The following is a 113,838-nucleotide window of genomic DNA, read 5'->3' as shown; positions in this document are numbered from 1 at the left end:
TTCTTTACACTGTTCGTCAGTGTTGTCGTTTCTTTCCTGCACATAGATCTGATCGATCAGGGCTGCTACTTTATCTGCTGCCTCCTGGTCAGATGCACTGTCATCTGCGGCTTCTTCGGTGGCTTCTTCTGTCGGTTCTGCTTCTTCTGTGGCTTCTGCATCCTGTGTTGTTTCTGTTGTTGTGGATGCACTGTCATCCTTTGCTGTGTTTCCACATCCTGTCATCATGGACATGGTCATAGCTGCTGAAAGCATCAGCACTACAATTTTCTTTTTCATCTCATGGTTCCTCCTGTCTTTGTCCTTTTGAGATTGTGTACCACGGTGGTACAGGACGGCTCTCCGAAGAAGGTTGTCTGGGGTCTTGCCCGCATGAAACGTAAAAAACCTCCGTCCGGAGACGAAGGTAGTAGGTACTACATTTGGAATTCTTCTTATAGTTTCAGAATCAGTTTCAGGGATACCAGAACCGTTTAACGGTTATAGATGTTTCTTTCACCATAAGTGCCGGAAAAACCATTTTTATACAAGCAAACAGGTTTTTCTTTCGTACTGCCAATTCCTCGTGGCCTGAACTTTCGTTCCCGTACTGCGCAAAGGCAGGTCTCCCGGCTGATCGCTCAAGCGGTTTGACACCTTCCCGGTTTCCCAGTGGTTTTTGTCTTCCCTCGCGAATCACGGTGACGAGTTCGTACAGGATTCACACCTGTTTCCCTTTTCACCGGATTAACAGAAATCTTCTGTCATCCGACACCTTACGCTTTTCTATGTGGTCGATATTCGGTAATTTTTACCGTTATCTTTTTAACAGAATGAGTATATCATTCTGCGTGCATACTGTCAATCATTATTCCGTGATTGTTGGAAAAACTCACGAAAAAATACACCGGATGCTGTGCTGTCTGCTCTCACACCGTTTTTCAAAATATGATTTCAAATATACTCCGTGCTCACAGAAAATCCGCTGGGACACCAGCGGATTTTCCCTTATTCTCATTCTTTATTTGTGAAACAGTTCTCCTGCTGCCATCTTATCCGTTAAATGTTCCCTGCAAAACTGGATAAATGGTCCCATGCAAAAAGCATACACCAGAGTAGCCAGTCCCAGGTCTCCTCCCAGAGCAAACCCGACAGCACAGCACACCACATCGGTACCGATTCTCACTGCGCGGAAGGGAAATTTTGTTTTCTCTGCAATTGTCAGTGCCTGTGCATCGTATGGAGATACCCCAAGTTCTGAAGAATAGTACAAAGCTGAAGAAATAGAAATCAACAGTACAACGATCAGCAATAAGATAACACGAACTGCCATTGAGGGATGTTCCCCCACCACTTTTACAACTGCTTTTCTGGTGGCGTCTGTAACAAATCCGCTGAAAAACAGATTGACAACCGTTGCAATTCCAAGTAATTTTCTATTAAAAATAAATGCTATACTCAGCAAAACGGCACACACCACAATATATACGGTCTGATATGTCGCATGAAAGGCATTGGAAAAACCGAAAATAATAACACTAAACGGATCCACTCCAAGTCCCGAAATCTTTTGAAGCCCCACAGAAACAGCAGTCAGTGCTATTCCGATTACCGCCATCGCGATACGAACCCCCAGATTATTCTTTTTTGTTCCCATAATAAAAGATCCTCCTTCTCTTCCTCTCTCCTGAAAATCAGATTTTCATCTGTTTTTTATAACAAAATCATTCTGAACTTCCTTTCTTGTGTTTTAACACAAAAGACAGTATAATAATTTCACAGGAATTCAGCTATCACAATATCTGCAATTTCTATAACAAAATCAACATAATCCGAGGTACCGCTTATGTCAACAAACTGTCCTGTCATTTCCACCCAGAAAAATCTGAAAGAAAATCAGCTTCATGGCAGCCATGATTTTCCGGTTGATATCCACATGGATTATTTTCCAGTGTCGGAAAGCGGGGAACATACCCTGTATGTTCCCATGCACTGGCATCCGGAAGTGGAATTTCACTATCAGCTTCAGGGATCTGTACGGATTCAGGTTGAATTAACTGAATATGTGCTCCACCCCGGAGAGGTGCTCTGGATCAATGCCAAACAGCTGCACGATTGTCATCCTGTGGGAAGTGAAACAGCAGTATCTCATACCATTATCTTTCACCCAGCTTTTATCTACGGTACCGAGTCCAATATTCTTTTCCGAAAATACGTAAAACCTCTGCTCGGTAATCCGGCAACTCCTGCACTTTATATACGTCCGGAAGATCCTGAACAGCAGATACTTCTGGATATTCTTTACAAGTGTGGAATTCTTCATCAGGAACAACCGGAAACCTGGGAATTGCAGATTCTCTCCCATCTTTCCACCACCTGGGGACTTCTCTGGAAAATGAGTCAGCGACCTGGCTTTACGATCGCTCCCGCCAAAAAAATATCCAGAGACAGAAAAACACTGGATACGTTTCTTACTTATATTCACTCTCATTATACCGGTAAAATATCTTTGAAGGATCTTGCAGATGCAGTCTCTGTAAGTCCCGGGGAGTGTGAAAGACTCTGCAAACGTCTTCTCCACCAGACACCGATGAATTATCTGATGACTTACCGTATCGAACAGAGTATTCCTTTGCTTGTCAATACCTCGTATACCATCACAGAGATCGCTTTACAGGTTGGGTTCTCCGGTGCCAGCTATTATACGGAAATCTTTCACCGTATCATGGGAATCACACCAAGCGATTACCGCTACCGGATCCGTGGAGATCTTCCCGGTTGATACTGCTAGAGCATGTCTGAAAAAGGCTTTTATATACAAAAAGAACATGTATTTTAACTATTAATATAATTAAAATACATGTTCTTTTTCTTTATGCAATCCCCGGGTCCACCAACAGATTGTCTCCATCCGCCGCAGAGGTTGCCAGATAATCGCACCGCTCGTTCATCTCATGGCCGTCATGACCTTTCACCCAGATAAATTCCACCTGGTGTGGTTCTTTCGCCTGTAACAGACGTTTCCACAGATCCACATTTTTTACCGGCTCATTCTTTCCACGCTTCCATCCTTTTTTGATCCAGCCATCGATCCAATGCTGGTTGAAGGCATCTACCAGATACTTGGAATCGGAATATAACTGAATCTGGCAGGGACGGTTCAGGGCTTCCAGACCCACGATCGCTGCCATCAGCTCCATCCGGTTATTTGTCGTCTTTTTATATCCTGCGGAAAGTTCTTTCTCGTGAAGATTTCCATTTCGATCAGTATAATGCAGGACACAGCCATATCCTCCCGGTCCGTCCGGGTTACCTCTGGCTGCGCCGTCGGTATAGATTTTCACTAACATAACAGTTCTCCTTTTATTTCCACACACCGGTTTCTTCAAAGTGTTTCGCGCTCTCCTGTGCCGCCTCGATAATCTTCGGATCATAACCGATCATAGCAAGCAGGCGGATCGCATTTCTCGTCATGGCTCTGCCGGTGCGGAGTTTATAGTCAAATACCACATCATTTTCCTGAATCTCTTCCTCAAAGTGATAGTTATCATACTCTTTTTCCAGGACATAGGACAGTTCGATATCGTGCGTTGCCGCCATGGCAAGAACTTTCGGTTTTGCCAGAGAATGCAGGATCTGTGAGGATGCGGCGATTCGCTCGATGGTGTTGGTTCCGCGAAGAACCTCATCCACGATACAAAGCACCGGTTCCGGTTTCTCACACTCTTCCAGAATTCGTTTCAGGGAACGGATCTCTACCATATAGTAGCTCTCGCCACCTGCCAGATTGTCCCGCAATGCCATAGAAGTAAGGATCTTCATAAAACTTCCACAGTAATCCTTTGCAATACAGGTGTGTACGGTCTGAGCCAGAATGGTATTGATCGCAATGGTTTTTAAAAATGTAGATTTTCCGGAAGCATTGGATCCGGTGATCAGCACTCCCCTCTGCATCTGTATGCTGTTTGCAACCGGATCGCCGATCAGCGGATGATACAGTTTCTCCACTTTCAAAGATGCACCCTCCCGGTCATTCACTTCCGCGAATTCGGGTTGACTGTAATAAGGCAGACTCTCCCGGAACGAAGCAACCGCAATCAAAGCATCTAACTCTCCCATCGCCTGATACATATCTTCGATGGTGGATTCATTCCCTTCTACATGTTTCAGCATCGAATAAAACTTGATAAAATCCACCTGAAAGATAATGCGAAGATAGGAGACAATGATTGCTTCCAGACCGTCCTGTACAGAATTCGTCGAAGCCACCAGAAAAGCACCCCGGCGGAAACTTTTCATTTTCTTTCTGCCTGTCCGGATCCGGTCAAGATAGGTCTGAATCACCGGATTGTCCAGTTTTTCAAACTGATCCGCTGCCCGCAGAAGACGAAGGATACAGACAAAGCAGTTCAGATACGGTTCAATCCTTTTGGAATCCCGTGTATGAACCACCGCACTGACGCAGAGCATCAGAAGCAACAGAAACATACACGGGATCGGGCGGATCAGCGTAGCGACAATTGCCGCTGCCGAAAGTCCTGCCAGCAGAGGGTATTTTCCTCTTCCTCTGCGATCCACGTCTTTCAATGCATCGATATAATCCGCAATAGACATTTTCCAGATCTTTTTGACCTCATTTACCCGTGTCAGCACCTGAATCCGTTCTTCTTCATGGGTCTGAAAATATGCAATCAGCCGTTCTCTTTCATCCAACACGTTTCGATCCATCTGCGGCTGGCGCAATATCTGGTAAAGTACATCTTCGCCGCAGGAAGAAAGTGTATTGTTTATACGTATAAAAATTTCATCCATCTGCAGATCGTTCCAGGTGATATCATCGATCATAAACTGCTCTCCCTCATTCCGTTTCGCATAATGGGAGATGCTTTCCAATTCCTCCTGGGTATATTCCCGATCCGGTACGGTTCCCCACCGCTGTTTCAGATGCCGCAGAAACCATTTGCGCTGCCGGATCTTATCCCAGATGATCATGGCAGCGCACAGGATCAGGATGCCCCCTGCCGTGAGCAGGGTTATCATCCATTCACTTTTCATTTATTTGATATCCTCTTTGATTAACCGTTTCGTGCCTTCGCAGTTGCAGGCCCTGAACGGTTTCCTCTACTTACTCCTGTTTCAGGAATCCCTCAAAGATTTCCAGTGTCTCTTTGGTTGTCTCTTCGGTATGGGCATTAGATAAGAACATTGCCTCGAACTGGGACGGTCCCAGATGGATACCATGTTCCAGCATATAGTGGAAGTAACGTGCAAACTCCTCTGTGTCAGAAGTTTTTGCGTCTTCATAATTTTCCACATCCTGATCGGTGAAATAGATACATCCCAGAGATTCGATATGGTTGACTTTCCATGGTTTTCCGTATTTTTTCACCAGTTCTTTCATACCTTCATACAGCTTTTCTCCCATCTGGCTCATATGAGTATAGATTTCCGGATGATTTTTCAGGATTTTCAGCTGTGTCAGACCTGCGGCCATAGCTACCGGATTACCGCTCAGAGTTCCTGCCTGATATACATGGCCTACCGGTGCGATCACTTCCATGATCTCCCGTTTTCCGCCAAAAGCACCTACCGGCATACCGGCACCGATGATTTTTCCGTAAGTCACCAGATCCGCCTCGATTCCGAACCGCTCCTGCGCACCACCGAATGCCAGACGGAAACCTGTAATTACCTCATCAAAGATCAGAACTGCACCATGATTCGTACAGAGTTCACGAAGACCTTTTAAGAAGCCTTCCTTTGGAAGTACCACACCCATATTAGCTGCGACCGGTTCCACGATCACGGCTGCGATCTGTCCTTCGTTTTCTTCAAACAGCATCTTAACGCTTTCGAGGTTGTTGTATACAGCCGTCAGGGTATCCTGGGTTGCTCCCGCCGGTACGCCGGCACTGTCCGGGATTCCTGCCGTCATCACACCGGATCCTGCTTTTACTAACAGAGCATCGGAATGTCCGTGATAGCATCCGGCGAATTTGACGATTTTATTTCTTCCTGTATAGCCTCTGGCGGCACGGATCGCACTCATCACGGCTTCTGTTCCGGAATTGACCATTCGGATCATCTCGATGGACGGAATATTTTCACAGATAAATTCCGCCATCTCCACCTCGATCTCGGTAGCCGCACCGAAACTCAGACCGCTCTCTGCTTTCCGGATCACGGCGTTCAGAACTTCCTGATTGTTGTGTCCGAGAATCATCGGTCCCCAGGAACTGATATAATCAATATATTTTTTGCTGTCTGCATCCACTACATATGGGCCTGATGCACCCTCGATAAATCTTGGAGTCATCCCTACAGAACCATAGGCACGTACCGGGCTGTTGACACCTCCCGGGATAACCTTCACTGCTCTTTCAAATAATTCATCTGATCTGCTCATTATCCGATTCTCCCTTCGTCCATACATTTTGCCAGTTCTTTTGCATAATACGTCAGATAAATCTGTGCGCCGGCACGATAGGTGCTCACTGCCATCTCGCACATGATTCTCTCTTCATCGATCCAGCCTTTCTGTGCCGCTGCTTTCACCATCGCGTATTCTCCGCTGACACTGTAGGCTGCTACCGGAACATTGGTCACTTCTTTTACTTTTGTGATCATATCCAGATAGGAAAGTGCCGGCTTTACCATGATGATGTCGGCTCCTTCATCCACATCAAGAAGAGCTTCTTTCACACCTTCCCGGCTGTTGTGCGGATCCATCTGGTAACTTTTTCTGTCTCCGAATGCCGGAGCAGAATCTGCCGCTTCACGGAACGGTCCGTAGAACGCAGATGCGTATTTTACTGCATAGGACATGATCGGGATCTCTTTGTGACCGTTTTTATCTAACATCCTGCGGATCGCCAGAACACGGCCATCCATCATATCAGAAGGTGCCACCATGTCCGCACCTGCCTGTACATGGGAAAGAGCTGTCTTGGCCAGCAGATCCAGAGTGCTGTCGTTTTCCACTTCATGCCCGCAAAGCATGCCACAGTGCCCATGACTGGTATATTCACACAAACACACATCGGTAATATAATACAGCTCCGGGAATTTTTCTTTTCCCACCTGAAGCGCCCGCTGTACGATGCCATCCTGGGCATACGCCTGACTGGCAATCTCATCTTTGTGATCCGGGATACCAAAAAGCATCACACTTCCCACACCTGCTTTCGCCAGGCGTTCCAGTTCATATGGCAGACGATCCAGCGTGTAGCGGAACTGTCCCGGCATGGACGGAATCTCATCTTCTCTTCCGGTGCCTTCCTGTACAAACATCGGATAAATCAGGGAAGACTTGTCCATCCGGGTCTCCCGTACCATCTTTCTGATTGTCTCTCCTCCGCGGAGTCTTCTCGGTCTCTTTATCATATCCATGACTGTTCTTCCTCTTTTCTTCTGTCACTTTCTATCTTAGCTTGGTTTCATTCTCTCTGCCGTCCGCTGTTTTCCTGCTTTCGCTACAGAGTGAATTCCCTGCAGATATTCTCCTCGTTATATCAGTAACTTCCGGATATCTGCCCTTTCAATTTTATTACCAGTTCCACCAGACTGTCAATAGATGCTTCTTTTGCGACTGCAGTTTTCATTCCGTATCGTAACGCTTCCTCCTGTGTCTGTTTTCCGATACAGGCTGCAAGAACTTTCGTATAATCCAGTCCCTCTGTGGCAGCTACAAAGCCTTTTACCGTTGATGCACTGGTAAATACGGCACAGTCGATCTTCCCTCTCTCAAACTGTCCTTTTTCATCGATCAGATCCTGATCTTCATAGAATGTATCATAAATTGCCACATCATCTACTATAAGGTCTTCTCTTTTTGCCAGTTCTTCGATCACTTCTTTATTGCCGATTGCCGCTCTTGCCAGTAATATCTTCGCTCCCGGCTCACATTCTTTTGCCATTTTTTCTCCCAGAGATGCCCCGTCGAAGACTTCCGGCATCAGATCAGGATACAGATTATGTTTCTTTAATGCTTTTTCTGTTCCTCTTCCGATGGCGGCAATTTTTATCTGTCCCAGTGCGCGGATATCTTTTCCGGCTTCCATCAGCAGTTCAAAGAAGATTCTTACACCGCTCGGGCTGGTAAATGCAATCCACTGATAAGTGTCAAGTTTTTCAAATACCCGGGAAAGATTTGTTCTGTCTTCCACCGGTTTCACACCGATCGCCGGAAGTTCCAGCACCTCGGCTCCCTGTTCCCGCAGTTTCTTTGCCATGCCGGAAACCAGTTCTTTCGGACGGGTTACCAGAACTTTATAACCGGCAAGCGGCAGTTTTTCATACCAGCCAAAAGTATCTGCCACCTGACAGACCTGTCCGACCACAATAATTGCCGGTGTCTGGATCTTCGCCGCATTGGAGGCCTGTTTTAATGTATTCACCGTAGCCACTACTCTTTTCTGCCCCGCGATAGTTCCCTGTTGTAAAACAGCCGCAGGTGTCTCCGGATCCATACCGGCTTCAAGAAGCCCTTTACAGATATCTTCCATCGCCGTGATTCCCATCAGGAATACCAGCGTTCCTTTTGTCCTGACCAGGGCTTCAAAATCAATGTTATATCTTTCTCCTGCCCGTTTGTGACCGGTGATCACATGAACAGAGGAACTGAAATCCCTGTGTGTGACCGGAATTCCGTTATAGGCCGGAACCGCGATACAGGAAGTTACACCAGGTACAACCTCATATGGAATTTTATGTTCGCACAGAAGTTCCAGTTCTTCTCCACCACGTCCGAAGAGAAACGGATCGCCACCCTTCAGCCGTACCACCCTTTTTCCTTCCTGTGCTTTTTCCAGAAGAACTTTATTAATATTTTCCTGCTTCATCGTATGATGCCCGGCACGTTTGCCCACGTTGATCTTCTCCGCATTCTCCGGTACCATTGTCAGCACACCGTCACCTACCAGACTGTCATATACCACAACTTCCGCTTTTGCAAGGATGTCTTTTCCTTTGATGGTAAAAAGTCCCACATCACCCGGACCTGCACCTACCAGCCAGACTTTTCCCTGTTTACTCATTCTTTCCAACCTCCCAGATCAGTTTTTTTGCCAGATTCACACCCAGGGTCTCCGGATCTTCCAAAGAGCCTCGCATCGTTCCTATCTTATGCTTTCCGGTACTTTCCTGATAATACAGCCCTCGCAGGAAAATCTCATCACCTTCGATTACCGCATGGGCCGCTACCGGAGAGGAACATCCGCCATCCAGATATCGGACAAAGGCACGCTCACAAAGTGCTGCAATCGTTCCCTCTCTGTCTGCAAAACGCTCCATATACGAATAATCTTCTCCCTGTCGTCCCTGAACTGCAAGAATCCCCTGTCCTGCTGCCGGAATCACTTCATCCGGCTCATAATATCTGGAAATCCGTTCTTCCAGTCCCAGTCGTTTTAATCCTGCTGCTGCCAGGATCAGCCCGCTGTACTCTCCTCCATCCAGTTTGTTCAATCTGGTCAGCACATTTCCGCGGATACTTTTAAAGGTCGCTTCCGGGTACATCTGCTGCAGCTGCAGGATTCGCCTCTGACTGGAACATCCGATAGGTTTCGACAGATCCAGGTTGTCTGCACCTTCCGGAAGCACCAGCACATCTCTGGGATCTTCCCTTTTTGAAAATGCCACGATCGGCAGTTCTTCCGGAACTTCCATAGGCATATCTTTCAGACTGTGTACGGACAAATCACTTCTTCTCTCCAGCAGTGCTTTATCCAGTTCTTTTACAAACAGTCCTTTTCCGCCCACTTTATCCAGCGTCCGGTCCAGAATCTTATCGCCGGTTGTTTTCATCGTAAGCAGACGGATCTCTTTTTGCGGACATTCTTTTTTCAGATATTCCATCACCATCTCACTCTGGATCACCGCCAGACGGCTCTCCCGGCTTCCGATGCAGATGGCATTGTTTACCATAGCCTCGATCTGTTTTCGAAGTTCGGCAGTTCCTTTATGGTCTTTACCCGATCCATTGATGCCGATCACATAGGGATCTTTCCGGATCACTCCCGGAAAATGAAAATCACATTTTCCCTGATTGCTTGCCACATTCACAAGAGCACCCAGACACTTTGCCACACTGTAGATTCCATTATTTAATTCGGGATCATTGGTGGCAGCCAGCACCATCCAGGCATCATAAATATCTTCTCTCTGATATTTTCTGTGGAAAATCGTAATTTTTTCTTCTTTTTTCAACTCTTCCAGCTCTCCGGTCACTTCCGGTGCCACCACGACAATCTGTGGTTCAAACGGAAGTAAGGTCTTTACCCGTCTTGTGGCGATAGCTCCTCCGCCGATCACCACGATCTTTTTTTCACTGATATCCACAAATAAAGGAAAAAAAGCGCTATTCTTCATATACTTTTTCCAGTCCTTCCACACAATCTATAAACGCATCCGTCTCCAGGGTATCCCTCAGCCCGAAGATCATCTTCGTCACTACTTTTCCCGCTGCCGTATCGATAGATGCTTCCAGGTCTTTCCGCTCCTGTTCGCTCAGCGGAAGTTTGCCAAGAATCTTATGTAACCGGAGATTCAGATCCGTCACCGCGTCCTCTTTGATCTCCTGAATCCGCGGAATCAGTGCCCGTCCCTGATACCAGACATAAAAATCATCAATTTCTTCCTGAATGATGGCTTCTGCCTGTTCCATCGACTGTATCGTTGCCGCACTCGGTCCGCTCAGTTTGAAATCATCGATGGTATACAGTTCCACGCCTTCGATCTCACTGAGTCCCGGCTCCATGTCCCGTGGAACGGCAAGATCAATAAAAACAATCTGTTTTTTCAGTGACAGCTTTTCTACCTGTTCTTTTGTCAATGTATAATTCGGGCTTGCTGTGGCACTGACCACCAGATCACAGCCCGGAAGAAAATTGAGACGTTCTCCATAATTGATTCTGGAACATCCCATTGGGATTGTCACCACACCGCTTCGGTACTGCCGGACGGTAACCGTCACATCCGCACCAGTTCGTTTCAGAGACTGCGCCGCCAGTTTTCCCATCTCTCCGTTTCCGATAACCATACATCTGGCATCCGGAAGCGGGAATTTCCGTTCTTTTAGCATCTCAATCGCCTGATCCATCGCGGTCTGATTTGCTCTGGAGAAAATAACATTCGTCTTTACTTTCTTTCCGGCCGTCACCGCTTTTCGAAACAGCACTTCCAGTACATTATCCGTCACAAAGGCCTCTCTCGCCAGCGTCAGCGCATCCTTGACCTGTGTGATGATCTGATCTTCCGCCAGGATCATGGATTTTAACCCGCTGGTCAGATGAAACAGATGGTCCACGGCTTCTTCCTCGTTTCGCTCCACAAAATATTCCCCGTACTGGGTTGGATCCACTTCTTTAATCTTACATAGTTCTTCTAACAGTGTTCCGCCCCAGTCTGCTTTCGTGCTTGCCCAAAGCTCCATCCGGTTACAGGTGGACAGAATCACGCATCCCTGGATTCCCGGGATTTTGTTCAGCCGTTCCATCGCCGCTGTTGCATTTTTCTTTGTAAAGGAAAACATGGCACGGATATCTACATTTGCTTTATTATAATCGATTCCGATCATCGATATACTCATTTTTTGTTCCTCCCTGGCAGCATTTTATCGCAACTGTTCAGTTTTCTTACAGTTACAGGGCAAAATGCATTACGAGTTATCATACCACATCTTTCGCTTTTAGAAAATAGTTACACGGTTTTTTCTACAGACAATTGACAAAAAGTGATTAATAAAGGTACACTACATAGAGAGGAATTATCACTATTGATGAAAGGAACAAAACCTTATGTCTAAAACAAGAAAAGCGATTCTGGTGGTCAGTTTCGGTACCAGTTTTCCGGATACCTGCAAAAAGACCATCGATGTGATTGAACAGCGCATCGGAGAACATTTCTCTGATTATAAGATTTACCGTGCCTGGACCAGTAAAATGATCATGGCAAAACTTCTGGAACGGGACAATATCCGGATCAACAACGTAACCGAAGCCATGGAACAGATGATCACAGACGGCATCACAGAAGTGATCGTACAGCCTACCCATGTGATCAATGGTATTGAAAATGATCTGATGAAAGAAGATGCTCTTGCGTTTAAAAATCATTTTGAACGCATCACTTTTGGTGATCCGCTTCTTACCACGCAGCAGGATCATGTGGAGATCGTCAATGCCATCTGCCAGGAGTTCTCCAATCTCCCGGCAGACTGTGCACTGATCCTTATGGGACATGGAACCAGCCACTATGCCAATGATGTCTACGCAGCACTTGATTATCGTTTTAAAGATCTTGGATTTTCCAATATTCATCTGGCTACCGTAGAAGGCTATCCGACACTGGAAAATGTAACCCGTATGGTAAAAGAACAGGAAGCAAAAAAAGTGATCCTCGCACCTTTCATGATCGTAGCGGGCGATCATGCACGAAACGATATGTCCGGCGATGACGAGGATTCCTGGAAAAATCAGTTCCGGGCAGCAGGATACGATGTGGAATGTCGTATGAAAGGACTCGGTGAATACCCTGCAATACAGGATATGCTGATCCGTCACGTCACCGAAGTCTGCTAGAGTGTGGCTGAAAAGAAGCGATATGCAAACTCCTACCATTGCATACCGCTTCTTTTTTACTGTATTCCCTGTTGTCTCTTGATCCTGTCGACCAATTTTTCAGAGAGATTTTTATTATGTATTCAGTTTGTATAATGTCTTATCCCCGTTTTGTGGACCATGCAGAACAGTCCCATACACCGGTAGCCAGTCCTTCATAGAATTCCGGTTCGTGGCAGACCATCAGGATACTTCCTTTGTAGTCTTTCAGCGCACGTTTTAATTCTGCCTTTGCGTCCGCATCCAGATGATTGGTCGGCTCATCAAGAACCAACAGGTTCGTCTCCCGGTTAATAAGTTTACACAACCGCACTTTCGCCTGTTCTCCTCCACTTAAGACACGTACCTGGCTCTCGATATGTTTGGTGGTCAGGCCACATTTTGCCAGGGCTGAACGAACTTCGTACTGGGTGTAAGAAGGGAATTCTTCCCAGATCTCTTCGATACAGGTTTTCGTGTTGTCCTGGGAAGATTCCTGCTCAAAATAGCCAATATACAGGTAATCTCCCAGCTGGGCAAACCCATCCAACGGTTTGATCATTCCCAGAATGCTTTTTAACAGGGTCGTCTTACCGATACCGTTGGCTCCGGTCAGTACCACCTTTTCTCCCCGCTCCATCTCCAGATTCAGTGGAGAAGATAACGGTTCGTCGTATCCGATCACCAGGTCTTTCGTACAAAACAGCTGTTTTCCGGCAGTTCTTGCTTCTTTAAACAGAAACTGTGGTTTCGGACGTTCCTGCATCAGTTCGATCTTTTCCATCTTATCCAGCTTTTTCTGACGGGACATCGCCATGTTTCGTGTGGAAACTCTGGCTTTATTTCTTGCCACAAAGTCTTTCAGTTCACTGATTTCCTGCTGCTGTCTCTTATAAGCTGCCTCCAGCTGAGCCTTTTTCACAGCATATACTTCTTCAAAGTGATGATAATCTCCCACATAACGATCCAGCTTCTGGCTTTCCATATGATATATGATATTAACCACACTGTTTAAAAATGGAATATCATGGGAAATCAGGATAAATGCATTCTCATACTCATTCAGATACCGCTTCAGCCATTCGATATGCTGCACATCCAGATAGTTGGTCGGCTCATCCAAAAGCAGGATATCCGGTTTTTCCAGCAGTAATTTTCCGAGAAGGATCTTGGTACGCTGTCCGCCGGACAGTTCCGTCACATCACTTTCCAACCCCAGCTCCAGAAGTCCCAGCGCCCGGGCCACTTCTTCTACTTTCGCATCAATAATATAAAAATCATGCATTGTCAGAAGATCCTGGATCGTTCCCAGTTCTTCCATCATTTGTTCCATCTCTTCCGGGGAAGCCTCTCCCATCTGATCACAGATGGTATTCATCTTTTCTTCCATTTCATACAGCCAGGAAAATGCAGAAGACAGCACCTCCCGGATGGTCATTCCCTTTTTCAGTTCCGCGTGCTGATCCAGATAACCCACACGCACATTTTTCGCCCACTCGATCTTCCCTTCGTCCGGCATCATCCGGTCAGTGACGATCTTAAAAAATGTGGATTTTCCTTCTCCATTGGCCCCTACCAGTCCGATGTGTTCCCCCTTTAATAACCGAAAGGATACATCCTGAAAAATGGCTCTGTCACCGAATCCGTGGGACAGGTGTTCTACGTTTAATATACTCATAAATGTTATTCTCCTGTTCTTTGTTATGATACCAGAGTCAAAAGGTCGGAATTCTTACGCAATCTTGCTTGCAGGAAGATTTCTGAACTTGGGACCCGCCAAAAACATGAGTAAGTAGCTATTTTTCGAAGAAAAATGAACGGATTACTCATGTTTTTGAGGATTGTGGAAGTACGAAGTACGGAACAATCCGGTATTAAAGATATAAAAAGTGTCCCGCCATCTTGCGCAGCGGGACACCCTCTTAACAACTGCAAAATAAATTATATCCGATGATCATCAGGGCTGCTGCAATCAATACCGTCCACACACAGGTGGGAATCAGCAGCTGGATCAGCATACCCACACCGATCCAAAAAAGTACAAACCCCAGGACTCTCGTGATTACTCACCCTGCTTTTTCTCCTCTTGATTCAGTATATGCTCGATATCGTCGGCGGTATTCGCATCGTCCTTGTCTTTTCCTGTAAATTTATCTGCCAGATCCGGAACCATGTCGAGGATCTTGGTGATTGCATCCTGATTCTTTACATTTACCAACTTCGTTCCGTTTTTATTGATCACCAGAACAGCTGACGGGGAAATTTTTCCACCCATACCGCCTGCTCCGTTGTTTTTATTGCCTTCTGCAAATGCTCCGGCTCCCACGCCGAAAGATACATCTACCAGAGGTAAGATAATAGTATCTCCTACGGTAATCGCATCACCGACAACGGTTTTAGTGGTGATAAAGCTGTCCATTCCTTTAAAAAGTGCTTCTACTGTATTCTGAAAACTGTTTTCTGCCATAGCAAAAACCTCCTTTTATCTGATCTTTTTCAAAGTCTTTCGTACATCCGGGTTGCGATAGATCTTCCATGCCTGCCACAGCAGACAGGCTACCACGATCCGTCCTTTCATCTGAAGCTGTCCCTCCAGAATCTTTTCCTCAAATCTTGGATACACTGCCACGCCTTTTCCGTACAGCGGATAGGCGATCGCCACTGCACCGAGTATCTGTCCGGTCAGTGCCGGATCTTCGCATCCGAAGGTGATGGATCCTCTGATTTTTCGTGGCAGAACATGGCGGATCAGTTTTCTTCCCTTTTCTGTCAGAAAATGAAGTGCAGCCAGCGTACTCTCTTCGTTCCACAGCGTCCGCCATCGCTTTATTTTATCATAGAATCCCCGGAATGTTAACCTGATATTTGTAAGCTTTTTCTTTAGTTTTCCCGGAAATTCCAAAATCGAACCGACGATTTTTTTACATCTGTTCCAGAATCGTGACAGTTTGTCGGAGACTTTTTCCTTTTCCTGCTGTTTTCGTTCTGTTGTCTCTATTTCTGTCTTTTTCGCCTCCGGCGCAGCCGTCTTCGATTTCTCTGGGTTCGTCTGTTTTTCTGTCGATTTTTGCTCTTTCGCAGCCGTTCGTGTCTTTTCTTCTATCTGTAACGGTTTTTCCTGCCCTTTTTTCTTCGCAGCTGTTCTTTTTTCCGGTTCATTCTTCTGCTGTACTGCTTTTTTTCTCCGTTCTTTCTGCTCCTGTACCTTTTTCTTTCTTCTCTTCTTTTTCCACTCTCTGACAGCCGCTCCGGCTTTTTTCAGTGGTACCCCAAAAAGATAGCACTCCCAGTCCAGTTCTTTCTCCTGGTACTGTATTCGCAGATGAATCAGATGCAGTAACCATGAAACCTTCACTTTTCCATTTGCTTCGCTCCATCCCGGAGATGATTTTTCTCCCTCCAGACGGTATCTTACCGGAACAAACAGCACCGAAAACACAATAACCAGTAACACCAGCAGGATGATTCCCAGAATTTTTAAAATTGTCAGTATTACATACATGATTCATCCTCCTGTTGTCTGCCGAGATAACGGCGGATGTCTCCGTTTTTCTGCATTTTATATGTAGCCTCGGCAAGCTGCCGGACCAGTTCCAGTGCTTCTCCATAGCCGCATGCAATTCCGATAATCTCCGGACATCTTCGATACACGGTTTTCTGCAACATTTGGTTGGCTCCTATAATTTCCAGCTGATTCTCCGGATTCTGTGCCAGAGTGATCAGGTACACCTCATACTGGGGTCTTCGATGTTCCACACGCCAGCGGATCCTGGTTGCTTTTTTCTTTGCCTGCTCTCCATAGTATAAGTTCTTCGACCAGTTCAGCATCCTGTTTTCAAAAACACCCCTTTCTTATGCGGAAAAGGGAGAGATCTTTTATCCCTCCCCATTTTTCAACATGTATTTATTTTAAAAATACTTGCGGTTTCCCCAGAGATTAGATTTTCGCAAATCCAAATACTCGTTGTACGCCATCTCCAGAATCTGACGTTCATTGGAAAATTTCAGCAGATGGTAAGCCTCGTGAAATTTGTAATATCCGGAATCCACAAAATACTCTTCCCGTTGTGGTCTGCTGTGATAGCTGTTCGCTGACATCAAAAACCAGTGTACATCTTTTTCCACCACATCATTCTGAATATTGAAGCTGTACTGACTTTTTCCCACATATTTGATAATGGAAGCCTGTACTCCTGCTTCTTCTTTTACCTCACGGAGAGCCGTCTCATGATATTCCTCTCCTTCTTCCACAGTTCCCTTTGGCAGAACCCATCCTTCATACCTGTTTTTATAGCTTTTGTATAAAGTCAGGATTTTTCCCCGATATATTACCACTCCGCCACAGCTCGTTGCCTCGACCATTTGCAAATCCTCCTGTAATGCGTTGTGTATCTTTTTGCTGCTGTTTTCCATCTTCAGCAACATTCTCACTGCCTAAAGTATACCTCTTTTCTGAAAACTCTGCAACCTTTTAGTTATTGTAATACGCATCAAAGATTTTCTGTGCGATCGGCACTGCCACTTCGCTTCCGGAACCGGATTCCTCAGCGATAACACTGACTACAATATCCGGGTCTTCCACATTGGAAAATCCAACAAACCATGCGTGCGGTGTGGTGCTGCTGGCATCTCCGTGTTCTGCTGTTCCTGTCTTTCCTGCAGCCGTATAACCTCTTCCAGAAAGTGCCGATCCGGTTCCGCTCTCCACAACACCAGTCATCAGTTCTGTCAGTTTTGAAGCTTCCTGTGTGGTCATCAGTTTTTTATAAATCTTTGGTGTATAGGATTTTACTGTTGTTCCTGTATAGCTTTCAATCTTTTCTACCAGATATGGTGTCATCAGATTGCCGCCATTTGCCACCGCGCTTGTCAGCATCGCCATATACATCGGAGATACCAGGGTATCCCCCTGTCCGATCGCAGTCTGCATCGTCAGCGCATCTGCACTGTTTGCCTCCAGATCAAAGTTACACTTGCGATATGGAAGATCGATCGGAAGCTGTGTATTAAATAACAGTCCTTTTACTGTCTCTACATACTCACTCCGATTCAGATCCACGCCAATCTGTGCAAATGCCGAGTTACAGGAATGTGCAAACGCACTTGCAAAATCTTCATGCCCATGTACGCTGTTATGATAGCAGTGGATCGTATACCCACCATTCTCCACTTCACCGACACAGTCAAAGGAAAAATTATCAAACGTATTGTTCTGTCTCCAGTATGCCAGTGCCGTGATAATTTTAAAGGTTGACCCCGGTGGATACTGCCCCTGTGTTGCTCTGTTTACGAGAATCGAACTGTTTGCATCTGCATTGATCTGATCCCAGTCATCTGAGATCGTGTTCGGATTAAAGTCCGGTTTGCTTACCATGGCAAGAATCTTACCGGTATCCGGCTCCATTACCACAACTGCACCTTTCCGATCACCCAGCGCATCATATGCTGTCTGTTGTAATTTTGTATTCAGCGTTGTACAGACATTGTCCCCAACATTTTTCTGATTCTGAAATTCTTTCTGCACCTGTTCTGCTACATTGGCATGAGAGGTCAGTAACTGGGAGTTCATCACCTGTTCCAGACCACTGGTACCTTTATCCGAGTATCCCACAACATGAGCAAATACATTTTCATACGGATACATCCGAAATTCATTTCCATTCGCATCTGTTTCTGTACTTGCCAGAATATCTCCATCGGAAGCCAGAATCTTTCCTTTTGTTACCCGCTCCTGGTACGTTCCCTGCCGTTTGCTGTTATATGGGCTGTTCGCATATTCATCTCTCAGTTCCACGTTAAAATAAACCAGATAGCCGATCAGCGCTAGAAAAATCCCCACAAAGCAATAGGCAATGATCGTATATTCCTTACCAGTTGAGGCTTTTTTCTGTTTGTTCCTGGATTTTTTCTTCGAGGGTTTTCTCTCGATATCCAGTTCCTCCTGATAGTCCGTTTCCTCCAGGCGGGTTCTGTTTTGGTGGTTTCTTTGATTTTTTACGTTTTTCTTTTCTCTTTCTTTCAAGTTCTTCACCTTCGTCTTCTCTGAGAATATACAGTCCCTGGATGATGGCAAACATCAGAATCGTACAGATTACCGAGCTTCCGCCATAGCTTACCAGTGGAAGGGTAATTCCTGTCATAGGAATAAATTTGCTGGTTCCGCCGACTGTCAGAAATACCTGAAATGCATACTCTGCACCCAGTCCCATCGCGATCAGCTTATAAAATGGTTTGCTCATCTGCATGGAAACATTGACAATCATCAGATAGCAGCTCATGCAGACCAGTAGCATGCAGATTGCAAAGATCGCTCCCAGTTCCTCACAAATCGCTGCAAATATAAAATCCTTGTCCACTACAGGGATGATATTCGGCATTCCTTTTCCAAGTCCCATACCGAACCATCCGCCGGCACTGATGCCGAACAGTCCCTGTGCAACCTGATATCCCCCTCCGACTTTATCATATACCGCAATGGGATCCTGCCATACGATCACACGCTGCCGTACATGATTAAACAGAAAATACGCCACAACCGCAGCCAGAGTGCCGCCGGCAAGACCTGCCAGCGCATACCGTGCTTTCTTTGTTGCCACATACAACATGACAATATATGCCACAAAGAAAACGACCGCACTTCCCAGGTCTTTTGACACAACCAGAATCAGCACGTGAGTCGCTGCTACCACAGTTGTGATCACAACCCTCTTAAAGCCGGTATCTTCTCTCAACATACCTGCCACGAAAAATACAAAGGTGATCTTTACCAGCTCCGAAAACTGGAAGGTAACACCGCCAATCTCAATGGATAGCTTGGCTCCTCCGGAGATCGCCGCCATGGCAAGCACCACCATCAAAAGAGCAAGTCCCACGATTCCATACAGCCAGGTCAGATCCTTTAAGATTTTTACCTTTCTTACGATCACCGGTACAATAAACGAAAGTACCATACCGATAACCACGATTTCAAACTGCTTGACTGCCTTACCAAAACTCAGTCTGCTTAAGATCAGAAACCCGATACTCAAAAGCATACACATATTATTGACAATCAACATATTTCCTTTTCTGTAAATCACCCGATACAGAATCTGTACCACGACAATAAACAAAAACACTGCTCCGTACATCATCAGCTTCTTCATATCGTTGTCCTGCAAAAACAACACTGTATATGCTACCAGGTTCATAAACAGCATCAGTACGATCTGTCTGCGCAGCACATTTTTCTGATCTTCAATATCCCGTTTCCGAAATACGGTAAAACAGGAAAATGTATAGATCATCATCAGAAGAATGATGAGATATTTGGATACTTCTGTGATTACATTTTCCACTGCATCTCCTCCACTTTCTGTCTATTCCACACCTCGCTGGAAATGTCCTTTGGTTGTCTCTTCTGTCTGCATCTGCCCATCCGGCTTCTGTCCTCTCAGATATACGTCCACAAATGCCCGGACAATCTTTTCTGTCTCCTGCTGTGTTTCTGTCGTAAACGAAAGACGATATGCCTTTACACCCAGTTTTTCTGCTTTTTCCTTTTCTTTCAGCAAAGAAGTTGGCAACGTATTGTAGATTGTATTATAACAGAACTCACAGCTGCATACACCGTGGAATTCTTTCTGATATCTGTCTTTCAAAACATATTGTACACAGGCATGATTACAGTGATCCATCGTTTTTTGCACACACTGCACGGAAACCATCATCGGTGTATAACCGTATACAGTCAGTTCACTGTTTTTATTGTTTCTGTGTACCAGTTCTTTTGCATTCAGTTCCAGCGGAACCGTATCTCCGAGAATTCCTTTTTTCATCCAGAACGCTTCTGCCCGGTTGTTCATTGTATAAATATTCGCATCCAGAACGATCCGGGAGGTAAGTCCCATCGCATCCAGGATTCCATAGCTTTCCATATTCCGCACCAGAAAGCCTCCAAGACCTTTCTGAACCAGTTCTTGAAAAGTCTCTTTCCTTCCATCAAGTTCCCGGTCTCGAACGATTCGCGGCAATGTAAGAAACAGTTCTTTCCCCTCTTCTTCCAATCTGTGAATCCATCTTTCCACATTCTGAACAAAACCAGACACCGGAAAGATTCCACAGTTCGCATAGATTCTCTTAACTCCATCTGTCTTTTCCACTGCTGCAAGCTGTTCTTCTGTCTCCACAGCAGCTGTGAGAAACTCCTTGGTTGTCTGTTTTTCTGTCTCCGGTATATCTTTGAGATCTCGTTCTTTTGCTTTTCGCTGTTTCCACGGACGAAGCATCTCTTCTTCCAGTGCTTCCAGCCCCTGTCGTCTCAGATGATTCAGCTGGTGCATCGGAAGAAAAATATCATCTCCCATAAAAATATCCAGTTTTTCAAATATAAAGCCGGATCCTCCGGTTTTTTCCATCTGTCTGCGGATCCTTTCTTCCCCCAGCGGACAATTCATGGCTGTCTGCACAGTTTCCCCTTCTACTGTCACTCTGCAGTCACCTGCCTGTACTTCCAGAATCGCAGGACATCCATTATACAGGCTCATGGTTCCCCGTATCAGAACCGGCGTCTTTTTGTCCATATATTCTTTCCGTATTCTGGTAAATAATTCTTCATTTCGAATGATACCGGCACTTTTTTCATTTTCAAGTGCCATCATGGACCGTCCGTTTCGCTGCTTGTAATAGCTCTGGTGAAAACCATCCCGGTTATAAATATCCCACAGCATCTGTTTGTCCTCTTTGGTGACGATCGGCCTTTTTTCCCCGGAAAGATACTTGTCCAGATATTTCCGGTAAACAGACACCACACCAGCAGTGTATTCCGGTTTTTTCATTCTCCCTTCAATTTTCAGGGAATATACGCCTGCCTCAATGATCTCCGGCAGGATATCTACCGTACACATATCTTTCGGACTCAACGCATACCCGGTCCGGTCATTATTCAGGCGTTTTCCGTCCCGATAAACCTGATAAGGCAGACGGCAGGGCTGTGCACATCTTCCCCTGTTTCCGCTTCTTCCTCCGATCATGCTGCTCATCAGACACTGACCGGAATAACAATAACAGAGGGCTCCGTGAACGAAACTCTCGATTTCCATATGCGTGGCATCGTAAATTTTTTTAATTTCTTCCAGTGACAGCTCCCTCGCAGTCACCACACGGGTTGCCCCGGCTTTCTGTAAAAGCTTTGCGCTCTCCACACCGGTGATCGTCATCTGCGTACTGGCATGAATATGCAACCCCGGAAAATATGTTTTGACAAAGTCCATCACACCCGGATCCTGTACAATAACCGCATCCAGTCCCGCCTCGTAAAGCGGAGCCAGATATTCGTACAGTTCCGTTTCCAGTTCCCGGTTTTTCAACAGTGTATTGATGGTCAGATACAACTGTTTTCCCTTCAGATGTGCCAGATCGATCGCCCGGATCAGCTGTTCCTGATCCAGATTGTCGGCATAGGCACGGGCTCCAAATTTCTGACCGCCCAGATAGACAGCATCCGCCCCGGCTTCAAATGCAGCCTCCAGAGCCTCATAAGAACCGGCGGGTGCCAGTAATTCTACCTTCATATACTCCTCCTTACAAAAAAGGCTATCGCAGATACTGCGACAGTCTTCTTTTCTATTTCAGCAGATTCTCCATATCCTGTTCCAGCTTCTTCACCTGCTGTTCCAGTTCTTCTTTTTCCTTCTTCAGATTCTCAACCTCGATCTGGGCTTCGATCAGATCGTGTTTCAGATCGTACATTTCCTTATCTTTCAGCTGGGAATCTTCTTCAAAAACTTCCGCCTGATGTTTTGCCTTGAAGTAATCATCTGCAATGTTCAGGCTGAGCAGTGTGTTTTTTGTTTCCACCGGCTGTCGGTTATATCCCGGCAGTTCGGAAAGCTGAGCAAGTTTATGATTCATATAAGAAGCCACACTCTGCAGATATTCTTCGCTCTCATATCCACTTAATGTGATGATCTTTCCTCCGATTAATACCTTAATTGTATTTTTTGCTGGCATTACGGCATTTCCTCCATTTTATGTATGCTCTGCATAAACAAACTACGTTTTTGCAGACAGTAATACCTCGTACTTTTACAGTTATTTTCTGTGATTTCTCCGAAAGTTACTGTTAGTAATTCATACCCCGCTTTACACATTATCAATATGTTCCGCCAGTATGACTCTCTTCTATTATAAACAAAATCCTCCAAAAAACAACCCCTTAGATTCCCAAATGATGATATGCCAACTCAGTTGCCACACGTCCTCTTGGTGTGCGATTTAAAAATCCGTACTGGATCAGGTACGGTTCATACACATCTTCGATGGTTCCCGCATCTTCTCCGATAGCTGCTGCCAAAGTATCCAGTCCTACCGGACCCCCGTTAAATTTGTGAATGATCATCTCCAGAATCTTCCGGTCTGTCTGATCCAGACCATACCGATCCACTTCCAAAAGTTCCAGTGCAAAATCAGCCACTTCTTTCGTGATCTTTCCATCATATTTTACCTGAGCAAAGTCTCTCACGCGCTTTAACAGACGGTTTGCCAGACGGGGAGTTCCTCTCGAACGTTTTGCCATCTCTCTGGCTCCATCCGCATCGATCTCCACTCCAAGCACTTTCGCAGAATGCTGAATAATCGTCTGCAGTTCTTCCTCCGTATAGAACTCCAGATGGTGGATCACACCAAAACGGTCTCTTAACGGCGCCGTCAGAAGTCCTGCCCTTGTGGTTGCTCCCACCAGAGTAAAATGTGGCAGATCAAGACGAATTGAACGGGCAGTGGCACCTTTCCCGATCATGATATCAATGGCATAGTCTTCCATCGCCGGATAAAGAACCTCTTCCACCTGACGATTCAGACGGTGAATCTCATCCACAAAAAGGACATCCCCCTCCTGCAAATTATTTAAGATAGCTGCCATCTCTCCCGGTTTTTCGATAGCCGGACCGGAAGTCACTTTCATGTGAACTCCCATTTCATTGGCAATAATCCCCGCCAGTGTGGTTTTTCCAAGCCCGGGTGGTCCGTAAAACAATACATGATCCAGTGCATCGTTTCGCTGTTTTGCAGCTTCTATATATATTTTCAGATTTTTCTTTGCTTTTTCCTGACCAATATAATCATCCAGACACTGGGGCCGAAGGCTTCCCTCGATACGGATGTCTTCTTCCATCATGTCGGTTGTGATAACACGTCTTTCCATACTTTATTTTTCTCCATATACATATCTCTACTCACTATAGCTTACTTGTTCTTCGCCGTTCGCCAAGAGCGAGCAAGCTCCCTCTGGCTCTCTTGCGCTCATTATATCATGATTCGCACCTGCGGTGCTTGACGCTGCTTTCGCAGCTATCATGATCGCCATTCGCCGTTCGCCAAGAGCGAGCAAGCTCCCTCTGGCTCTCTTGCGCTCATTATATCATGATTCGCACCTGCGGTGCTTGACGCTGCTTTCGCAGCTATCATGATCGCCATTCGCCGTTCGCCAAGAGTGAGCAAGCTCCCTCTGGCTCTCTTGCGCTCATTATATCATCTTCTTCAGTGCGGCTTTTAGTAGGGTTTCTACATCCATCGTCTCCGCACCTTCCACTTTCTTCACTGCGCGGAGTGCATCCGTGTTCGGGTAGCCAAGTGCTACCAGTGCCTGTACTGCTTCCTGAAGCTGGTTGTCTCCTTCCGTCTCAGGTATTCCTGCTGCTGACTGATTTGCCAGTTTCTGTTCAAAAGCATCTTCCAGATCCAGTTTATCTTTCAGTTCTAGGATCAGTTTCTGTGCAGTCTTTTTACCGATACCGGGTGCCTTGGCAATTGCCGCCGCATCATCTGCCAGAACCGCGAACCGCAGATCATCCGCCGACAGTGCTGAGAGGATCCCCAGTCCTGCCTTCGGTCCGATACCGTTGACACCTAACAGTAATTTAAACACTCTCAGATCGTCTCTTGTCGCAAAGCCGTATAACTGCATGGCATCTTCTTTTACATTCAGATATGTATATATTTTTACTTCCTGACCAATGGGAATCGCGCCAGAAAAAACGGAACCGGGTACGAAGATTCGATAGCCGATTCCGTGATTATCTACAATAATACACTGGTCGTCCGCTTCCTCCAGTATGCCTTTCACGTATCCTATCATAATAAACTCCTTTTTTCGGGAACTGCCCCAAACAACAGTTCCCTTAGTCTACGTTCTATCATACCACAAGGTGGCCGGCCTTTCAAATTATAATTTACGGATACTTACGGATTGTTCCGCAGCGTTGCTGCTCTCACAATCCCCTAACCATTCGAAATCCGCTGATTTACTTCGTAAATCGCTACTTTCTCATGTTTGGCGGGTTCCAAGGCAAAAAGCTTTCTCGTGCAAGCACGAAAAGCTTTTCACTTTGGAACCCTGGTATCAGATGATACAATGTCTCGGACAATTCTCTTTGCAAAGTCCGCAATTGGTACACTTATCGTAATCGATATGTGCCACATTATCTGTCACCGTAATAGCCTGTACCGGACAGTTCTTTTCACATTTTTTACAGCCGATACAGCCTTTGTCACAGGCATTCATAGTAGCCTTACCTTTATCCTGAGAGCTGCAGCTTACTTTTACTGTCTGCTCGTAAGGAACCAGCTCGATCAGATGATGCGGACAGACAGCCACACACTGACCGCAGGCTTTACATTTTTCTTTATCTACATGGGCGATGCCGTTGATGACACGGATCGCGTCAAAATTACACGCCTTTACACAGGTACCGTAGCCGAGACATCCATGATGACATTTTTTCTCACCGCCGCCCGGGATAAATGCCATAACCGAACAATCTTCCACACCATCATATACATAATTATTTCTGGAGCTCTCACAGTCACCCGCACATTTTACAAAGGCTGTCATGCGGCGTCCTTCTTTTATCTCTTCTCCCATGATAGCTGCAATGGTTTTTGCCACTTCGTTGCCGCCTACCGGACAGCCATTTACCGGTGCTTTTCCGGCTGCGATTGCAGCTGCCAGTCCGTCGCATCCCGGATATCCACAGCCACCGCAGTTATTGCCCGGAAGCTGTTCTCTGACGGCGATCTCTTTTTCATTAACTTCCACTGCAAACTTCTTTCCGGCTACCCCAAGGAGCAGTCCGATCACCAGTCCTGTGCCGCCTACCAAAGCCGCAGCAATAAGTATTCCTGTAATCATAAAACTCCCTCCTTAAATCATTCCGGAAAATCCGAAGAACGCAATGGACATCAAACCTGCGGTCAGAAGTACGATCGGCATTCCCCGGAAAGGTTTCGGTATATCGTTATATTCGATTTTCTCACGAAGTCCTGCCATCAGCACGATGGAGATGGTAAATCCGACTGCGGTAGCAAAACCATTGACCGTGCCTTCCAGGATTCCGTAATTATTCTGTACATTTAACAGTGCCACACCAAGTACTGCACAGTTGGTGGTGATCAGAGGAAGATACACACCCAGACTCTTGTACAGTGCTGGCATCGTCTTTTTCAGGAACATCTCAACCAACTGTACAAGAGCAGCGATCACCAGAATAAATACGATGGTCTGCATATATTCCATTCCTGTAGTCACCAGCACAAATTTATAAATCAGACTGGTACAGAATGAAGAAATCGTCAGCACGAAGATTACAGCCGCACCCATACCTGCTGCCGTATCCATTTTCTTAGATACACCGAGGAAGGGACACAGGCCAAGGAACTGGCTCAGGACTACGTTATTCACCAATGCCGAACCGACGGCAATCATTAACAATTCTCTCATGACTGGGTTCCTCCTTTCTCAGCGTTCTTCTTACTTGCACACATATGATTGGTGCAGCCCGCACAGAGGCTCTCGTCGCATGCTTTCGGAGCTGCGGCAGGATCTTTTTTCATCTTCACACGGTTCTGAAGTGCCACCAGCATCGCAAGGACAAAGAAAGCTCCCGGTGCCAGAATAAAGATGGTAGCTCCACCGTTGAAAACAGTCATACCAAAGATCTTACCGGAACCGATCAGCTCACGGACGATACCGATGCTGGTAAGTCCAACGGTAAATCCAAGTCCCATGCCGATTCCGTCAAACAGAGAACTAACTGGCCCATTCTTGGATGCATAAGCCTCTGCACGTCCCAGGATGATACAGTTAACTACGATCAGCGGAATATAGATTCCCAGAGAATCGTAAAGGCTCGGAATAAATCCCTGTAATAAGAACTGTACGATGGTTACAAAGGATGCAACGACTACGATATAAGCCGGCATACGCACACTGTCCGGAATCATTTTCCGGAGCATCGAGATCATCAGGTTGGACAGGGCAAGAATCACCATTGTCGTCATACCCATACCAAAACCATTTTTTGCAGATGTGGTAACTGCCAGTGTAGGACACATACCAAGCATCAGCACAAAGGTGGGATTCTCCTTGATGATACCATTATACAAACGTTCCAGAGGTGAATTTGCTTTCATCACTGATCTCCCCCTTCCATCACACGAAATGCACAAAGACCGGCATTGACACCGTTAGTCATGGCATTGGTCGTAACTGTGGCACCACTGATGGCATTGATCTCGTCATCCTGTGTTGCCCCGTTTTTTGTATACTGTAGTTTTTCTACCTGTTTTCCGACGAACTGATCTTTGAAAGCAGGAGTATCTGCATTCATACCAAGCCCTGCAGTCTCACCGATGGACAGGATCGATATTCCGTTCAGGGTACCGTCATTTTGTACCCCCATGGAAAACCGGATATCTCCACCATATCCTTCCGAAGTTACAACGGCAAAGGCATAGCCAAGTGTTTCTCCGCTCTGGTCTTCCGCACGCATAACTTCTTCTATGGACTGTGCCTTATAACCTTCCTGATCCAGCTGATCGCGGATCGTCTTTGTCAATGTATCGTCCATCTCTACTGCCTCAAAAGCTGCTGCATCCGTAAATACCTGTTCATAAGCCTCTGCTTTTGCCTGCGCTTCCTGTTTTGCAATCGGATCTTTTGTGATCTCATATACACCGCCAAGGGCCACACCTGCCACCAGAGTGATCAGTGTAAGGGCAAGGGCATCTTTGATAATCTTATTTTTCATGCTTCACCCCTCCTTTTCCAAATGCCGTCGGTACGGTCAGACGTTCGATAACCGGAATCAGCAGGTTGCCAAAGATGATCGCATAGGACACGCCCTCTGCGGAGGCTCCAAAGATACGGAACAGTCCGGTCAGACATCCCAGGATCACGCCGTATACCAGCTGTCCCCGTTTGGTAATCGGCGTCGTCACATAATCAGTAGCCATGAACCATGCTCCAAGCATCAGTCCACCGCCCAGAAGCTGTACTAACAGATAATAGCCGTCTGCTCCATGTCCACCGAACAAAATTACGAAAATAGCAAAACTTCCGATATATGTACACGGGATTCTCCAGTCAATAACTTTGAGGATCAATAAGAATGCTGCTCCGATCAGGATCGCCAGTGCAGAAGTCTCACCGATGGTTCCCTGTGTATTGCCAAGAAACAGGCTTAACAGATCTACTTTTTCTCCTGCTTTTACTGCAGCCAGCGGTGTGGCACCGGATACCGTATCTACCAGTTTTACCAGACCGCCATCTGCGCTGAAATTAGTCATCTGTCCGGTAAAGGATAACAGCAGGAAACATCTTGCCGCCAGCGCCGGGTTCATGATATTCTGTCCCAAACCACCAAACAGCTGTTTTACGATCAGAATAGCAAAAATGCCACCAATCACCGGGATCCACCAGGGAGCGGATGCCGGAAGGTTCAGACCCAGTAACAATCCTGTGATCACAGCACTTCCATCCCAGATCGTCAACGGTTTATGCATCAGCGTTTCATAGATTCCCTCTGTCGCCACACAGGTTGCCACTGACAGACAGACCAGCAGCAGTGCCTTCCATCCAAAGAAACACACACCTGCCACTGTTGCCGGCATCAGAGCCACGATTACCATTTTCATAAGATAATCTGTGGTCACTTTTGAACGGATATGCGGCGATGAGGATACATGTAATAACTCTCCCATATTTCACATCCCCCTCTTATTTTTTCTTTCTATTGGCCAGAACCATTTTTCTCATGGAACGGATCTCCTGTACCAGCGGTCGTTTTGCCGGACAGACATAGCTGCAACAGCCACATTCGCAGCACTCCATACCATTATACTTGACAAAGGCTTCTTCTTTTCTGTGTTCCGCAAAGGTTGCAAGCTTCGTCGGAAGCAGATGCTCCGGACATTCACTGACACACCTTCCACAGTTGATGCAGGCGGTAGCCCGGGAACGGCTGACCTCATCTTTTGTCAGTACCAAAAGCGCGGATGTAGTTTTGGTTACCGGTACATGATAATCAAACATGGCAAATCCCATCATCGGACCACCGGAGATTACTTTCTCCACTGTGCCCTTCAGACCACCTGCCGCATCCAGAAGTTCCTGAAAATCCATACCCACCGGTGCCCGGAAGTTAGATGGTATATTCACACCGTCTCCGGTGACTGTTACGATCCGCTGCATCAGTGGCTTTCCTTCTGCCACTGCCTCATAGATCGACACCACGGTATCCACATTATCCACGATACATCCGGCATCTGCCGGAAGCATGGAAGAATTGATTGTCTCTCCGGTCACTGCATAGATCAGCATACGCTCTGCACCCTGTGGATATTTTGTCTTTAATGGCTGTACTTCGATATTTGCTTCGCCTTCTACCAGCTCCTGCAGTTTTGCAATGCCCTCCGGTTTGTTGTCCTCAATACAGATATATCCTTTTGCACCATCAAAAAGCTGCAGTATCACTTTCAGTCCGCCAACCAGTTTTTCCGGCTGTTCCAGCATGATCCGGTAGTCGGAAGTCAGATATGGCTCACATTCTGCACCATTGACTAGAATGTATTTGATCTTTTCCGGTTCTTTCGGTGAAAGCTTTACATGTGTAGGGAATCCTGCACCACCCATACCTACGATACCCGCTTTCTGAATCTTCCCACAGATCTCGTCTTTGGATAATTGTGTGATATCTTTTGTTTCTTCAAACGCTACTGATTCGTACACTTCATCGTTTTCCACTATAATCGCATCACAGTAGCCTCCGGTTGCTGTCAAACGTTTTTCAATTCCCTTTACCACGCCGGATACCGATGCATAAACCGGAGCGGATACAAAGCCCCCTGCCTCTGCGATCATCTGTCCCACCAGAACCCGATCACCTTTTTTTACAATCGGTTTTGCAGGTGCCCCGATATGTTGAGATACAAGATAGGCCAGTTCTTTTCCCGGACGGATATCCTGGATCGCCCGGTCTCTTGACAGCTCTTTCCCGTCATACGGGTGGATACCTCCTCTAAATGTTCCAGACCCCATACACTAGTCCTCCCTTTTCATTCTTGCGCATTTTGTCAGCTTTTACGCACTCTTCTTGTTCTGTTTACGGTTCTTTTTCAGAGTCAGTCTCCGACGACGTTCAAAACTGCTGACCATATTCGGATACGCCCGGAGATGTCTCCTGGAGATATGACGGATACTCTTTTTCACATCCCCATACTTCTGTACAAACTCTTCGTATTTGCCCAGGATATTATCTTTCGTTTCCAGAAGTCTGCTGTCGTTTGCACTGTAGCGCTCTACCGTCTCGCGGAACAGTTTCTTACGTTCTTCGACCATATCGTTCCACTTGCCAACCGGAAGTTCCATCCGGTAAACTTCTGCTTTCGCACGGGCTTCCTCTGCCACCTCATACAGTTTGGTATCCCGCAGATTCTCCTGGAATTCGTCCCAGACAACATCCAGTTTCTTCATCTTGCTTCGCAGATCGAAAGCTGCTGCTGCGGAAAATGCAAAATCCACGGTATATCCCGCCAGCCATACATAGACCAGTACGATTCCTGTTTTTCTCGGAACCATTTCCACCAGATCCCCTACAACCGGCTGAAATACATAAAACAGAATCAATGTGAAAAATCCCCATGCTACAGAACTGCCCAGACAGATTTTTCCCTGAAAGTTAAACTTTTTATCGCTGTAATCCCACCAGTTGGTGTGAAAAATAGCTTCCATCAGTACACCTGTCACATATTCCAGAATCGTAGCGACTGCCACCCCTGCAAAATAGAGTTCCAGGATGTTTCCTGCCACCGGACGTAAGATCACGTAGACGGTCACCGCCCCCACTCCATAGATTGTTACAAACGGTCCGGATACAAATCCCCTGTTTACCCATTTTTTGCTTTTGGCTGATACGTAACAGCTTTCCCAGATCCATCCCATAAAGCTGTATACAATAAACCAACTGAGAATATGATACAGATCAACTCCCAGAATCTCAAAACTCAATCCCTCTTCCTCCTTCTTTTTATTTATGATAAAATTATCATATCACTGTTACCATTATAGCTTATTATTTCCAAAAAAAATACTGTTTATTTTATTTTTTTGTATATAATATTAGATACACGGTATGTTTTAGCTATTATTTTTGGTATATTTTGACATTTTATTAACACACTCACAGAAAGGATACTATATGCTGCAAAAAGATTACCCGGTGATATTACCGGATTACATATTGACACAGGAAGAATTTTCTCCGGAAAACTGTCTGTTTTTTGATATCGAAACCACAGGATTATCTTGGAAGACCTCTCATCTTTATCTTCTTGGAGCTGTTTTTTATGAAAATGAAATCTGGATTCACAGGCAGTGGTTCTGCCAGAAACCCGGCGAAGAAAAAGAAGTGCTTCTTGCTTTTTCCGAACTTCTCTCCACCAGGAAACTGTTGTTCCACTATAACGGAACTACCTTTGATGTCCCTTACCTGATGCACAAATACACCTTTTATCAGCTGCCTGCCCCCTGGGAGGGAACCCGGCAGCTGGATCTGTATCAACTGTTTTCCCCCTTAAAAAAGATCCTGCATCTGGAGCATATGCGTCAGAAAGATCTGGAATATGCAACCGGACTTTTCCGGGAAGACCTGTACAGTGGTGGGGAACTTATTGAAGTATATAAAAAATATCTGTTGAGTGGTGATGGGCACCTGCTTGAAATACTTTGTCTGCATAACAAAGAAGATGTGGAAGGGATGCTGAAACTTCTGCCGCTCTTTTCGATCCGTACTTTATGGACAGGAAATTGTCAGGAATTTATCACATGCACTCATACAGCGGAAGGAACTTTGCTCCTTTCTGTGCAGCCTGAACATCCATTTCCTGTCAGCTTTGAAAAGAAACTACCCCACGTTGTGCTTCGCATAACTCCCCAAAAGCTTCTCTTAGAGATCCGCCCGGAGACAGGATGTAAAAAATTCTTCTATCCCAATTATAAAGAATACTATTATCTTCCAATGGAAGACGAGGCGATTCATAAGAGTGTGGGGGCTTATGTTGACAAAGATCACCGCGAGAAAGCAACGCCGGACAACTGCTGTAAAAAAGTAAACGGTTGCTTTTATCCCCAGTACGAAGAACTTTTCACTCCGGCTTTCCGGGATGAGCGCAAGGAAAAAAGCAGCTGGTTTCTTTTGCCGGAAGATTTTGATAAAGATCAGGAGCAGCTCCTAAAATACTTAAACCATCTGCTTTCTCATGTGCTACAATAAATATTTTTGAATGATTGATTATAATATAGAAAAATCCGCGATTGTCACACACACAATCACGGATTTTGTTTTGTCATATGCATAAAAACCACCCGACATACTGTTTTGCATATCGGGTGGCTTATCTTTTGCTTACATAAATTTATGATCTGTCAGATCTCTTTGTTCAGCTACAGATTACTCTTCCTCTGCTGCTTCTTCAGCTGCAGGCTCCAGAGCTTTCATGCTCAGGCTGATTTTTTTCTCTTCGCCGTTGAAATCAACAACTTTTGCTGTGATTACCTGACCTACGCTCAGAACATCTGAAGGTTTTTCCACATGTTCTCTGGAGATCTGGGATACATGCAGAAGAGCATCTACGCCTGGTTCCAGTTCAACGAATGCGCCAAAGTCTGTCATACGTGCGATTGTTCCTTCTACTACGTTTCCTACAGCATATTTTTCATCTGCATTCAGCCACGGGTTCTGATCTTCGAACTTCAGGCTCAGTGCGATCTTATCTCCGTTGATATCTTTGATCAGAACTTTGATCGGCTCGCCGACTTTGAAGATCTTCTTCGGGTTTTCTACTCTTCCCCAGGACATCTCGGAGATATGCAGCAGACCATCTGCTCCGCCCAGATCGATGAATGCACCGAAATCTGTAACGTTCTTAACAACACCGTCTACAACATCGCCAACTGCGATCTTCTCAAACAGAGCTTTCTGCTGTTCAGCTTTTGCTGCCAGTAACAGCTGTTTTCTGTCACCGATGATTCTTCTTCTTCTCGGGTTGAACTCTGTGATAACGAATTCGATTTCCTGATCTGCATATTTGCTCAGATCTTTTTCATAAGTATCAGAAACCAGACTTGCAGGAATGAATACTCTTGCTTCGTCGATCACTACACTCAGTCCGCCATTCAGTACCTGAGAAACTTTTGCTTTCAGAACTTCTTTGTTTTCGAAAGCTTCTTCCAGTCTCTTGTTTCCTTTTTCTGCTGCCAGTCTCTTGTAGGTCAGCAGAACCTGTCCTTCACCGTCGTTTACTTTCAGGACTTTTACTTCCATAGTATCACCAGGTTTTACTACAGTTGTAAGGTCGATAGAGGAATCGTTGCTGTATTCGTTCTTTGTAAGAATACCATCAGCTTTGTAACCAATATTTAAAATGATCTCGTCTTCTTTGACGTCGATTACTGTACCTTCGACTACCTCCCCATTTCTAATTGTTTTTAATGATTCTTCCAGCATTTGTTCAAAACTTAATTCTGACATGTTTTTGAACCTCCTCAATTATATTATTTGGGGTGGAAGCCCCCGCTGTAATACCTACGCAACCAATACATTGAAAAGGCTTAGTATCCAAATCAACAAGTGTCTGTATATAGTAAGTATTTTCACACTCTTTTCGACAAATCTCGTATAATTTCTGCGTATTGGAACTATGTCTGCCGCCAATGACAATCATGGTATCTGCTTCGCAGGCAATCTGCCGTGCTTCCATCTGTCTTTCCTCGGTCGCACTACAGATTGTATTTAAAACAACTTTATCATACCTCTTTTTTTCAAAGATTTCAACTAATTCTTGAAATTTGTTGTAATTAAATGTCGTCTGACTCACCACACACAGCTTTTCACCCTCCGGAAAGGCGAGATTTTCGGCTTCTTCGTGGCTGGATATCACAGTCACCAGACCTTCACACCAGCCTTTGATGCCTTCCACTTCCGGATGAGTATCATTGCCAACAATAATAATATGGCGTCCTGCTTTACTTTCCCGCTCCACGATCTTATGGATCTTCCGTACAAACGGGCAAGTGGCATCCACACATTCCAGCCCTTTTTCTTCGATCACTTCGTAGATTTCTTTCGGTACGCCATGAGAACGGATCACCACAGTTCCTTCCATAAGATTTTTCAGTTCCTGTTCATTTTCCAGAACCCGGACACCTTTTTTCCCCAGATCCGTCACCACTTCTTCATTATGAATAATCGGTCCATAGGTGTAAATATTCTGTTTGCCCATGTTGACCTGTTCATATACTTTTTCCACCGCCCGTTTCACGCCGAAACAGAATCCCGCGGTACGGGCTACCAGAATCTTTCTTTCTTCCATATGCACCTCTTATGCCTGTTTCTTTTTCTCAAATTCTGCAATCACTGCCGCAGTCACTTCTTCGATTCCCATAAAGGACGTATCCACCAGCACTGCATCTTCTGCCTGGCGAAGCGGGGAGATCTCACGGTTCATATCACGGTTATCTCTCTCGATAATGTCAGCCTCGATCTGATCGAGTTCACCCGGCATTCCTTTTTCCTGCAGTTCCAGATATCTTCTCTTCGCACGCTCTTTCGCGCTGGCGGTCAGATAAATCTTGACTGTCGCATCCGGAAGTACCTGTGTTCCGATATCTCTTCCGTCCATGACTACATTTTCTTTTGCTGCCAGCTGTCTTTGCAATGCTACCAGTTTTTCTCTCACTTCTTTGATCACGGAGATCTTGGATGCGGTATTTCCTACGATTTCCTGACGGATCTCTGCGGATACATTTTTTCCGTTTAACAGAACCTGCTGTACGCCGTCTTCGTAAAGGATCGTCACATCGATATCCGGGCAGGCTGCTGCTACTTTCGCCTGATCCTGTGGATCAATGTTCTGTTCCAGCACATACAGTGCCATGGCACGGTACATGGCTCCGGTATCTACATAAATAAAAGACAGTTCTTTTGCCACTCTTTTTGCGATGGTGCTTTTTCCGGCACCGGACGGTCCGTCGATTGCGATTGCATAACTCATATGTTTTCCTCTTTCCCCGGAATATTCCGTTTTTTCTGTATTATTTTGTAACTATTCAGTACCTTCACAGTTACGAGCCAAAATGCATTTAAACGATAACACCTCGCGGGACAGTGGCTACTGAATAGTTACATTCTTTTTATCAAAACCACTTCATCCTCTGACAGTCTTATTGTCCTAAAATATCCTGAAATATTCTTCTTACCAAGCAGTTTTCTGCTTTTATCTTTCTGCCTCAGCTGCCGCCATTGCCGCCGCATGAGCCGTTGACCAAGCGATCTGCAGATTATAACCACCGGTCAGTGCATCCAGATCCAGCACTTCTCCGGCAAAATAAAGCCCTTTTGTCTTTTTGGACTCCATCGTCTTCGGATCCACTTCTTTTACCTGAACGCCGCCTTTTGTGATGATGGCCTCCTGGAAGCCCCGCAGTCCGGTCACGGTAAATGGAAAGGCTTTCGTCTTTTCGATAAATCCGGCACGTTCTTCTCTGGTGATCTCATGCACTTTTTTCCCCGGTGCGATGCCGCCGAGATCCAGCATAACCGGAAGAAGTTTTGCTGGGAATAAAGAACCGGCCACGTTTTTAAACTGTTTGTTCTTTCCTTCTTCGAATTCCCGCAGAAGTCTTGCGTCAAGCTGCTCTGCGGTCAGTGCCGGTTTCAGATCAATCCTCGCCGTCAGATACTTCTTTTTTAACAGTTTTCCCACCTTTGCGCTGGCTGATAACACCAGCGGGCCGGTAATCCCAAAATGTGTAAACATCATTTCCCCGAAATCTTCGTAGACACATTTTTTTCCGTCATACAAAGACAATGTCACATTTTTCAATGACAGTCCCTGTAATCTCGGAATATATTCCTCAGCCGTCACCATCGGCACCAGAGACGGCTGCAGATCCGTTACGGTATGACCACTCTCTTTTGCTATCCGGTATCCGTCCCCGGTGGAGCCTGTGGACGGATAAGAATTACCGCCAGTGGCAACCAGTACCTGTTCGCCCCGGATCTTTTCTCCGTTATCCAGCTGGATTCCGGTGATCTTTGCATTTGCGTCCTCTTCTTTTTCCACAAGAAGCCGTTTTACCCGGCTTCCCAGATGAATCTTCACACCGGCTTTCTTCATCTGCTGTTCCAGCGCCCTGATGATGTCTGAAGAATGGTCAGATAACGGGAACATCCGTCCACCCCGCTCCATCTTTGTCTTTACACCTGCAGTTTCAAAGAAGTCGATCACATCGTAGTTCGTGTAACCGTAGACGGCACTGTATAAAAAGCGCGGGTTGGTAATGAAGGACTCAAACAGTTCCTCTGTGGCACAGCCGTTGGTAAAGTTGCATCTGCCTTTTCCGGTAATGAAAAGTTTCTTTCCGAGTTTTTCGTTCTGTTCAAACAGATGCACTTCCATACCATTTCGCGCCGCGTAGACAGAAGCCAGCATACCCGCCGCACCTCCGCCGATAATCAAAAATCGTTTCATGTTTTATGGTCCTCCTGTTCCGGGTTCAACATCTTGATCGTATCGTCCGCATGTTCCATCTCATCGTTGCTGTATACCTGATATTCGTCCCATATTTTTTCCATAGTCTCAAGGGTATGCACAACTTCTTTCTGCCGCTTCATACAAAGTGCCACCACCAGTGCGTTAACCACGCTCAACGGTGCCACAAGAGAATCGACGATGGATGCCATATCACTTCTCGCGATAAGATTGCAGGATGAATACAGATTGATCGGAGAATGCACACTGTCGGTCAGTGTGATCACCTTTGCATTCCGGTTGTTGGCAAACTCAATTGCCTTTAAGGTTCGCATGGAATACCGCGGAAAACTGATGCCGATGATTGCATCCTGATCTCCGATACGGATCATCTGTTCAAAGATCTCGCTGGCGCTGCTCGTCTGGATCAGACGCACATCGTCCAGGATCATATTCAGATAAAAACTCAAAAAGTTGGCTAAGGGTGCACAGCTCCGGATACCGATAATATAGATAGTTCTCGCAGAAAGCAGTGTCTCCACCGCCATCTCAAATGCTGCATGATCGATATGTTCCATCGTCAGCTTGATGATCTCGATATCTGACTGAAACACCGTATCCAGGATCTCTGCTTCCGGTACATGCCCGTAGGTCACTTTCATGCGTTGGATCGAATTCAGCTTATTCCGTACCAGTTCTTCCAGTGCCCGGTGAAATTCCGGAAATCCTTTGTACCCCAGCTGTGTGGCAAATCGCACGGTCGTCGACTCACTGACGCCCACTTCTTTCCCCAGTTTCGATGCCGTCAGGAATACCGCTTTTTCATAATTTTTCAGCACATACGCTGCCAGACGTTTCTGCCCTTTGCTGAAAGTCTTATCATATTTTTGAATCCGCAACAATAAATTATCTGCCTGTTCCATGCTCTTCGTCCTCTGTCGTATAATTTCAGTATTTTATTATAGCATGATTTTTTCAAAAAGTGTACTATAGTTTTACAGGCACGGAAGTTTCGACCTTTCCCGGATCTTCCATGCCTGTAGGTTTTGATTTTTATTTACTTTTGACTTCCAATGCTATAAATCTTTATCAGATTTTCACATACCTCTGATTCCTGCTGTTTGGCTTATCCGGTATCGTCATCCTGACCAGATTCATCTCAATCGCCGGTTGAAGATGATTTCTTTTGAACAGGCTCCGAAAGATATTCTTTTTTCTCACTGATCTGATCAGATATATCATCCAAAATTTTATCAATCCGCAACAGTATAAATTCGAAAAAATAGTAGATTCATCAGCAGCATGGCAACAGGGAAATATCAGCCTTACTCTGAGTGCCATTCTAAGTGCCACATCGAAAAAGCGAATACAGAATGCTCAGTTTCTTTCCGAAAAAGAAAAGGCATCCTCCCGGACACCTTTTCCTTTTCCCATTTTCTCATCTTCCAAACAGGGAAAATCCTTTTTTCTTATACGGTTCTTCTGTCACAGAAGTTACCTGATAACCTGTTTTTTCGATGGCTGCTTTCAGTTTTTCATGATCCAGAGATTCTTCAGAGATGATCTCTGTCTGTTTCTTTCCGTGAGAAGAGCTTACTTTCTTGATTGGAAATGCATTTCTCACCGCTTCGTTCACATGACTTTCGCACATGCCACACATCATGCCGTCCACGCCAACGATTGTCTTTACCATTTTGTTTCCTTCTTTCTTTCAGATCTGTTCTTCACTTTTACTGAATGTTTTCCACCTGATATCCCTGGTCTTCCACCGCTTTTTTCAGAACCTCATCTGCTACTTCTGTCTCCATGCATACCACTGCAGTTCCTTTTTCATGGCTAACCTGTGCTTCGGTTACATGTTCCAGTTCTTCCAGAGTCTTTCTCACTCTTGCTTCACAGTGTCCGCACATCATACCTTTAATTGTCATTGTCTTCGTCATATTCTTTTCTCCTTTCGATGCCTCCCATTGCGGAAGGGTAACTTCATTTTTTATCTTATGATCTCTGTGTGAATCTTTCACTTTAAAAAGATTCAGGCGCAGAGCATTCGATACTACGCAGAAACTCGACAGGCTCATCGCCAGTGCTCCGAACATCGGGTTCAGTGTCCATCCGAAGATCGGGATCCACACACCGGCTGCCAGCGGAATACCGATAATGTTATAGAAAAATGCCCAAAACAGGTTCTCATGGATATTTCTCAATGTTGCACGGCTTAACCGGACAGCTGCCGGAACGTCACTCAGACGGCTCTTCATCAGTACTACATCTGCGGCATCGATCGCCACATCTGCACCTGCACCGATGGCGATTCCGATATCGGCTCTGGTCAGTGCCGGCGCATCGTTGATACCGTCTCCGACCATGGCTACTTTTCCGTATTCTTTTAATTTGCGGATCACGGCTTCTTTTCCATCCGGAAGGACTCCGGCGATAACCTGATCCACCCCTGCCTGTGCACCGATCGCTTTTGCAGTCTGCTCATTGTCCCCGGTCAGCATAACGACCCGGATACCCATATTCTGCAGTTCCTGTACCGCTTTCGGGCTGTCTTCCTTGATCACGTCAGCAACGGCGATCATACCGATCAATACGTCATCCTTTGCAAAAAGCAATGGGGTTTTTCCCTGTTTTGCCAGTATCTGTGCCTGATTTTTTACCTGTTTTCCTACTGTCACCTGGCTGCTGATATATTTCATGCTTCCACCGAGCAGTCTGTGTCCCTCCAATATTCCCGTCAGACCATTTCCTGCCAGTGCCCGGAAGTCTTCCACTTCTTTGGTGGCGATTTTTCGCTGTGCAATCTCTAACAAAACAGCTTTCGCCAGCGGATGTTCGCTCTTCTTTTCCAGTGCTCCTGCCAGTTCCAACAGTGTTTTTTCATCATATCCAGGTTCGCACACCAGATCCGTTACCCGCGGCTCCCCGCTTGTGATGGTTCCTGTCTTATCCAGTGCCACGATCTGCACTCTTCCGGCTTCTTCCAGCGAAACAGCGGTTTTAAAGAGGATACCATTTTTCGCTCCCATACCGTTACCAACCATGATCGCTACCGGTGTGGCAAGTCCCAGTGCACACGGGCAGCTGATGACCAGTACGGAAATACCTCTTGCCAGTGCATAGCCGACATTCTGTCCGGCAAGCAGCCATACGATCGTCGTAACTACCGCGATCAGGATAACCACCGGTACAAATACACCGGAAACTTTATCTGCGATCTTCGCAATCGGCGCTTTTGTCGCAGCCGCGTCGCTGACCATCCGGATGATCTGGGACAATGTGGTATCTTCCCCGACTCTCGTGGCTTCACAGCGGATAAATCCGGATTGGTTGATCGTAGCTGCCGATACCAGGTCACCCTCTTCTTTATCCACCGGGATGCTCTCTCCGGTCAGTGCCGCTTCATTGACTGCACTGTGTCCTTCCAGGATCTTTCCATCCACAGGAATACTCTCGCCCGGGCGAACCACAAAAATATCTCCTTTTTCTACCTGTTCGATCGGTACGGTGACTTCTTTTTCTCCCTTCACGAGAACGGCGATCTTCGGTGCTATATTCATAAGGCCTTTCAGTGCATCCGTGGTCTTTCCCTTGGATCTCGCCTCAAGCATCTTTCCTACGGTGATCAGTGTCAGGATCATTGCTGCGGATTCAAAATAAAAATCCATCATATAATCCATGACCGCTTCCATATTGCCGTCCACCTGTGCTCTGGTCATTGCAAAGAGAACATACACACTCCATAAGAAGGATGCCATCGATCCCATCGCTACCAGCGTATCCATGTTCGGGGATCTGTGCCACAGGCTCTTAAAACCACTGATAAAGAACTTCTGGTTGATCACCATGACAATACCTGCCAGAAGCAGTTGTACCAGACCCATCGCGATATGGTTATCCTCAAACCACGCCGGCAGCGGCCATCCCCACATCATATGTCCCATGGAAAAATACATCAATACCAGTAAAAATCCTACAGATGCGATCAGTCTGCGTTTTAAAACCGGTGTCTCTTTGTCTTCCAGTGCAGTTGCATCGGCTCCGAACTGTTTCTTTTCTCCGGCTCTTTTTTCGGAGGCACCGTATCCTGCCTGTTCCACCGCCGCAATGATCTGCTCCGGCGGTACATCTCCTTCCACGCCCATCGAATTGGTCAGAAGGCTGACGGAGCAGGAGGTAACTCCCGGAACTTTGCCCACTGCTTTTTCCACTCTGGCAGTGCAGGCGGCGCAGCTCATTCCGGTTACGTTGTATTGTCTCATGTCTTGCTTCACCCTTTCTGTACATAAATTTGTATAATAGCTTTTTTATCGATACCGGATTGCTCCGTACTTCGTACTCTCGCACTCCTTATTTCATCAATTTCTGCAGTGTTGCCATCAGCTCATCCACTACTTCGTCTTTTCCCTCACGAATATCCCGGACAACACAGGAATGAATATGGCTGGACAACAACTCCCGGTTAAACGCATTCATTGCAGCGCTGACCGCTGCGGACTGAATCAGGATATCGTTGCAGTAGGCATCTTTTTCAAGCATCCCCTTGATGCCGCGGATCTGTCCTTCGATCCGGCTCAGACGGTTCATCAACTTCTTTCGCTCATCCTGGGAACGGGCTGTGGTCTTGCGGTAACAGCAGCATCCGTTTTCTTCCTGTGCAATATTTTTTTCCGGTTCTTCACTTTCTTTTGCACACATCTCACATATTTCGTTATCTGTTTTTATAGATTCATCCTTTCGTGTAGGATTCTGTTCTTTCAATTGATCACCTCATTTATTTTTCATATACCCACGGGGAGTATCTTTACTATATACCCCCTGTGGGTATTTTGTCAAGGTACTTATTGTATAGTATTTCTCATTTTTCTGATTTTATTTTTCAGCATTCTGAAGCAACTACAAACTTTCACCTGTTACCCACGCAATATAAAAAAGAGCAACGGAACTCTTCTTATCCAAGTCCAAGTTTCCGTTGCTCCTGTATTTTTTTCTTTTGCTTTCCTTCTACCACTCTATCTGCGCCGCACCCCAGGTCAGCCCCGCACCAAATCCGGAGAGAATGATCTTCTGTCCTGGCTGCAGCATTCCCTTTTTGCTCATCTCATCGAGAAGGATCGGGATACTGGCTGCGGAAGTGTTGCCGTACTGCTCCATATTCATCGGGAACTTTTCTTCCGGCACCCCAAGCCGCTTTGCCACGGACTGAATGATTCTGCTGTTAGCCTGATGAAGAATAAACCAGTCAATTGTTTCTATCTGAGTTTCGGTCTTTTCTGTTACCTGTCGGATACATTCCGGGACCTTTTTCACTGCAAATCGAAAAACTTCCTGTCCGTTCATCTGAATATATTCAGTTTCAGAATCATTCTCTTTCCATGGATTCTCTATTTTCCTTCCCGGGCAGGTAAGTACTTCACCGCCCATGCCGTCCGACCACTGAACAAACCCTTCCATTCCATGATCTGCCGCCGTTACCACCGCCGCTCCGGCACCATCCCCGAACAGGACACAGGTGGAACGGTCGTTCCAGTCGATCAGTTTAGACAGCACTTCCACGCCCACCAGCAGGATATTTTTATAAATCCCGGCACAGATATACGCATGTGCGGTATGCAGGGCAAATAAAAAACCGGAACATGCCGCACTCAGATCAAACGCCGCCGCGTTCGTAGCATGGATGGCTTTCTGCACCAGACATGCAGTACTGGGAAACTGAAAATCACTGCTGCACGTTGCCACCAGGATCAGATCAATCTCCGATCCGTCCATCCCTGAATCTTTTAATGCTTCCTCTGCCGCAGCTGCTGCCATATCTATTCCACTTTCGTTGGTAGCAATTCGTCGATTTCGAATCCCCGTCCGGGAAGCGATCCACTCATCACTTGTATCCACCAGCTTTGCCAGATCGTCATTGGTCACCACATATTCCGGCAGATAACTTCCTGTTCCTATAATTTTCGTTGTCATATATGTTCCTCTTCTTCGCTTTTATTTTGAAATTCAAATTATTATCTTTTCAAAGTATATGTCATCTTTTCATTTTTGTCAAGCTACATAAGCAATAGAACTGTGGCAGAAATGCAACGCAATAAAAAAGACCGCCGGCATCGCTCTGCTCTCGCAGAACAATACCGGCCATCTTCTTTCTTCATTTTTGGGTAGGTAGCCCTCTCTCCGGGCTTACATAGGTGGATCCGCTTCCGCCGAATCTGCCTTTATTTTTCAGATACACATGTTTGATATACCAGAGGGTCTTTTCCTCCCCTTTCACTGCCAGCATCCGCAGCAGATATTCAATCTGTGCGCTGGTATCCGGATGAATGAACCACAGTCGGTCTTTTCCTTTCAGGAAATATTCCAGCGGTGAGGCATCTGTATAGGTTTCCGGGTGATAGATCCGTGATGCGCTAATGCGGTCCATGATCATCTCGGCGATATATTTTCTTGGCATCGGCATACCGGCAAGTACATGCTCCGCTCCGATTCCGTAATCTACCCAATATTCAAAATGATGTTTGTTTCTTCCTTTGTGATGCAGCCAGGAAGTAGATACTCCGGTGGCTTCTCTCTCTGCATTGTTGGGGCTTCTGGTTCCCTGATAGTATTTTGCTCCCACCATGAACTCGGTAGGAGAATATTTCGACAGGTCATGCAAAAATCCCTGCTTATACAATCCCACCTTAAAACAATACTTCATAACCAGAAATTTATGGGATGTGATCGTCTTAAAATGTCCCCATGCGTTCATATTACTTATCTCCCTGTTTTTCTAAGATTTTGTGGGCAAAAAGTATTTTGCTCACTTACTCACATTTTTGATGAGTACGAAGGCAGAAACCTTCCTGCCGGCAAGCTTGCGTCAGGCTTTTGCCCCCGATTCTCTGGCATCCCCTAATAATACCAGTATCGTCCGCGGTTTTACATAGATTGATTTCTTCTCTTCCAACAGCAGTTCCTTTCCTTTCGGGCAGACACTGTTTTTTTTCGAAGAATCAATCGCCAGATACCATCGCATCCCCTCCGGGATATCCGGCAGGGCAAATTTGTGTTCATTCCAGTGCATGTTGTAGATCACATAGATAAACACATCTTCTTTCCCGGTCATCTCTTTTGCATAACCACCACAGTACAGAATCCCGATCTGCCGGCTGCTGCTCTCCGTGTCTGCAAACCAGGCGCGTTCCGAATGATAGGAGATTTCCGGCCAGCCCAGGGATTTGTAATCGGTCGGGCGTAGCTCCTGTGGCATATGCAGGATCGGATGATCTTTTCGAAAACGGATCAGATCCTTTACAAACCCGGTAAACTGGCTGTAAGATCTGCCCTTTTTCCAGTCTATCCATCCGATTTCATTGTCCTGACAATATGCATTGTTATTACCCATCTGGCTGTTTTCCAGTTCGTCACCGCCGTATAACAACGGAGTCCCCTGTGACAAAAACAACAGCAGCATGGCATTCCTCATCTGTCTTCTTCGAAGTTCCAGAATCGACGTTTTTCTTGTCGGGCCTTCCACACCACAGTTCCAGCTGTAATTATACGCACTGCCGTCCCTGTTTTCCTCACCGTTCTCCATATTATGACGGGTATCATAACTGGTCATATCTGCCAGGGTAAAACCATCGTGGTTTGCCAGATAATGAACCTCACCGTGATCCTGGGGATTTTCTCTGGTGTAATATAAGAATCCATTCACCTGATCCTCATCACCTCTGAGAAAACGGCGCATCACGCTCTGGAATCCGCTGTGACAGGCTGCCAGACGTTTTTTTCCGCCCAGTTTTCTTGCGATTCCACCCATATCATAGCCACAGCCGATCAGTTTCACATCCGCCAGAACCGCATCTCTTGCCAAAAGTTCCATCCAGACACCATCACCCATCAGGACAAATCCGTCCACCCGGTATTCCATCCGCCAGAACCGCAGCACTTCCAACACCGTCTGTGGATCCGTCTCCGCCGGAAAATAAAAATCCATCAGATACTCGATGCCAGCATCATGAAGAGCGCTGAAAAAGCTTTTTAGCTCCTTCTCCGGCTGATTACTCTTACAGTAAGATGCCTTCGGAGCAAAATAATTTCCTTTCGTATATCCCCAGTAATTAAGTTTTTCTTCCTGATACCGTATCGTTTTATCATACCCATACCGGTCTTTTTCGCCGGTTTTTGACGGATATTCTTCAAAATCATACGACGGCATCAGTTCCAGCGAGGTAATCCCCAGTTCTTTCCAGTACGGGATCTTCTCCGCAAGTCCCTGAAACGTTCCCTTCGCCCGCACCCCGGAGGTCTTCTGCATCGTGTAGCCTCTCGGATGAACTTTATAAATCACCATATTTTCATAGGGAATCGATTCCGCAAGGGGCATCACTTCGTATCCTCTCAGCACTTTTGCCGAGGTCATCACTTCCCCTTCCGCTTTTTCGCCAAAACACGGTTCCCCCGTCACCAGTCTTGCCGCAGGATCAGTAAATGTTATCTCTCCCTGCCGGTACCGATACTCATACTGGTGCAGCCCCGGTTTTTCGACCATCACCGCATACCGTCTGCCGGTGCGATAAGTCTCATCCAGCAAAATACGCTGTTCTTCTCTCCCGTCCCTATAAAACAGAAGTTCCAGTGATTCTCCTGTTCTGGTATCCACAGCAAAATTATACCGGTTTCCTTTTCCGGTCACTCCCGGACGGGATGGATCACCCGGACTGGTCTTCCAGGGTTTTCTTTCTGTTCCCATCTTTTTCCCCCTCTATAAACAAATATCCAGTTCTACCGGACAATGATCGGATCCAAAAATCTCTGTGTGGATCTTCGCATCTTCCAGCCGGTCTTTCAGGCTTTCGGACACACAGAAATAGTCGATCCGCCATCCTGCATTCTTTTCTCTCGCTTTGAACCGATAAGACCACCAGGAGTAGATTCCTTCCTGCTCCGGGTAAAAATAACGAAAGGTATCGATGAAACCAGATTCCAGGACTCTTGAGAATTTTGTGCGCTCTTCATCGGTGAATCCGGCATTTTTCCGATTGGTTTTCGGGTTCTTTAAGTCTCGCTCACAGTGTGCGACATTAAGGTCACCGCAAAAAATAACAGGTTTCTCTTTCTCCAGCCCTTTCAGATACGCAAGAAAATCATCTTCCCATTGCATCCGGTAAGGAAGCCTGGCCAGTTCGTTCTGAGAATTTGGTGTGTATACGGTCACCATGAAAAAATCCGGGTATTCCAGTGTAATCACCCTACCCTCCTGGTCATGTTCCTCGATGTTGATTCCATATCGCACAGACAGCGGCTCCTGCTTTGTAAAAATCGCCGTACCTGAATATCCCTTTTTCACTGCATAATTCCAGTACTGATAATATCCCGGAAGTTCCAGCTCAATCTGTCCTTCCTGCAGTTTACTCTCCTGAATACAGAAAATGTCCGCATCCAATTCCTGAAATCGTTCCTTGAATCCTTTCGTCACACAGGCCCGCAGCCCATTTACATTCCATGATATCAGTTTCAAATATCTGTCCTCCTGTTTTGTCAAGTCTGGTTTTATTATAACACACAAAAGCTGTCCAGTGAAGCATCCGATGGTCCGTGAAAGTGAAGTCCTTTTTTTCTGTATTCTTCCATATATTCCCAGATTTCCTCCGTCACCAGTTCTCCCGGATTGACCAGTGGTATTCCCGGTGGATACGGAATCAATGCTTCTGCTGCAATCCTTCCTTTTGCTTCCCGCCAGGGAATCCGTTTCTTTTCTTTAAAAAAAGCCTGTCGCGGGGTATCGATCATCGGTGGAATCGGTGGAATCAGACGTGTCTCCACATTCGCGGCATCCCCACTGGTGTTTCCCGTCATTTTCCTGCTGATGTCTTCCAGTGCCTCCACCAGCTGCCTCATATCACTCTCTTCATTGGCATATGTTACAACGGCAACCACATATCGATCGTCTGCCAGTTCCATACCAATCCTGTACTTCTCATAAAGTCGGTCTGCCAGCTGATAACCGGAAAGTCCAAGATCCGAAGCAGAGATCACCAGACGCACCAGATCCAGGTCATAGATGGCTTTTCCGCGAGATGCTTCTCCCACACAGGTAATTCCCGGAATCTTTTTCATTGCTTCTCTTGCCATCTGTGCCAGTGTCAGACCTCGTTGCAGCATCTCTTCCCCGTGAAGAGCCAGCTCATACCGGGCCGCATCCAGGGATGTCATCAGAAGATAGGACGGACTGGTACTCTGCACCATATGCAGACAGGCTTCCAGTCTTCCCAGATCCACCCGGTCACTTCCCACATGTAACAGGGAACTCTGGGTCAGAGATCCCGTTACCTTATGCATGCTCTGCGCGCACATATCTGCATCCTGAAGAATCGCTCCCCGGGGAAGTGTCTCCGTAGCTGTCCCTTCTTTCTGAAAATACAGATGGCCTCCATGTGCCTCATCCACCAAAAGCAATGCCCCGTGTCTGTGACAGATATCGGCAATAGCACGGATATTGCTGCACACACCATAATAGGTCGGGCTTGCCAGAAAAACAGCCTTACAGTCCGGATATTGTCGGAATCCCTCTTCTACAGTCTCCGGATCCAGGCTTCCCCAAAGGCCGGTGACCGGATCCTGTTTCGGCATCAGATAAACCGGAACCGCCCCACCAAGTGTCAGCCCCATCAGTACGGATTTGTGGGCATTTCTTGCTACCATGATCTTCTCACCCTCTTTTACCGAGGCAAGCACCATCGCTTCATTTCCACAGGTTGTTCCATTGACCAGAAAATAGGTTTTTTTTGCCTGAAATACCTCCGCTGCCAGCTCCTGTGCCTCCCGGATCACGCCTTCCGGTTCATGCAGATCATCCAGTCCCTCTGCCTCTGTCAGATCAAACCGGAAGATGCCATCTCCTGTCCACTGTCGCCAGCGGGGACTGATTCCCTTTTCGTATCGATGCCCTGGAATCTTAAAATATACCGGTCGGTTTGTTGTATAATCAACAATCGCGTCCAGTAATGGTGTTTTTCTTTGTTCCATATTGTTCTCCTGCTCTTTTCTCACTGACTTTCTGTCCTATATCAACAGCCGTCCTTTTTTTCTCATGTAATCATAACCTTTAACTCTTTGATAACATAATCAAAATTGGTCCACCGAACCAATTATTAATATGCAACGCAATAAAGAAAGAGCTCTCGCATCATTATCTTCTGCGACAGCCCTTTCTTATATTCCTTATGCATATCAGCACAATTATTCTTTATTATTTTACCAGTCTTGTCCAGCCGTATTTGTCTTCTTCTTTACCCCACTGGATGCCTGTCAGATAATCATACAGTTTCTGAGTCAGTTCACCAATCTTGAAGTTATTAATTGTGATTTCTTCTCCTTTATAAACCAATGCGCCTACAGGGGAGATAACTGCTGCTGTACCGGTTCCGTATACTTCTTCCAGTCTTCCGTCTCTTCCGGCCTGCATAAGATCATCTACAGACAGATGCGTTTCATTTACTTTGTATCCCCAGTCTTTCAGAATATGAATGATGGAATCTCTGGTTACACCAGGAAGTACTGTTCCTTCGATCGGAGCTGTGTAGATTTCGCCGTCGATCTTGAACATAATGTTCATTGCACCAACTTCTTCTACATACTTTCTTTCACGGCCATCCAGCCACAGTACCTGAGAGCAACCATATTTTTCAGCTTTTACCTGACCGATAATAGATCCTGCATAGTTACCGCCACATTTTGTAAATCCGGTACCACCCTGTACGGCACGAACATATTCATCTTCAACCATGATCTTAACCGGAGCCAGACCTTCTGCATAGTAAGCACCTACAGGAGAAAGGATGATTACGAACTTATATGCTTTTGATTTGTGTACGCCCAGAGAAGACTCACATGCAAATGCAAACGGACGGATGTACAGAGAAGTTTCCGGTTCAGACGGAACCCAGTCTTCTTCTGCTTTTACCAGTGCGTTTACGGCTTCGATAAACATATCTTCCGGAATAGTTGCCATACACAGACGTTCATTGGAATTGATCATACGACGTGCATTCATCTCCGGACGGAATAACTGGATCTGGCCATCTGCTCTTCTGTATGCTTTCAGTCCCTCAAATGTTTCCTGTGCATAATGTAAAACTACAGTAGCCGGATTCATCTCAATTGGTCCGTACGGACGAATGGTTGCGTCATGCCAGCCAATTCCTTCATCATAGTCCATAGTGAACATGTAATCAGCGAAATATTTACCGAAACCAAGTTTCTTCTGATCCGGTTTTTCCTGCAGTTCTTCTCTTTTAATAAATTTGATATCCATAATATCTCTCCTCCTGCTTTTCTCGAATGTATTTTTACATTCTTACATTCTGCCGGAGCCAGTCTGCTTCGACAACATATGTTAAGTATAAAACTACATTTTTCTCCCGTCAATAGAAAATCCATTGCTTTTTATGATTTCTTCTGTTAAAGTATACATAGATATAGCTGTTTTTTCTGCAATCTTTATGCTGATGCAGAACAGCTACCATATTAAGAAAGAGTGAGGTTTTTATTATTATGAGTGATCTGGAAAACAGCGCATGTACCGGTTCCTGCGATACCTGCGGATCCGACTGCAACCTTGATTTATCCAACCCAAATGCAACCGTAACCCTGACCCTGGACGATGACAGTGAACTGGTCTGTGCCGTCCTGACCATCTTCCCTGCCGGCGAGCATAAATATATTGCTCTGCTGCCATTAGATGAGAACGGCGAAAACCAGGACGGTGAAGTATTCTTATACCGTTTCTTCCAGGAAGAAGGTCAGCAGCCAACTCTCGAGAACATCGAAGACGATGACGAATATGAAATCGCTGCCGATGCTTTCGACGAACTGTTAGACAGTGCTGAATATGACGAAGTGGTTGACGGTAAAGAACTGTAAGAAACACCACCGGTCACAGACTTTGGTTTGTGACCGCATAAAAATCCCGTACATGACAGAATCGTTTATTGATTTTTTGTCATGTACGGGATTTTTCTTTTTGTTCCGTTCGTCTCAGATAACTGTCAGTCTTTATCTTCTACTTTTTCACCGTAGACATAATAGTGTACCCACTCTCCAAGATTCACGGCATGATCGCCAATACGTTCCATATATTTTGCAATCATCAGTACGTCCAGTTCACTGCCGGAACTATTTGGATTTTTTGCAATTTCTTCCATCAGTTCCATTTTGATCTCTTCAAAAAGCCGATCCACCTGATCATCCGTGGCAATCACTTCTGCTGCCAGTTTGTCATCCTTGCGTACAAACGCATTAACACTGTCATTGACCATCTTGGATGCAATTTTACCCATATGAAAAATCTTCGGGTGCACTTCCAGCTGAAAATCTGTCAGATGCCTGGATACATCTGCGATATCTGCTGTCTGATCTCCGATCCGTTCCATATCCGCGATCATGCGAAGTGCGGAAGAGATACTTCTCAGATCCCCGGATACCGGCTGCTGGCGAAGCAGCAGTGTCATACACATGGTTTCGATATCCCTTTCTTTTTGATCGATCTTCTGTTCAATCTTATGTACACTGACCGCAATCTCCTCATCTTTTTCCCGGAGTGCTTTCATCACCAGTGACATGGCCTCCTCACAGAGGTCACCCATCTCAATCAATTCTCCATTCAGCTTAAGCAGCTGCTCCTGATATGCCTGTCTTGCCATCAGCCAAACCTCCCTGTGATATAATCATCTGTCCGTTTATCTTGCGGTTTTGAAAATATAGTTTCTGTATCATTCATCTCCACCATCTCTCCCAGAAGGAAAAATGCGGTTTTGTCTGAGATTCTGGCTGCCTGCTGCATATTATGGGTAACCATAACAATAGTATACTGGTTTTTCAGTTCCAGTGCCAGATCCTCGATTTTCGTAGTAGAAATCGGATCAAGCGCACTGGTCGGCTCATCCATCAGAAGGACTTCCGGCTGTACCGCCAGCGCTCTGGCGATACACAGTCTCTGCTGCTGTCCACCGGACATACCAAGTGCACTCTTTTTCAGCCGGTCTTTTGTCTCATCCCAGATTGCCGCCTTTTTCAGAGAATCTTCCACAATCGCATCCAGTTCGCTTTTTTTACGGATTCCGTGGGTTCTCGGTCCATAGGCAACATTATCATAGATACTCATAGGAAACGGATTCGGCTTCTGGAATACCATGCCTACCCGTTTTCTCAGCAAATTGACATTTTTCATCTGATTGATTGGTTCACCGTCCAGAAGCAGTGTTCCGGTGATCTTACATCCTTCTACCAGATCATTCATTCGGTTTAAGGACTTTAACAATGTGGATTTTCCGCATCCGGAAGGTCCGATAAATGCAGTAATCTCTTTTTCCGGGATATGCATGGAAATCTTTTTCAGTGCCTGAAAATCCCCGTAAAACAAATTCAGATCTTTTATCGTAAATTTATCTTTCTCCATTCTCTTACCTCTTTGTCAGTTTTTTCGCGATCCAGCCGGAACCGGCATTGATCAGAAGTACTACTACCAGGAGTACCACTGCCGTTGCATATGCCTGTTTCATATACAGTCCCTCGGACAACAATGCGTACATATGAACAGCCAGCGTTCTTCCCGAACTCATCAGTCCAGGTACTTTTGCGATAGTACCTGCTGTATACATCAGTGCTGCCGTCTCTCCTACCACACGGCCGATACCCAGAATCACACCTGATACGATACCCGGTACCGCAGAAGGAAGAATGATGCGGAAGATTGTCCGCAGACTTCCCGCTCCCAGACCAAAACTTCCCTCACGAAAGGAATCCGGTACTGCTTTCAGTGCTTCTTCTGTAGTTCGAAGAATCAAAGGCAGGATCATAATCGCCAGAGTAAGCGCACCTCCCAGGAAGGTATAACCCCATCTGAATGTTGTTGCAAATAACAGATAACCGAACAGACCATAGACGATCGATGGAATTCCGGAAAGCGTTTCCGCTGTGATCCTTACGAGTTTTACCAGTTTGCTTCCTCTTTTTGCGTATTCCACCAGATAAATAGCTGCGCCGATACCCACCGGAACTGCGATCAGTAATACCAGAAGTACCATCAGAACGGTGTTGATGATTGCTGGCATCATGGATACATTCTCTGTATTATATTCCCAGGCAAACATCTCCGGTGAAAGGTTCGGTATTCCACGAATGAGGATATAACCTACGATACAGACTGTGATCCCCACGGTAAGAAATGTGGCAATCCACATCAAAAACCGCAGCACCAGAGAAAATGGCTGTTCTTTGTAACTTTCCAGCTGACCTTTTATCTTTTCCATCACTGTCCGCTCCTCCTTTGCAGTGCACTGCAGCACAGATTAATGATCAGGATCAGTACAAATAACACTACTGCCGTTGCAATCAGTGCTTCTCTGTGAAGATCCGTTGCATATCCCATCTCCATAACGATGTTGGAAGTAAGGGTTCGAACACCCATAGCCAGGTTTCCCGGTATCACCGGCTGATTTCCGGCTACCATGATCACCGCCATCGTCTCGCCGATGGCTCGACCGATACCAAGAATCACACCGGCAAGAATTCCTGACTTTGCTCCCGGAAGTACTGCAAAGAACACACTTCGTTCCCGTGTGGCGCCAAGAGCCAGGGCTCCTTCATAATAGGAGTCCGGAACCGCACGGATACTGCTTTCTGCCACACCGATCACGGTGGGCAGAATCATAATTCCCAGCAGTATCGATGCTGTCAGAACACTTTTTCCGCTTCCTCCCATGAGTTTTTGCATGATCGGAACAATTACTACCAGACCAAAGAATCCGTAGACGATCGATGGGATTCCTGCCATCAGTTCCACTGCCGGTTTGAGAATTTTATATAATTTCTCGTTACAGAACTTTGCCAGATATACCGATGCGAAAAAAGCAATCGGAACACCGATAATAATTGCTCCTGCGGTTACATAGATACTACCCACAATCATCGGCAGGATGCCGAAAATATTGTTCATGGGTTTCCATTTTTCTCCCAACAGAAAATTCAATGGTCCAATCTTTGCGATTGCCGGAATTCCGTTTGCAAACATAAAGATGCAGATCAATACAACTGCCGCGATTGACACACATGCTGTCAGGATAAAAACACATTTCATAATGAATTCTCTTGCTTCCTTCATGTTACTCCTTCTTTCAGAGAAAAACTGTTCCGTCTTTCACTTTTCTATGGAATACGGAACAGTTTCTTTTCTGTTTCTGATCATTTACTGTACGTCTGCCCAGTCCTGCGTTTCTCCTGTGAAGATAGACATTACCTGATCACTGGTCAGCTCATCTACCGGATTCTGTTTGTTCACGATAACTGCGATTCCATCCAGAGCGATCGGTGTTGCGGTTACACCCTGAGAAGTCTCTGTATCCTTCAGTTCTCTGGATGCCATTCCGATATCGCAGATTCCGTCGATGGCAGAAGTAACACCTGTGGTAGAATCGTTCTGCTGTACTTCGATTTCCACATCTGCATTCAGTTTTTTATAGCTCTCAGCCAGTTTTTCCATAACAGGTGTGACAGAAGAAGATCCTGCAACAGTTACTTTACCGGAAAGACCTGCTGCTTCATATGCACCTTCATTGCCCTGGCTGATATATCCGTTATCTTCAACTACTTTCTGTCCGTCTTTGCTCATAATATATTTTACAAAATCAGCTGCCACCTCACTCAAACCATCTTTTGTTACAATATTAAACGGACGGGAAATTTTGTAAGAACCATCTTTTACAGTATCTACAGAAGCTTCTGCACCGTCGATTTTTAATGCTTTTACGCTGTCATCCAGAGATCCCAGAGATACATAACCGATTGCATATTCATTACCTGCAACTGTTGTCATCATAACAGAAGTACTGTTGGTGATTTCTGCTGTATCTGTGGTGTTATCAATTTTATTTCCATCGGTATCTTTTGTCTCGATACCGAACAGTTCGATGAAAGCTCCTCTTGTTCCGGATCCTTCCTCTCTGGATATCGGACTGATCAGTCCCGAGAAATCTCCTCCCTTACTGTCTTCAGCTGCCGGAGTGTCTGTTGCTGCTGTATCTGTGTTTTCAGACTCCTGTGTTGTATCTGTACCGGTTGTAGTATTGCTGCTTCCACATCCTGTAAAGATCATTGCAGATACTGCAACTGCTGTTCCCATTACTGCCCATGTTTTTTTCATAATAATATTTCCTCCTTGTCATAACCATTCTTTTTTCGTAACTGTTCAGTACCTTCACAGTTACGAGCCAAAATGCATTTAAACGATAAAAACACGCTTTGCGATTTTTTATCGTTATCGCGGCACTCCTCAAGGTTCCGTGCAAGCACGGACTTTGACTCGTTGCTCGCGTAAATCACCTTCGGTGATGGCATTTTGGCTTGTATGTCTCGGGATTTTGACATATTCATGTCAAAACACCTCGCGGGACAGTGGCTACTGAATAGTTACCTTTTTTCTTTATTATTTATCTGACAAAGAGAGTATAGAAAATCTATGTTAAAACCGAAAGTTGTCTTCCGTAAAATAAGCGTTAAATAAACCGGGACTTTGTAAAGTGATTTTACATACGCTTCCCCTTTCGGATCCGGTACACACAAAAAAGACAAGGATGTGTAAAAGAATTACACATCCTTGTCTTTATCATCACCGATATCCTCGTATTTCAGATCTTCCGCATATTCCAGTCTTCCGATATAGGTAGTATGGATAAACATTGCCGGTAACAGGACACTCGTGATCACACTGAACACGGCATCTCTGATGCTGTGTCCATCCCATAAAAGCACCAGATAATTTACCATGCCGCTAAAAAAGCCCAAACCGAACAATATGAGCCCCGTAGTCATCAGGAATCGTAGTCTTCGTGGATTCTCCCGGAAGATCACTCCCAGAACACCTACTATCAACAGACATACTCCATAGCTTCCGTAGATAATACACAGTACATTGGCCCTGTGCATCTGCGCCGGTGCAGTCGGTATATATCTGAGACTCAGACTCAGATACTGCACAAAATAAATACTGATATCCATAGCTCCTTTTAACATAAGCAGAAAAGAAGCTAAAAAAAGCCAGTTTCTCGCTTTCATCTTTTCTATCCCTTATTTTCCGGTGGTACTTCCGAAACCACCATTTCTCACTCCATCTGCATCGTCGTCTTCAGTGATTCCGTACTGCATGAAGATTCCCTGTACCATTCCTTCACTCTGTCCAACTTCCAGCGTTTTTCCTTCTTTGCTGTCATTGGTCAGCTTCATGAATATATGCCCTTCATTATCCGAATAAAAATAATCACTGTCAATGATTCCCACGGTGTTATTCAACTGCAGGCGGTACTTGAAACCAAGACCGCTTCGCGGATACAGGCACAGCACCCAGTCTTCTGCCATCTCCACCCGGACACCGGTAGGAATCTTTACCATCTCTCCCGGTGCCAGTGTAAAGCTGACCGGTGCAAAAAAATCATATCCGGCACTTCCCCTGGTGGCACGTTTTGGCAGTTTAATACCTTCATATATTTCCCGGATCTTTTCTTCCGACTGTTCCCCAAAGGTATCTACCCAGTCCTTCCGGAACTGTTCCCAGCTTACTTTATGAAATTTTGCGATTCTTTTCATTCTTTTCTCCTTATGCGTGTAATACTACCAGACCTACTTCTCTGGATTTTGGTACATCGATCACCCGCTGATTCGGGCTTCCCTTCCATGGAAGACTCACATCCCTGCGTTCCAGATCGAATTTGCCGTCTACTATCACATCCAGATAAGAAACAATCGGCAGATCCTGAATATCTTCCCACAGATATCCTGTATACAGCCAGATATTCTTCTTTGGATATTTTTCCTTAATCTCTCTTGCAAAAGCCGTAACTTCATCCACATTCTTCTCATGAAGCGGATCACCTCCGCTGAAAGTGATTCCCTCTATATACGGTTTGTCCAACTGCTCAAAAATCTCCTGTTTTGCAGATTCGTCAAACAGCACTCCGCCTTCCGGATCCCAGGTAATCGGATTCTGACAGCCTTTGCAGTGATGGCTGCATCCGGCAACCCACAGAACCACCCTCAGTCCGTCACCGTTTAACATATCATCTTTCGTTATATCATGGTATCTCATAAATCCATTATATCCTTTCTCTAAATTTACTTTTATTCTGCCAGCAGATCTCGGATTTTAGATCTTACCACATCGAAAGCCACATCGTTCATTCCACTGTTGACAACAATATCTGCCCGATTTTTCATCGGTTCCACATACAGATAATGCATCGGCTTTACTGTGGTCAGATACTGCTCTACAATATTATCCAGATCTCTTCCCCGTTCCTTTACATCTCTGATGATTCGCCGGAGGATCCGCTCATCCGCATCTGCATCCACATAAATTTTGATGTCCAGCAGTTCCCGTACCCGTGGATCCGTCAGAAGAAGGATACCTTCCACGAGAATAATTTTCTTTGGTTCTATATGAAGCGTTTCTTTTGAGCGATTATGCTGACTATAGTCATACACAGGACATTCGATGCTTTCTCCTGCTTTTAGCTTTTTGAGGTGTTCTGTCAGAAGATCCGTCTCCAGTGAATCCGGATGATCATAATTCACTTTTTTTCTCGCTTCAAAGGGAATAGCATCCTGACACCGGTAATAATTGTCATGATAAATAACTGCCACATCATCCGGAAATTCATTTTTCAAGCGATTAGTAAACGTTGATTTTCCCGAACCGGTTCCTCCGGTTATTCCTATGATCGTACATTTCATTACGTATCGTTCCACCTTTGTGTTTATTTCCCTGAACAGTTTAGCACACCATGGCTTCCCACGCAAGGAAAAGAACGGGAAAGTCCGCACCGATCTCCGGTAATTTTCCGCAAAACAATCTCTAACGATTTCCGGAACAGATAATGCAGGAAAATGTGTAATGGAATAGCAAACTTTCACAAAAATCGAATGATAATTTTGTAATAGGTTATGCGCTTAACCTTTGTAAATTTCACATTTATAATGTACCATATAATCATAATATCACAGAAGAAGGAATGGAAATGACACAAAACAGGATTAGAATCGTAGATGTTGCAGATACGTTAGGTCTTAGTACTGCCACTGTCTCAAAAGTGATCCACGGCAAAACAGAAAAGATTTCAGATGAGACGGTAAAACGCGTCCAGCAGGAACTTGAAAGGTCAGGATATATCCCGGATATGGCTGGCATTTTGCTTGCAAGAAATAATTCAAGAATCATCGGAGTGGTGGTGAATGACCATGAAAAGTATGAGGGCAGGGTTTTAGAGGATGGGTTTGTGATGGCATCGCTGAATGCTCTTTCCCGTGAGGTGAATGAAAAAGGATATTTTCTGATGATAAAAACGACATCTGATATCAGAGAGATTCCGGTATTTGCATCCATGTGGAATATGGATGGACTGATTATGATCGGATTTTGTGAAGCTGATTATGAAAGCCTTAGAAATCAGATGCGGATTTCGTTTGTAGTGTATGACGGCTATTTTGAAAAATGCTCAAAGGTAGTAAATTTGGTCATCGATCATTATAACGGCGGCTATCAAGCCGGAAAATACTTAAAGGAGCTGGGACATAAAAAAGCATTATGCATAGCTGATAATTTCATCTGCATGGATAAAGAACGCATCGAGGGGTTTCTCAAAGCCTTTGCGCAAGGAGAAACATATAGATGGGAGATACCAAAGACAGAAAAGGAAAGAATGTGCTTTTATGAGGATAATTATATGCAGCTGTTAAAAAGCAATGTTACCGCTGTTTTTGCAGTGTCTGATTTTTATGCACTTGAGTTTATGAAGTTTTTACAAGGAAAAAACATTCGGATTCCGGAAGATATCCAGATCATCGGCTTTGATGATAACAGGGCAAGCAGGGAAAGTAACCCTTCCCTCACAACGATTCATCAGGAAGCAAACTTAAGGGCGAAAGCAGCAATTGAATGTCTGGAGGCAATGCGAGATGGTGCAGAATATAAGACAGAAATCGTGTTACCGGTTGATTTGATAAAAAGGGAAAGTACGAGGAAATTATAATGTCAAAGTTTATGAAATCGTTGTGTAAAATAGCAATTCCCGTCACATTGCAAAGTATGCTGCAGGCATCATTTTCAATTGTTGACCAGATCATGATCGGACAGTTAGGCGAGACAAATATATCGGCTGTTGGATTATGCGGTAACTTTTCACTGATTTTTTCAGTAGTGATTGGTGCAGTAAGCACGGTTGCGGGGATATTAATTGCACAGTTTATTGGTGCACAAGAAACAAAAGAGGCATGGTGCAGTTTTGACGTAAGTCTCATCTGTGGAATTATGATATCAGCATTGTTTTTGCTTTCAGCCAGAGTTTTTCCGTTGCAGATTCTTGGACTGTATACGAAAGATATGAGTATTATAAATACTGGTGCGGTTTATTTTAGAATCATAGCATTTTCTTATATTCCAATGGCTGTCAGCAATATTTTATCCTCATGGCTGCGCTGTAAGGAGCATGCCACGATACCATTTCTGGCAAGCTTTGGTGCTGTTATTGTAAACACAGGACTGAACTATTTGTTGATATTTGGAAAATTCGAATTTCCATGCATGGGAATAAAGGGAGCTGCGATCGCAACACTTCTTTCGCAGTTATTTAATCTGGTATTTATTGTTATCGGATTTGTCTTATGCCTCAGAAAAGATGGAGATAAACCGGTCTTGTCTCTACATTTTACAAAAATCACAATCAGGGATTATCTGACAATGATTATGCCGATTCTGATCAGTGAGTTTTTATGGAGTTTCGGTCAGAATGTGGAGTCTGCTGTTTATGGACATCTTGGCACATCAAACCTTGCAGCCTATACACTTACCGGTCCGATACAGGGGCTTATCATAGGGGCGCTTAGCGGATTGTCTGCAGCAGCCGGTGTGATGGTTGGCAAGAGGCTTGGCAGAAAAGAATACGATGAGGCTTACACAGAGTCAAAGAAGATTATGTATGCAGGATTATTTGGTGCAGTAGTGATATCTTCTTTGCTTATCCTTTTGGCTGGAGTATATACCGGATTATATCGTGTTGATAACAGTGTAAAAGAACTTGGAAAGATACTGCTTATCGTATTTGCCTTGTATGCTCCGGCTAAGGTGGAAAATATGATACTAGGCGGAGGCATTATAAGAAGTGGCGGTAACACCAAAATCATTATGATCATTGATATTGTTGGCACATGGTGTATCGGAATTCCACTGTGTCTGCTTGCAGCATACGTATTCAAATGGGGAATTGTCGGTGTGTATACATTGCTTACCACGGAGGAATTATTCAGACTTGCTGTATCCTTAATTATCTTTAAAAGGCGTAAATGGATAATAAGTTTATGCTGATTTACTTTTTGATCACAGCACAAATCAAGAGTGGGCTGAGCAGACAGAAAATCATTCAAAAAGGTACTAATCGCTTTTGGTTAATACCTTTTTATGCTATTTTTAAAGAAGTACGCATGCCCAGCCGACCCTCTGCCCTGTTAGGAACCGTCGTTCTGGGCATCCTTCGGAACGCTGGGTTTTGAAAATGCAGTAAACAAGGAAACCTTTTTACATATTAAAACAGACCTGCTTACTTATATCTCTACAAGTATACAGGTCTGCTATTTTGTCATTTTGACATATTGTGGAAATTACATTCCCATCTGTTTTGCAACTTCTGCTGCAAAATCTTCTTCTTTCTTTTCGATACCTTCACCGGTCTCGTAACGAACGAAGCCTTTGATGGTAACGTTTGCACCATTTGCTTTTGCAACTTCTGCAACATATTTTTCTACTGACTGTTTTCCGTCTTCTGCTTTAACATAAACCTGATCCAGCAGACAGATTTCTTTCAGTTCTTTATTGATACGTCCGCTGATCATACCCTGAATAACTTTCTCCGGTTTCTGGGACTCTTTCGGGTCGTTCTGGATCTGAGCCATCAGGATTTCTTTTTCGTGAGCAATGTACTCTTCGCTTACTTCGGATCTATTTGTATATTTCGGGTTCAGAGCTGCTATCTGCATAGCTACGTTCTTAGCCATCTCTTTGATTTCATCGTTTACAACGTCTGTTACAACGTCAACCAGAACACCGATTTTTCCACCCATATGAGTATAGGAAGCTACGAAACCTTCTGTTTCTTCTACTTTCTGGAAACGACGAATCTTCATGTTCTCGCCGATTACTGCAACCTGTCCAGCCAGAGCTTCGTTTACAGTTTTGGTTGTATCGAATTTCCATGACTCAGCCAGGAATGCATCGATATCTGCTGCTTCTGTTTCCAGAGCCTGCTCAGCAACCTGTGCAACGTATGCCTGGAATTTTTCGTTTTTAGCAACGAAGTCAGTTTCAGCATTTACTTCTACAGCGACAGCTTTTTTGGAATCTTCTGCAACTTTCAGCATTACGATACCTTCTGCTGCGATTCTGCTTGCTTTTTTCTGTGCAGTTGCAAGACCTTTTTCTCTCAGGAATTCCATAGCCTTGTCCATATCACCTTCAGTAGCTGTAAGAGCTTTCTTACAGTCCATCATACCAGCGCCGCTGATTTCTCTTAATTCTTTTACCATTGCTGCTGTAATAGCCATTATGATTTCCTCCTAAAATTGAGTTTTTACAGTTACTCAGCTGCCGGAGAATACCTCTCCGACAGCTGAATGGATACAAAATCTTACTCTTCTACTGCCTCTTCAACAGCCTCTTCAACGAATTCTTCCTCGCCTGTTGCACCCTGATTTGCTTCGATAACAGCATCTGCCATTTTGGAAACAATCAGTTTTACGGCACGGATAGCATCATCGTTACCCGGGATAACATAATCCAGTTCTTCCGGATCACAGTTGGTATCACAGATACCGATCAGCGGGATTCCAAGAGTATGAGCTTCCTGAACACAGATTCTCTCTTTTTTCGGATCTACGATAAAGATTGCATCCGGGATTCTCTTCATGTCTTTGATTCCGCCCAGGTTTTTCTGCAGTTTATCCAGCTCTTTTTTCAGTGCGATAACTTCTTTCTTCGGCAGAACATCAAATGTTCCGTCTTCCTGCATAGCTTCAATCTCTTTCAGTCTGGCGATTCTGCTCTGAATAGTTTTGAAGTTAGTCAGCATACCACCTAACCATCTTTCGTTTACATAGTACATTCCACAACGCTCTGCTTCAACTTTGATAGCATCCTGAGCCTGTTTCTTTGTACCAACGAACAGGATTGTGCCGCCTTCTGCAGCGATGTCAGATACAGCTTTATAAGCATCATCTACCATTCCAACGGATTTCTGCAGGTCGATAATGTAGATTCCGTTTCTTTCTGTGTAGATGTACTCTGCCATTTTAGGGTTCCATCTTCTTGTCTGGTGTCCAAAATGTACACCGGCTTCCAGTAACTGTTTCATTGAAATAACGCTCATGATTTCAATCTCCTTTTTTGGTTTTAATCTTCCCCGTACTTCTCATTCTTTTCGAGACCTGTTTGCAGGCACCTTCTCGGAATCGGCACGGGTGTTTTATGCATCGTTGTGATTATAGCATAAGCTTTTTTCGGTTACAAGTCTTTTTTTTATTTTCTTTTATATCCAAATAACCAGTATGTCGGAATCACACATAACAAAATTTCTATCATAACACTGCAAAGCATTCCTGCCGGAATCCGCTGCCATAGACTGCTCCAGAAACTGCTTCCGAAAAGGCTCCACAGATTTGCTGCTATATGTGCAACGATGCTGATCCACAAAGTTCCGGTTTTATCATAGATGATCGCAAGCATCACTCCCATACATGTTGCATAGAAAAACTGTACAACATTGCCATGATAGATACCGAATAATAACGCAGATATTGCAATTGCTGCCTGTGGTTTGACCCAGTCTTTCAGTCTGTGAAATACGATTCCGCGAAACATCAGTTCTTCACAGATTGGTCCGATAATTCCCACTACCAGAATCATAAAGCCTACTGGCTGTCCGGAAAATGCCTGTTCAGACACCTCACTGTAGCCGGTAAACAGATCGTTCAGATGCAATCCATTGATCAGATCATTTAAAAACTGTCCTGTGGCAATTGCCAGGATGATCACACTGAACCAGATCACCGGAGGTGCCCACACAAAAGCTTTTCCTGTTCCACTGAATCCTTCTTTCCGATGCATCTGATCTTTCCGGTAAAACAGATACAGGATTATCGCTGCTGTAAGATCACCGATCAGAGTAACATATAACGCACTGTTAATCAGACGCTGTCCGGCACTGGCAGTCTCCTGCAGTCCGCCCGCCTGTATCAGATATATCAGATACAAAGCGATCGTCGCAAGCAGTGTGGCTCCATAATGAATCAAAAACGGATAAATCAGACGCCAGATCTGTCCGGCCGTGGAATACCGGAATTTTACCTTTTTTTTCGCAGGTTCCGGCATTTCTTTTTCTTCTTTTTCCAGTTTCCGTGTCTCCGGTATTTCATATTTCTTCACTTTTTCTCTGTCCGGAATAATATTCCGCACAGATTCAACATTTTCTGTGGTTTCTTCATCGTTCGGACTGGCAAGGATTCCCAGATCTTCCACACTGTCTGCGATATAGACAGCACCTGCTTTTTCCAGTTCTTCCCGGCTTCCGTATCCGTAGGCAACCCCGATACATTGCAGACCACAGCTTATGGCACCCTGTACATCGTGACTCCGATCGCCTACCATAAGAACCTTGTCCCGTTCTTCTTCCAGATGCATCCGCCGTAAAGCCTCTTCAATAACCTCCGCCTTCTCCGTTCTTCTTCCGTCAAGTTCACTTCCCACAATCGCAGTAAAATAATCTGCAATCTGAAAATGCTCCAGAATCTGTTTTACGTAGACCTCCGGTTTAGACGATGCCACAGCAAGGATCTTATTATTGATTTTCAGAAGTTCCAGTAATTCCGGAATCTTCGGATACAGACGGTTTTCAAATATTCCCGTTGTAGTATACCGTTCCCGGTAATATACAACTGCCTTTTCTCCCTCTTCCTCGCTGAGACCTGCATATTTCATAAACTGTTCTTTTAAAGGAGGACCGATAAAACACTGCAGATTTTCCGGATGTTCTTCTTTTTTTCCCAGTTTTTCCAGTGCATACTGCACACAGTTAATAATGCCCTCTCCGGACTCTGTCAATGTTCCATCCAGGTCAAATAATATTACTTGCGACATAGTTACGTCCTGCTCTCTTTTCTTTTATGCTCGGAACTGCTCATTACCTTCGCAGTTCCGAGTCAAAATACCCCGCAGAATAATACCTGCCGGATAGTTACTTATGCTCCATAATAAGCATCGATACCGTTGGCGATACCCTGTACCATTTTTGTCTGATAAGAAGTGCTTGCCATATTCAGATCTTCTGTACAATTGGTCATGTATCCCATTTCAACGATACTCACCGGAATGGAGCTCCAGTTGATGCCACTCATGGTATCCGTCTGCATTACACCCTGGTTTTTAGCTCCTGTAGTTGCACAGAAACAGTCTACTATTTTTCTTGACAGTGTCTGGCTGGCACTGATCACACTTTTTCCCAGATACGGATTGCTGTTGGACGGTGCCATCGTCAGTGCTCCTGCAACGGATGTATTATCAGATCCATTGGCATGGATGCGAACCAGAATATCTGCTCCCTGATTGGCTGCCATCTGTGCGCGTTCTGCATTGCTGATATTGACATCATGTGTCTCACGGATCATATAAACCTGATATCCACGTGCCTGAAGCTCATCTCTCAGTTTCAAAGAAACCTGAAGTGTCAACTCATACTCGTTTAGTCCGGATGCATTTCCATGAGTTCCGGATGCAACTTTAGGCTTTGTCTGAGATGCTCCGGGACCGATCGGCTCTTTTGCACTGTTTCCTTTTCTCTGGTGACCTGCATCAATGGCAATAATTTTGTTTTTGGAACCTCCACCTGTTGTCGTGCCGGTTGTCTGACCAGGTACCCAGGCTCCGCTTCCATTAACGTAATAACTTCCGATCCAGGTGTTTGCCGCCATGGCTCCACTTCCTGTCAGATAATACCAGGTTCCTCCCAGATTCAGCCAGCCCGTTGCCATCGCTCCGCTTCCGTTCAGATAATACCAGGTTCCTCCCAGATTCAGCCAACCGGTTGCCATCGCTCCGCTTCCGTTCAGATAATACCAGGTATTTCCAAGTTTCAGCCAGCCGGTTACCATCGCTCCGCTTCCGTTCATGTAGTACCAGGTTCCTCCCACATTCACCCAGCCCGTTGCCATCGCTCCGCTTCCGTTCAAATAATACCAGGTATTTCCAAGTTTCAGCCAGCCGGTTACCATCGCTCCGCTTCCGTTCAGATAATACCAGGTTCCTCCCACGTTCACCCAGCCGGTCTCCATCCATCCTGCACCGTCAAAATAATACCAGGTTCCGTTGATCTGTTCCCAGCCTGATCTGGTATATCCTCCGTCACTGTGACGATACCACCAACGACCACCGCTGCTGATCCACTCATTTTTTGCCTGTGTTTTTCCTTCGATCCAGACACCATTTTCATCCACATAATAATTGCCGATCCAGGTTTCCTTCGCCTTTTCTCCTACCTGGTTCAGATAATACCAGCTTCCGTTTTCTTCCTGTACCCAGCCTTCTGCATGAGCTTTTGTCGGAAGAATTCCTACCAGAAACAGCATTACAAATAGCATACCGATCATTTTCAGTTTTTTCATCTGGCATTTCCCCTTTCTTTTTTCTGTCACTTTTTCTTATTCTCAGGACGCAAAGTACTGATCAATTCCATCTGCTATCCCCGTCACCATCTGCTGTTGATAATCTGCTGTCTGCATCCGGGTATCTTCCTCCTGATTGGTCATATATCCCATCTCAACAATGGTTGCAGGAATACTGCACCAGTTCAGCCCACTCATCTCATCGGTCTGATACACGCCCTGATTATTTGCCCCTGTGGAAGCACAAAACGCAGTGATGATACACTGTGACAGTTTCTGACATTCAGCAATCATTTCCTGACTCAGATATGGGTTAGCCGTACTAGGTGCCATTGTCAGAGCTCCTGCTACAGAGGTATTATCCGACCCATTGGCATGGATGCGAATCAGAATATCTGAACCCGATTCCGCTGCAAGCTGTGCCCGCTCCGCATTACTGATATCCACATCATTGGTTTCCCGGATCATATAGACTTCGTATCCCCTTGCTTCGAGTTCATCGCGAAGCTTCAGTGCCACATCCAGATTCAGCTGATATTCCGTTACTCCTGTTGTTCTTCCGGTCGTTCCGGATGCCACTTTTGCTTTTGTCTGAGACGCCCCCGGCCCAATTGGCTCCTGTTCACTGTTTCCATGTGCCTGATGGCCTGCATCAATGGCAATTTTCCTTCCATTGCCTTCCGGAGTCGGTGTCGGTGTGACAATCTCCGCCTCTACGGTTTCTGCCGGTTCTTCTGTCCCGGTCATTTTCCTGAGATTTGAATCTGTCAGAAGAAGGTACTGTATTCCCTCTTCTTCTCCTACTATAACACTCTCATCCTGCAGTTTTTCCACAAAAGCCTGGTAATCTTTCTCGTTCTTTTTCAGATGCAGCAAAACAGCTGCCACATCTTCCTGCGTATATGCTTCTACCTGACCTTCCTGTGATGTATACCGGAGATCTGCGGTCATAATTTTTACATCATTATGTTCTACCGCCTTTTTGATCTCCGTGATCAGATTCTTTTTCTGTACTGCTGGATCTGTCGGATCATCCGTAGGCTCCGGTGTCACCGTCTGCATCGGTGTTATCTGCGCTTCTTTTGCCTCCTGTTCCTGTTGTGCCTGTTGCATCTGTTCCATCTGCTTTCTGGCTTTTCCATATCCCAGGATGGCTGCAAAACCTAGGGCAAGCACCACGACCACAATTCCCATGATCATGATGTTCACTCTGGTTCCTGAAGGTTTTTTCATAATCGCTCCTCCTTCCGGAAATCACGCTTACATTCTTTCCGGTGCTTCAAATCCCAGCATATCGATACATGCTTCCAGAATATTTTTTACCAGCATCAGCAAAGCCAGATAAGATTCTTTCTTCTCCTGATCCTCTTCAGCCAGAATCTTTGTTTCATGATAGAAGCGGTTAAATGCATTTGCAAGTTCATAAATATAAGAACAGATTTTATGCGGTGCTTTCTCTTCATAAGCATTCGTGATCACCTGATTGAATTTGGATGCTTCCAGCATCAGCGCTTTCTCACTGTCACTTCCTGCCGCCAGAATCTTCAGGGTATCCAGATTGCCGCCTTCTTCTTTATATCTGTTCAGGATAGATTTGATACGAACGGTTGTATACAAAATATACGGACCGGTATTTCCTTCAAAAGATGTAAATCTTTCAATATCAAAAATATAATCTTTGGATGCCTGGTTGGACAGGTCTCCGTATTTGATTGCAGAAAGTCCTACGATTTTTGCAGTCGTTCTTGCATCTTCTTCTTTGATGCTGCGGTTGTCCACGATTTTTTTATACATCTCTTCGTTGATATCACGAATCAGATTTTCCAGACGCATCACACCGCCTTCTCTTGTCTTGAACGGTTTCCCGTCTTTTCCGTTCATGGTACCAAAACCAAGGAACGTCAGTTTGGTATCATCTTTTACCATACCTGCTTTTTTGGCACAGCGGAATACCTGAACAAAATGCATCTCCTGACGTTTGTCTACCACATACATGATCTCATCCGGATTGTATTTTTCCATACGTTCCACGATAGTAGCAAGGTCTGTGGTTGTATACAAAGCAGCACCATCCGATTTTAAGATCATACACGGAGGTACCTCTTTGGTATCCGTCTCTTCTTTTACATCTACGACAACCGCACCCTGGTCTTCATAAGCCAGTCCCTGATCCTTCAGCTTCTGTACCATCGGTGCAATGGTATCCTGTACATCAGATTCTCCGTTCCACAGATCAAAGTCTACGTTAAGGTTTGCGTAGTTTTTCTTCAGGTCAGTAACCGATACCTGCAAAATATGTTTCCATAATGCACGATATCCTCTGTTACCCATCTGCAACTGATGGGTTGCTTCCAGAGCTTCTGCTTTATACGATTCGTCTTCTTTTGATTTTCCACTGGCTGCCGGATAAATTTCTTCCAGCTCACTGATGGTAAATGGAGCTTCTGTCGGATATTCTCCCTCATAATCTTCCTGGAAATATACCAGTTCCGGTTTTCTTTTACGCAGTTCTGTGATGATCAGACCCATCTGCAGTCCCCAATCTCCCAGATGAACATCACCGATAACTTTATGTCCCAGATATCTTCCCATTCTCTTGATACTCTCACCGATAATTGCAGAACGCAGATGTCCGACATGCAGTGGTTTTGCAACGTTTGGTCCACCGTAGTCAAGAATCATGGTCTGTGGATCCTTTGCTTCTTCCACACCCATTTTCTCACTGTTTCTCATCTCTTCCAAATACTGCGCCATATATGCTCCGGATACTTTCAGATTAATGAATCCCGGATTAACAGCTTCTGCCATCTCGAGGACTTTACTGTCGGCAAGTTTTGCCACTACATCATTGGCGATCATGATCGGGGCTTTATGATATACTTTTGCACCTGCCATAGCACCATTACACTGATATTCACACAGGTCCGGCCGATTCGACAGCGTAACCTTTCCCATATTTTCATCATAACCGGCTTCTTTAAAAGCGGTCATTACTTCATTGGAAATCAATTCGATTATTGTTTTCATACTTTCCTAAAACTCCTTTGTCAGAATCATTACATTATATCTTATCACGGGCACACAGGCTGGTCAACTAAAAGAATTCACCCTGTCTGCCCCCCTGTCTGCCCCTCTGTCAACTGTTTTTATGCAGACACACTCCCGATTCCCCGCCCACATAAAGAAAGACAGAAGCGATTGTTTGTTTTTATTCCACGGATCACTTCTGTCTTTCTTTCATCTGCTATGCTTCTTCCTGTTTTTGTCTTCCTGCTTTGCTTTGTTTATAACAGTATTTCAAAATATCACTTCTGCGGACAATACCAATAAAATTATCCGCATCATCCAGTACCGGAACAAAGTTCTGCTTCATGGCCGTATCCACCAGATCCTCCATGTTACAGTTAATATCCACTGTCTGGTACTTCCATCGGAGAGGTACTCTGCTGATGCTGCAATCCTCCGCTTCCCGGATATTCAGAAACCATTTTTCCTTGATATACCGGAGCAGATCTCCCTCTGTTACAGTTCCCACATATTTTCCGTTCTTATTTAACATCGGAATAGCAGTATATTTGTGATATTCAATTTTTTCAAGTACCTGACGCAGAGTGTCATCATTTTCCACATAGGCAACTTCATTTTTTGGTGTTAAGAAAAATAAAATGTTCATTTACTATAAATCCCCCATAGAAATCTTTTTTTGAAATGACCGGACATTCTTCCCTTTCATTTCAGTTTTCCATTACCAGTATAACCCATTTTCCATCCGATATGGTGAATTTCGCGTGAATAATTTCTAATATTTTTCTTAATTTAATTCTGAACACTCGTATCCTTTTTCTACTCGTGACGAAGTGCATCGATTGGATTCAGATTTGCTGCCTTAATGGATGGAAGTAAACCGAAGATAATACCGATTGCCATAGAAAATACTACAGCCAGTACACTGACAGGTACGCTGATCGCCACCGGAGTCTGAGACATCTTCGATATCACCTGTGACAGGATCACTCCGGCGATTACTCCAAGAACCCCTCCGATACTGGTCAGCACAGCAGCTTCTGTAAGAAACTGCCACAGGATCCTGTTTTTTCTCGCTCCGATTGCTTTTTTCAGACCGATCTCACTGGTACGTTCCGTAACGGATACAAGCATAATATTCATAACACCGATACCTCCGACCAGAAGAGAGATACTTGCGATCCAAAGCAGCTGTTTGTTTGTGTTTTCACTGACTTTCTGCAGGTTCTTAACTGTTTTCAACAGATCCGCCGCCTTATAAGAGACGTTGCCACTGTCAGCACCACTGCTGCCGGCACCGTCCATCATTTCCTCTTCAGAATCAATCATACCGGAACCGGTCTGTCCGGTTACCGCCTGATTCATAATGTCCTCCACTTTTTTTCCTACAGAACTCATCAGGTCTGTCTCACTAGCCATCACGCTGACTTCTTCCGGCTCATCATAATTATAGACAACCGGCCAGGTACTGTCCGGAATCAGCACGATTCCGTTGGTATTCTGATTATACGTATAGTAATCTTCCAGACTGTTGATCACCGGTTCGAAAGCATCTGACTTGCGGATACAACCGACCACGGTAAATGGTTCCCCACGGAGTTCTATGGTTTTTCCCACCGGATTGTCTCCCGGAAATAAGGTCTGCACTGCCACATCGTCAAGCAGCACCACTTTCCGGAACTCTTTAAAGTCGCGTTCTACAAAATCCCTTCCATTTTGTATTACATAACCTTTTGTTTTCAGAAACTCCGCATCCACACCGTATACACTTCCACTGTCCAGGCTGGTGTTCCGATAGGTGATTCCGTCTGCATACCCTCTGCGGTTATAAAAAGTCGCACTCTCAACCCCTTCAAGACTGCGAATCTGTTCTTTCTGTTCATCGGAAATCACGGAAATATTATCCGGCAGACCATTGTCCATCCAGTACTCACTTTCTCCCTGGTAAAGCCGTACATCCACATTGTTGTTTCCTGCACCGATCAGATTCTGTTTGATCTGCTCGTTGGTTCCCTGAATCGTAGATGCGATGGAAATGATGGAAGCGATACCTATAATAATCCCCAGCATGGTCAAAAATGACCGCATCTTATGAGACCATATCCCCCGAAAGGCCAATCTGATATTTTCTAGCATTGTTGTTCCTCCCATCTACCGTTAATAGTTATAAAGGTCATCAAGCGTACCTTCTTCTGTCTTTGCACCCTCTCTGACATCTTTTCCATAAGGAAATGTGATCTTATCATCCATACTCAGACCGCCTGTGATCTGATAACTGGATCCATACTGAATACCGCCAACCTGTACTATCTGTTTTGTCAGATGTCCGGTTCCGTCGTCCTTCATAACGTAATACTGACCGTTTTCTGTCCGCACAAAAGGTTTCTCCAGATAGATTCCTTCTCCCGGTCCGTCTCCCTCATCCAGCAGCGTAAGTTCTGCCCAGCTGTTATTACTAAGTCCGCTTGCATCTGCAATGTATGCGGTAAAGGGATAGGAAGATGCATTGGCTCCGTCCTGTCCGTTATCAGATGGATACGGAGAAATTTCCCGTACTTCCGCGGTAAAGCTGACACCATTGTCATAACTGTATCCGCTCAGTGTAGCTCCCACTTTCAGTTTATTCATTTTAGATTCACTGACCGTTCCCTGCACATAAAGTCCTTCACTGCTGACCACCTGAATCAGCGGTTTTCCATCGTTGCTTTCTTTTTCGGGATCACCGACTGTTTTCACCACACCATTTAATGTACTCTTAATTGTCTGGTTATTCAGCTTTTTCTGGATATCTTTAATCTCAAGATTGGTCTCTTTAATATCCAGCTGATAATCCCTGATTTCTTTTTCTTTATCCTTGATCTGCTGCTGAATCTCTGCAACTGTTCCTCCATAAGAAGTTCCTGCATCACCGGATCCTGTCGTATCAGAAACAGTATCGGTAGAGATCACTTTTCTGCTTCCACTTCCCATTACGCTGGTAACTGTCAGATAGCGAATGGAGGCACTGCTTTTCTTTGTGCTCATTCCATCCACAGTATTTTCCTGTTCTGCCGTTTCCTGAGGATTGCCGGCTTCCGGTGTCGGTTCCGGGTTCTCTCCGGGAGTAACTTCCGGCGACACCGATGGTTCGGTTGGCTTTTCTTCCGGATTCGATGGTTCAGGTGGCTCCGGACTTTCTCCCGGCTTTGTTGGCTCACTTGGATCGGTCGGTTCGGCTGGCTCTCCCGGTGTCTCTCCACTTTGCTTTTTGCTCAGATCCACCAGATATTCCCCGTCCTCTTTTACATCCGCTGCAAAATCCCCATCTGCTCCGTTCTGTTCCCACGCCTTTATAAGATCACCATTTTCTTCTCGAACCTCAATACGAAAATATTTTCCATCTTCTTTTCTTTCCAGGAAAAAACTTCCTTTTACAATACCATCTTTTTTCACCAGATAGGTCAGTGGTTTTTTCTCTGTTCCATCTCCCTGATAGGCACTGGCTCCTTTTTCAAGAACCGCTGCTGCTTTCAGCTCCTCCGGCAGTTGACCATCACTGTCATCTATTTTTTTTTCAAGATTTACCTGAAACCGGTCAGTATCCGCTACCTGAAAATCATCTTCCGTAATCTTCTGTCCCCAGATTTTTAACAGTTCTCCATTGCTTACATCGCCCTCCCGGACCTCAATCACAAAAAAACACTGTTCCTCTGCCATTCGGTTTAAAAAACTTCCCAAAATCGCACCGTCAGCAGCACACAGAAAATGATACGGTTCTTCCACCGTTCCCTCTCCCATATACGGTTCTGCCTCCGCTGTAAGCTCCTGATAAGCCTCTGCCGGCTCTTCCGGCTCCATGGACGGATCCTCCGGTTCCTCGCCCGGATCTTCCGGTATATCCAATCCCGGATCTTCATTGCCGTTATCACTGGACGGTTTTGTATTCTTTAATTTTGTAATTTCCCTGTTTGCTTTCTCTATGTTCAGTTCGATTCCCTGTTTTTCCAGTTTTTTCATTTCCAGATCCAGATTCTCCAGGGTCATATCATACGTGAGCAGATCATCGCCGACCTTTACCGTATCCCCTTCTTTTACATATATTTTCTTTACTTTCTGTGAATCTGCCAGATAAATATTCTGCGATACATCTGAAGTAATATTTCCTGACAGACTGTTGTCGGACCATCCACCGCCACCTGACATGTCACTGACTGATACCACCTTTACCGTACTCTGACTGCTTGTTTTCACCGCATATACAGTCACCCCTCCAAGCAGTAGTACTCCTGCAGCAATAAAAGCCGCAATCCATTTTTTCTTCATGGCTGCTCCTCCTTTTTCATTATGCCGTCGCGGATAATTACTTTTCTCTGTGCTTTCGCTGCAATCTCACTGTCATGGGTGATCATCAATACGCTTACTCCTTCATCGTTCAGGCTCTGAAACAGTTCCATAACCTGTTCTCCGGAAGTACTGTCCAGTGCGCCGGTCGGCTCATCCGCCAGAAGGATCTTCGGCCGGTTAACCAGTGCTCTGGCAATCGCTACTCTCTGTTTTTGCCCACCGGAAAGCTGATTCGGCTGAAAATTCACTCTGTCTTCCAGTCCTACACGGGTCAGTGCCTGCAGTGCCCGTTCCCTCCGCTCTTTTTTCGCAACTCCCGCATAAGTCAGTGGCAGCTCCACATTTTCCAATGCAGTCTGTCTCGACAACAGCTGAAAGTTCTGGAAAACAAACCCAATCTTTTTCAGTCTCAGATCCGACATTTCATTTTCCGTACATTTGCTGATATCCTGCCCGTCCAGAAAAAGCTGGCCGGAAGTCGCCTGATCCAGACATCCTACAATATTCATCAGCGTTGTCTTACCGGAACCGGAAGGTCCCATAATGGCCACATATTCTCCCTTTTCCATCTGGAAATCAATATGTTTCAGAACCGGAATCACCATTTTCCCCTGAATATAATCTTTGCAGATATCTTTTAACTCAAGAATCACTGTGCATCCTCCGTTCCTCCGATGACATCTTCGCTGCCATCAGCATTTGACTCATTCTGCTGCATCCCGTCTTCTGTGAGATCTTCCTGATTCGTCTCTCCGGAATCCACTCCATCCATATTCTCATCAGAAAGATCACTGCCAAAACCATCTTCTTCTGAGTAATCTTCATTCGAAAAATCCATATCGTTTCCATCCGCCACCGGGTTACTCTGCCCCATCTGACCGTTACTTCCCGCTGCAGTCTTCATACCTTCTTTTAATCCGTCTTCCGGATAAGTGATCATATCATCTTTACTCAGTCCATCTGCAATTTCATACTGAAAAAGTTCATCATCATGCTGTCCCAGTGTCACAGAACGTTTCTCCAGTTTACCTTTTCCATCGTCAACCCAGACATAGGGGTTGTCCGTATCTGCATCACAGATGAAAGATTCATCCAGCCAGATACCCGCCTTTTCTTCACTCTGTCCGTAATCGGCTTCCACATAAACATGCTGTCCAAGCATCAGCCCCTCAGAAGAATCCAGTTCGATATAGAACGGATAGGAATTGGACTGGGTGGATCCGTCACCACTGCTGAAATAATAGCCATTATTGGAATCGTTGCCCGGATTTTCCGTATCTACCGCACCCATCGTTCCTTTCCAGGTGACAGAATCATCTACTCTGGAATGTACGATTACAGCCTGCCCCGGCGTTACAGATGCAATATTCTGTTCGTTTACCTTACATTTAATTCGGAAATCTCCCATCGCAATTATGGACATAAATGCCTGGCTGTCTCCTGAATAAGAATAACTGTCCTGATTTCCGTTATTGATGGATTTGACTACACCATCAATCTCACTGGTGACCTGACAGTTCTCGATGGAATCCTGTAATTTCTGAATCTCCACCTGTTTGCTTTTCTTTTCATATTCACTCTGTTTCAGTTCCATCTGGGCACTCTGAATCTGCATCGTATAGTCAAGTTGAGCATCATTTCCTGCACTCTTTTTTTCCTTTTCCAGTGCAGCAATCTCATTTTGTTTATTTCCGATGTTGTTATCGATCCGCTCCAGTTCCAGCTTTGCTTTTTCCAGGTCTTCCTGTGATTTTTCTGTATCATAAGAAAATAACGGATCTCCCTTGGATACTTCCTGTCCGACTTCCACATAAATATCTTTTACTGTTTTATCCTGACTCTGCTGAATGTCCACCTGTTTCTGTGTTTCTACCACACCGGCAAAGCGATTCACCGCCCCGTTACCACTTCCCGGGTTCATCAGATTATCTACGCTGTTTACATATACTACATTTTCCGTACTTCCATCCGATGATGCCCTGCCGAACAATGCCCACGCACCGATTCCGATTACCACAACGGCTACAACAGCTGCTCCGGTAATAATAATTTTCTTTTTCTTCATGTCTGCCTCCTGTATCTGATAGGTTCTCATGGTTTCAGTATATCATAGTGCATTCTGCTCTTCCTTACTTTTTCTTTACATTTCTATGGACATTTCCGATATTCTTTTCTTGCCATTTTCCCCTGCCCCCGGAGTTGACATTTTTCCTGGTTCTGTTATATTAAATCTGTTACCGCGGTTCCGGTATTTTTCTGAAAATACAGTAATTTATATATATTAGGAGGTTCTTATGACACTTACCGGTATTCTTTCTTATCTGGCCGTTATCAATCTGACCGGCTTTGCCGTTTTTGGCATCGACAAATACAAAGCTATCCATCATAAATGGCGGATCCGGGAATCCGTACTGTTTGCCATCGCTATCCTTGGTGGAAGTGTCGGTTGTCTCATCGGTATGCATGTATTTCATCACAAAACCCTGCATCCTTCTTTCCGGATCGGGATTCCTATGATTCTCATTGTGGAACTGATCGCCGGATGTGTGTGTTTTTATACCCTCAGTAATCGTACGCCATACAGGCAGGATCCTGTTAAAGTAGTTCGTCACGAACTCTCCTCTCTGTCCGCCCAGAAGGAATCTGACATTGTAAAAGCACTTAATGTCCATAATGTTTTCCCGTCTGCTGACAATAAACAGTCCGTACCTTCCGATATCACCTCTGTATTTGCTGATTTTTTTCATGATTTTTCATATCATATCAGAGATTTCTCGGAACAGGGAAATTCAGCTTCGGTTACTGTTTCCCTTACCACACCTGACGGTGAAGCACTGGCAAAAGAATACTCCCGTCAGGTAATGATCAAACAGATTCAGAACTCTGCAAGCCCTGCTTCCGTAGATTTTTCTCTGGAAGACTGCTATCTGCTTCTTGGCAATGTTTTGAAAAACAATGATTATAAAAGCATTACCTCTGACTATACGATCACCCTCACCCGATCCGGAAAAACCTGGAACATTGATTCCCCGAAAAGCCTGTCTGCTGCAGTAACCGGAAACTTTTCCACTTACGTGGCCGATGCTTCCCTGTTTTCTCCCTCTGAGATCATCGCGATCCACCTGGATACTCTGAAAGCTTTCGACACCGAACAATTAAACCGTTATCTGGCACTGGACTCCCTCTTCAATTCCGAAGATACTTCGAGCCGTTCCGTTGTCAAAGCCATCGCCAGTCAGCTTCTGAACTGCCTGGACTACTCCATCACGTCGGAACTCCTGTCTGATGACGGTATGGATGCCTCTGTAGATCTGAATCTGACCAGTTGTGATTTTTCTTCTGTTGTATACTCCTATCAGGAACAATACACCGCCTACCTGACGTCCTCCCAGGCTCTGGAAGACGGAACCGAAGGCCGTCAGTCCCACGCCATCACTCTCCTGACAGACTGTATCGCCACCAATACTCAAACCATCACCACCCCTGTAACCATCCACCTGAACAACGACGGCAAAAACTGGCGCATCCCCAAAAGCGACGAAATCACAACCGCCCTCCTTGGAAACCTGGAAGAAGCCCTCACCACTATTCTCACGCAGCCGGAAAGCTGATATCTGACATCACCTGCCTAAGCTGCCACCGGCAACTTTCTTCGGATTCAGAACACTCAAACTTGAGCCACTGAATCAATTGATACAACACAACAAAAAGCAGATACAAAGATTATATTCTCCTTCGCACCTGCTTTTATTTATCTTTCCCCATATTTTTCCTTTTCAACACTGCTTCTTCTGCTCAACAATTCGCTCTTTCCTAGAGCGTGTCTGAAAAATCATTTCCACAAACTGGGACTCGCAGCTCACGAAAAGCCTTTTTAGACACGCTCTAATCTTTAACATCCACCACTCAGTTTTTTTGCCAAAACACAGCGGCAGGCTCCGGGTTTCCTTTGCCGCAACACTTTGTGGGCGCTTAGGGCAAGATTTAAGATCCAGTCCTTAGAAGAACTTGACAGTGAGCGGCTCTCCGCGAACTGGCATTTAGTTCTTCTTAGGACTTAGCTTAAAGTTGCCCTGCCCACGTTGCGACAAAGGAAACCCGGAGCCTGCCGCGTCCCTTTGCCAAAAAACAGCAAGAAACTCTATTTAATTATTCCTCGCTGCGAATCGCAATCCCCAGCTCCTCCAGCTGCTTCTCATCCACCAGATTCGGTGCCTCTGTCATCAGACAGGAGGCATCCTTCACCTTCGGGAATGCAATTACATCACGGATACTCTCCTGTTTTGCCATCAACATAACCAGACGATCCAGACCATAAGCCAGACCAGCGTGAGGCGGAACACCATACTTGAACGCTGTCAGCAGAAAACCAAACTGTTCATAGGCTTTTTCCTTGGTAAATCCAAGAACCTCAAACATTTTCTCCTGGATATCGTCCTGATGGATACGCACACTACCGCCGCCGATCTCAGTACCGTTCAGTACGATATCATAAGCTTTTGCACGTACACGACCAGGATCGCTGTCGATATACTGCAGATCCTCTTCCATCGGCATGGTAAATGGATGATGCATCGCTTTGAAACGGTTTTCCTCATCAGACCACTCCAGCAGGGGGAATTCTGTGATCCATACAAAACGATATTCACTGCTGTCCAGAAGATTCATCTGACGCGCCAGTTCCAGACGCAGTGCACCCAGTACATCCCAGACAACTTTATTTTTATCAGCAGCAAACAACAGAAGATCACCAGCCTGTCCGTCCATGGCTTCTACCAGACGGTTCATCTCGTCTTCTGTCATGAATTTTGCGAAAGAAGATTTTACAGTTCCGTCTTCATGAATGGCGATATAAGCCAGACCCTTTGCACCATAGTCTTTTGCAAACTCAACCAGTTTGTCAATTTTCTTTCTCGGCATACCGCCCTGTCCCTTGGCATTGATACCACGGACAGTTCCACCCGCTTCCAGTGCATTCTTAAATACAGCAAATTCACATCCGCGGACAACCTCAGATACATTCTGCAGTTCCATACCAAAACGCAGATCTGGTTTGTCAGAGCCAAAACGATCCATCGCATCCTGCCAGGTCATCCTCTGGATCGGCAGTTTCACATCCACATCCAGTACCTGTTTGAACAGGTACGCCAGCAGACGTTCATTTACATCAATCACATCGTCCACATCTACAAAAGACAGCTCCATATCAATCTGTGTAAATTCCGGCTGACGGTCTGCACGAAGGTCCTCATCACGGAAACAACGTGCAATCTGGATATAACGGTCATAACCGGAGCACATCAGCAGCTGTTTGAACAGCTGTGGAGACTGTGGCAGTGCGTAAAAGTTTCCCGGATGGATACGGCTCGGAACCAGGTAATCTCTTGCTCCTTCCGGTGTACTCTTTGTCAGCATCGGAGTTTCAATCTCCAGAAATCCCTCATTTGCCATAAACTGACGGGTCAGTGTTGTTACCTGAGAACGCATCATCAGGTTTCTCTGAATATCCGGTCTTCTCAGATCCAGAAAACGATATTTCAGACGCAGATCTTCTTTTGTCTTGCTGTTTTCTTCAATCGGGAACGGCGGTGTTTCTGCCTCTGCAAGAATACGCAGACTATTTGCACGCACTTCGATCTCACCGGTCTTTAAGTTATTGTTTACCGCACCGGAACGTGCTTCTACCACACCGGTCACTGCAATAACAAACTCACTTCTCAGTTTCGTTGCTTTTTCGAATCCTTTCTCATCGATGCTGCCATTTTCAAAAATCAGCTGTACGATACCGGAACGGTCTCTTAAATCTACAAAAATAATACCGCCTTTATTTCTGCTCTTCTGTACCCATCCCATCAGTGTTACGTTTTCTCCGATATTTGCTGTGGAAATCTCGGTACAGCGATGGGTCCGTTTTAACCCTTTCATTGATTCTGCCATTGTTTCTTCCTCCAATATTAACACTCTATTCGTAACAGTGTGTTTTCACACCAATTACATTCTGTCTGCAAAGAATTCTACGATTTCTTCGTATCCCTCTTCTTTGAGCTGTTCCTTCTGGAACTTTTTGTTTTTCTTCATAACCGCAATCGTAACAACAGATCCGTTTTTCCGGTCTTCTTCTGCCTGTTTCAGAACTTTCATCATGCCCTCTGCCGGCATATTTTTCTCAATCAGAAGTGCTTTCTTTGTTCCGATCTGTGGAATCTGGAAACCACGTTCCATCAGCAGCATGATGATGCGCTCGAATCCGATAGAGAATCCGCATGCACAGGTGTTATTTCCTGTGAATTTGCCGATCATCTCATCGTAACGTCCGCCACCGCCGACGCTTCCGCCAAACTCATCCATGGAAATCTCGAAGATCGGTCCGGTATAATAAGACATACCACGTACCAGAGTCGGATCGAACGCAATCTTAAAGTCTGCGGCTTTCACAGCGTCCACACTGTTCATGATCAGTTCCAGACCGTCTGCATATTCCGGTTCCAGCACACCTTCCAGCTTTTCTTTTACATAACGTACACCCTGTACATCATTGGTGATTTCTTCGAACATGGCAAGATATTTATCTACGCAAGCTTTGTCAAATCCTTCTTTTTCCAGTTCTTCCCGGACACCTTCCAGACCGATCTTATCCATCTTGTCAAGAATAATAAATACAGTGTCATAAGATTCCGGTGCAAATCCGCTGTAAGCAGCCATGGCCTTCAGAATTCTTCTGTCGTTGATACGGATGGTAAAGTTCTTAAAATCCAGTTTTCCAAGCAGCGTTGTAGTTGCCAGGATCAGTTCGATTTCTGCCAGATTAGTCGGCTCACCGAGAATATCGATATCGCACTGCATAAACTGACGGTAGCGTCCTCTCTGCGGACGGTCTGCACGCCATACATTTCCCATCTGCAGAGCCTTGAACGGCGACGGCAGTTCGTTGGCATGGTTGGAATAATATCTGGAAAGAGGAAGTGTCAGATCATAACGCAGTCCTCCGTCCACCAGGTCTGCCTCTGTTTCAGCAGTATCCAGTTTCAATTTTTCTCCTCTTTTTAAAATCTTGAAGATCAGTTTCTCGTTTTCTCCACCCTGCTTACTGGACAGGTTTTCAATATGTTCCACGCATGGAGTCTCAATAGATGAGAATCCAAACGTACCGTAAGTTTCCTTTATCAGTCGAATCACATAATCACGAATTGCCATCTCTGCTGGCAGGATGTCTTTCATACCTGTCACAGGTTTTTTCTTTAATGCCATAATGTAATCTCCTTTTCCTTATTCTTATGAATCATTCTTTGAAAGGCAAGAAATACCTTTACATCAAAATCTTTTATCTCTTCGATCATCAGCTGAACCGCCGACTGGCTTTCAAAAGCCTGACGGTACGGCCGGTCTGAAGTCAGTGCCGCATATACATCACAGACACGGATGATACGGGCTCCCAGCGGAATCGCTTCTCCTGAGAGATTATCAGGATAACCGCTGCCATCATAATTTTCATGGTGATGGCGCACTGCAAGAAGAATGGTCTCTTTGTACCCTTCTTTCTTAAGGATCTCATAACTCGCCTGTGCATGAAGTCTGACGTAATGAATTTCCTCCACGATCAGTGGGGCATCCATATCATCCAGATCCCCTGAGACTGCTTCTTTTCCAATATCATGAAGCATCCCCGCCACCGCAAGGTCATGACAGAATTCTTCCGGTTCTCCCAGTTCTTTTGCCACCTGATACGCCAGATTGCTGACCCGCATTCCATGTATCAGCTGTTCATCTAGGCTGTATTGTAACAGATGCTGCCGATTGACATACTTATTCACCGCAATCATCCTTTTCCTCCGCATGTTTCTATTTGGTGTCACCCGTTCAGATATTTCTGTATTCCCACTCTTTTGCGTTCCAGCATCTCATCTATCCGGAGAATATAATTATTCACATCTTTTACATTCTCCACCCGTTCGATCCGGGTTCCATGCTCAAACACAAATTTGGTAGACGCTCCCGCACCCGCCGCAAGAATGGTCTGTTTTTCTTCCATAATCAGTATATTGTATATTCCCGCTTTGTCAACCTCTGCGTAACCTACATTTTCATAATTTCCCGCAATATTCTTCTGACGATACAGATAATACGGACCCATACCCATATTTTCGGCACACTGCTGTGTCATTTCCATGATCTCCTTGCTGTTCTCAAAGGACATTTCTTCGTATTTATCCTTGAACAGGTTCAGTCTCGTCGCCCGTTTCAGTGCCAAGGAATGAATCGTCAGGCTGTCCGGATGCAGTTTTTCTACCTCCTGCAGCGTATGTGCGACTTCTTCTTTTCCCTCGCCCGGAAGACCGATGATCAGATCCATATTGATATTGTCAAATTCCAGTTCTCTTGCCATATGGAAAATGTTGACCGTATCTTCCACTGTATGTTTTCTCCCAATCACATCCAGGGTTTTCTGATTCATGGTCTGTGGATTCACGGAGATTCTTGTCACAGGAAATTCTTTCATCACCTGCAGTTTTTCTCTTGTAATACTGTCCGGTCGTCCGGCTTCCACTGTATATTCTTTTACCCAGGTAAAATCAAACGTTTCCTGAATGTGGGAAAGCAGTCTGCGTAGCTGCTCCGGCTCCAGTGTCGTCGGTGTACCGCCTCCGATATATACCGTTGTCAGCTTTCTTGCTCCCATCTGTTCCCGGATAAAAGTCAGTTCCTTACACAGTGTATCCAGATATTCGTCTACACGTTTTGTCCACCGTTCCAGCGGATGAGAACCAAATGAGCAGTACAGACAGATGCTCGGGCAAAAAGGAATTCCCACATAGAGACTGTATCCGTTTTCATAATCCAGATCCTGTAACAGTGCCTTCTCCCTGTTTGCAATCGTGATCGCCAGGGCAGTTTTTTCATTGCTTACCCCATATGTTTCCCTCATATACCGGGCAATCTCTGTATTTTTCCAGCCTTCTTCCAGAAGTTTCATCGGAATCTTGGTCGGCCGGATTCCGGTGAGGTCTCCCCAGGGAAGCGTTCTTCCGGTCACCTGACAAAGTGCACCATACACCAGACGTTTCAGCACATTTTTCGTTTCCGGACGATCCTTTTCATATTCTACAGCCACCTGTTGTCTGAAAATCTCTGTACCATCTCTTTCCACAGCCAGACAAATCTCCTGACTGCCATAGGCAACCAGGAGAAACATCCCGTACTCTCCCTCTGCTTCTTCCTCTCCCTCATAAAACATCGTGATCTGTGCCTGAGGATAAAAGGCTTTCACCAGAGAATATACATCATATTCAAAATCTTTTTTATTAAATCGAATTGCAATATTATTAAGCAAAAGGATTATACCTCTTTTCATATCCTATTGTTGTTTCTTCGTTATGTCCCGGACAGACTCTTGTTGTCTCCGGAAGTTCTTTTAACAGCCGCTTTACACTCGCCTGCATATCTGTGCCGCTTCCTGTGGGAAAATCGGTTCTTCCCACACTCTGTGCAAATAAGGTATCACCGGAAAACAGAACTTCTTCTTCCGGCAGATAATAACAGCAACTTCCCGCTGTATGTCCCGGTGTATGGAAAACTTCGATGGAAAATCCGGCAAGTTCCAGTTTTTTTCCATCGCAGACCCACTGATCTGCCAGCAGGACATGTGCACTTGCCCAGCTTCCGGACAGATTCTTTATGGAATCTGTAAGCACCTGTTGTTCGGCTGCACATGCGATAATCGGAATACCGTATTCGTCCCGCAGATCATCTGCTGCCAGCATATGATCAAAATGTCCGTGTGTCAGGAGAACCGCCACCGGTATTCCTCCCATTCGGTCAATTTTTTCTTCAATCCGCGCACTCTCATCCGCCGGATCGATGATCAGCAGCTCATTGCTTTCTTTATTTTTGATCAGCCAGGTATTGGTTCCTACCATTCCCAGTACCAGCTGTTCGATCATTGCTTTCTTCATATTTCCGGATTACCCCTTCTGTCAGCCGGTAGTACGTTCAATATCAAGTACGCTCTCTACCTGACGGACCTTTTCTACAATACTGTTCAGTTCTTCCGTACTGTGTACATCAAAAGTCATGGATATCGTCGCACGCCCCTGTTTGCTGGTCCGGCTGTTGATCGTTGTCAGATCGATCTTACGCTCTGTAAAGATCTTCGAGATATCCACCAGCAGACCTGTTCTGTTATTGGCATACACATTGATTTCTGCCGTATAAAGTCCACTGGTCAGATTACTGCCCTGCCACTCCGCATCGATCAGACGCACACGTTCTGATTCAGAAAGATTCATGACGTTTACACAGTCTGTTCTGTGAATCGTAACTCCACGGCCTCTCGTTACAAAACCGACAATCTCATCCCCTGGAATGGGACTGCAGCATTTTGCAAATCGTACCGCTACATCGTCGATACCTTTTACGACGATGCCACCTTTTTCTTTTTTTACGATCGGCAATTTTTCTTTTGCTTCCGCAGCTGCCTCCAGAACTTTCTCATCGGTAATCTCTTTTTTATGTTCTTTCTCATATGCTTCAATCAGCTTATTGAGAATCTGTCCCTCTTTTAAGCCTCCATGTCCCAGCGCGGCAAGTACACTTTCCCAGTCACGGAATCCGTATTTTCGCATCACAGCTTCCAGATATTTCGGCTTGGTCAGTTCTCCCAGTGTTCTGCCTTTTAATTTGGCATAATTTGCAAGCATCTCTTTTCCCTTGAGGATATTATCCTCTTTCCGCTCCTGCTTGAACCACTGATTGATCTTATTTTTTGCCTGTGTGCTCTTTACAATTTTTAACCAGTCACGGCTTGGTCCTTTGGAATTCTGTGATGTGATAATTTCCACACGGTCACCATTTTTGATTTCATATTCGATCGGAACCAGTTTTCCGTTGACTCTGGCTCCAACCATTTTATTTCCCACAGCACTGTGCACACTGTATGCAAAATCTACGGTGCTGGAACCACGTGGAAGGGTTTTCACATCTCCCGCCGGACTGAAACAATAGACATTTTCGTTAAACAGATCCAGATCGCTTTTTAACAGGCTCAGGAACTCTTTATTATCCGACATATCCCGCTGCCATTCAAGAATCTGACGAAGCCAGCTTAACTTTTCTTCTTCCTGCTGTTCTACCGGTTTCTTGCCATCCGAAGCCTCTTTATACTTCCAGTGAGCTGCAATACCATATTCCGCAGTACGATGCATCTCAAATGTTCGAATCTGGATCTCAAAAGGACGTCCTTTCGGTCCGATCAGAGTCGTATGAAGCGACTGATACATATTTGGTTTCGGCATGGCGATGTAATCTTTGAATCTTCCCGGAATCGGTGTATACATTTCGTGGATCACACCGAGGGCAGCATAACAGTCTTTTACCGTATCTACAATGATACGTACCGCAAACAGATCATAAATCTGATCCAGTGTCTTGTCCTGATTGACCATCTTTTTATAGATACTGAAGAAATGCTTTACACGTCCATTGACTTCTGCTTCGATATCTGCCTCTTCCATGCGGGTTTTAACCTCATCCACGATAGACTGCACAAAGGCCTCCCGTTCTCCTTTTCGGAGATTGATCTTTTCCACAAGATCATAATACACTTCCGGTTTCAGATATTTTAAAGAAAGGTCATCCAGTTCAATCTTGATCTTGGAAATACCAAGACGCTGTGCTATCGGCGCATAAATATCCATGGTTTCTCTGGCTTTTTCTTTCTGCTTTGGTGCCGACCAGTACTGTGCGGTACGCATATTATGCAGTCTGTCTGCCAGTTTTACCAGAATCACACGGATATCCTTTGCCATGGCGAGAAACATTTTTCTTAAGTTTTCCGCCTGCACCTCCACCTTGTCCGCAGAATAATTCAGCTGACCCAGTTTAGTAACGCCATCTACCAGAAGTGCTACCTCACTGCCAAATTCACGAGTAAGGTCTTCTGTCGTCATCACCGTATCTTCCACTACATCATGTAAAAGTCCGGCAACAATTGTTTCTTTATCCAACTCCAGATCTGCCAGAATGATCGCCACGCACAGCGGATGAATAATATAAGGTTCCCCAGACTTTCTTTTCTGACCTTCATGTGCTTTAGAAGCAATCTGATAGGCCTTTTTAATCATAGAAATATCGGTGGACGGATGATATTTGCGAATACTGCGGATTAATTCTTCATACAGCTGTTCCGGGCTCGTAAAATCTTTCATACATTTTACATTGGCCTCTACCGCCTCGATCTCCTGCATCCGTTCCTCTTCCGTTTTTATTTTTCCATCTTCCATAGATTCACCGCCTGTTTTTGTTTATTTACCCTCGTAACAGATGACAGATTCCACATTATACTCTTTCAGTCGTTCTCTGCCCTTTAAGCCTGCAAGTTCCATCAAAAATACAATTTTAACGACTTCGCCGCCCAGACGTTCCACCATCTTTGCAGCTGCCTCTATGGTGCCACCGGTAGCAACCAGATCGTCGATCAGAACAACTTTCTGTCCAGGTTTCACAGAATCTTTATGCATCTCGATCGTTGCACTTCCATACTCAAGATCATAATCCTGGGAAATCGTCTCACACGGCAGTTTTCCTTTTTTCCGTATGGGTACAAACGGCTTATGTAAATTATATGCCACCGGCACACCGAAAATAAAACCTCTCGACTCAGTACCTGCAATCACATCCACGTCCACATCCTTGAGTTTTTCCTGAATGGAATCGATTGCCAGCTGCAGTCCGTCTGCGTCCTGCAAGATACTGGTTACATCACGAAAAATAATTCCCGGTTCCGGAAAATCCGGAATACTTCTCACATAATCTTCAAGCTTTTTCATAACAATCTCCCTTCTTTATATGAACTTTATCCCCTTCGGGTAAGCAATATCGACAATTAGCGACTACATTATACCATTAATCACGATTCATCGCAAATTTATTTTACCTGAATCGCTTTGTGTGGACACATTTCCTGACAGCAGAAACACCGGATACATTTATGATAGTTATAAACCGGCGGCTTTCTTCTGCCGTTTTTAAATTGCAGGGCTTTTCCCTCCACCGGACAGGCTTCCACACAGATTCCGCATTTTTTGCACTTGTCTGCTTCTATATACGGTTTTTTCTGAAAATATCGTAAAAAACCGTTATTAAACCGGTTCCACAGATTCCCTCTCTGCTTTTTACGGTCTACATTGAAATCCGGATTTCCGAAACGTTCCACTGCCTCCTGCATCGTGATCTCACCACCTTCAGTTAACAGCCGGATATTTTCTTCCCTCCAGGTACCAAGTCCCATCGTTTCTCCATGTACATTTGTCGGAACCATCTGTGGATCAAGATGTACCAGATGACAATATACACTGTCGATGGCCACCGGATCATTGCCCAGAAGCAGCACTTTCATCTTCATCGGATCTCCGGAAGTCGGTCCGTTTCCATCCATCGCCACGATCCCGTCCATCACGCAAAACCGCGGTTTGATCAGCTGATTCAGATCGATCAGCTGTCTTGCAAAAATGTCTGCATTCGTATATTTGGTATGCCCTTTGGCTTTATGGAGTCCGCTGATGCATCCATACAGATTTTTTACCCCACCGGTTACTCGTTCGAGAGCATGTGTCTTCATCTTACAAAGATTGATCAGCGCATCCGTTTCCTGCACCGGTTTCGCCACAAAGAATTCTTTTGCCGTGTGTCCCTGCGGATAAGATACCGTACTTCCCTCACTAAAATCAACGATCGTGACACCATAATCTTCCAGCATCTGATCCATGCCGGTGCCTTCCATGACTTTCTTCGCTGACCCCACACCGCAGGAATCCCCGCAGCTCAGATGCACATAGCCTTCTTCTTTCAACAGTCTTACGATACCTTTGACCACTGCCGGATGGGTAATGACTGCCCGCTCCACTTCCGTTTTTCGTACCAGATTTGGTTTCAGCAGAATCTTTTCTTCTTTTTTCAGGAAAGTTTCCCATCCCCCTAGTAAAGCTATTCCCTTTTTCAGTGTGCTGTAAACCAGTTCTTCCTCATAACTTTCGCATGAAAGAATCACAACTTCACTTTTCATTCTTTTTGTTCTCCTGTATATGTATTCTATCTGCTTTTTAAGCACTGTTCCTGTCTCCGGCTGTCCCGTTTTCACATATTGTTTCCGCCATCATGTTTACCATATACTTTCTCATCAGATCATTCCCATACTGCGAAGCAGGTACAGCCAGAATGTCAGTGTGAATCCGCTGAAAAATGTCGTCAACATCACAATGCTCGACGCCAGTACCCCCTCATGTCCCATATTTCTTGCCATGACATAAGAACTTACCGTTGTGGCAGAACCAAGCATCACAAGAATGGCGATCAGTTCCTCCTGCCGGAATCCAAGCATCACAGCAACCGGCAGAAATACCACACACCAGACCACCAGTTTCAATACCGTAGCAGTAACCGCCGGTTTGATCTTTCCGAATGCTTTTTTTGCATCGAACGCAGCGCCCATCGCCATCAATCCCAGTGGAGTTGCCAGTTTTCCCAGATTATCTACTGTCTTGATAAGAATCGGCGGACAGGGAAGTTTGCATCCTGACCAGATCACCCCTGCAAGGATTCCAAGAATAATCGGATTGGTTGCAATCCCTTTTAAAGTCTTCTTTATCAGTGTTCCGTCCAGCCTCTCTCTCTCCGGTTTCAGAAAAGCCAGTACCACAACGGCCATCACATTATAAATCGGCACCGAAGCAATGATCATCAATGGCGCCATGCCTGATGTTCCATATATATTCTGGATAAATGCAATACCAAGGATTGCAGCGCTGCTCCGGTAAGCCCCCTGAACAAATTCTCCCTGGATACTTTTGTCTTTCCACAGACAGGAAATCAAAATCGAGATCACGATACAGATAATCGTTGTCAGTGCACAGTATGCCACAAAGGTACCGTTCCACACGTCCCGAAAGTTTGCCTGGGAAAGATCGGAAAACAACAGGGCCGGCAGTGCCGCCTGAAAAACAAACTTATTCGCTTTATTGGTAAATTCTTCATCCATCAGCCCCACTTTCCGGAAGACAAATCCCAGGATCATCGTAAAAAAGATTGGCACTGTGGCATTCAGACTGAATATCAGATTCTCCATGTTACACTCCTACACCAGACCGAAGCAACGCAGCACATACAGCCATGCTGTCATAGTAAAAGCACTTCCCAGCGTAGTAAGCATGACCACACTCGAGGTAAGCGTTCCTTCATGTCCCATATTTTTTGCCATAATAAAACAACTGACTGCGGAAGAAGAACCTGCCACTACAAGTGCTCCTACCATCTGTTCGTTTCGTAATCCGCTCAGGGCTGCAAGCGGCAGGGCAATCATGGCAATTCCTGCCAGTCGCAAAAACGTTGCACCAAGTGCCGGCCGGATCTGACCGATTGCTTTCTCTCCCTCAAAGGAGCCACCCATCGCCATGAGACCAAGCGGTGTGGCCAGACTGGTCAGATTGTGCACTGTCTTGCTGACGATCGTCACCTGTGGCACATGGCAGACAGACAGAAGCATTCCTCCGGCGATACCGAGAATGATCGGATTGGTCAGAATTCCTTTTACAGTCTCTTTTGCCAGATTTCCTGCTGCCTTCTTTTCCCCATCCGGTTTCATAAAAAGCAAAATGATCACAGCCAGAATATTATTAAACGGGACATTTCCAATCAGCATCAGAGAAGCCATATCGGATTTTCCGTAAATATTACTGATAAATGCGATTCCCAGCAGTGCAGAATTACTTCGAAACGCCGCCTGAGCAAACTCTCCACGGATATTCTCATCCTTCACCAGTCTGGAACACAGGACACTGACCAGTCCGCCGCCAATCGTAATAGCCGCACAGAAGCCGACAAATTTTCCGTCCCACAGTGTCTGAAAGTCTGCACTCCAGAGATCTTCCAGCAGCAGCAGAGGCAACGCCGCCCGGAAGACAAATCGGTTGATTTTCTTTATAAAACTTTCATCCAGCAGTCCGATCTTACGAAATCCATATCCCAGAAGCATTGTAAAAAAGATCGGCAGCGTGGCATTTAAACAAAAGAACAGATTTTCCATAAGTATGTAAAAGGAGCCATAGCACGATCACTCATGCGACAGCTCCTGTCTCCTTATTCAAAAATTTTATTATAAATCGGGAAACAATCCAGTGTTGCAAAATAGTCTCTTGGAGTCTCTGCCCGGCGGATCATCTCAAAACTGCCGTCTTCTTTCAGCAGGATTTCCGCTGATTTCAGTTTGCCGTTATAATTGTAACCCATCGCATAACCATGTGCACCAGTGTCATGGATTACCAGATAATCTCCCATATCGATCTTCGGAAGCATCCGGTCGATGGCAAATTTATCATTATTTTCACAAAGAGATCCTGTGATATCATACTTATGATCACATGGCTGATCTTCTTTTCCCATGACCGTAATGTGATGATATGCTCCGTACATTGCAGGACGCATCAGATTTACTGCGCAGGCATCACAGCCAATATACTCTTTATATGTGTGTTTTTCATGAATCGCTTTTGTAACCAGGCATCCATAAGGTCCTGTCATAAAACGTCCCATCTCCGTATACAGTGCCACGTCACCCATTCCTGCCGGAACCAGCACTTCTTCGTATACTTTCCGCACTCCTTCTCCGATTACACGAATATCATTCGGCTCCTGATCCGGCTTGTAAGGAATTCCCACACCACCGGAAAGATTGATAAATTCAATATCAGCCCCTGTCTCTTTTTCCAGTTTTACAGCAACTTCAAACAATACTTTTGCCAGCATCGGATAGTACTCATTGGTTACAGTGTTGCTTGCCAGGAATGCATGAATACCGAATTTCTTTGCTCCTTTTGCTTTCAGGATCTTAAATGCTTCAAAGAGCTGTTCTGTGGTCATACCGTATTTTGCATCTCCCGGGTTATCCATGATATCATTGCTGATTTTAAAGAGTCCACCCGGATTGTAACGGCAGCTGATGGTCTCCGGAATATATCCGATAGCTTTTTCCAGAAAATCAATATGGGTAATATCATCCAGGTTGATGATTGCTCCCAGTTTTGCTGCATACTGATATTCCTCTGCCGGTGTGGCATTGGAAGAGAACATAATATCAGCTCCCTTGCATCCCATCGCCTTAGAAAGCATCAGTTCGGTCATGGAGGAACAGTCACATCCACATCCATATTCTTTCATGATCTGAATCAGTGTCGGGTTCGGGCATGCTTTCACCGCAAAGTACTCTCTGTACCCTTTGTTCCATGCGAAAGCTTCTTTTACTGCTTTTGCATTGTCCCGGATACCTTTTTCATCATACAGATGATAAGGGGTTGGAAATTTTGCGGTAATCTCATCCAGCTGTTCCTTAGTTACAAATGGTTTCTTGTTCATTTTTTCATAATCTCCTCTGTTGTGTTCTGTTACATTATTTTGCCTGAATAACCTGCATGATATTGGTCACTGCACCTTCCCCGTTTACCATATTGGTAGCCGGATCTCCTGCGGTAAATACCACAATGTCACCTTTTTTCACCAGATTTTCTCTTCTCACAATATACATGGCATGTGAAATGATATTCTCTGTGGAATCTTCTTCATAACCTGCTACGGAAGTGACTCCCCAGTAGATCTGCATCTTTCTTCTGGCCCACTCATTCGGACTTACGGCATAAATCGGCACTTTCGGTCTGAAGTTAGAGATCAGACGGGCGGTCTGTCCGGAAATCGTAGGTGTTACTATACAGTCTGCTCCCAGATTTTCTGTGGTCTGTACTGCTGCCACACCAACCGCACTGGAAACATTTTTATTACCCCGCAGCGCACGGTAGTCCAAAAAACGTTTGTGTGTCATATACGGCTCGGTAGATTCCGCGATTTTCACCATCATCTGTACCGCCTGTTCCGGATATTTTCCCATTGCGGTCTCACCGGATAACATGATGGAATCAGTTCCATCGTAGATGGCATTTGCAACGTCAGTTACCTCTGCTCTGGTCGGGCGTGGTGCACGCATCATGGAGTCGAGCATCTGTGTGGCAGTGATAACCGGTTTGTAGGATTCGTTACATTTGCGGATGATCATTTTCTGGATATGTGGAACCTTATGTGCCGGGATTTCCACACCCAGATCGCCTCTGGCAACCATCACGCCGTCCGCAGCTTTAATGATCTTGTCGATATTATGTACGCCCTCTGCATTTTCAATCTTGGCGATAACATCGATCCGCTCTCCACCGTTTGCACGAAGCAGTTCTTTAATCTCTTTGATTGCTTCTGCATTTCTTACGAAAGAAGCAGCGACAAAGTCAATTCCCTGTTCGATACCGAACAGAATATCTTTCTTATCCTGCTCAGTGATCGCCGGAAGTTTAACTTCTACATTCGGAACATTGATTCCTTTTTTCTGACCCAGTTCTCCACCATTGACAACCCGACAGACTACATCGGTATCTGTTACGTTCTCAACAGTCAGCTGAATCAGTCCGTCATCGATCAGGATCGTATCTCCCACTTTTACATCCTTCGGGAGATTTTTATAGGTCTGACTGCAACGAGTGTTATTTCCCTCTATCTGTTCCGTTGTCAGTGTAAACCGGCTTCCTTCTTCCAGATATACTTTCTGTCCGCCTTCCAGAATACCGGTGCGGATCTCCGGTCCTTTGGTGTCCAGTAATATAGCGATAGGCAACTTCAGTTCTTTTCGTACTTTTTTTAACAGATCCATTCTGATTTTCTGTTCTTCATGATCTCCGTGAGAAAAATTGAATCTGGCGACATCCATACCTGCTTTAACCAGTTTTCGCATCATCTCTTCGTCATCCGTGTTCGGTCCCATAGTGCAGATAATTTTCGTTTTTTTCATAAAGTATGCCTCCCTATCTTATGTGCGTATGTGTAAACAGATGGTCCTGGCAATACTCATAATTGCCGTTACACTTGGAACAGAAACGGAATTCCAGATGCTCTCCGTCTTTTTCTGTTCTTCCACAGATTGCACATTTATGTTTAGTGATTCCCTTGTTGTTTACCTGGCTTCGATGAACCGCTCTTTGAAATTCTTTTCTTCTGTGAATCTCTCTCGGATTATACCGGCTCATATTTCGTGTCATGAAAAAAAATATAATAAAGTTCATCAAAGAACAGATAATCGCAACTCTTACCGCCCATCCGGACTGAATCATCTCTGCCAGAATCATCAACACATAAGCGACACCAAGCCATTTGATTTTTAATGGAATGATCATCATAAACAGCACCTGGTTATCCGGATAGGTTGCCGCATAAGCCAGGAAGATAGACATGCTGATATAATACGTGCTGAACAGTCCTCCAAATAAAACATTGCCGCCCAGTACAAAATTCAGGATAAATGCTCCGATGATTGTCATCAGAATACCTGAGAAGATGTATACATTATAGCGAAACGCTCCCCAGGTTCTCTCCAGAGAAGTTCCGATAGAGTAGTAAAACATCAATGTGATCAATATAAAGAAAATATTCTGTGTAGACGGTGGAATCAGCAGCCAGCTGACAATCCTCCATACCTGTCCGCGCAGGATCATGGCCGGTTCCAGTGTCATGTAGGTAAGTACCTGTGGAGTTATCATATACAACAGATATCCTGCCGCATAAGTCAGTACGATATACAAAGATAAATTGGTCAGTGCATATCTGCCGAATCTTCGCTCCATTTTATTCAAAAAATTCATATTTTTCTCCTTTTTAAGATGTTAGTCAAAAAGTATTTTGACCCCATTGATTTCTGATTATTCCATACTTCGTACTCTCACAATCAGAATAAGTCTTTTTTGCGGAAAACTATAGCTACCAGGATACTGAACACCAGAGAAAGCAGAATCACCATGAGAAATCCCATCGGATTATCCGCAAAAGGCATACCGACAGACTTTAAGTTCATACCATATGCACTGAAGATCATCGTCGGAATCGACATAACGATCGTCACTGTTGCCAGGAACTTCATAACAATATTCAGATTATTAGAAATAATTGAAGCGAATGCTTCTGTTGTTCCACTTAAGATACCACTGTAGATATTTGTCATCTCGATAGCCTGTTTATTCTCGATAATAACATCTTCGAGCAATTCTGTATCTTCCGGATACTGCTTGATATTTTCCACTTTTAACAGTTTTTCCAGAACCACTTCATTTGACCTCAGGGATGTAGTAAAGTACACCAGAGATTTCTGCAGCTCCAGCAGTTCTATCAGTTCCTGATTTCTCTGCGATTTGTGCAGTTTCTGTTCTACTTCATCACTCTTTTTGTCGATGATTCGCAGATAATGCAGATACAAAGATGCGTTGCGGTACAGAATCTGCAGGATAAAACGTGTTCTCTTATATGTGAAGAAATTCCGTACCCTTCCATCCATGAAAGAACTTAATACCGGGGTATCTTCCAGGCATACTGTGAAGATCTTATCGTCTGTCACCACAATACCCATAGGGATTGTTCCATACCATTCTTTGTCATTTCGTTCTTCGATCATAGGAATATCTACCAGAATCAGTGTGTAATGATCTTCCACTTCGATACGGGAACGTTCTTCCTCATCCAGAGGTGCCCGCAGATGATCCACGTCGATATCATATTTTTCTGCTATTTCCACAATCTCTGTGGCTGTCGGATCGATCAGTGCGATCCAGCTTCCCTCCTGTGCCTCATTGATCTGATGTACATTATTATCTATGGTTCTGAAAATCTTAACCATGTTATAAATCTCCCTTCTGTATGTTTGCCACTGCCAGAACGTGTCTGAAAAAGGCTTTTCGTGAGCTGCGAGTTCCAGTTTGTGGGAGATTTTATCCGAATGAGGGCGGCGTAGCGGGCTACGGCAACCGAATGAGGGTAAAATATACCACAAAGTGGGGCTTGCAGATTTCGGAAATGATTTTTCAGACACGCTCTAAGACACAGAAAGTACTTCCGGTCCTATGGGCGACATATCCAGATATTTTGTTTTATCCGCTCGAGGATCAGGCCCGGCTTCCATTTATAACACTTCCTTTCCTAATTTTACATTTGCTCAAAAAGCAGTTTTCAGAGCACTCACTTTGCCATGATAAAATGCCAAAATTTAAGTTCATTATAAAGCCGTCAACTACTGTTTGTCAATTTCTTTACAAATTTTCTTCCCTGATATATAATAGCGAAAGATGCTTATTTTTCTAAGATTCTATTGATAATTTTTTAACCATTATAATAAGGAGAGTTTATGGCTGGATCATCTTTTGGTAGCATTTTTCGTATTACCACCTGGGGCGAATCCCATGGTGCCGGACTGGGTGTCGTAGTAGACGGTTGCCCGGCCGGTCTTCCTTTATGTGAGGAAGATATTCAGATTTTTTTAAACCGTAGGAAACCGGGGCAGAGCAAATTTGCCACACCTCGAAAGGAAGACGATACCGTGGAGATTCTGTCCGGTGTTTTTGAAGGCAAAACCACCGGAACACCAATTTCCATGCTGGTAAGAAATACTTCCCAGCGTTCCCGTGATTATTCGGAAATCGCTTCCTATTACCGTCCAGGACATGCCGACTACACTTTTGATGAAAAATACGGTTTCCGTGACTACCGGGGAGGTGGACGTTCCTCCGGTCGGGAAACCATTGGCCGTGTGGCGGCCGGAGCTGTCGCATCCAAACTGCTTGCCACACTTGGCATTTCCCTGACTACCTATACCCGTTCTATCGGACCCGTAACCATCAAGACCTTTGACAGGACACAGATTGACCAGAATAAGCTGTATATGCCTGATGCGGATGCTGCCGCTGAAGCTTCCGCATATCTGCTACACTGTATGAAAGAGCAAAACTCCTCCGGTGGCATAGTGGAATGCATCGTAAATGGTCTTCCGACCGGCCTTGGTGATCCGGTTTTCGAAAAACTGGATGCTAATCTTGGAAAAGCAATTCTCTCCATTGGTGCTGTAAAAGCTTTTGAGATCGGTGACGGTATGGCAGTAGCATCCGCTACCGGTCGTTCCAACAACGATCCGTTCCTTCCTGGTGAAAACGGAGCCATCCGGAAAGCCAGCAATCACGCCGGAGGAGTTCTTGGCGGAATCAGCGATGGCAGTCCCCTGATTCTTCGAGCCGCTATCAAACCCACACCGTCCATCGCCTCCTTCCAGGACACCGTAAATAAACAGGGTAAACCAATCTCTGTCTCCATCAAAGGCCGCCACGACCCCATCATTGTTCCCCGTGCCGTAGTAGTCGTAGAATCCATGACGGCCCTTGTCCTCGCCGACGCGCTCCTGCTTAATATGACTGCAACGATGGACAACGTAAAAAAAATCTATACCGACAAATAAAAAACATCAGTAACTGTTCAGTACCTTCACAGTTACGAGCAAAAATGCCATCACCTTCGGTGATGGCATTTTTGCTTGTATGTCTCGGGATTTTGGCATATTTATGCCAAAACACCTCGCTGGATAATGGCTACTGAATAGTTGCAAACATCACAAAAAAGCTGCAACAGCATCAGAAATCCATTTTCTCTTGCCTTGCAGCTTTTTTCTATTGAAAACTTTCCCCACACACCCACCCCTCTCTCCTTTGAAAAAACAGCAACAAGCTCCGGATTCCCTTTGCAGCAAAGAAAATCCGGAGCCTGTTGCGTCCCCTTTTTCAACCAATCTTACTCTACTTCAATATTTGTCATCAAAATACAGTTCGGCGTCTCCACCTTCATCGGTTTCCCTTTCATCACGATCAGTTTCTTCTCATAATCAACCGCAAACGTCGTAATACTGTTGGATTCATGATTCACAACCGCCAGATGCTTTCCGTCCGGGAACAATGCAATATCCTTCGGATACTCCCCACTGATCGGTAACGCAAACTCTTTCGTCAGCGTACCTTCTTCCTGATCAATCGAGAACATTGCCACCGAATTATCTCCCGCTGTGGAAGTAAACAGATACTTTCCGTCCGGAGATATCGTCATAGCAGCTCCGCAGTCATGCATCGGATCCAGCTGATCGGACAGCGGTTCTACTAACTGAATCAGTTCAAATTCCGGTCCCTTATCAGTATCCTTATATGTGAATACTCCTACTTTATTAATTAATTCGAACAGAATGTACGCATATTTGCCGTCTTTACTAAACACGATCTCTCTCGGTCCGGATTCTCTCTTGCATCGAAGAATATCCACCAGTTCCATGCGGTTTCTTGTTGTATTGATCCGGTAAATCTTTACCTGATCGATTCCGTTATCTACCGCACATACATATTTTCCTTCCGGTGTTGTCTTCACACAGCTGACATGTGGACGGAAGTTACGTTCTGCAACACTTCCGACTCCTTTGTGGAACACGCCGTCGAAAACCTGACCCAGACGGCCATCCTGGTGTGTATGTACTGCTGTGATCTTGCCATCATGATATCCGGCAACAAACAGATATTTTCCTGTATCGTCCACGCACAGGTAACAACCTCTCATACCATCAATACCCACCTTATTGATCAGTTCCAGATCACCATCCGGTTTGATCTCAAACACTGCCACGCCTTCATCTGCAATCGAATACAGATACTTGCCGTTTTTCGATTTTACCACATAAGATGAATTGTTTACCGGCACTACTTTTCGCTCACTCAGTGTACCTTCTTCCACATCCACGTCATACAAATGAATTCCAATACTGCTTCCATGTGTATAAGTTCCAACATATGCAATGTATTTTTCTTTTTCCATGATGTTTTTTCCTTTCTTTGCAATATTTGTGTATTTTTTAATATCTGTTGATTATTTTATCATATTTCAGACTATTTCACAATTCTTTCTTGAGGAACTTGCGAATTGTCTTCTTTCTATGATACACTCTCTGTATAATTTCGAATACAATATTCAAAAAGGAATCCACATATGAAACGAATATTCTCTTATACAATAACTGCACAGGACAGTGATCAGCGCATCTATGATTTTCTGCGTCATCACGGCTATTCCCGGCACATCCGCACCTGGCTCAAGCAGCATCCCGGTTCTGTCCGTCTGAACGGCAGGGAAGCACTCTTTTATTTTCCGCTCAAAACCGGTGATCTGCTGGAAATCACACTCGAGGAAGAACAGCCCTCGGAAAATATCATTCCAGTCTGCCTGCCGCTCCACATTATCTATGAAGACGAAGATCTGATGGTCATCGATAAACCGGCAGATATGCCGGTACATCCTTCCATCGGCAATTATGAAAATACTCTGGCAAATGCAGTTGCCTGGTACTTCCAGCAACAAAATATCCCCTTTGTCTTCCGCTGTATCAACCGTCTGGACCGCGACACCACCGGACTCCTGATTCTCGCCAAAAATATGCTGAGTGGTGCCATTCTTTCCGATCAGATGAAAAAACGCGAGATTCACCGTATCTATCTTGCCATCACAGAGGGAAAGACCGATCCCGCCGGTACCATCAACCGTCCGATCGGACGCGTAGATCAGTCTCTGATCTTACGGCAGGTTGATCCTGACAAAGGAGATCCCGCCTGTACTCATTATCTGCAAAAATGCTGGCATCCGAAAACCTTTTACCCGGCAACTCTTTCTGTTCCACAGGATGGTCTTTCTCTGGTGCAGTTGCAGCTGGAAACCGGACGTACCCATCAGATCCGTGTGCATATGACTTCCATCGGACATCCTCTGATCGGAGATACTCTGTACAATCCGGAAACTGCCCTGCTGGCTCGTCAGGCACTACACTCTTATCGGCTGGCATTTACCCACCCTGTCACCGGAGTTCCCCTGGAGTTTACTTCATCCCTCCCTGCAGACATGGCAGAATTTTTCCCGGAATATCATGCGTAAGTATTTTTATGATGTCGTAGTCAGAAGATACAAAAAAGATCTGAGAAATGCTTTTTCACATTTTTCAGATCTTTTTATTTTTCACATGATATTTCTGTTTATCCGACAGAATTTCCCTGTTTTCCTACATTGCGCGAATCCGCGGTACCTCTGCCACATGCAGATATTTGCTGATACATTTTACCAGCAGATCATGCTCGGATACATGATCCAGACCGGTGATTGCAATCGTTCCGATCACACCCACTTCTTCTACACGAATCGGGAATCCGCCTCCACAGGCCGCATACTCTTTCTCATCAAGAAATCTGTCTGCCAGGCTTTCTCCCCTCTCCCTCAGATCCATATACATCCGCAGACTGCTTTTTTCGGTAAGCCGCACCGTGTTCTCTTTTCTTGTCAGCCACTGTTCATGATACAGATTGGTACCATCCATACCATACTGGAATACGGTATAGCCGTTGTTTAAGCGAATCCGTACCAGTACTGCCGCACCTCGTTTTGCTGCCTCTGCCACGATCAGATTGCCCAGTTCCCATGCATCTGCATTGGTAAAACTGGAAAACTGAAGGATTTCTTCCTGCATCTGTAATACACTGCTTAATTCTTCAATCGTCATACCACTACCTCCGGCATCTTTTTATTTTGCCAATGCCAGCAGAATCTGGTTACTTCTTGCGATGAACTGTGTCATTTCATCCGGACTCAGCTGTTTGTGAGCCATCATTGCCAGATCATACAGCTGCTGACATATTAACGGAACATTTTTATCGTCCTCTTTGTGTGCAGCCACATATTTTACCAGCGGATGATTTGCATTCAGAACCAGTGTAGCTCCGTTAGCACCGCCGAACATATTGGCATCCATACCATACATCTTCATCATATCCTGCATCCGGCGGCTTTCTTCGGACAGAGTTATCATAGAAGAAATACTTTCATTTTTCAGTTTTTCCACTTTCACATCCAGTTGTTCATTGTTCAGTGCTTTTTTGAAGGTTGCTGTCAGCTCATCGGTCATTTCTTTCAGATCTGTGCCATCTTCTTTGAAGTCTTCCGTCAGATCTGCATCGATACGCTGGAATTTTACATTTTCATGTTTCTGTTCTACATGGGTAATAAAAGCAGTATCAATATTATGTTTCAGAATTACTGCATCCATACCCTGTTCTTTAAACATATTGATGTACTGGCTCTGCTGTATTTCGTCAGATACATAATAAACTGTTGTTTTTTCCGTCTCCTTCTCTTCTGCCTGTTCTCCGTCTTTTTTCTCTTCTTCCGGTTTCCCGGCCTCTGCTGTTTCTGCTTCCGGTTTTTTATTTTCTTCGATGCAGTCTTTCAGTGTCAGATATTTGCCATCCAGATTTTTAAACAGGATATAATTATCCATCTTATCAGAGAATTTTGCATCTTTGATGCATCCGAATTTGATAAACGGGCTGATGTCATCCCAGTATTTCTCATAATCTTCTCTGGCTGTCTTGCACATACCGGTCAGTTTGTCAGCAACTTTCTTGCTGATATAATCAGAGATTTTTTTGACAAATCCATCGTTCTGCAGTGCGCTTCGAGATACGTTCAATGGCAGATCCGGACAGTCGATCACACCTTTTAACAGCATCAGGAATTCAGGAATCACTTCTTTGATGTTATCCGCAATAAATACCTGATTGTTATACAGTTTGATGGTTCCCTCGATGGAATCATATTCGGTGTTGATCTTAGGAAAATACAGGATACCTTTTAAGTTAAACGGATAATCCATGTTCAGATGAATCCAGAACAGCGGCTCCTTATAATCCATAAATACTTTCCGGTAAAATGTCTTGTAATCTTCATCAGTACACTCATTCGGATGTTTCATCCACAGTGGATGAATATCACTGATGGATACCGGACGTTTATTGATCTTTACTTTTTCTTTTGCGGGAGAAATTTCTACAACTTCTTTCTCTCCGTTTTCATTTTCTTTTTCTTCGGTCTTTGCATCTTCATGAATATGTTCTACAACCACATCATCGTCACGCAGATCTGCTTCGTCAATGGTTTCATATTCCTGTTCTGCATTCTCGTTGGAAAGGAAAATCTCAGTCGGCATGAAAGAACAATATTTTTCCAATACCTCACGAACTCTGTATTCGTTGGCAAATTCCAGATTGTCCTCGTTTAAGAACAGAGTGATCTCTGTACCGACGGTTGCCTTGTCACCATCCTGCATATCGTACTCGGAACCGCCGTCGCACTCCCAGTGTACCGGTGTTGCCCCTTCTTTATATGATAAGGTATCAATATGAACCTCATCCGCTACCATAAATGCTGAATAGAATCCCAGACCAAAATGTCCGATGATCTGATCATCATTTGTTTTATCTTTGTACTGCTCCAGGAACTTGGTTGCTCCGGAAAAAGCAATCTGTGTAATATACTCTTCTACTTCATCGGCTGTCATACCAAGACCGGTATCGATAAATTTCAGGGTTTTCTTTTCCGGATTGACGATCACATCGATTTTATTTTTGTAATCATCCGGGAAAGTGTATTCTCCCATCATCTCCAGTTTCTTTAATTTTGTGATTGCATCACAGCCGTTGGATACCAGCTCACGAACGAAAATATCGTGGTCGGAATACAGCCATTTCTTTATGATTGGAAAAATATTGTCACTGTTAATTGAAAGATTTCCATGTTTTGCTCCCATGGTTATACACACTCCTTTTCCTGCAGAAAACCTGTCATCCGTCTTTTTCTGTGCTCCTGTTCTCTGCTTTTTTCTTTGAAAGATCAAATTCTTTCACTGACTTTAATACTAATACCAAATATTCCAAATGTCAAGAAAAAATTAGCACTCATTTCTAATGAGTGCTAATAATTTTACGGATTTCTATTTGTTTGTTGCTTAAACAACATCTATATTGTTTTTTGTCTGATAACCTCATATTTCAGCATCCGCGATTCCTGCTGTCTCCTCTTTTTCTCCATCAGATCCAGCAACAGATCTGCCGCTTCCCTTCCGCTGGTATGATAATGATAATGTACCGTTGTCAGTCTCGGACACAAAAGATCCGCAATAGCTCCGTGTCCCATACCGGCAACTTTCATCTCTCCAGGCACTGTGATTCCCCGCTCAGAAAGGCAGGACAATACACCTGCAGCAATCATATCTGTCGCACATAACACGCCATCCGGCCTTTTCCCGTCAGCAAGCATCTCTGTCATTGCCTGATATCCACCCTGTGCGGAAAACGCAGCCACCCGATACGGAACTTCATCCATATGCAGGCCTGACTTTTCCAGTGCATGGCAGGCCCCGCGGTAACGGTTCTCTCCTGCTGCCTTATCCCGCCGGTCCACACCAATATATGCCGGCCGCCTGCACCCGCTTTTTAACAGCTCTTCCATCATGGCACACGCCGCTCCTTCATCATCATGGTAAATGCATGGATATTTTTCACTTTTCTGTCCAAGAATCACCACCGGAACACCCATATGCTCCAGTGCTTTCTCATGTCGTTTTGTCAGTACTGAAGCGACAAAAATCAATCCATCCACCTGACTTTGTTCAAAGGTTTCCAGAATCCCGATTTCTTTTTCCAGACTCAGATTTGAATTCATCAGCAATACGTGATAATTCTTCTGATCCATACGTTCTGAGATGCCTGATAATATCTTCGGCACCGACTCTGAATCGATCTGTGGAACCAGAACACCGATCCGGTTGCTCTTTTTCGTCCTCATCGTTCTGGCATATTCCGACGGCCGGTACTTGGTCTCCCGAATCACCCTTTCGATTCGCTGACGTTTTTCCTGACTGAGACTCCCGTCATTTAAATAACGGGAAACTGCTGCACTTGAAACACCTGCCAGTTTTGCAATTTCACTGATCGTCATACCGACACCTATTTTTTCAGCAGCCAGTAGCAGCCAAATGCCGGGATCTGTACTCCTCTGGCTTCCATCTGTCTGCCGCTGATCAGATCCTCATACATGCCGTCTTCCTCATTGATCCATGCAACCTTATCATATTCGCTGAAGTTAAACAAAGCTACCAGTTTCTCTCCGTTCTTTTCTTTTATCAGACCAAGGATAGAATCATCCCAGGTATCCACTGTTCTGCAGTCTGCGGTACTCTCGAATACCGGATGCGATTTCCGGATTGTCTCCAGCTTTGACAGTCCTTCAAACATTTCTCCTGGAATGGTACCTTTTGTATGACGAAGTTCCGCTTTATCCCACTGAAAATCTCCTCTGTGCAGATAACGGGAATCCTCCCATTTCTTCGGATCTTCATGGTAGGTATAATCATTTTCCTGACCAATCTCATCGCCGCTGTAGATAACCGGGATGCCGGACTGCGTCAGCATATAGGCATGCAGTGTCAGGTCATAACGGATTGCTCTCTTTGTTGCTTCTTCGTCTTTCTCATATGCTGCTTTCTCGATACCGCACAGAGATGCCGTAGTACCACACTGACGTGCATCTCCGGAAGCCGGATCTGCATTATACAGTTCTCCTCTTGCAAAAGAGTTCTTATAATTACCTGTGAAGAAATCGCTCAGATATTTCTTATGAGACACTTCATTGATGCCGAACTGACCAAGCCATCCATAGTCCAGCCCCCAGCCGATATCGTCATGGCAACGCAGATAATTCAGGAATACATAGTCCTTCGGCAGACGGTTGATGATATCCATCTGCTGACGCAGCAGACGGGCATCTCTCGTTGCTACCGTGTTCCAGGTGGTTGCCATCGTTGTTACATTATACAGCATATGACATTCCGGTTTTTCTACAGAGCCAAAATAAGGTACTACTTTTTCCGGTTCCATGACAACTTCTCCGAGAAGCAGTACACCCGGACACACGATCTCACAGATCATACGCATCATACGAACAATATTATGTACCTGCGGAAGATTTCTGCAATTGGTTCCCAGCTGTTTCCAGATATACGGAACCGCATCGATACGGATCACGTCGATACCTTTATTGGTCAGATTCAGCATATTATAGACCATTTCGTTCATAACAACCGGATTCCAGTAATTCAGATCCCACTGATATGGATAAAAGGTGGTCATTACAAATTTTTTCATATCATCCAGCCAGGTAAAGTTACCCGGTGCGGTTGTGGGGAATACCTGCGGAACCGTCTGTTCAAACTGAGACGGTACATCATAATTATCATAGAAATAATATCGATCCATGTATTCCCGCTCTCCGGCTCTGGCTCTTTTTGCCCACTCATGTTCTTCTGACGTATGATTCATTACAAAATCCATACACAGACTGATGCCTTTTTTCCGGCATTCGTCTGCCAGACTTTCCAGATCTTCCATAGTACCAAGTTCCGGCTGTACTTTTCTGAAATCACTGACCGCATAACCGCCATCACTCTTTCCTTCCGGAGATTCCAGAAGTGGCATCAGATGCAGATAATTGACATTACTTTCCTGTACATAATCCAGTTTCTCTTTGACACCTTTTAAGTTTCCTGCAAATGCATTGACATACATCATCATTCCCAGAATATCATTTTTCTTATACCATTCCGGATCCTGTTCTCTGACTCTGTCCTGTTTTTTCAGATCTGCTTTTCTGTCTGCATAAATATTTTTCAGATTTTTGCACAGATCTTCAAACATATCCATCCGGTTTTCATAAAGTTCACAGTACAGCCATTTCAGTTCGTCATAATGACGTGCCATACGTCTCTCAAACTCCTGCTCCTGCACTTTTGTATTCTCTGCTTTTTCTGTTTTTATCGGCTCTTCCTTAACTTCCGGCTTTTCCTCTTCTTTTACCGGTTCCGGTTTCACTTCCACTTTCTTTTTTTCTGTCTCTTCTGTCGGTTCTTCTTTTATTTCCGACATTTTTTCTTCTTTTTCCGGTTCAGCCTTTACCTCCGGCAATTCTACTTCTTTTTTTGTAGTGTTTTTCGCAGCTGTTGTCTTTTCTGTTGAGTCTACTACTTCTGCCTTTTTATTTTCTGCATTTGTTGCAATTTTTTCTTTCATTTCTGTGGTTCTTTTAGCTGCTCTCTGAGCCGCTTTTTTCTTTCTGGCTTTCATAGACACTTCTCCTAATCATATAATATTTTGTGCGGAACTTTCGCCACACTCATTTCACTTTACATCAATTATAGCATAGGTGTTTTAAAAATCAATAAAAACCCCTCCGGAAACTTTCAAAAGATTCCTTTATATTTAATATATGAATACTGTGAATATTTTTTAAACTTTTTCTTAAAGTTCCAAATTCTTCTCTATTTCCTTTGCTTTACAAATTCTTCTGTGCTATAATCACAATAGCTTTTTGAAGAGCTGCTACTATCGTAAATTTAGCGCGTAATAAAGAGGAGGCATTTCTCATATGAGCACAAGCACCCGTATCAAACGTGTCATTCCGGTAGCACTTTATACCGTCTTTTATCTGCTTTGTTTCACTTATCTGGAGAACCGGCATGTACGGTATCACATTATTGATTCCAGTCTGGACGATAAGATTCCATTCTGCGAATATTTTATTATTCCATATTTGTTATGGTTTCTTTATATCGCTGTGACTGTCGGCTATTTTCTATTTTTCAATGAGAATACAACCGAGTTCTGGAGCCTGATTTTGAATCTTGCCATCGGTATGACATTATTTTTAATTGTATCTTATGTATATCCAAACGGACTGAATATCCGTCCGGCAGAATTTACCAACGATTCTGTTTTCACCCGTATGGTTCAGTTCCTGTATCGGACAGATACACCAACAAATGTACTTCCAAGCATTCACGTATATAATTCTGTGGCCGCCTTTTCTGCAATCCACACCTGCAAGAATCTGCAGAAACATAAAGGAATCCGTACAGGTTCATTTATTCTGACCACACTGATCATTCTGTCCACCATGTTCTTAAAACAACATTCTATAGCTGATGTAGCAACAGGTATTACCTGTGCTGTAGCAACATATGTGCTGTTCTACTCAAGAGTAGCCGAAAAACAGGGAGCAAAAGCAAAACAGCATTCCCCACTTCATCAACACGACACACATGTATAAATCAAATTTCATTTCTTCTGAAATTTAACCATTAACTTTAAAAAACCGGCGAGTGAACATCTTTTTCACTCACCGGTTTTTTACTAAAAAAGGTCCACCGGACCTTTTTGTCGTATGCTTGGCGATAAAAATTTCGGATTTTTAGTTGAATCCGTAAATCTTCTGCACCACCTTATATCCCGTTACAGAAACCTGTCTTCCTCCTTTGCCAGGCAGATTGCAAAGACGTCCCAGCAGACTCAACCGAATCTTTCCATAATCCGCACGGTCATTGGTTTTCAGATACCGCCACAGTTCTTTCTTCTTCTCAAAACACTCATCCGTCTTCGCCTGAATCAGGAAAATACTGGATACCGTCATGATCATGATCAGCATATGTCTCATATAACCTCTCTGGTTACGGTGAAGATTCTTTACCTGTCCCATATAATCGATCATCAGCTTATTTACACGGATCTGCTGATCCACACGACCGATCATCACGCTCTCACTAACGGACTGATCTGCTCTTCCGATAAAGTAGCGGTACAGATTTACATCCAGATAATACATGCTCTGCACACTCGCCAGCGGAATAAATGCCACCAGATTGTCCACATAGAATGTATGCTCCGGCAGTTTCAGACCACATTCCCGCAGAAGCTCTGTCCTGTAAATCATCGAATGCATCAGCAGATAATGGCTGGTTCCAAGTAGCTTTACATCATCCCATCCGAAGATTTTATCCTGAGGAAGTGCAGAACGATACCTCATCACGGTCTTTCTTTTCGCTCCCACTTTTTCATAGACATAATTACAGATCAAAAGATCCAGTGTCTTTGGTCCTCTGACGCATAGTTTTAAGACTTCAAGTGCTTTTTTAAGTGCTTCTTCATTCAGCCAGTCATCGCTGTCCACCACTTTAAAGTAAAGTCCTGTAGCATGCGCAAGTCCCGTATTGACCGCTCCGCCATGTCCCTTGTTTTCCTGATGGATTGCCTTTACAATCGTGGGATATTTTTCTTCATAGTCTCTTGCGATCTTTAGCGTATCATCTTTGGATCCGTCATCCACGATCAGAATCTCTACATCTTCTCCACCTTTTAAAAGGGAATCCACACATTTTCTCATATATTCCTGTGAATTGTAACATGGTACTGCAATACTCAGTATTTTCACTTTTGTTCTCCTTTTCTTTGTCTGTAAATATTTTTCGGTAACTGTTCCGTTCTTTCACAGTTATTTATTAAACAGTTACGTTTTATTACTTCTTTATCTGTATTTATCCTGTCCAAGACGCATCTGAATCTGTTCTGCATATGCCTGAAAAGCCGCCGGAATCGGATACTCCTTTTCCACTTCACTGATCTCTGCAAAAATCATCTTCGGATCTGCGCTTTCTTCCAGTGCCGCCACCCGGATCAGATATCCTTTCATATCCCATTCCACATGTGAAAAAATATGCTTTGCATCAATCAATGGCACGATCTGAAGCGGTATAAGATCCTGATTCTCCACCCATGCTAGAATCTCTTCCTCGCTCAGATATCCTTCCAGATTCGGCAGTTCATACATTCCTGCCAGCAACCCCTTCGCCGGGCGCTTTCGAATCGCCACCCGTTCACCGTCTCGTAATACCAGAACAGTTTTTTCTTCTTTTCGCCGTTCCTGTCTTTTCTTTTTCACCGGAAGATTCAGTACCGTTCCATGCACTCTTGCCTGGCAGTATTCTGCCACCGGACACACCCCACACTTCGGTGCACCGTTCGGTACACATATCATAGCACCGAGTTCCATCAATGCCTGGTTAAATGTGCCGGATCTGCTGCCAGGCATCACTTTCAAAAATTCTTTCTCCACTTTTGTTTTTACTGACTGCTTTAAGATATCACTGTCATCTTCCATGATTCTCGCATACACCCGAAGGACATTTCCATCCACCGCAGGTACCGGAAGATCATATGCGATGGATGCCACCGCTCCCGCTGTGTAATTTCCGATCCCCGGAAGTTCTTTTAATTTTTCATAGTCAGCCGGGAGTCTTCCCCCATATTCTTTCACAATGCGAACAGCTGCCTTCTGGATATTCCGTACCCGGTTATAATACCCAAGTCCTTCCCAGAGCTTCAGCAACTGCTCCTCCGGACAGACTGCAACATCCTCTACCTTGGGCAGTGCCTTTATAAACTGTTCAAAAAACGGACGAACAGCTTCCACCCTTGTCTGCTGCAGCATAATTTCCGATATCCATATATAGTACGGATTTTTGGAAGCTCTCCATGGCAGGATTCTGTGATTCTCTTCATACCATTCTATCAGTGGTTCTACAATTTTCGCTAACATTTTACCTCTTCTCTGTCGTTAAGTCTATCGGTATTTTCCAGTCTGTTCTGATTCGGTTACTGTTCACTCCGTGCCCAGCAACACGCTGCGCGATGCACAGAATTTATGCTAATCGCATAAATTCGTGCGATATGTCTCGGGTTTTCTGTGACCTTCGCTCACACAAAACACCTCGCGGGATATTACCAGTGAACAGTAACCTGATTCGTGCCGACTCTGCAATACAATCTCTTGCTTTTTTCTCTTTTTCTCTCTACAATATACATTGGTATCTGTTTTGTAAACAGTATGACTGTGTTTTACAGATCCTGCTGTTATCATCAGATTCTACAGATGATTTCTCATTACACTGTATAAAGGAGATTACTATGGACAGTATTATTTTTGATGTTGACGGAACCCTGTGGGATTCCACGGAAATCTGTGCGAAAGCCTGGACTGACGTGATTCATCGGGAAACCAGTCTTTCTCTTACCATTAATGCCTCTACACTGAAAGGACTTTTCGGTCGTCTGCTTCCCGATATTGCGAGTGTACTTTTTGCGGATTATCCAAAAGAAGAACAGCTTCGTCTTATCAATCGGTGCTGTCAGGAAGAACATAAAGCTTTGCTGGCGCAGTGTGCACCGCTGTATCCGGATCTTGAAAAAACACTGCAACAGTTAAAAGAAAATTATCGACTGTTCATTGTCAGCAACTGCCAGGCCGGTTATATCGAAGTCTTTTTGGAAACCAGTGGTCTTGGCTCTTACTTTGAAGGTCATCTTTGTCCCGGAGACACCGGAAACGCCAAAGCCGATAATATCTGCAAGATCATTCAGGAGTATCATCTTAAATCCCCTGTATATGTGGGGGATACACTAGGTGATTTCAACGCAACAAAAACCGCAGGAATTCCATTTGTCTTTGCATCCTATGGATTCGGTCAGGTTCCTTCTCCTGATTATACCATCCATTGCCCGGGAGATCTTCTTAATATTTTTTAAATTTTCGAAAATATTTTTTTAAATTCAAGGCTGTCAGCAGATTTATGCAGGCAGCCTCATATTTTCATTCACAGCCCGGCAGGCTCTTCTTATCCATGCAGTTTATACCCATTATTATATACACACACGATCGGTGTTTCCTTATTGATCATCTCATAGATCTTCGCCGCCTTTTTCCCCGGCAGGTTAATACAGCCATGAGATCCGCTGTAAATATAGATTTTTCCTCCGAAACTCGATCTCCAGGAAGCATCGTGCAGCCCGATTCCACCGTTAAATGGCATCCAGTAGTTTACATGAGACTGATAACTTGGCTGTCCGCTGGCATTGGGACGTCCCCGAAGGATTCTGTCTTTTTGCTTATATGTCAGGAAATAAACTCCCGGTGGAGTAAACCGGTCTTTTGTCATTCTTCCGGACACAAACGGGGTGTCCAGAACCACTTTTCCTTTTTTATAATAATACAGATGCTGTTCCGTCAGATTGACTTCTATGTAAGTATCCCCCAGACCATGGTTATCTGTATACAGCTCTTCCTGACTGTACTCTGGCTTTCTCGTCACCTGCTGCTGGTTTTTAATATTCTTTTTCAGAATTTTGATTTCTGCTTTCTGATCGATCTTCCAGCCGTAATTCCCACCGGTCACAGTCACATCCAGTCCTGAAGTCGTATGAAATGGTCTTTCTTTTCCCAGCGTATCGACTTCCTCCGCCAGTTTCTTAACATATTTTTTGATCTTCGCATTCATCTTATCCTGATCAAGACTGTAATTGCCATCTTTATCAAGATTCAGCCATTTTTTTACCGTATTTCCATTCAGAACTTTCTCTCCCTCGGGAAGCTCATATGTCACCTGTACATTTGCCAGTTCGTTTAACTGCTTTTTTTGCTTCGCAAGAAGTTCACTGTCTTTGGTAACTGCAGGTTTCACATATCCGTCTGCCTGTTCCACATCCAGTGTTTCTTCTCCCTCTTTCAATGCCTGCTCCACAGCTTTTCCCAACGCATCCGTATCGATCGTCGTTCCCTGTTTTTCCTTTTTGACCACAAACTGATCTTCTTTATAAACGATTTTCGCATCCACCGGTGCTTCCTGTGATTCTTCGGACAGATGCGAAAGATTGTTCAGCTTCTTTTCCAGTTTGTCTTCATCATAGACGATCCCTCTTTTCAGTTCATACTCTGACTGTTCAAACCAGTATTTCATCCATAAAAACGGATTCTGTTTTTTTAAAAAGCTTTCAATTTCCCCATCATCCTGATAAGTATAATCAAAATCCTTTCCCGCTATGGTTTCACTTTCGTCTCCCCGGAATGTCAGTGTCAATTGATAGGTCTCTGTTTCTTTTCTGTATGCATCTTCAGCTTCTTTTGCTGTCATTTTTCCACAGTCCAACTCGTTGATCCTGGTTCCCGGCAGAAAATGATTCTGATATACCGAAACCTGATATCCGTATATGCCCGCCAGACCAAGCAGCGCCACTCCTGCTGCTATCACAACCCCTTTTTTCTTTTTACTCCACTTTTTCATTTCTGTAATCCCTTCTTTTTTTTCATGGATCCCGTTACCGAACTCCATATAATGTTAACAATAAACATGGCAATCGCGATCATTCCTGCCATCAGTAATGTCTGTTGAAAATAATACGCCGCCTGCTCTCCCTCCGGATATAAAATATGATATACGATCCGGTACATTCCCGCACCCGGAACCAGTGTCATATTCGCAGGAATCAATATCATCGTCACCGGTGTCTTAAATACTCTCGCACACACATTTGCGCCTACAGATATCACCGCTGCTCCGAAAAATGCTCCCAGAAGCTCCGAATGTGTCATTGCTCCCACCAGCAGATATACAAACCAGCCGATACCTCCATCGATTCCCGCCCATACATAGAACTTCTTCGGCACCCCTAATATTCTTGCAAAGCCGTACACAGCAGCAATCCCGCCCATACTTTGTATAATCATGTCTGTCATCGTCTTCTCCCCCTATCTTCCAAGGACTGCTGCCATCACAAACAATCCCATACCGATACCGATTGCAACCGCCAGTGCGATCACAAAAGCTTCAGCTGCCCTTGCAAGTCCGGAAAGATAATCTCCATGCAGCGTATCAAAGACCGCATTTGTGATAGCCGCTCCCGGAACAAAAGGCATGATACAGCTGATGATCAGAAGGTCTGTATCATATGTCCCCGGAAGTGCCGCCGTCAAAAAACCGATGGCAACTGCCACAGATAGAGAGCACACGATATTCTCCACAAACATGTGCATATGTCCTTTTTTACATGAAAACTGCACCGCAGCTCCGACCAGGCCCACAACGGCTGCCACGATTGCTTCCGCCCAGTTACTACCGAACATGACGGCAAATCCACCGGTCAGAAGGGCAAATGCCAGCAACCGGATCTTTGGCGGTTCTTTTTCCTTCCACAGTGCCTTCATCTGTTTAAACGCCTGTTCCAGCGTAAGCTCATCATTACAAAATTCTCTGGATATCTGATTCACCTGGTCAATTTTCTCCAGATTTGTACCATGACTCTGGATCCTTCGCACAACAGTCAGCGAATCCATAGTCGGATCATCCAGCGTGGCAACAAATCCGGTCATCATTACCAGAACCTGCACTGTCTTCAGATTCGATTTCTGCAGGATCCGGTAGACCGTATCTTCCACCCGATACGTCTCTGCCCCGTTTTGCATCAGGATATCCCCGGCAAACACCGCCATATCCAACAACAACTTGTAGTCCATCACATTTTTACTCACTTTCCCCTGTTTTCTTTTCTTCTTTCTTTCATAGAACAAAGAATGTGCCTTGGCACATCCTCGCGCAGCGTTTTTCACTTTACAGGAAAGCAGTTTTCTGTAAAGTAAAAAAAGTCCCGGCACAATATTCTTTGTACCGAAACTTCATTATAACCTATAAAAACAAATTTGCAAATAGCCCAATCAACGGAATTGCAATTAAAGTTCTCTCCGTAAAGATCAGGAATAATTTCCACAGATTTAACGGGATTTCACTCTTGATAATAATGGTGCCAACCTCTGTCAGATATATAATCTGCACCAGAGAAAGCACGCCTACGATAAACTTGGTTTTTACCGAACTGATGCCCCCAGAAGCAGTGCCGGAATAAACATATCGGTAAACCCTACCAGTGTAGCCGTTGCCGCCGCAAAGGCCTCTTTCACACCGAACAGCTTCATATATAATCCCATCGGATAAGAAATCCAGTTAAACACCGGTGTGTAAGTTGCGATCACCAGTGCGATCGTTCCCCATGCGATAACAATTGGAATCAGGTCAAAGACCATACCCATGACTACTTCCATACCACTTGCCAGCAGACCTTTTGCGTGAAATCCTTCTGCACGTTTGCAGCTGATCTCCACGCGCCGCAAAATGGCACTCGAAATATTTTCCAAGGGTACCTCCCATTCCCGCCTGCAAGTATCTATCCGGTGCTTTTGCTATTACTTCCAGATCGATAAAACAGTGTCTCGCCGGACACTCATAAAAATAAAATCTGTCAAACGTTCCATTTTCTTTATATACAACAGAAAGCGCCGTTGTTGCCGCACAGGTCGCCGCGATCGTCGGAAACGTAAAAACTGGAAGTCCTGTCTCGTATCCGGCTCCTTTTGCCGTATCCAGCGCTTTTCCGCCACCCATACCAAAGATCATATCCACCTGTTTTTCTTTTGCATATGTCGCCCAGCGATGAATATTTTCATAAGTACAATCTTCGCCAAAAATAACCGTCTCCACAAGTTCCATACAGGTTCCGGCAATTGCCTGCACCAGATGTTCTTTACCCGCATGTAATGCCTTTTTCCCACCGATCAGAAGGATCCGTTTTCCGTATAACCCGCACACAGACGGAACTTCTTTCCATGTATCTGTTCCAATAGAATAATTACAAAAGAAAACTTTTTCTCCATTCATTATTTCAACAACTCCTTTAATTTACCAAGACGCTCCAGTGCCTCATCAATCGTTGCTTCCTCTCTCGCAAAATGCAGACGGATCAGATGGTTTACATCCTCCTTAAAGAAACTGGATCCCGGTACCGCAGCAACACCGATATTTTTGATCATCCACTCACAGAATTCCAGATCCGTATAGCCCGCAAACTTCGGCAGATCCAGAAACTCCTGAATATCAATCAGCACAAAATACGTCCCCTGCGGAACATTATGTTTCAATCCGATCCGATCCAAACCATCCAGGAAATACTTACGTTTCTTTGTATATGTCTCCAGAAGTTCAGTATAATAGTTCTCTGGAAAATTCAGCCCTACCGTAGCGGCTTCCTGTAACGGTGCAGCTGCTCCGACAGTCAGGAAATCATGAACTTTCTTCGCTGCCTCGATCACTTCTTCCGGTCCGATCAGATATCCCAGTCTCCATCCGGTAATAGAATACGTCTTTGACAGAGAATTGCAGGTGATCGTATGCTCATACATACCCGGCAGAGATGCCATGCAAGTATGATGATATGGCGCATATACCATATGTTCATACACCTCATCCGTTACCACGAACGCATCATATTTCATTGCAAGTTCACCGATTCCCATCAGTTCCTCTCTGGAAAATACTTTACCACACGGATTTGACGGATTACATACGATGATCGCCTTCGCCCCCTCCTGAAATCCTTTTTCCACCAGACTCATATCAAAATGATATTCCGGCGGAACCAGTGGAATGTAGATCGGATCTGCTCCGGATAAAATCGCATCTGCTCCATAATTTTCATAAAATGGAGAAAATACCATAACTTTATCCCCCGGATTGCAGATGGTCATCATCGCACACATCATCGCTTCCGTACCACCGCAAGTCACAACAATCTCTTTCTCCGGATCAATCGTCCGTCCAATCGCCCGTTCCTGCTTTCTTGCAAGTGCCTCCCTGAAGTTCTCTGCTCCAAAGGTAATCGAGTACTGGTGCGGCCCCTCATAAGCTGCCTTCGCCAGTGCATCCATAATCTCCTTCGGCGGATCAAAATCCGGGAATCCCTGAGAAAGATTTATAGCTCCATACTCATCACTGATTCGCGTCATTCTGCGGATCACCGAATCCGTAAATGTCTGTACCCTGTTACTTAATCCTGGCATAGTATGTTCTCCTTTGTTTTTTTCGGTTACTGTTCGTTCTATTCACAGCAATTTACCTTTTTTATCTTCTGTTCATACATATCATGTTACTGTTCACTCCGTTCCCAGTAACACGCTTCACGCTCTAGCCTGTTTTGTCCTGATATGGACTTGTGTTTCTTTCAAGCCTCGTCTATAATAAAGTATACCGTTACGGTATAGTCAATAGAAAGGATGTATATTTATGCAAAAATTTTCTGTTCCATGCATAAAAACAGGTAATTTTGCAAAATTATGCAATACAAACAAGCGTACACTGATCCATTACGATGAAATCGGCCTCTTTTCCCCAGCCTATACCGATGAAAAAGGCTACCGCTATTACAGTGAAAATCAGTGTGATACCTTCTTTACAATCACCTGTCTCAAAGAAATCGGCATGCCCTTAAAAGCGATCAAACAATACATTGACCATAAAAATCCCGTAGATCTGCAGACTCTGCTGTTGCAACAACAAAAAAAGTAGACGCGGAACTCGAACATCTTTGTCGTATTCGTCAGGTAATCGATACCAAGCTTCATCTGATCCATACCGGTGAACATCTCCACTTTTCTGATTCAGTTTCAGCTGTAAGTCTGGAAGACTTCCCCGAAGAATATCTGGTCGTCAGCCCCCCGTTACATACCAGTGACCACGAAAAGATCTTTTCCGCCATTTATCAGCATATCGCATACTGCAACCACAATCTGTTAAATGCCGGTCACCCCTACGGTGCCATGCTCTCCACCGAGGAACTGTTACAGGGGCATCAGGATGTGTACGCTCACTTTTTCACCAAGGTGATCCAACCACCAAATGGTCACCCTTGGATGCCCAAACCAGCAGGAATGTATGCAGTCATCTATCTCAAAGGCAACTACTACGAAGCTGATCATGCTTTTCAAACTCTCCTGGACTATATTCGTGAAAATAACCTGACACCTGGGACTTACTGTTATAAAGAAGCGGTTCTGGATGAAATGGCAGTAGCGCACGAAAACCAACTAGTAACCCGAATATCCATACCAGTATAATACAATAATCCCCGGAAGATAATCTGGTCTTCTGCCAGAAAAATCCTCCGGGGATTTATATGTATTGTTTTTATTTCGTCTCTTTGGTTTCTTCCAAAACCGAAGTACAATGCGGACATCTGGTTGCATCAATGGCAATCTCTGTCTTACAATAAGGACATTTCTTCGTTGTCGGTGCAGCCGGTTTTTCTTCTTTGTTATGATTCAGCTTTTCAGCCGCACTATTCATAACTCTCATAATCGTAAAGATTACCAGTGCCATGATCAGGAAATTCAACACAGCTGAGATAAACTTACCATAATTCAAAGTAACCTCGCCTAAAATGTTCCATTTCAGCTGATCAAAATTCATACCACCGAACAGTCCAAGAATCGGATTAATGATATCATCAACCAAAGAAGATACGATACTGGTAAAAGCACCACCAATAATGATACCGACAGCCATATCCATCACATTTCCACGGTTGATAAATTCCCGAAATTCTTTGATAAACTTCTTCACTCTTCCTTCCCCCTTCTTTTGTATTCGCTGTACAAGCTGTTTTTATTATATAATTCCACAGTTAAAATGACAAGATATAACAATACAATAGCAATCAAAATCTGTCCGCTAGATCAATGATTGATATGGAATACAAAAAAAGAACAACAATAACTGTTGTTCTTACTATACAGGGGATGAGGGATTCGAACCCCCATCGACGGTTTTGGAGACCGGTGCTCTACCATTGAACTAATCCCCTATATTTAATTGAAGGTATATACCTTCAAAACTGCACACACGTAACATCCTTCTTCCTACTGCTTTGCGATCGACCGTTCCAGGTCAAACCCTCGACCGATTAGTAACAGTCAGCTCCATACATTACTGCACTTCCACCTCTGCCCTATCTACCTCGTCGTCTTCAAGGGGTCTTACTTCTTTCGAATGGGATATCTCATCTTGAGG

The 113,838-nt window shown here is 44.8% G+C and carries 104 protein-coding genes, 1 tRNA gene, 1 rRNA gene, 2 pseudogenes and 1 riboswitch; of the genes and pseudogenes, 14 read left to right on the top strand and 94 right to left on the bottom strand.

Annotation, left to right across the window (positions count from 1 at the left end; genetic code table 11):
- Positions 1 to 279, bottom strand: a pseudogene (locus FYJ57_RS08070) (sirohydrochlorin cobaltochelatase); the annotation flags it as partial.
- A 301-nt stretch (positions 280 to 580) separates the two neighbouring features.
- A riboswitch (cobalamin riboswitch) is annotated at positions 581 to 773 on the bottom strand.
- Positions 774 to 1,000: 227 nt separating this feature from the next.
- On the bottom strand, positions 1,001 to 1,636 hold the full coding sequence (locus FYJ57_RS08065; RefSeq protein ID WP_022173193.1) for a YczE/YyaS/YitT family protein: 636 nt from the start codon (positions 1,634 to 1,636) through the stop codon (positions 1,001 to 1,003).
- Positions 1,637 to 1,825: 189 nt separating this feature from the next.
- On the opposite strand from FYJ57_RS08065, the gene FYJ57_RS08060 reads away from it, so the two are divergent.
- A complete protein-coding gene (locus FYJ57_RS08060) occupies positions 1,826 to 2,761 on the top strand; it encodes an AraC family transcriptional regulator (protein ID WP_154432288.1) in 936 nt (311 codons plus the stop codon).
- Between the two features lie 91 nt (positions 2,762 to 2,852).
- Here FYJ57_RS08060 and rnhA read toward each other — a convergent pair whose 3' ends face one another.
- From rnhA to hemA, 8 genes and pseudogenes are all read right to left on the bottom strand, one after another.
- Positions 2,853 to 3,329 carry a ribonuclease HI gene (rnhA, locus tag FYJ57_RS08055; RefSeq protein ID WP_022173191.1) on the bottom strand — a complete coding sequence of 159 codons (477 nt, stop codon included), beginning with the start codon at positions 3,327 to 3,329 and terminating at the stop codon, positions 2,853 to 2,855.
- 13 nt (positions 3,330 to 3,342) lie between these two features.
- Entirely contained in the window at positions 3,343 to 5,034 is a 1,692-nt protein-coding gene (locus FYJ57_RS08050; protein ID WP_154432287.1) for a MutS-related protein, read from the bottom strand.
- A 70-nt stretch (positions 5,035 to 5,104) separates the two neighbouring features.
- Complete coding sequence (hemL, locus tag FYJ57_RS08045; RefSeq protein WP_154432286.1) at positions 5,105 to 6,385, bottom strand: glutamate-1-semialdehyde 2,1-aminomutase; 1,281 nt, start codon at positions 6,383 to 6,385, stop codon at positions 5,105 to 5,107.
- The gene (gene hemB / locus FYJ57_RS08040; RefSeq protein WP_178745794.1) at positions 6,385 to 7,368 is read right to left on the bottom strand and encodes a porphobilinogen synthase; all 984 of its coding nucleotides are present in this window, start codon (positions 7,366 to 7,368) and stop codon (positions 6,385 to 6,387) included. The genes hemL and hemB overlap by 1 nt, the downstream gene beginning before the upstream one ends.
- 122 nt (positions 7,369 to 7,490) lie before the next feature.
- Positions 7,491 to 9,014, bottom strand: a complete 1,524-nt coding sequence (gene cobA, locus FYJ57_RS08035; RefSeq protein WP_154432285.1) for a uroporphyrinogen-III C-methyltransferase — start codon at positions 9,012 to 9,014, stop codon at positions 7,491 to 7,493.
- Positions 9,007 to 9,903, bottom strand: a complete 897-nt coding sequence (gene hemC, locus FYJ57_RS08030; protein WP_235904503.1) for a hydroxymethylbilane synthase — start codon at positions 9,901 to 9,903, stop codon at positions 9,007 to 9,009. The genes cobA and hemC overlap by 8 nt, the downstream gene beginning before the upstream one ends.
- Positions 9,904 to 9,948: 45 nt before the next feature.
- Positions 9,949 to 10,347, bottom strand: a pseudogene (locus tag FYJ57_RS16255) (precorrin-2 dehydrogenase/sirohydrochlorin ferrochelatase family protein); the annotation flags it as partial.
- The gene (gene hemA / locus FYJ57_RS08025; protein WP_154432283.1) at positions 10,337 to 11,566 is read right to left on the bottom strand and encodes a glutamyl-tRNA reductase; all 1,230 of its coding nucleotides are present in this window, start codon (positions 11,564 to 11,566) and stop codon (positions 10,337 to 10,339) included. The pseudogene FYJ57_RS16255 and the gene hemA, both read right to left, overlap by 11 nt.
- A gap of 208 nt (positions 11,567 to 11,774) precedes the next feature.
- Here hemA and FYJ57_RS08020 point away from each other — a divergent pair, with 208 nt between their 5' ends.
- On the top strand, positions 11,775 to 12,557 hold the full coding sequence (locus FYJ57_RS08020; protein ID WP_154432282.1) for a sirohydrochlorin cobaltochelatase: 783 nt from the start codon (positions 11,775 to 11,777) through the stop codon (positions 12,555 to 12,557).
- 139 nt (positions 12,558 to 12,696) lie between these two features.
- Here FYJ57_RS08020 and FYJ57_RS08015 read toward each other — a convergent pair whose 3' ends face one another.
- From FYJ57_RS08015 to FYJ57_RS07930, 18 genes are all read right to left on the bottom strand, one after another.
- A complete protein-coding gene (locus FYJ57_RS08015; RefSeq protein WP_022173183.1) occupies positions 12,697 to 14,253 on the bottom strand; it encodes an ABC-F family ATP-binding cassette domain-containing protein in 1,557 nt (518 codons plus the stop codon).
- A 384-nt stretch (positions 14,254 to 14,637) separates the two neighbouring features.
- Complete coding sequence (locus FYJ57_RS08010; protein ID WP_022173182.1) at positions 14,638 to 15,042, bottom strand: GerW family sporulation protein; 405 nt, start codon at positions 15,040 to 15,042, stop codon at positions 14,638 to 14,640.
- A gap of 15 nt (positions 15,043 to 15,057) precedes the next feature.
- On the bottom strand, positions 15,058 to 16,077 hold the full coding sequence (locus FYJ57_RS08005) for a DUF2953 domain-containing protein (protein WP_154432281.1): 1,020 nt from the start codon (positions 16,075 to 16,077) through the stop codon (positions 15,058 to 15,060).
- A complete protein-coding gene (locus tag FYJ57_RS08000; RefSeq protein ID WP_022173180.1) occupies positions 16,068 to 16,403 on the bottom strand; it encodes a hypothetical protein in 336 nt (111 codons plus the stop codon). The genes FYJ57_RS08005 and FYJ57_RS08000 overlap by 10 nt, the downstream gene beginning before the upstream one ends.
- A gap of 81 nt (positions 16,404 to 16,484) precedes the next feature.
- Positions 16,485 to 16,937: an NUDIX hydrolase gene (locus FYJ57_RS07995; RefSeq protein WP_022173179.1), complete on the bottom strand. Its 453-nt coding sequence runs from the start codon at positions 16,935 to 16,937 to the stop codon at positions 16,485 to 16,487.
- A 109-nt stretch (positions 16,938 to 17,046) separates the two neighbouring features.
- Positions 17,047 to 18,414, bottom strand: a complete 1,368-nt coding sequence (locus tag FYJ57_RS07990) for a peptidoglycan D,D-transpeptidase FtsI family protein (protein WP_022173178.1) — start codon at positions 18,412 to 18,414, stop codon at positions 17,047 to 17,049.
- Positions 18,415 to 18,442: 28 nt separating this feature from the next.
- Complete coding sequence (locus FYJ57_RS07985) at positions 18,443 to 19,912, bottom strand: FtsW/RodA/SpoVE family cell cycle protein (RefSeq protein WP_328597447.1); 1,470 nt, start codon at positions 19,910 to 19,912, stop codon at positions 18,443 to 18,445.
- A gap of 21 nt (positions 19,913 to 19,933) precedes the next feature.
- Positions 19,934 to 22,126, bottom strand: coding sequence for a U32 family peptidase (locus tag FYJ57_RS07980; protein ID WP_154432280.1), 2,193 nt, complete (start codon positions 22,124 to 22,126; stop codon positions 19,934 to 19,936).
- Between the two features lie 52 nt (positions 22,127 to 22,178).
- Complete coding sequence (locus FYJ57_RS07975; protein ID WP_022173175.1) at positions 22,179 to 22,565, bottom strand: cell division protein ZapA; 387 nt, start codon at positions 22,563 to 22,565, stop codon at positions 22,179 to 22,181.
- A gap of 205 nt (positions 22,566 to 22,770) precedes the next feature.
- Complete coding sequence (gene ruvB / locus FYJ57_RS07970) at positions 22,771 to 23,757, bottom strand: Holliday junction branch migration DNA helicase RuvB (protein ID WP_022173174.1); 987 nt, start codon at positions 23,755 to 23,757, stop codon at positions 22,771 to 22,773.
- Positions 23,758 to 24,078: 321 nt separating this feature from the next.
- Entirely contained in the window at positions 24,079 to 24,690 is a 612-nt protein-coding gene (gene ruvA / locus FYJ57_RS07965) for a Holliday junction branch migration protein RuvA (RefSeq protein WP_022173173.1), read from the bottom strand.
- A gap of 264 nt (positions 24,691 to 24,954) precedes the next feature.
- Positions 24,955 to 25,743, bottom strand: coding sequence for an RnfABCDGE type electron transport complex subunit B (locus tag FYJ57_RS07960; RefSeq protein ID WP_154432279.1), 789 nt, complete (start codon positions 25,741 to 25,743; stop codon positions 24,955 to 24,957).
- A 12-nt stretch (positions 25,744 to 25,755) separates the two neighbouring features.
- Complete coding sequence (gene rsxA, locus FYJ57_RS07955) at positions 25,756 to 26,331, bottom strand: electron transport complex subunit RsxA (protein WP_022173171.1); 576 nt, start codon at positions 26,329 to 26,331, stop codon at positions 25,756 to 25,758.
- Positions 26,328 to 27,023, bottom strand: a complete 696-nt coding sequence (gene rsxE / locus FYJ57_RS07950) for an electron transport complex subunit RsxE (protein ID WP_022173170.1) — start codon at positions 27,021 to 27,023, stop codon at positions 26,328 to 26,330. Before rsxE ends, rsxA begins: the two co-directional genes overlap by 4 nt.
- A complete protein-coding gene (locus FYJ57_RS07945; protein WP_154432278.1) occupies positions 27,023 to 27,640 on the bottom strand; it encodes an RnfABCDGE type electron transport complex subunit G in 618 nt (205 codons plus the stop codon). Before FYJ57_RS07945 ends, rsxE begins: the two co-directional genes overlap by 1 nt.
- Complete coding sequence (locus FYJ57_RS07940) at positions 27,630 to 28,592, bottom strand: RnfABCDGE type electron transport complex subunit D (protein ID WP_154432277.1); 963 nt, start codon at positions 28,590 to 28,592, stop codon at positions 27,630 to 27,632. The genes FYJ57_RS07945 and FYJ57_RS07940 overlap by 11 nt, the downstream gene beginning before the upstream one ends.
- A 16-nt stretch (positions 28,593 to 28,608) precedes the next feature.
- Positions 28,609 to 29,928 carry an electron transport complex subunit RsxC gene (gene rsxC / locus FYJ57_RS07935; protein ID WP_154432276.1) on the bottom strand — a complete coding sequence of 440 codons (1,320 nt, stop codon included), beginning with the start codon at positions 29,926 to 29,928 and terminating at the stop codon, positions 28,609 to 28,611.
- Between the two features lie 42 nt (positions 29,929 to 29,970).
- On the bottom strand, positions 29,971 to 30,897 hold the full coding sequence (locus tag FYJ57_RS07930) for a putative ABC transporter permease (RefSeq protein ID WP_154432275.1): 927 nt from the start codon (positions 30,895 to 30,897) through the stop codon (positions 29,971 to 29,973).
- Between the two features lie 190 nt (positions 30,898 to 31,087).
- On the opposite strand from FYJ57_RS07930, the gene FYJ57_RS07925 reads away from it, so the two are divergent.
- Positions 31,088 to 32,161 (top strand): ribonuclease H-like domain-containing protein, encoded by a 1,074-nt coding sequence (locus FYJ57_RS07925; RefSeq protein ID WP_154432274.1) that lies wholly within the window; start codon positions 31,088 to 31,090, stop codon positions 32,159 to 32,161.
- Positions 32,162 to 32,338: 177 nt separating this feature from the next.
- Here the strand turns inward: FYJ57_RS07925 and rpsA are convergent, their stop codons facing one another.
- From rpsA to FYJ57_RS07855, 15 genes are all read right to left on the bottom strand, one after another.
- A complete protein-coding gene (rpsA, locus tag FYJ57_RS07920) occupies positions 32,339 to 33,418 on the bottom strand; it encodes a 30S ribosomal protein S1 (protein ID WP_022173164.1) in 1,080 nt (359 codons plus the stop codon).
- A complete protein-coding gene (ispH, locus tag FYJ57_RS07915; RefSeq protein WP_154432273.1) occupies positions 33,399 to 34,259 on the bottom strand; it encodes a 4-hydroxy-3-methylbut-2-enyl diphosphate reductase in 861 nt (286 codons plus the stop codon). Before ispH ends, rpsA begins: the two co-directional genes overlap by 20 nt.
- A 9-nt stretch (positions 34,260 to 34,268) precedes the next feature.
- On the bottom strand, positions 34,269 to 34,940 hold the full coding sequence (gene cmk / locus FYJ57_RS07910; protein WP_154432272.1) for a (d)CMP kinase: 672 nt from the start codon (positions 34,938 to 34,940) through the stop codon (positions 34,269 to 34,271).
- Positions 34,941 to 35,162: 222 nt separating this feature from the next.
- On the bottom strand, positions 35,163 to 36,419 hold the full coding sequence (locus FYJ57_RS07905; protein WP_154432271.1) for a BaiN/RdsA family NAD(P)/FAD-dependent oxidoreductase: 1,257 nt from the start codon (positions 36,417 to 36,419) through the stop codon (positions 35,163 to 35,165).
- Entirely contained in the window at positions 36,416 to 37,342 is a 927-nt protein-coding gene (locus FYJ57_RS07900) for a MurR/RpiR family transcriptional regulator (RefSeq protein WP_154432270.1), read from the bottom strand. Before FYJ57_RS07900 ends, FYJ57_RS07905 begins: the two co-directional genes overlap by 4 nt.
- 166 nt (positions 37,343 to 37,508) lie before the next feature.
- On the bottom strand, positions 37,509 to 37,661 hold the full coding sequence (locus tag FYJ57_RS16250; RefSeq protein WP_328597446.1) for a Fic family protein: 153 nt from the start codon (positions 37,659 to 37,661) through the stop codon (positions 37,509 to 37,511).
- Between the two features lie 196 nt (positions 37,662 to 37,857).
- On the bottom strand, positions 37,858 to 38,112 hold the full coding sequence (locus tag FYJ57_RS07895) for a heavy-metal-associated domain-containing protein (protein ID WP_154432269.1): 255 nt from the start codon (positions 38,110 to 38,112) through the stop codon (positions 37,858 to 37,860).
- A gap of 37 nt (positions 38,113 to 38,149) precedes the next feature.
- A complete protein-coding gene (locus FYJ57_RS07890; RefSeq protein ID WP_154432268.1) occupies positions 38,150 to 40,681 on the bottom strand; it encodes a heavy metal translocating P-type ATPase in 2,532 nt (843 codons plus the stop codon).
- An 88-nt stretch (positions 40,682 to 40,769) separates the two neighbouring features.
- Entirely contained in the window at positions 40,770 to 41,117 is a 348-nt protein-coding gene (locus FYJ57_RS07885) for a metal-sensing transcriptional repressor (protein ID WP_118634480.1), read from the bottom strand.
- Positions 41,118 to 41,423: 306 nt separating this feature from the next.
- The gene (locus FYJ57_RS07880; protein ID WP_154432267.1) at positions 41,424 to 42,386 is read right to left on the bottom strand and encodes a beta-ketoacyl-ACP synthase III; all 963 of its coding nucleotides are present in this window, start codon (positions 42,384 to 42,386) and stop codon (positions 41,424 to 41,426) included.
- A 181-nt stretch (positions 42,387 to 42,567) separates the two neighbouring features.
- Positions 42,568 to 43,167 carry a DUF5662 family protein gene (locus FYJ57_RS07875; protein WP_154432266.1) on the bottom strand — a complete coding sequence of 200 codons (600 nt, stop codon included), beginning with the start codon at positions 43,165 to 43,167 and terminating at the stop codon, positions 42,568 to 42,570.
- A 111-nt stretch (positions 43,168 to 43,278) separates the two neighbouring features.
- Entirely contained in the window at positions 43,279 to 45,153 is a 1,875-nt protein-coding gene (locus tag FYJ57_RS07870) for an alpha-amylase family glycosyl hydrolase (protein ID WP_154432265.1), read from the bottom strand.
- A gap of 12 nt (positions 45,154 to 45,165) precedes the next feature.
- Complete coding sequence (xth, locus tag FYJ57_RS07865) at positions 45,166 to 45,921, bottom strand: exodeoxyribonuclease III (RefSeq protein WP_117525338.1); 756 nt, start codon at positions 45,919 to 45,921, stop codon at positions 45,166 to 45,168.
- A 35-nt stretch (positions 45,922 to 45,956) separates the two neighbouring features.
- On the bottom strand, positions 45,957 to 47,429 hold the full coding sequence (locus FYJ57_RS15840; protein ID WP_154432264.1) for an aminotransferase class I/II-fold pyridoxal phosphate-dependent enzyme: 1,473 nt from the start codon (positions 47,427 to 47,429) through the stop codon (positions 45,957 to 45,959).
- A 223-nt stretch (positions 47,430 to 47,652) separates the two neighbouring features.
- Positions 47,653 to 48,717, bottom strand: coding sequence for a branched-chain amino acid aminotransferase (locus FYJ57_RS07855; RefSeq protein ID WP_106492690.1), 1,065 nt, complete (start codon positions 48,715 to 48,717; stop codon positions 47,653 to 47,655).
- A 239-nt stretch (positions 48,718 to 48,956) separates the two neighbouring features.
- Between FYJ57_RS07855 and FYJ57_RS07850 the strand changes: the two genes are divergently transcribed.
- Positions 48,957 to 49,325, top strand: a complete 369-nt coding sequence (locus FYJ57_RS07850; RefSeq protein WP_022173150.1) for a DUF1292 domain-containing protein — start codon at positions 48,957 to 48,959, stop codon at positions 49,323 to 49,325.
- A gap of 125 nt (positions 49,326 to 49,450) precedes the next feature.
- Here the strand turns inward: FYJ57_RS07850 and phoU are convergent, their stop codons facing one another.
- The 9 genes from phoU to udk all read right to left on the bottom strand — a co-directional run bounded on the left by phoU (position 49,451) and on the right by udk (position 56,183).
- A complete protein-coding gene (phoU, locus tag FYJ57_RS07845) occupies positions 49,451 to 50,104 on the bottom strand; it encodes a phosphate signaling complex protein PhoU (protein ID WP_154432263.1) in 654 nt (217 codons plus the stop codon).
- Positions 50,104 to 50,859: a phosphate ABC transporter ATP-binding protein PstB gene (gene pstB / locus FYJ57_RS07840; RefSeq protein ID WP_154432262.1), complete on the bottom strand. Its 756-nt coding sequence runs from the start codon at positions 50,857 to 50,859 to the stop codon at positions 50,104 to 50,106. Before pstB ends, phoU begins: the two co-directional genes overlap by 1 nt.
- A 4-nt stretch (positions 50,860 to 50,863) precedes the next feature.
- A complete protein-coding gene (pstA, locus tag FYJ57_RS07835) occupies positions 50,864 to 51,712 on the bottom strand; it encodes a phosphate ABC transporter permease PstA (protein WP_022173147.1) in 849 nt (282 codons plus the stop codon).
- Positions 51,712 to 52,563, bottom strand: coding sequence for a phosphate ABC transporter permease subunit PstC (gene pstC, locus FYJ57_RS07830; RefSeq protein ID WP_154432261.1), 852 nt, complete (start codon positions 52,561 to 52,563; stop codon positions 51,712 to 51,714). The genes pstA and pstC overlap by 1 nt, the downstream gene beginning before the upstream one ends.
- 84 nt (positions 52,564 to 52,647) lie before the next feature.
- Positions 52,648 to 53,601 (bottom strand): substrate-binding domain-containing protein, encoded by a 954-nt coding sequence (locus tag FYJ57_RS07825; RefSeq protein WP_154432260.1) that lies wholly within the window; start codon positions 53,599 to 53,601, stop codon positions 52,648 to 52,650.
- Between the two features lie 443 nt (positions 53,602 to 54,044).
- Positions 54,045 to 54,512: a hypothetical protein gene (locus FYJ57_RS07820; protein ID WP_154432259.1), complete on the bottom strand. Its 468-nt coding sequence runs from the start codon at positions 54,510 to 54,512 to the stop codon at positions 54,045 to 54,047.
- A 12-nt stretch (positions 54,513 to 54,524) separates the two neighbouring features.
- Entirely contained in the window at positions 54,525 to 55,040 is a 516-nt protein-coding gene (locus FYJ57_RS07815) for a dCTP deaminase/dUTPase family protein (protein ID WP_154432258.1), read from the bottom strand.
- A gap of 10 nt (positions 55,041 to 55,050) precedes the next feature.
- Positions 55,051 to 55,539, bottom strand: a complete 489-nt coding sequence (nrdG, locus tag FYJ57_RS07810) for an anaerobic ribonucleoside-triphosphate reductase activating protein (protein WP_106492756.1) — start codon at positions 55,537 to 55,539, stop codon at positions 55,051 to 55,053.
- A gap of 32 nt (positions 55,540 to 55,571) precedes the next feature.
- Positions 55,572 to 56,183, bottom strand: a complete 612-nt coding sequence (udk, locus tag FYJ57_RS07805; RefSeq protein WP_154432257.1) for a uridine kinase — start codon at positions 56,181 to 56,183, stop codon at positions 55,572 to 55,574.
- A 284-nt stretch (positions 56,184 to 56,467) separates the two neighbouring features.
- Between udk and FYJ57_RS07800 the strand changes: the two genes are divergently transcribed.
- Complete coding sequence (locus tag FYJ57_RS07800; RefSeq protein WP_154432256.1) at positions 56,468 to 57,478, top strand: LacI family DNA-binding transcriptional regulator; 1,011 nt, start codon at positions 56,468 to 56,470, stop codon at positions 57,476 to 57,478.
- The gene (locus tag FYJ57_RS07795; RefSeq protein ID WP_154432255.1) at positions 57,478 to 58,809 is read left to right on the top strand and encodes an MATE family efflux transporter; all 1,332 of its coding nucleotides are present in this window, start codon (positions 57,478 to 57,480) and stop codon (positions 58,807 to 58,809) included. The genes FYJ57_RS07800 and FYJ57_RS07795 overlap by 1 nt, the downstream gene beginning before the upstream one ends.
- A 293-nt stretch (positions 58,810 to 59,102) precedes the next feature.
- Here FYJ57_RS07795 and tsf read toward each other — a convergent pair whose 3' ends face one another.
- The 11 genes from tsf to FYJ57_RS07740 all read right to left on the bottom strand — a co-directional run bounded on the left by tsf (position 59,103) and on the right by FYJ57_RS07740 (position 73,560).
- Complete coding sequence (gene tsf, locus FYJ57_RS07790) at positions 59,103 to 60,041, bottom strand: translation elongation factor Ts (RefSeq protein ID WP_154432254.1); 939 nt, start codon at positions 60,039 to 60,041, stop codon at positions 59,103 to 59,105.
- Between the two features lie 83 nt (positions 60,042 to 60,124).
- Positions 60,125 to 60,862, bottom strand: a complete 738-nt coding sequence (rpsB, locus tag FYJ57_RS07785) for a 30S ribosomal protein S2 (RefSeq protein ID WP_022173139.1) — start codon at positions 60,860 to 60,862, stop codon at positions 60,125 to 60,127.
- A gap of 149 nt (positions 60,863 to 61,011) precedes the next feature.
- Positions 61,012 to 62,628, bottom strand: coding sequence for an HAD hydrolase-like protein (locus FYJ57_RS15835; protein WP_154432253.1), 1,617 nt, complete (start codon positions 62,626 to 62,628; stop codon positions 61,012 to 61,014).
- 101 nt (positions 62,629 to 62,729) lie between these two features.
- A complete protein-coding gene (locus tag FYJ57_RS15830) occupies positions 62,730 to 64,148 on the bottom strand; it encodes an N-acetylmuramoyl-L-alanine amidase (protein ID WP_154432252.1) in 1,419 nt (472 codons plus the stop codon).
- Positions 64,149 to 64,190: 42 nt separating this feature from the next.
- Positions 64,191 to 65,381 (bottom strand): N-acetylmuramoyl-L-alanine amidase family protein, encoded by a 1,191-nt coding sequence (locus FYJ57_RS15410; protein ID WP_235904489.1) that lies wholly within the window; start codon positions 65,379 to 65,381, stop codon positions 64,191 to 64,193.
- Positions 65,382 to 65,408: 27 nt separating this feature from the next.
- The gene (gene argS / locus FYJ57_RS07765) at positions 65,409 to 67,175 is read right to left on the bottom strand and encodes an arginine--tRNA ligase (RefSeq protein WP_154432251.1); all 1,767 of its coding nucleotides are present in this window, start codon (positions 67,173 to 67,175) and stop codon (positions 65,409 to 65,411) included.
- 217 nt (positions 67,176 to 67,392) lie between these two features.
- Positions 67,393 to 67,821, bottom strand: coding sequence for a CBS domain-containing protein (locus FYJ57_RS07760; RefSeq protein WP_106492701.1), 429 nt, complete (start codon positions 67,819 to 67,821; stop codon positions 67,393 to 67,395).
- Positions 67,822 to 67,991: 170 nt separating this feature from the next.
- Positions 67,992 to 69,308 carry an ABC transporter permease gene (locus FYJ57_RS07755; RefSeq protein ID WP_117525348.1) on the bottom strand — a complete coding sequence of 439 codons (1,317 nt, stop codon included), beginning with the start codon at positions 69,306 to 69,308 and terminating at the stop codon, positions 67,992 to 67,994.
- Positions 69,309 to 69,329: 21 nt separating this feature from the next.
- Entirely contained in the window at positions 69,330 to 71,474 is a 2,145-nt protein-coding gene (locus FYJ57_RS07750) for a biotin/lipoyl-binding protein (RefSeq protein WP_154432250.1), read from the bottom strand.
- The gene (locus tag FYJ57_RS07745) at positions 71,471 to 72,148 is read right to left on the bottom strand and encodes an ABC transporter ATP-binding protein (protein WP_287891591.1); all 678 of its coding nucleotides are present in this window, start codon (positions 72,146 to 72,148) and stop codon (positions 71,471 to 71,473) included. The genes FYJ57_RS07750 and FYJ57_RS07745 overlap by 4 nt, the downstream gene beginning before the upstream one ends.
- A complete protein-coding gene (locus tag FYJ57_RS07740) occupies positions 72,145 to 73,560 on the bottom strand; it encodes an efflux RND transporter periplasmic adaptor subunit (protein ID WP_205839938.1) in 1,416 nt (471 codons plus the stop codon). Before FYJ57_RS07740 ends, FYJ57_RS07745 begins: the two co-directional genes overlap by 4 nt.
- A 229-nt stretch (positions 73,561 to 73,789) precedes the next feature.
- On the opposite strand from FYJ57_RS07740, the gene FYJ57_RS07735 reads away from it, so the two are divergent.
- Positions 73,790 to 75,106, top strand: coding sequence for a DUF1294 domain-containing protein (locus FYJ57_RS07735; RefSeq protein ID WP_154432248.1), 1,317 nt, complete (start codon positions 73,790 to 73,792; stop codon positions 75,104 to 75,106).
- 538 nt (positions 75,107 to 75,644) lie between these two features.
- Here the strand turns inward: FYJ57_RS07735 and aspS are convergent.
- From aspS to FYJ57_RS16245, 15 genes are all read right to left on the bottom strand, one after another.
- A complete protein-coding gene (aspS, locus tag FYJ57_RS07730; protein WP_022171852.1) occupies positions 75,645 to 77,432 on the bottom strand; it encodes an aspartate--tRNA ligase in 1,788 nt (595 codons plus the stop codon).
- A gap of 54 nt (positions 77,433 to 77,486) precedes the next feature.
- The gene (gene hisS / locus FYJ57_RS07725; RefSeq protein ID WP_118576532.1) at positions 77,487 to 78,743 is read right to left on the bottom strand and encodes a histidine--tRNA ligase; all 1,257 of its coding nucleotides are present in this window, start codon (positions 78,741 to 78,743) and stop codon (positions 77,487 to 77,489) included.
- A complete protein-coding gene (locus FYJ57_RS07720; RefSeq protein WP_227338431.1) occupies positions 78,734 to 79,315 on the bottom strand; it encodes an HD-GYP domain-containing protein in 582 nt (193 codons plus the stop codon). Before FYJ57_RS07720 ends, hisS begins: the two co-directional genes overlap by 10 nt.
- Positions 79,316 to 79,344: 29 nt before the next feature.
- Positions 79,345 to 80,844, bottom strand: a complete 1,500-nt coding sequence (hemZ, locus tag FYJ57_RS07715) for a coproporphyrinogen dehydrogenase HemZ (RefSeq protein ID WP_154432247.1) — start codon at positions 80,842 to 80,844, stop codon at positions 79,345 to 79,347.
- Positions 80,816 to 81,445 carry an MBL fold metallo-hydrolase gene (locus FYJ57_RS07710; RefSeq protein ID WP_154432246.1) on the bottom strand — a complete coding sequence of 210 codons (630 nt, stop codon included), beginning with the start codon at positions 81,443 to 81,445 and terminating at the stop codon, positions 80,816 to 80,818. Before FYJ57_RS07710 ends, hemZ begins: the two co-directional genes overlap by 29 nt.
- Positions 81,446 to 81,466: 21 nt before the next feature.
- Positions 81,467 to 83,770 carry a RelA/SpoT family protein gene (locus FYJ57_RS07705; RefSeq protein ID WP_154432245.1) on the bottom strand — a complete coding sequence of 768 codons (2,304 nt, stop codon included), beginning with the start codon at positions 83,768 to 83,770 and terminating at the stop codon, positions 81,467 to 81,469.
- 21 nt (positions 83,771 to 83,791) lie between these two features.
- Complete coding sequence (locus FYJ57_RS07700) at positions 83,792 to 84,316, bottom strand: adenine phosphoribosyltransferase (protein WP_154432244.1); 525 nt, start codon at positions 84,314 to 84,316, stop codon at positions 83,792 to 83,794.
- A 98-nt stretch (positions 84,317 to 84,414) separates the two neighbouring features.
- Complete coding sequence (locus FYJ57_RS07695; protein WP_154432243.1) at positions 84,415 to 85,551, bottom strand: DUF362 domain-containing protein; 1,137 nt, start codon at positions 85,549 to 85,551, stop codon at positions 84,415 to 84,417.
- 114 nt (positions 85,552 to 85,665) lie between these two features.
- A complete protein-coding gene (locus FYJ57_RS07690; protein WP_154432242.1) occupies positions 85,666 to 86,610 on the bottom strand; it encodes an AEC family transporter in 945 nt (314 codons plus the stop codon).
- 9 nt (positions 86,611 to 86,619) lie between these two features.
- The gene (locus FYJ57_RS07685; RefSeq protein WP_118567773.1) at positions 86,620 to 87,567 is read right to left on the bottom strand and encodes an AEC family transporter; all 948 of its coding nucleotides are present in this window, start codon (positions 87,565 to 87,567) and stop codon (positions 86,620 to 86,622) included.
- A gap of 53 nt (positions 87,568 to 87,620) precedes the next feature.
- A complete protein-coding gene (locus tag FYJ57_RS07680; protein ID WP_022172935.1) occupies positions 87,621 to 88,892 on the bottom strand; it encodes a diaminopimelate decarboxylase in 1,272 nt (423 codons plus the stop codon).
- 34 nt (positions 88,893 to 88,926) lie between these two features.
- A complete protein-coding gene (gene pyk / locus FYJ57_RS07675) occupies positions 88,927 to 90,363 on the bottom strand; it encodes a pyruvate kinase (protein WP_154432241.1) in 1,437 nt (478 codons plus the stop codon).
- Positions 90,364 to 90,376: 13 nt separating this feature from the next.
- Complete coding sequence (locus FYJ57_RS07670; protein ID WP_154432240.1) at positions 90,377 to 91,210, bottom strand: DUF1751 domain-containing protein; 834 nt, start codon at positions 91,208 to 91,210, stop codon at positions 90,377 to 90,379.
- Positions 91,211 to 91,293: 83 nt separating this feature from the next.
- Complete coding sequence (locus FYJ57_RS07665; protein ID WP_022172932.1) at positions 91,294 to 92,235, bottom strand: magnesium transporter CorA family protein; 942 nt, start codon at positions 92,233 to 92,235, stop codon at positions 91,294 to 91,296.
- Positions 92,211 to 92,381: a DUF6783 domain-containing protein gene (locus tag FYJ57_RS16245; RefSeq protein WP_328597449.1), complete on the bottom strand. Its 171-nt coding sequence runs from the start codon at positions 92,379 to 92,381 to the stop codon at positions 92,211 to 92,213. Before FYJ57_RS16245 ends, FYJ57_RS07665 begins: the two co-directional genes overlap by 25 nt.
- Between FYJ57_RS16245 and FYJ57_RS16240 the strand changes: the two genes are divergently transcribed.
- Positions 92,301 to 92,696: a DUF6783 domain-containing protein gene (locus tag FYJ57_RS16240; RefSeq protein ID WP_328597448.1), complete on the top strand. Its 396-nt coding sequence runs from the start codon at positions 92,301 to 92,303 to the stop codon at positions 92,694 to 92,696. The two genes, FYJ57_RS16245 and FYJ57_RS16240, sit on opposite strands and share 81 nt — an antisense overlap.
- A gap of 43 nt (positions 92,697 to 92,739) precedes the next feature.
- The gene (gene aroC, locus FYJ57_RS07660) at positions 92,740 to 93,840 is read left to right on the top strand and encodes a chorismate synthase (RefSeq protein ID WP_154432239.1); all 1,101 of its coding nucleotides are present in this window, start codon (positions 92,740 to 92,742) and stop codon (positions 93,838 to 93,840) included.
- Positions 93,841 to 94,169: 329 nt separating this feature from the next.
- Here the strand turns inward: aroC and FYJ57_RS07655 are convergent, their stop codons facing one another.
- Complete coding sequence (locus FYJ57_RS07655) at positions 94,170 to 95,231, bottom strand: lactonase family protein (RefSeq protein WP_154432238.1); 1,062 nt, start codon at positions 95,229 to 95,231, stop codon at positions 94,170 to 94,172.
- Between the two features lie 171 nt (positions 95,232 to 95,402).
- Between FYJ57_RS07655 and FYJ57_RS07650 the strand changes: the two genes are divergently transcribed.
- Positions 95,403 to 96,338: an RluA family pseudouridine synthase gene (locus tag FYJ57_RS07650; RefSeq protein WP_154432237.1), complete on the top strand. Its 936-nt coding sequence runs from the start codon at positions 95,403 to 95,405 to the stop codon at positions 96,336 to 96,338.
- 124 nt (positions 96,339 to 96,462) lie between these two features.
- Here the strand turns inward: FYJ57_RS07650 and FYJ57_RS07645 are convergent, their stop codons facing one another.
- The 4 genes from FYJ57_RS07645 to FYJ57_RS07630 form a co-directional block, all read right to left on the bottom strand.
- Positions 96,463 to 96,957, bottom strand: coding sequence for a heme-degrading domain-containing protein (locus FYJ57_RS07645; protein WP_106492721.1), 495 nt, complete (start codon positions 96,955 to 96,957; stop codon positions 96,463 to 96,465).
- A 21-nt stretch (positions 96,958 to 96,978) separates the two neighbouring features.
- Entirely contained in the window at positions 96,979 to 99,039 is a 2,061-nt protein-coding gene (gene htpG, locus FYJ57_RS07640) for a molecular chaperone HtpG (protein ID WP_154432236.1), read from the bottom strand.
- A gap of 209 nt (positions 99,040 to 99,248) precedes the next feature.
- Positions 99,249 to 100,229: a LacI family DNA-binding transcriptional regulator gene (locus FYJ57_RS07635; protein ID WP_106492723.1), complete on the bottom strand. Its 981-nt coding sequence runs from the start codon at positions 100,227 to 100,229 to the stop codon at positions 99,249 to 99,251.
- An 8-nt stretch (positions 100,230 to 100,237) separates the two neighbouring features.
- Positions 100,238 to 102,409, bottom strand: coding sequence for an alpha-amylase family protein (locus FYJ57_RS07630; RefSeq protein ID WP_330639031.1), 2,172 nt, complete (start codon positions 102,407 to 102,409; stop codon positions 100,238 to 100,240).
- Positions 102,410 to 102,710: 301 nt separating this feature from the next.
- Here FYJ57_RS07630 and FYJ57_RS07625 point away from each other — a divergent pair, with 301 nt between their 5' ends.
- A complete protein-coding gene (locus FYJ57_RS07625; protein ID WP_154432235.1) occupies positions 102,711 to 103,391 on the top strand; it encodes a phosphatase PAP2 family protein in 681 nt (226 codons plus the stop codon).
- 141 nt (positions 103,392 to 103,532) lie between these two features.
- Here FYJ57_RS07625 and FYJ57_RS07620 read toward each other — a convergent pair whose 3' ends face one another.
- On the bottom strand, positions 103,533 to 104,549 hold the full coding sequence (locus tag FYJ57_RS07620) for a glycosyltransferase family 2 protein (protein WP_277663637.1): 1,017 nt from the start codon (positions 104,547 to 104,549) through the stop codon (positions 103,533 to 103,535).
- Between the two features lie 93 nt (positions 104,550 to 104,642).
- Positions 104,643 to 105,713, bottom strand: a complete 1,071-nt coding sequence (gene mutY, locus FYJ57_RS07615) for an A/G-specific adenine glycosylase (protein ID WP_117525365.1) — start codon at positions 105,711 to 105,713, stop codon at positions 104,643 to 104,645.
- A 368-nt stretch (positions 105,714 to 106,081) separates the two neighbouring features.
- On the opposite strand from mutY, the gene FYJ57_RS07610 reads away from it, so the two are divergent.
- Entirely contained in the window at positions 106,082 to 106,699 is a 618-nt protein-coding gene (locus tag FYJ57_RS07610; protein ID WP_154432234.1) for an HAD family hydrolase, read from the top strand.
- A gap of 89 nt (positions 106,700 to 106,788) precedes the next feature.
- Here FYJ57_RS07610 and FYJ57_RS07605 read toward each other — a convergent pair whose 3' ends face one another.
- The 6 genes from FYJ57_RS07605 to FYJ57_RS07580 all read right to left on the bottom strand — a co-directional run bounded on the left by FYJ57_RS07605 (position 106,789) and on the right by FYJ57_RS07580 (position 111,833).
- Positions 106,789 to 108,231: a L,D-transpeptidase family protein gene (locus tag FYJ57_RS07605; RefSeq protein WP_205839937.1), complete on the bottom strand. Its 1,443-nt coding sequence runs from the start codon at positions 108,229 to 108,231 to the stop codon at positions 106,789 to 106,791.
- Positions 108,228 to 108,683 (bottom strand): threonine/serine exporter family protein, encoded by a 456-nt coding sequence (locus FYJ57_RS07600; RefSeq protein ID WP_154432232.1) that lies wholly within the window; start codon positions 108,681 to 108,683, stop codon positions 108,228 to 108,230. Before FYJ57_RS07600 ends, FYJ57_RS07605 begins: the two co-directional genes overlap by 4 nt.
- A gap of 12 nt (positions 108,684 to 108,695) precedes the next feature.
- Entirely contained in the window at positions 108,696 to 109,475 is a 780-nt protein-coding gene (locus FYJ57_RS07595; protein WP_154432231.1) for a threonine/serine exporter family protein, read from the bottom strand.
- 333 nt (positions 109,476 to 109,808) lie between these two features.
- Complete coding sequence (locus FYJ57_RS07590) at positions 109,809 to 110,042, bottom strand: hypothetical protein (protein WP_154432230.1); 234 nt, start codon at positions 110,040 to 110,042, stop codon at positions 109,809 to 109,811.
- Complete coding sequence (locus tag FYJ57_RS07585) at positions 110,014 to 110,655, bottom strand: iron-containing alcohol dehydrogenase (RefSeq protein WP_154432229.1); 642 nt, start codon at positions 110,653 to 110,655, stop codon at positions 110,014 to 110,016. Before FYJ57_RS07585 ends, FYJ57_RS07590 begins: the two co-directional genes overlap by 29 nt.
- Complete coding sequence (locus FYJ57_RS07580; RefSeq protein ID WP_154432228.1) at positions 110,655 to 111,833, bottom strand: pyridoxal phosphate-dependent aminotransferase; 1,179 nt, start codon at positions 111,831 to 111,833, stop codon at positions 110,655 to 110,657. The genes FYJ57_RS07585 and FYJ57_RS07580 overlap by 1 nt, the downstream gene beginning before the upstream one ends.
- 223 nt (positions 111,834 to 112,056) lie before the next feature.
- Between FYJ57_RS07580 and FYJ57_RS07575 the strand changes: the two genes are divergently transcribed.
- Together FYJ57_RS07575 and FYJ57_RS16525 are read left to right on the top strand one after the other, a co-directional pair.
- Positions 112,057 to 112,338 (top strand): MerR family transcriptional regulator, encoded by a 282-nt coding sequence (locus tag FYJ57_RS07575; protein ID WP_154432227.1) that lies wholly within the window; start codon positions 112,057 to 112,059, stop codon positions 112,336 to 112,338.
- A 26-nt stretch (positions 112,339 to 112,364) separates the two neighbouring features.
- On the top strand, positions 112,365 to 112,886 hold the full coding sequence (locus tag FYJ57_RS16525) for a GyrI-like domain-containing protein (RefSeq protein WP_408636464.1): 522 nt from the start codon (positions 112,365 to 112,367) through the stop codon (positions 112,884 to 112,886).
- Positions 112,887 to 112,956: 70 nt separating this feature from the next.
- Here FYJ57_RS16525 and mscL read toward each other — a convergent pair whose 3' ends face one another.
- The 3 genes from mscL to FYJ57_RS07555 all read right to left on the bottom strand — a co-directional run.
- Entirely contained in the window at positions 112,957 to 113,391 is a 435-nt protein-coding gene (mscL, locus tag FYJ57_RS07565; RefSeq protein ID WP_173885808.1) for a large conductance mechanosensitive channel protein MscL, read from the bottom strand.
- Between the two features lie 170 nt (positions 113,392 to 113,561).
- Positions 113,562 to 113,632 (bottom strand) — tRNA-Trp (locus FYJ57_RS07560).
- A 79-nt stretch (positions 113,633 to 113,711) separates the two neighbouring features.
- Positions 113,712 to 113,838 (bottom strand): 23S ribosomal RNA (locus tag FYJ57_RS07555); the annotation flags it as partial.

Source organism: Oliverpabstia intestinalis, assembly GCF_009696065.1.
In the GTDB taxonomy this organism is placed as follows: Bacteria; Bacillota; Clostridia; order Lachnospirales; family Lachnospiraceae; genus Oliverpabstia; species Oliverpabstia intestinalis.
This window is presented reverse-complemented; position numbering and strand designations above follow the sequence as displayed.

Coding starts and splice junctions, on each gene's coding strand:
- FYJ57_RS08065 (WP_022173193.1), bottom strand. CDS start 1,636: ATGGGAACAAAAAAGAATAATCTGGGGGTTCGTATCGCGATGGCGGTA.
- FYJ57_RS08060 (WP_154432288.1), top strand. CDS start 1,826: ATGTCAACAAACTGTCCTGTCATTTCCACCCAGAAAAATCTGAAAGAA.
- rnhA (WP_022173191.1), bottom strand. CDS start 3,329: ATGTTAGTGAAAATCTATACCGACGGCGCAGCCAGAGGTAACCCGGAC.
- FYJ57_RS08050 (WP_154432287.1), bottom strand. CDS start 5,034: ATGAAAAGTGAATGGATGATAACCCTGCTCACGGCAGGGGGCATCCTG.
- hemL (WP_154432286.1), bottom strand. CDS start 6,385: ATGAGCAGATCAGATGAATTATTTGAAAGAGCAGTGAAGGTTATCCCG.
- hemB (WP_178745794.1), bottom strand. CDS start 7,368: ATGGATATGATAAAGAGACCGAGAAGACTCCGCGGAGGAGAGACAATC.
- cobA (WP_154432285.1), bottom strand. CDS start 9,014: ATGAGTAAACAGGGAAAAGTCTGGCTGGTAGGTGCAGGTCCGGGTGAT.
- hemC (WP_235904503.1), bottom strand. CDS start 9,903: ATGGTAAACAATGCCATCTGCATCGGAAGCCGGGAGAGCCGTCTGGCG.
- hemA (WP_154432283.1), bottom strand. CDS start 11,566: ATGAGTATATCGATGATCGGAATCGATTATAATAAAGCAAATGTAGAT.
- FYJ57_RS08020 (WP_154432282.1), top strand. CDS start 11,775: ATGTCTAAAACAAGAAAAGCGATTCTGGTGGTCAGTTTCGGTACCAGT.
- FYJ57_RS08015 (WP_022173183.1), bottom strand. CDS start 14,253: ATGAGTATATTAAACGTAGAACACCTGTCCCACGGATTCGGTGACAGA.
- FYJ57_RS08010 (WP_022173182.1), bottom strand. CDS start 15,042: ATGGCAGAAAACAGTTTTCAGAATACAGTAGAAGCACTTTTTAAAGGA.
- FYJ57_RS08005 (WP_154432281.1), bottom strand. CDS start 16,077: ATGTATGTAATACTGACAATTTTAAAAATTCTGGGAATCATCCTGCTG.
- FYJ57_RS08000 (WP_022173180.1), bottom strand. CDS start 16,403: ATGCTGAACTGGTCGAAGAACTTATACTATGGAGAGCAGGCAAAGAAA.
- FYJ57_RS07995 (WP_022173179.1), bottom strand. CDS start 16,937: ATGGTCGAGGCAACGAGCTGTGGCGGAGTGGTAATATATCGGGGAAAA.
- FYJ57_RS07980 (WP_154432280.1), bottom strand. CDS start 22,126: ATGAAGGTAGAATTACTGGCACCCGCCGGTTCTTATGAGGCTCTGGAG.
- FYJ57_RS07975 (WP_022173175.1), bottom strand. CDS start 22,565: ATGCCAGCAAAAAATACAATTAAGGTATTAATCGGAGGAAAGATCATC.
- ruvB (WP_022173174.1), bottom strand. CDS start 23,757: ATGGAAAGACGTGTTATCACAACCGACATGATGGAAGAAGACATCCGT.
- ruvA (WP_022173173.1), bottom strand. CDS start 24,690: ATGATAGGATACGTGAAAGGCATACTGGAGGAAGCGGACGACCAGTGT.
- FYJ57_RS07960 (WP_154432279.1), bottom strand. CDS start 25,743: ATGATTACAGGAATACTTATTGCTGCGGCTTTGGTAGGCGGCACAGGA.
- rsxA (WP_022173171.1), bottom strand. CDS start 26,331: ATGAGAGAATTGTTAATGATTGCCGTCGGTTCGGCATTGGTGAATAAC.
- rsxE (WP_022173170.1), bottom strand. CDS start 27,023: ATGAAAGCAAATTCACCTCTGGAACGTTTGTATAATGGTATCATCAAG.
- FYJ57_RS07945 (WP_154432278.1), bottom strand. CDS start 27,640: ATGAAAAATAAGATTATCAAAGATGCCCTTGCCCTTACACTGATCACT.
- FYJ57_RS07940 (WP_154432277.1), bottom strand. CDS start 28,592: ATGGGAGAGTTATTACATGTATCCTCATCGCCGCATATCCGTTCAAAA.
- rsxC (WP_154432276.1), bottom strand. CDS start 29,928: ATGGGGTCTGGAACATTTAGAGGAGGTATCCACCCGTATGACGGGAAA.
- FYJ57_RS07925 (WP_154432274.1), top strand. CDS start 31,088: ATGCTGCAAAAAGATTACCCGGTGATATTACCGGATTACATATTGACA.
- rpsA (WP_022173164.1), bottom strand. CDS start 33,418: ATGTCAGAATTAAGTTTTGAACAAATGCTGGAAGAATCATTAAAAACA.
- ispH (WP_154432273.1), bottom strand. CDS start 34,259: ATGGAAGAAAGAAAGATTCTGGTAGCCCGTACCGCGGGATTCTGTTTC.
- cmk (WP_154432272.1), bottom strand. CDS start 34,940: ATGAGTTATGCAATCGCAATCGACGGACCGTCCGGTGCCGGAAAAAGC.
- FYJ57_RS07905 (WP_154432271.1), bottom strand. CDS start 36,419: ATGAAACGATTTTTGATTATCGGCGGAGGTGCGGCGGGTATGCTGGCT.
- FYJ57_RS07900 (WP_154432270.1), bottom strand. CDS start 37,342: ATGGAACAGGCAGATAATTTATTGTTGCGGATTCAAAAATATGATAAG.
- FYJ57_RS16250 (WP_328597446.1), bottom strand. CDS start 37,661: ATGATATATCTGATCAGATCAGTGAGAAAAAAGAATATCTTTCGGAGC.
- FYJ57_RS07895 (WP_154432269.1), bottom strand. CDS start 38,112: ATGGTAAAGACAATCGTTGGCGTGGACGGCATGATGTGTGGCATGTGC.
- FYJ57_RS07890 (WP_154432268.1), bottom strand. CDS start 40,681: ATGAGACAATACAACGTAACCGGAATGAGCTGCGCCGCCTGCACTGCC.
- FYJ57_RS07885 (WP_118634480.1), bottom strand. CDS start 41,117: ATGTGTGCAAAAGAAAGTGAAGAACCGGAAAAAAATATTGCACAGGAA.
- FYJ57_RS07880 (WP_154432267.1), bottom strand. CDS start 42,386: ATGACAACGAAAATTATAGGAACAGGAAGTTATCTGCCGGAATATGTG.
- FYJ57_RS07875 (WP_154432266.1), bottom strand. CDS start 43,167: ATGAACGCATGGGGACATTTTAAGACGATCACATCCCATAAATTTCTG.
- FYJ57_RS07870 (WP_154432265.1), bottom strand. CDS start 45,153: ATGGGAACAGAAAGAAAACCCTGGAAGACCAGTCCGGGTGATCCATCC.
- FYJ57_RS15840 (WP_154432264.1), bottom strand. CDS start 47,429: ATGGAACAAAGAAAAACACCATTACTGGACGCGATTGTTGATTATACA.
- FYJ57_RS07855 (WP_106492690.1), bottom strand. CDS start 48,717: ATGGATATCAAATTTATTAAAAGAGAAGAACTGCAGGAAAAACCGGAT.
- FYJ57_RS07850 (WP_022173150.1), top strand. CDS start 48,957: ATGAGTGATCTGGAAAACAGCGCATGTACCGGTTCCTGCGATACCTGC.
- phoU (WP_154432263.1), bottom strand. CDS start 50,104: ATGGCAAGACAGGCATATCAGGAGCAGCTGCTTAAGCTGAATGGAGAA.
- pstB (WP_154432262.1), bottom strand. CDS start 50,859: ATGGAGAAAGATAAATTTACGATAAAAGATCTGAATTTGTTTTACGGG.
- pstA (WP_022173147.1), bottom strand. CDS start 51,712: ATGGAAAAGATAAAAGGTCAGCTGGAAAGTTACAAAGAACAGCCATTT.
- pstC (WP_154432261.1), bottom strand. CDS start 52,563: ATGAAGGAAGCAAGAGAATTCATTATGAAATGTGTTTTTATCCTGACA.
- FYJ57_RS07825 (WP_154432260.1), bottom strand. CDS start 53,601: ATGAAAAAAACATGGGCAGTAATGGGAACAGCAGTTGCAGTATCTGCA.
- FYJ57_RS07820 (WP_154432259.1), bottom strand. CDS start 54,512: ATGAAAGCGAGAAACTGGCTTTTTTTAGCTTCTTTTCTGCTTATGTTA.
- FYJ57_RS07815 (WP_154432258.1), bottom strand. CDS start 55,040: ATGAAAAGAATCGCAAAATTTCATAAAGTAAGCTGGGAACAGTTCCGG.
- nrdG (WP_106492756.1), bottom strand. CDS start 55,539: ATGAGATACCATGATATAACGAAAGATGATATGTTAAACGGTGACGGA.
- udk (WP_154432257.1), bottom strand. CDS start 56,183: ATGAAATGTACGATCATAGGAATAACCGGAGGAACCGGTTCGGGAAAA.
- FYJ57_RS07800 (WP_154432256.1), top strand. CDS start 56,468: ATGACACAAAACAGGATTAGAATCGTAGATGTTGCAGATACGTTAGGT.
- FYJ57_RS07795 (WP_154432255.1), top strand. CDS start 57,478: ATGTCAAAGTTTATGAAATCGTTGTGTAAAATAGCAATTCCCGTCACA.
- tsf (WP_154432254.1), bottom strand. CDS start 60,041: ATGGCTATTACAGCAGCAATGGTAAAAGAATTAAGAGAAATCAGCGGC.
- rpsB (WP_022173139.1), bottom strand. CDS start 60,862: ATGAGCGTTATTTCAATGAAACAGTTACTGGAAGCCGGTGTACATTTT.
- FYJ57_RS15835 (WP_154432253.1), bottom strand. CDS start 62,628: ATGTCGCAAGTAATATTATTTGACCTGGATGGAACATTGACAGAGTCC.
- FYJ57_RS15830 (WP_154432252.1), bottom strand. CDS start 64,148: ATGAAAAAACTGAAAATGATCGGTATGCTATTTGTAATGCTGTTTCTG.
- FYJ57_RS15410 (WP_235904489.1), bottom strand. CDS start 65,381: ATGAAAAAACCTTCAGGAACCAGAGTGAACATCATGATCATGGGAATT.
- argS (WP_154432251.1), bottom strand. CDS start 67,175: ATGAAAACAATAATCGAATTGATTTCCAATGAAGTAATGACCGCTTTT.
- FYJ57_RS07760 (WP_106492701.1), bottom strand. CDS start 67,821: ATGAACATTTTATTTTTCTTAACACCAAAAAATGAAGTTGCCTATGTG.
- FYJ57_RS07755 (WP_117525348.1), bottom strand. CDS start 69,308: ATGCTAGAAAATATCAGATTGGCCTTTCGGGGGATATGGTCTCATAAG.
- FYJ57_RS07750 (WP_154432250.1), bottom strand. CDS start 71,474: ATGAAGAAAAAATGGATTGCGGCTTTTATTGCTGCAGGAGTACTACTG.
- FYJ57_RS07740 (WP_205839938.1), bottom strand. CDS start 73,560: ATGAAGAAAAAGAAAATTATTATTACCGGAGCAGCTGTTGTAGCCGTT.
- FYJ57_RS07735 (WP_154432248.1), top strand. CDS start 73,790: ATGACACTTACCGGTATTCTTTCTTATCTGGCCGTTATCAATCTGACC.
- aspS (WP_022171852.1), bottom strand. CDS start 77,432: ATGGCAGAATCAATGAAAGGGTTAAAACGGACCCATCGCTGTACCGAG.
- hisS (WP_118576532.1), bottom strand. CDS start 78,743: ATGGCATTAAAGAAAAAACCTGTGACAGGTATGAAAGACATCCTGCCA.
- FYJ57_RS07720 (WP_227338431.1), bottom strand. CDS start 79,315: ATGATTGCGGTGAATAAGTATGTCAATCGGCAGCATCTGTTACAATAC.
- hemZ (WP_154432247.1), bottom strand. CDS start 80,844: ATGAAAAGAGGTATAATCCTTTTGCTTAATAATATTGCAATTCGATTT.
- FYJ57_RS07710 (WP_154432246.1), bottom strand. CDS start 81,445: ATGAAGAAAGCAATGATCGAACAGCTGGTACTGGGAATGGTAGGAACC.
- FYJ57_RS07705 (WP_154432245.1), bottom strand. CDS start 83,770: ATGGAAGATGGAAAAATAAAAACGGAAGAGGAACGGATGCAGGAGATC.
- FYJ57_RS07700 (WP_154432244.1), bottom strand. CDS start 84,316: ATGAAAAAGCTTGAAGATTATGTGAGAAGTATTCCGGATTTTCCGGAA.
- FYJ57_RS07695 (WP_154432243.1), bottom strand. CDS start 85,551: ATGAAAAGTGAAGTTGTGATTCTTTCATGCGAAAGTTATGAGGAAGAA.
- FYJ57_RS07690 (WP_154432242.1), bottom strand. CDS start 86,610: ATGGAGAATCTGATATTCAGTCTGAATGCCACAGTGCCAATCTTTTTT.
- FYJ57_RS07685 (WP_118567773.1), bottom strand. CDS start 87,567: ATGGAAAATCTGTTCTTTTGTTTAAATGCCACGCTGCCGATCTTTTTT.
- FYJ57_RS07680 (WP_022172935.1), bottom strand. CDS start 88,892: ATGAACAAGAAACCATTTGTAACTAAGGAACAGCTGGATGAGATTACC.
- pyk (WP_154432241.1), bottom strand. CDS start 90,363: ATGAAAAAAACGAAAATTATCTGCACTATGGGACCGAACACGGATGAC.
- FYJ57_RS07670 (WP_154432240.1), bottom strand. CDS start 91,210: ATGAATTTTTTGAATAAAATGGAGCGAAGATTCGGCAGATATGCACTG.
- FYJ57_RS07665 (WP_022172932.1), bottom strand. CDS start 92,235: ATGGTTAAGATTTTCAGAACCATAGATAATAATGTACATCAGATCAAT.
- aroC (WP_154432239.1), top strand. CDS start 92,740: ATGGCTGGATCATCTTTTGGTAGCATTTTTCGTATTACCACCTGGGGC.
- FYJ57_RS07655 (WP_154432238.1), bottom strand. CDS start 95,231: ATGGAAAAAGAAAAATACATTGCATATGTTGGAACTTATACACATGGA.
- FYJ57_RS07650 (WP_154432237.1), top strand. CDS start 95,403: ATGAAACGAATATTCTCTTATACAATAACTGCACAGGACAGTGATCAG.
- FYJ57_RS07645 (WP_106492721.1), bottom strand. CDS start 96,957: ATGACGATTGAAGAATTAAGCAGTGTATTACAGATGCAGGAAGAAATC.
- htpG (WP_154432236.1), bottom strand. CDS start 99,039: ATGGGAGCAAAACATGGAAATCTTTCAATTAACAGTGACAATATTTTT.
- FYJ57_RS07635 (WP_106492723.1), bottom strand. CDS start 100,229: ATGACGATCAGTGAAATTGCAAAACTGGCAGGTGTTTCAAGTGCAGCA.
- FYJ57_RS07630 (WP_330639031.1), bottom strand. CDS start 102,409: ATGAAAGCCAGAAAGAAAAAAGCGGCTCAGAGAGCAGCTAAAAGAACC.
- FYJ57_RS07625 (WP_154432235.1), top strand. CDS start 102,711: ATGAGCACAAGCACCCGTATCAAACGTGTCATTCCGGTAGCACTTTAT.
- mutY (WP_117525365.1), bottom strand. CDS start 105,713: ATGTTAGCGAAAATTGTAGAACCACTGATAGAATGGTATGAAGAGAAT.
- FYJ57_RS07610 (WP_154432234.1), top strand. CDS start 106,082: ATGGACAGTATTATTTTTGATGTTGACGGAACCCTGTGGGATTCCACG.
- FYJ57_RS07605 (WP_205839937.1), bottom strand. CDS start 108,231: ATGAAAAAGTGGAGTAAAAAGAAAAAAGGGGTTGTGATAGCAGCAGGA.
- FYJ57_RS07600 (WP_154432232.1), bottom strand. CDS start 108,683: ATGACAGACATGATTATACAAAGTATGGGCGGGATTGCTGCTGTGTAC.
- FYJ57_RS07590 (WP_154432230.1), bottom strand. CDS start 110,042: ATGGAAGTAGTCATGGGTATGGTCTTTGACCTGATTCCAATTGTTATC.
- FYJ57_RS07585 (WP_154432229.1), bottom strand. CDS start 110,655: ATGAATGGAGAAAAAGTTTTCTTTTGTAATTATTCTATTGGAACAGAT.
- FYJ57_RS07580 (WP_154432228.1), bottom strand. CDS start 111,833: ATGCCAGGATTAAGTAACAGGGTACAGACATTTACGGATTCGGTGATC.
- FYJ57_RS07575 (WP_154432227.1), top strand. CDS start 112,057: ATGCAAAAATTTTCTGTTCCATGCATAAAAACAGGTAATTTTGCAAAA.